Source organism: Endozoicomonas numazuensis, from assembly GCF_000722635.1.
Lineage (GTDB): Bacteria > Pseudomonadota > Gammaproteobacteria > Pseudomonadales > Endozoicomonadaceae > Endozoicomonas_A > Endozoicomonas_A numazuensis.
Genome location: NZ_JOKH01000001.1, coordinates 1,493,182 through 1,608,524, shown reverse-complemented (window position 1 = coordinate 1,608,524; position 115,343 = coordinate 1,493,182). Strand labels below are relative to the sequence as shown.

Sequence of the window (115,343 nt, the reverse complement as noted above, 5' to 3'; positions counted from 1 at the left end):
GCTACATGCCCATCTATAACCAGCGTCTTCTTACCGTTCAGTTTGTAACCATCAGCAACTTTTTCTGCTGAAAGTGCTGTGGCCTGAGGGTTATGCCTGGATGTTTCTTCCAAAGCGACAGACACCAGCTTTTCGCCCATGGCAATGGCTGGCAGCCACTTACTTTTTTGAGCTTCATTACCAGCTTCCAGAATCAACGAACCGGAAAGAGCCACAGAGGACAACAGTGGAGAAACCGTTAATGTACGACCAAATTCTTCCATACAGCCGGCCAGGCCTTTTACGCCAAAATCAAAACCGCTGTAGGCTTCAGGAAAAATCACGCCCCCAAAACCCAGTTCGACCATTTGCGCCCAATGCTCTTTGGAATACCCCAGTTCATCCTGGGTATCACGAAGCTGACGCAGGGCTTCAACCGGCGTATTGTCCCGGGCAAAGTCTCTGGCAGTATCTTTCAGAGAACGCTGTTCTTCATTAAAAGCTAAAGACATGACTTACTTCTCCGGCAGGCCAAGGGCACGCTTGGCAATAATGTTAAGCTGAATTTCAGAGGTACCACCGGCAATACTGTGGGTCTTGGCACCCATCCAGTCCTTGGTCATCTGAATTTCGTTTTCGGTGTAACCCTCTCCCCAGCCGAGACTGTGCTCACCTGCCATTTTCACCATCAGCTCGTACTTACTTTTCTCTTCTTCAGTTCCCACGTATTTGAAGATCATGGCGATACGTGGGTCGCCAATACCCTGCATGTATTCATCAATCATCCGCTGCTGTGACATTTCCAGACCACGGCGCTGCACTTCATGCTTGGCAATGGCATGACGAAAGACTTCATCGGTTACTCGACCGTCTTCATCTCCCAGAAACTTTTGACCAATGCTGCGAGGAGATTGACCGGAATTCACAGCGGTGGATTCCATGTCGGACATCATGTCACGCTCGAACTCGAGCACTCGCTTAGCGACGGTCCAACCTTTATTTTCTTCACCCAACGCATTCTTTTTAGGAACACGAACATTATCAAAGAAGGTCTGACAGAAATGCGTTTCACCGGTAATCAGCTCAATCGGCTTGGCTTCAACCCCTTCACTGGCCATATCAAACAGCAGGAAAGTGATACCATTATGTTTTGGCGCATCGCTGTCGGTTCTGACCAGGCAGTAAATCCAGTCAGAATGATCGGCGTATGACGTCCAGATTTTTGAACCGTTAATGACATACTCATCGCCATCGGATTCTGCTTTACATTGCAGACCGGCAAGGTCAGATCCGGCACCAGGCTCGGAATACCCCTGACACCAACGGATTTCACCTCGGGCAATTTTTGGTAGATGCTCACGCTTCTGCTCTTCAGTACCAAACTCCAGAATGGCCGGACCTGCCATCCAAATCCCCAGATTCACCTGCGGTGGACGACAATTCAGTCGTGTCATTTCCTGCTGAAAGATACGAGTCTGCTTTTGATCAAAACCCGCACCGCCGTATTCTTTAGGCCAGTCCGGTACACAATAACCTTTTTCAACGCAGCGCTCGAACCAGACACGGGCATCTTCTGAAGGGAACTGGATATTACGCCCACCCCAGACCTGCTCTTCCGGCTTAGCCTTGGAGCGCATCGATTCGGGACAGTTTTCTTCCAGCCAGGCTCTAATTTCCTGGCGAAATGCTTTGGAATCAGACATTCATGAATTCTCTTGATCGTTTGAGCAGCGCAACCACTTCCTGCTTGCGCACTTCACCATCTATGGGAAAGATGTGCAGGACATGAAGTGGATGTTTCAACCCGGTCAGAACTTGCCGCAGTCTTTGCAGCATTATTAAGGCGCGCTGAGTTTTGTTAGCATTAAACTTTTGATCTAAAGCTCTCTGCAATTTCGGACATATCCAGCATGAAATTAATATTTCTGGCTCTTTCATGCGCTCTATCTATGACTGCAATTAACAGATATGCATTGGGTTCATGAAACCACGACAATATAGAAGGTGTAGATTGCTTAACCTTCGAAACTGAACAATATTCAAACTCCAGTTTTCATTGCCTTTCAGGTGAACATGATGTATATCTGCCTTAAGAACAGCATCTGGACGATTATATGAAGCATCTCGACCAAAAAGTATCGGAGCATTCCCTGTTTTTTTGTATTCCCTAAACTCTGATACAAGACTGGCCAATTCCGAATCTTGCATGGTATCCCTTATTAAAGAAGAGGTAAAAACCTTTACTTCCATTCAGTAAATTCCTCTATATTTTTGTTTTCTTTTTTTCTTTTCTCTAGAGCTTTATCTGTATTTTTAGATGTAATGATTAATGATGAATCTGATATTGGTTTTTTATTTTTAAGGGTATTTTTTACATTAATCTGAGTGTTTTTCTTCATTCCTCAGCCTTTAATTTGACACTATTTTTTCTTTAAAAATTTTTATACCGTTAACACTGACACAGCAGCCAGCATCTACTTCCACATAATTTTGAAACGGTAATTTTTCTAGCAGCTTTTTTAATGAAAAATCAAAATCACTCATCAATGAAACCAGTGACATCAATCCATTTTTGCCATCAACAGGTTTGAAATAATACTCAGTCGAACTTTTATCATTATCGTATATATTAACCACCAAGTAAGTATCATCTCCTTCACCAAAAACTTTTAAATGACAATCTATGCTCTCTACAGAGACATCCTTTTCATTTACGATGAAGTCCATCCATTGATAAAGACTACTCATATCTTCGTAGTTAATCGCTTTCATTCATACTCCTATATTTTCGGTACTATTCAGTACTAAATGGAGCTAACCCCATGCCAAAAGCAAACTCCAGGTTCCGGCTAGCGAACACATCGACACTAACAGGAACCTGACCAGCCAGAAACTTACTGAGGCATGATCGCAAACCCGTCTCTGATCGGGGTTTGACTGGCAAAATGTTCACCCATAGCTGACTGCAGAGAGTCAGGCGTCCAGGCATCGCCGTTCTTGAAGGTGACTTCAGTCGATGGACTATGAACAAGCGTCACTTCCTTACCCCAAACCACAAACACTTCACCGGAAACATTTGCAGCCTGCTCAGAAGCCAGGTAGCCCACCAGTGGTGCAACATTTTCAGGCGCAAAGGTGTCAAAACCTTCTTCTGGCTTGGCAAACATCTGAGCAGTCACACCCTGATTGGTCATATCAGTACGGGCACGAGGACAGATAACGTTCGCTGTCACACCATAGTTGTACATAATCTGGGCAGCACCCATGGTCATGGCAACAATACCGGCTTTAGCAGCCGCATAATTAGGCTGACCGGCAGACCCATAAAGGAATGCTTCAGAAGAAGTGCTGATCAGACGACCGAAAACCGGCTTGCCTTCAGTCTTGCACTTGTTGCGCCAGTAGCTGGTAGCATGACGCATATTCACGAAGTGACCTTTCAAGTGCACACGCACAACAGAATCAAACTCATCTTCCGTCATGTTAAAAATAGCTTTGTCCCGGCAAAAACCCGCATTGTTAACCAGGATATTGAGATCACCCCAGGTATCAATAGCCGCCTTGAACACAGCTTCGGAATCATTCCAGTCGGCACAATCACCCAACTGGGCAATGGCTTCGCCACCAAAACCCTTGATCTCTTCCACCACACTCATGGCAGCTTCTTCAGCAGCCGCGTTACCGCCAAGATCATTAACAATGACTCGAGCGCCCTGTTTCGCCAGTTGAATCGCTTCAGCACGGCCCAATCCACGGCCAGCACCAGTAACGATGGCTACTTTACCTTCCAGGTTACTCATTTATACGTCTCCTGAATAATTGTTATTCTGCAACCTGATAACATGCTGCCAGAAGCAGAGCCAGCAAACCTCATACAAATGAACTATTCGCTATGAGCCTGTCGGACTTAGCTATGACACTGATCCCAAGCAACCCTTTTATATCAAGTTTCAGCCCCTGTTGATGATCAAAACAACCATCACACGCCACTCTTTTCTAACCAGCTCACTACTTTCTACCCAGCTCACTACAACGCCTTTTGAACTAATCAACTTCCCCAATGTCTCACTGTAAGAAAACGGCCAATTCAAAAGGAAATTAATCATGAATAGCCTCCCCCCTTCCGGGGCCACAGCGATGAGTCATTCGACGCCCAATACACAGCCCATTTATCAGGGAGAAGCGCATAATTATATATTCCCGCTAGTGAATGATTTCGCCATAGGTGTTCTGTTAAGGCATAAACTCGGGCCAGAAGATAAAAAGTCACTCGAAGACTACTTTATTTCTCTCCCCACTGGCCAAAACGAACTGACTCACCCAAAGCTGACGAATAACCTGCTCAGCTGTCAGGTTTTTCAACGTAGGAAGCCTACGACTAATGACAGTCTTCAAGCATCTGAAGCAACAGCATTATCACAGCCTGAAAAACAACCCAAAAAGAAGAAAGATAAGTCAGCCACAGGCAAGCAGGCGAAACGATTCTCTACAAAACCTGATTCCCCAGCTAAATTAAAATTGGAAGACAAATTAAAGCTAGTTTCGGAAAACCCTAAATGGGACATCACACCTTCGGACAAGCCTCTCTATTCACCTGAATTTTCTATGTCACTCTTAAATGAGTATGCACAAAAGCTTATTCAGCAGAACAAATTCGACCAAAAACAGCTGACTCTGATCAACAACTACCTTAGCGCTCTGGAATTGCTATTTAAAGGACAGATTCCTGAAACCATTCCAGACTTCAGGGAGCTGATGAGTGCACTGGATATATCTCAGGAGTTTGATCGGTCCCCCGGTATATTTTGCTATAAAGGCCCACATGAACATAGCAAGTTCGCTGAGCTTGTTTGGCGCCTTATTCCCGGAGCCCTCCAAGTTTCAGAGCTGTTCAGTCTGGAGTTTGCTACACACTTGAATCAGTGCTTACAAGCCATGGCTCCAAATGCTGTAGAACTAGGCGCTGGAAGAGGCCTGCTCAGCGCATCTCTCAAGCAAGCTGGTCACAAAAAGCTGACGACCACCGACTTAACTGCACCTCAAAACCCTTGGCCGGACACTGACATTACACAAAAAGCAGCGAACCGTGTCATAAAAGATCGAAAAAAAAAGCATATGAGCCACATTTATCTGTCAGCTCAAGCGACCGTATACATGCTCTGTAACATGATTGAATCCGGACAGAAGTGTTTTTTAATCCAAACAGGTAACCCCTGTGATGATTTTTTAACACCCTTTCAACACAAACTGAAGAGCATTGACCTTAATATCCCTGGCTATTCTCCCTTGTCGAGCGAATTTAAAGTACGCCTATTGGCCATCAATATTTCTACAAAAGATTTCTTAACTATGAGCAAAAGAATCCCTGAACAATATAAAACATTTGCTCCCTCTCCCCGAGACCTGCCTTCTCAGGAAAGTTCAGATGAAGAATGGTTTGATGCTATCGATCAAATACAAGAACGGAATCAGGTTGAGGCAAACTCTGATAATGAGTATGAAACAGCTGAAAGCAGCAACGACTCGAATTCGGACTCAACACCACCTCCAAAAAGTAAATTTACTCATAAGTAGCTGATATTCATTGACCCAAAGAATATAAGTCAATGATCCACGTCCATAGGACGTGGATGTTCACGATGCACTAAATAGGTCAACTATTCGCACAAATTCGCACGAATCCATCGAAACTGTCCAGAGTGCTCATAGCTGCGACTCGTTTTACCGAAATTCATGCTCGAAAGCATAAGTCCGACAGACTCCTAAGCGTCTGACCGAGAATACTCCCCATGATGGGTTAGATTCTTTCGATGATGGTTCCGGTTCCTACAGAAGCGCCACAGCACATGGTAATCAGTGCAGTGGACTTATCGGTACGCTCCAGCTCATGGAGAGCTGTGGTGATCAGACGAGCACCGGTACTGCCCACAGGATGACCCAGTGAAATTGCACCACCATTGACGTTAACCTTGTCCATATCCGGTTTGTGGACCTGAGCCCAGGACAGAACCACTGCGGCGAACGCTTCGTTGACTTCAAACAGGTCAATGTCGTTCATACTCATTCCGCTTTTCTTCAGCAGGGCTTGAGTCGCATCCACAGGACCATCCAGCAGATAATAAGGATCGGTACCGACTACAACGTCAGTAATAATTCGAGCACGTGGCTTGAGGCCTCGCGCCAGAGCTTCTTCTTTACTCATCCACAGCACTGCAGCAGAACCGTCAGAAATCTGGGAAGAGTTACCCGGAGTATGGATACCTCCTTCAGCAACGGCTTTCAACTGACCCAGGCCGTCCATGGTCGTTTCACGCAGCCCCTGATCACGAGAAACCACTTTGGTTTCTCCTGTCGGCTTACCATCTTCACCTACAACAGGCGCTTCGACTTCAAAAATTTCACGACCAAAACGACCTTCAGCCCAGGCACGTGCTGCTTTCTGCTGTGACGCCAGGGCAAACTCATCGGCATGAGCACGGGTAATACCACGGTTTTTAGCGATGCGTTCAGCACTGGCAAACTGATCAGGCGTACTGTCCCAAGGCCATTCCTTAGGCAGGAAAAAGCCCGGGCCGTTATAAACATTCATACCCAAACCAACACGACTCATGGCTTCAACACCACAAGCAACACCGATATCAATGGAGCCGCTGTTAATCATGGCAGAGATCATGTGGTTAGCCTGCTGAGCGGAACCACATTGAGCGTCAATTGTCGTAGCACCTGCTTTCCAGGTATTGCCCATGGACAACCAGGCATTCCGACACAGGTTACCTGCCTGCTCACCCGCCTGAGTAACACAACCACCTACCAGCTGCTCAATATCTTCGTAATCAAGGCCGGCTTTTTCGACAACCGCTTTCATCGACTGCGCCAACAACTGAGTGGCATGAAAACCATGAAGATCGCCCACAATAGGCTTACCACGGGCAATAGGTGTACGTAATGCTTCTACAATGACAGCTTCGGCCATAGGTCACTCCTCTAACCATGTCAGGCAATCCGGTGATTGCTGTGGTTATTGTTTTTCTATTAAGTCAAATATCTCACCTGTAGCGGTTATAGCCGCCACTCTAACGCAACACAACCTATTAAAGGACTAGTCAACTTAAAATGGCAGATTCTGACCATAGAGAATGGTCAATACTGGCCACTTCAGGGTATCGATAAAGTAGGGTAAGCTCTCCAGCAAAGAAAACACTATTGCTGCCAAGCTTTATACTTCATACCGTTCGCACTGAGCCTGTCGAAGTGCAATACCAGCATTCTTCGACAAGCTCAGGGTGAACGGAGTCTGTATGAGCATTAACGCTTGGTTGCACCAGGAGCCTGACCAATAACAGGTTCCCATAAAATAAAAAACGAAAACGGGGAGATGTCACCATGAAACAATATCAATTTGATGATATTGAAACTCTGCAGGAACTGGTGTCTGACGAATTTGGAGCTTGGAGTCAGGAAGTTACTATCAACCAGGAACTGATTGACCTGTTTGCCGAGTTGTCTGGAGACGACTACTGGCTTCATACCAATCCTGAGAAGTGCGCCCAGTACAGCCCTTTTAAAACGACTATTGCCCACGGTTTTCTGACTCTGGTATTGCTGTCCAAAATGCGTACAGAACCCACTCATGAAGTAGTTGGCTTCAAGAACATGATGAACGCAGGCTCAAACAAACTGCGTTTCACAGGTGTGGTACCTGTAGGCAGCAAAATACATTGCCGCAGTCGTATCAAGAGCGTAGCGGGTTCACCTAAAGGGACTACCGTGACTATGGAACAGAATGTTCATGTGGTAGGAGAAGAAAGACCTGCCCTGGTTTACGAAATGATGTTCATGTACATGTAAGCACCTGCTACCGGGCTACTACTGAGTAGCCCACACCCTCCTTTCATGCCTCCTTTTCCTTCAGGCAGCCAACTGTATTTTCCGCAATAAACAGTGCACAATAGCGCCCGAGAACAAAAATAAACACTATTGACAGGTGTCAAATCACCTGTCATGGAGAGAGAAGGTGTACTTAAAGTGGCTATTGATTGGTTCAGCATTGCTCTAATTTCCGCAATATCCCAAGGTTTTCTGCTCTGTATAGTTATCCTCAGCCTGAATACCCATCAAAGAACCGCCAACCTTCTGTTGGCAGCAACGGTGGCACTCAATACCATACCGATTGCTATTTATTCATTCGTTCGCGCTGACATCACTATACATACTCTGGTCTATGGCTCATTGCTACTGACCATTCTGAAAGGTCCAGCCCTGTACCTGTATGTTCGCTCCCTGACTGAAGTCGGGTTCAAACTCAGTAAGGACTTACTCAAGCATCTACTGGTGATGCTACCCGCTACGGCGATTTTTCTTTACTTGCTGACAGGCATTGACCTGAATGAACCCATGAGCATCTATCAGTTCTTTGGACAACTGAAACTACCTCTGTTCAATAACTACGTTAACCTTGTCATCATGTCCTACAGCATTGCTTCTCTGATCAAGCTGGAACGACATCAGAAGTTGATAGAAAGCGCAGTGTCCATGACCGAATCAATCAACCTGAACTGGTTGAGAGGGTTGATAATTTTCATGATCATTATCTGTGCTTTCCACCTGGGTCTCGACATCAGCCACCTTATGGGCTTCAGCTCAATAGAGCCTAAGTCCATTGTTGTTCTGGTACTGAATCTCGGCTTTATCTACTTCATTTCTTTTGGCGGAATGCGGCAGCCACGGATTTTCACCGAGGAACTGCAATCGGTCTTAACCGTGTCGTCCAGTCAGCCTCTGCAAACATCAATGCAAGCCCCCACAGCCAAAGGCCTTCCGCAGAAGTCTTCTGAGCAGGCTATTGAAACCGAGTCAGACATCACTACTGCTAAATACCAGAAATCTGGCATGGAGCCGGCTCGACTTGAAAATATCTGGCAAATGCTCAGTGTTCTGCTGGAAAACGAAAAACCTTACTTAAATGATGAGCTGACCCTGCCGCAACTGGCAGAACAACTGGGTGAAAAACCCCATGACCTTAGCCAGGTCATCAACAGCCAGTCAGGCAATAACTTTTATGAATTGATCAACGGCTGCCGTGTAAAAGAAGCTATGCGACTGTTGGCTAATCCTGTGCATAAGAAACGGAAAATGCTGGATATCGCTACTGAAGTCGGCTTCAAGAGCCAGTCAACCTTTTACAATCAGTTCAAAAAGCACGCAAATATGACACCGAGGCAGTTCAAGGATCAGAATCTGGAAGAGTTGCAGGCAGAAACAGCGACTGCCTAATACCTTGCAGACCCCGCTCGTCCTGAGCCTGTCGAAGGATGTTGATCATGCACTTCGACAGGCTCAGTGCGAACGGTATGGGGTATAACGCTTGGTTCCTGGTGAAATCGAAAGGAGTCTGACAAGCAGACTCCTGACTCAATCAATTATTCTTGGTACAGAACCCCATCAACCATGGGTTTGGTGTGCAATCGTAAATCAAACGACCCGCGTCACCATAGGTACGATCCAGCATTCTTTTAACACGCTCTGGAGGCATGCCTCGAGCTTCTTCAGCTTGAAGTTTCTCCATGGGGATCGGATAGTCAGCCCAGTCTCTTGGTGCTCTCCAGCCTGGAGGTGGAACCACATTTGAGCGGGTTCCGTTCAGAGGATGCAGTAAACGCCACTCCCTGATCGCTTCAGACATTTTAGCTACCAGTTTGGGATTGTTGGCGGCCAGGTTATTGTGCTCATAAGGGTCTTTATTGATATCAAACAGATAGTTTGTCACATCAATAGACGTCAGAGACTGATCAACTTGCTGAACCAGCTTATACTGATCATTAAACGCAGTAATACTGAAGTGGTTTCTCACTGGTGTTTCTGACACAAAGAACACATAGTCTTCCCGACCTATTTTCTGTTTGCCCGACATCGCCTTCAGCATGTTTCGACCATCAAGCTTATAAGTCGTTTGTGGTTCAAAACCTGCAGCTGCAGCCATTGTGGGAAATACATCCATCATGGTCATAATACTATCGACCTTGGTGCCCGCAGGAATACCTTCAGGCCAACGTGCAACCGACGGAACACGGATACCCCCTTCAAAGGTATTACCTTTACCGCCTCTGAGAGGGTAGTTATAGGCACCCGCCCCACCATAAACTGGACCACCATTGTCGCTGAAGAACATAACAATGGTATTGTCAGCAATACCTTCATCTTCCAGTGTTTTCAGAATCCGGCCAATAGCCTGGTCCATAGCATCAACCATGGCCGCATAAACCGGTCTTGCGTCTGAACCTGTCAGTTTTGCCAGACGTCTCAAACCTTCTGTTCCCGTCCGCGAACTTTCACTGTCGTCATCAAGATCCTTGTACTTCTCGATCAACTCAGCAGGTGCTTGCAGTGGAGTATGAGGTGCCAGGAAGGGTACATAAGCAAAGAATGGCTTTTTCTTATCTCTCTCCTTGATCCAGCGGCTGGTGTCATCTGCCAACAGGTAGGTAGCATAACCTTCTGTATCAGCTGCTACAGAAACACCATTTCTCTGAAGGTCTGCACCGCCCTGGTTCTTATAAGGAGGGAAGTAGTCAACTTCGGTATTAAGATGTCCGTAGAAGTAGTCAAAGCCACGCATGTTAGGAACATAACTCTCTTGAGACATTCCCAAGTGCCATTTCCCGAACATGGCCGTCTGATAACCATTTTCCTTGAATGACTGAGGCATCAGGGTTTCAGATGGGTTAACACCGTTATTAGACCATGGCATAACAGTGGCATAAGCAATGCCCAACCGCATAGGGTCACGGCCGGTCATCAGACCCGCACGAGTGGGCGAGCAGGTAGGAGCAACATAGAAACGCTCAAGAGTTGCACCCTCAGCAGCAAGACTGTCGATATTAGGTGTCTCAATCCTGGAACCATTAATGCCGACATCAGCCCAACCCAAATCGTCTGCCATAATCACCAGAACGTTGGGCTGCTCAGGTTTGCTGACCTGTGCACTGGATGCCATTGCCGGCAGAGTCATTACTGACAGTAATGCACCTGCAATCAAGCTTTTTTTATTCATATTTCTATTCTCACGTCTTATCTCCTGCCGAACTGTACAAAACAACTGAAGAATTCCCATTTCCTCATAGGTACAGCCAGCTCGGGAACGCCGGGTTCCCACAATGCCTACAGCTTATAGACATCAGTGGGAGCATCAATCGCTTTAACTCTTGGTCAGTATTTCTTCTGTGGCTGCAATTCTATTCTTCAGCCACATAGTTTCACTGAAGTTACTGCCGTTGTTATACGCTTCTCTTAGCAGTTGCTGCAGAGCTTCCAGCTTGGTCTGATAAGCCATCTGATCATCGGGGCTTTTTGACAGCGCCATTTCTACATAGTGCAGAGCCTGAACCGGATGATTTTCCGCCAGTTTTTCTTTTGCCTTGCCTATCAGAATCTCAGGTCCACCCGCCAGATCGGCAATTTCAGAGTAAAGGGTGTTAACCGGAACAGGATAGAGTTCAGTGGTCGATTCAAAACGGAACCAGGTGCTGTAGAACTCCCAGATACTGCGTACGTTCCAGGATACCTTGCCATGGCCCTGACTCAGACCCAGCTCTTCTGGCAACTGAATTTCCTGCATCAGTTCCCAAAGGGTTTTACCTGCATTCATGCCAGCAATCGTTTCGTCATGAATATAACGAGTGCCTTCACGCATACGCTTGAGGTCATTATCAATCTGCTCTTCACCCACTACCGGTTCAAAGTGACTGGGCAGAATCATGTCAGGCTTGAGGGCGATCATGGTGTCGAGTGATTTAATGTAATCCATCGGATCACGGAATCTCTCACCTCGTAAAGTGAACAGATTTGGCACCATAGGGAACAGTGGGCCAAAGACGTCACCGGTAAACAGGGCTTTCTTTTCTGGCATCCACATAACCAGATTGTCGTCACCTTCAGCACCTGGTGTCGGGATGATTACGAACTCCTGACCTCCCAGTTCAAAGCGATATTCTGTACCATCCTGAACAGTAATATCTGCAGCGTGACGCTTGAATCCAAACAAGGAATCTTCTGCAGGCGGCTGCTCCGGCATGAAGGTATACAGCATTCGATTTCGATCCCAGAAATAGGGCTCAAGGTCTTTCAGGTACTGCTCGGCCGGCTCAAAACGGGAGTGAGTAATAACCTTGGCATCCGGGAATTCAGCCTGCCAAAATTGTGCTCCTCCAGTATGATCCTGGTGGGAATGGGACAAAACGATATATTTAATGTCACCCTTAACCTTTTCCTGCAGCATCCGCTTGTGGGAAGCTCCCTGCAAAGGCAAGCCAGTATCAAATAAAATATTACCTTCTGATGTTTCAACCAGATAGGTGTTACCAACCCCTGTCGCCAGATAAATATTCTCTTTGTAAGTCTTCACTTCCATAGGGATATGATGGAGAGTGGAAACCGTTTTAACCTTTGCATTAGGGTCTGCTGGCGCCACCTTGGATGCAATCGCTTTGCTGGCAAGCGTGCCAAGTGCTTCAGCCTTTCGCTCATTAATGATACGACTGGTCTTATCAGAGCTGAGCAACATGCCCGCACCAATACCCACCGCTACCGACAGCGATACAGTGAGACCGAGCTTGAGGAACTTCCTGGACATAGAAGACACCTTCTTATTGTTCTTATTTTATATATTTCATTTATGACTGCCCCTCTCAAGAGAGATGCAGTACATAACATGATTTCATTTTCCCGCTCATACCTGTCTTGAAAGACTGGCAACTCCTTCGCGGCGCTTCTTGGAGTCTATTAGACCCTACCCCTTGATTTCAGGCCTCTTTGCCGATGGATTAAGAGCTTTTTTTTACTCTTTGCGGATGCGTTCGGAAACCACTTAGCGAAGCAGGTATTAATCACCACACACATCTTCGTTAATCCTGAAGCTGTCGAAGGATGCTGATCATGCACCTCGACAGTGCTCAGTGCGAACGGTATTGGGCAAAATATCTGGCGGCACCAGGGAGTATTTTTCATGAAATACTGAGTAAAACACCCAGTGATGATTCTTTATATACACAACATAGTCTCCATTGATTAGAGACATTCAGAGTCCTTTAGGAGATAGTCCCAGAGGCTGTTGAAAGTCAGCGCTCTGATCTGGCATAAAAACTGCTCGGTTGTTACTAAACCTCAAAAACTGAGTTTCAACCCATTGGTCAACATTGCATTGAATAGCGAACAAGAATTCCAAGGAGAAGCCCAATGATGAAGTACTACTCACGCCGTGTAGTGAAACCTGGCGACCTCAACCCTGCAAACCGACTGTTTGGTGGTTACCTCCTCAGCTGGATTGATGAAGAAGCGGGCATTTTTGCTTCTTGCCAAATGGGCTTCAGTCGCAATCTGGTCACCAAATACATGTCTGAAATCAATTTTGTCGGCTCCGCATTTAACGGGGACGTCATTGAATTCGGCATGGAAGTAGCCAGTGTTGGCACAACATCCTTCACAGTACGCTGTGAAGTGCGTAACAAAATCACCAAACAAGTCATTATTCAGGTCGATAAAATTGTCTTTGTGGCAATTAATGATGAGGGACAGCCAGTACCTCATTCACTGAGCATGGATAACATAAAAGACTAAACCTGATAGATAATCGTTTGAGACAATGTCTTCACAAAATGTCTTCAAAAAATGTCTTCAAAAAATGTCTTTAAAAAGAGCGGTACTTGCCGTTCTTTTTAAACTCTAACGTCCAAAAAGCCTCATACCTACCTTTCACTTCGCAGTTTCTTCAATGCTCTGCTGAACCATAAGCATCTCTGCAAACCCCTTCCTTTGAGTGCATCACTCTTTCATGGCTGCGCTGACTGGGATAATCTGTTCTTGATTACTCCAATATCTCCAACGAAGACAAGGAACTGTCATGGAAAGTCTAATCAAATGGGTAGCAGCGCTCTACTTAACTTTTTTCACTGTCAACAGCTTCGCTCAATGGACTCTGGATAACAGCCAGTCGACTATCAACCTGGTCACCACTAAAGCCAATGTCGTGGCTGAAGTTCATACTTTCAGCTCAATGAGTGGAACCATTACGAATAAAGGACAAGCTCAAATCTCAATTGATTTGTCGACGATTGATACAGGAATAGCCATACGCGATGAAAGAATGAAAACCCTGCTATTCGAGATCGCTCAATTTCCTGAGGCAGTGATAACAGCAGAACTGGAACAAAAACTTGTGTCGAACATACAACCCGGCATGGTGCGTCATATAGAAGCCCCTATTTCCCTCTCTCTTCACGGTAAAGTGCTCGAAATGACCGCAGTAATGCTGGTCAGCTACCTCAACAACAAAACTGTTCTGGTTTCCTCTGCACAACCTCTGATTATTAATGCCTCGCCATTTGAACTCCTTGCCGGAGTCGAAAAACTAAAAGCCGTTGCGGGCCTAACCTCTATCAGCCCTGCAGTGCCTGTCTATTTTCATTTAATTTTCACAAATAAATGACAGAACCCAGCACAGCCATGCAAAGTCAGTAGAAAAGTGCGGGAGATTCACAGAACTATGAAGTGCAATCGACCTGAATGCGATCACGAAGAAGAGAAGTAAAAGTGAGAGAGCCAGACAAGGGAAGGTGTGAATAAGTCCTATGTGCTCTGGCCTGCCAGGGGGATTCAGAATCAAGGCAGTCTTTTACAGGCATGTCTAGACCTGTCAAAAAAGGCTAACGCAGAGTCTGGATCCCCCTGGAGGCCCCGAAGGGCAAGGCAAAAAGGCGGCACCTACTGCGTTCCAGTTTTTATTAAGGACTAAGGCCATTAACCGCAAACTGCGCCTTGTATCTGCCGCCTTTTTGCCTTGCAGAGCACGCATAGGACTTGTTCACACCTTCCCTAGAACTGGCTCTCTGCAAACTTATCCCTTACCCAGAATAAGCCCACTGGTAGGAACACCGGTACCGGCTGAAACGATCATGTTTTCAACCTTGTCGACCTGGTTTACAGCTTCACCACGAATCTGACGCACCGCTTCCGCAATACCGTTCATACCGTGAATATAAGCTTCACCTAACTGACCGCCGTGCATATTGATTGGCAGTCGTCCACCCATTTTAATGTCACCATTGCGGACAAAATCTTTGGCCTTGCCTTTATCGGCAAATCCAAACTCTTCCAGCTGGGTCAATACAAATGGAGTGAAGTGGTCATAGATGATGGCTGACTGAATATCGTCAGGTGTCAGACCAGCCTGCTTATAAAGCTGCTTGGCCACTAAGCCGACTTCAGTCAGACGAGTAATATCCTTACGATAAAAATGCGTCATCATCTGCGGATCATCACAAGCGCCCTGAGCAGCACCCTTAATAAGAGCCGGCTCTTTATTCAGCTTCTTGGCGCGCTCAGCCGAAGTAATGACCAGAGCAACACCGCCATCACTTTCCTGACAGCAGTCCAGAAGGCGCAAAGGTTCAGCAATCCAGCGAGAGTTCTGATGATCTTCCAGAGTGATGGGTTGTTCATAGAACCAGGCATTCGGGTTGGTAGCCGCAAATTCCCGAGCTGCTACCGCTACACGACCAAAGTCTTCAGAGGTTGCGCCGGTCTCATGGAGATACCGTTGAGCATTCATGGCCACCCACGATGCCGGTGTAACCAGTCCGTGGGGAATGTACCAGCCATAATGTGCAGTTTCGAAGTCAGGCTCAGCGGCCGTATCCTGCATACCTGCACCAAAGCGGTACTCTGAGCGCTCGTTCATGGCACGATAAACAACCACCACCTCACAAACACCGGTTGCAACAGCCATAGCTGCCTGCTGAACTGTACCGCAGGCGGCACCACCACCGTAGTGAATACGGCTAAACATTTTCAGCTCTTTACCACCAATTTCCCTGAATACTTCAATTTCAGGGTTATTATCCATGGTAAAGGTAGAGATACCATCTACTTCTGAAGGGTCAATACCCGCATCGGCCAGCGCCTGGGTGACACACTCTACTGCCAGCTGCATTTCACTGCGGCCAGAGTTTTTGGAAAATTCAGTGGCTCCAATACCGACGATTGCCGCCTGGCCACTCAGCGTTCTGTTGGACATTCTTTCACTCTCGCCTTATGCCAGTGGTAATGCAACCAGCACGGTGCCGGTTACATGACTACCCATACTGTTCTTTCCGATCACTGAAACTTCAACCAGGTTCTGGTCGTCTTTTTGCTGTTTTTCAGTCACCTTGCCTACCAGACGCATACTGTCGCCGGGATAATTTGGTGCACCCAGTTTGATATTCACCTTTTTCAACATACCTTCAGGCCCACTCCAGTCGGTGACAAAGCGCCCAACCAGACCATTAGTGGTCAGAATGTTCATGAAGATATCAGGAGAACCCAGAGCCTGAGCCTTCTCCTTGTCATGATGCACATCCTGATAATCACGGGATGCCATTGCGCCTGCAACTATCTGTTCTGCCGTCACATCAATGATCAGTTCAGGCAGCTTCTGCCCAACTTCTACCTGGTCAAAGCTCACTCGATTCGCCGTTTGATTCACAACAGTCTGGCTCATAATACGTTCACCACAGATTCTTTGTCCGCCAGCAGAGCTCCCAATTTGGCCAGCTGCAGGCTGCCCCCACCCAGGTTCAACTCGTTTCGCTTGGCCCACAGGAAGTAACGATGCAGCGGATAATCAATATCAGCACCAATACCACCATGCAAGTGCTGAGCCGTGTGAACCACTCGACCACCTGCGACACAAGCCCAATATTTTGCCGCTCTGACTTCTGGCTCTGCAGGCATGTTCTCACTCAGTTTCCATACAGCCTGCCAGTAGGTTGAACGCATACCTTCAATATCCATGTAGGCATCCGCACATCTCAGTGTGGTGCCCTGGAATTGTGCGATTGACTTACCAAACTGCTTTCTCTCAGTCGTATATTCTACCGTGCGTTTCAGTGCTTCCTCGGCAATACCGACCTGAGTAGCTGCATGGCAAACATTACCGCGATCCACCATAAACTTGTAGGCTTCTTCGCCCTTGTCCGCTCCTGCCAGTACCTGAGCCTGAGATAAGCTGACATTAGACAGAGTCATGGTATATAGCGGCTCGCCGTTTGTACTTTCCTGATACTCCAGCTCAACACCCTCAGTTCCGGGTGTCACCAGGAAAATCACCGTTTTACCATCTTCCTGAGTGGCCGGTACCAGAACCACGGCTGATTCTTTGGCATAAGGAACACAGACACGGGTGCCATTCAAAATGTACTGATCACCGTTTTTTTCTGCATTCAACACGGTTTTGTGAGGATTACTGAGCCCTTCTTCAGCCAGGGCCGCTGTTAAAATACTCTCACCGGTGGCCAGTGCCGTCAGATATTGTGTTTTTTGCTCTTCAGAGCCATATTCAGCCAGCGCCAGTCCTGCCAGAGCAAGGCTGGGTAACAGAGGCAAAGGCGCAACATAACGTCCCTGCTCTTCCAGCATCAGACAAATTTCGACCAGTCCAAAGCCGCTACCGCCATAACTTTCAGGTACAGCCATACCCAGCAGTCCGGAATCGGCAAACTGCTGCCACAGATCCTTGTCGTAAACTTCGCCTTTCTCTTGCAAAGCTTTCAGTCTTTCATCCGTCGACAAATCTGCCAGTACCTGTGCGCTCAGGTCCTTGATAGCCAACTGATCTTCAGTCAATGAAAATTCCATATCCTCGCTCCTTTAAGGTTTCCTTAAGCTTCAACAGGTCTGAACAGGGCCAGTGTCAATTCTTCATCGCACTGAGTGATCTCTGCCTTAACCGACATTCCAATCTTTACATCCTCAGGCTCGATACCAACCAAGCCAGCGACCAGACGGGTGCCTTCTTCCAGTTCCACAAGAGCGATGGGGTTAGGTTCATCAAAAGCAGGCAGAGCGGGATGATGCAGATTCACAAAACTGTGAATCACACCGTTACCACTGGCTTCAACCGCATCACGCTCCAACGAACGACAGCTTGGGCACATGGGTGAAGGTGGATGTCTCAGGGTTTCGCAGGACTTACAACGCTGAATCAACAGCTTACCTTCTTTCAGTCCATCCCAGAAGAAACGGTTGTCACGATTAATACCAGGACGAGGTCGTACAGCTTTTTTAGCCTTGGCGCTTTTATTTTGCTGGTCGGCACTGGAAGCCTTTGGCTTGTTATCGCTTTTGGGTGGAATGAATTTGAGCAGGCGGAAACGCATCTCACCTACTTTTTCTTCATTCTGATCAACAAAAGTCCACAGCTCAGTGACAAAGTACCCGCTACCCAGGGCGGTATCTTTTCTCTCGGAAATAGATTCAATTTCCATGTAGTGAGAAATATCATCGCCTGGCTTGAGTGTACGGAAATATTCCTGGTCACAGTTAACGGCCACTACACCGACAAAACCATACTCATCCAGAATATTCAGTACGTAAGGCTGAGCTTCGGTACGCTCTTTTGTTCCCGGAGCATGCTGTCCTGTTACGCCTCTCATGGTCCAGGCCTGCAGCATCGTAGGAGGTGCTATCGTTGAACCTTCGGAGCTCTTTGCAGCGTATTCTGCATCGGTATACATGGGGTTCTGATCCCCCATAGCCTGGGCCCAGTGACGGATCATGGGCTGATTGACTGGATCCCAGCTTCTGTGAGGACCAACCCTCACACCGACGGTCTCAGCCATCCGGGCTTCCAGTTCCTTATTGTTGTTCTGATCAGTCATGCTTACTGTCTCCGCCTGTTGATCAGGCCAGATGTTTTTCACTTCCTTCAAGGGCTGTTAAGCCGGAAGTTTCTTCTGTTCTTTTTATGCACTTATCTTACGCACTTATCGCTATAGGCATAGATCAGTTAGCATTTTACGGGTCGGGAGGATGCAGGCAATTACAAAAATGGCCATTCGTGGCTGGCAAAAATATCAATAACAGAGAATAAGGATCATTAATGGCATTAAAGCCATGAACATATCGGGCTCACGATGATCATACCCTACTCTGTTCTCACTAACCCCTTTCCCATGCACTGCTAAACCTTCAATTCAGCCGCTGCCCAATCACTTCACCCAAAAAAGCCTTGAGCACCCTGACATTAGCGGGAAGCAACTGACGCTCCCGGGAGACCATATAGATAGGAGGCCTGGAAGCAAACTGGAAATCAGGCAACACCTGGACCAATTTGCCAGAACGAATCTCTTCCTCAACAAAAAACTTGAGCATGACCCCAACCCCCATATGCGCCTTCACCAGTGTTTTAATGCCATAAATATCATTCATGGCCACACGACTTTCGATCTCAACAGCAAACTGCTTCTTATCCTTGTGAAAGACCCACGGGACAGCACTGTTAAACAGGCGAAAATGAGAAGCCATACAATGGTGATCTTTCAGATCTGAAGGCATTCGAGGCTCGCCCTTCTGCATCAGATAATCTGGTGTTGCCACCAGAACGACTGAACACTGCCCCAGACTTTTACAAATAAGGGAACTGTCTGACAGCTGCCCCATAGTGATAATGATGTCCTGTTTATCAGAGAAGGCTTTAAGAGTCGGCTGCTCTACCGTCAGGTCTATTTTGAGCTCCGGGTACTCATTCATCAGTCGTGGCAGCTCAGGAAGCACCAGTTCTCTGGCTAGCAGAGGTGGAACACTGAGACGCACAATACCCGATATGTCTTCTTTCAACGCCTGCCCGGTCTGTTCCAGATTGCTGTAACACTCCAGCATGGATTGAACATTAGGCAGGAGGGTTTCTCCCGCTTCAGTTAGAAAAAGATGGGGGCTTCGATGAAAAAGCTTGTAGCCCAGAGCCACTTCCAGCCTGGCCATTTGTTTGCTGATGTGTGAATTCGATACTCCCAGTTTTTCTGCTGCCTGACTGAAACTCCCGAGTTCAGCGGCGCAGCCGAATATCTGATACTGCTCGATCTTACTCATAAGACACTGTTCTTATTTTATTCAGGAGCCGATGATAACAGATATCACGGATCATCCTGCCCGTTTCCATATGGAAAACCCGGATTTCCAACCAGGCTGTTTATTAATTTTTCCGAGTCCCTAAGCTGAAGACACGTAATTAAACCCCATAGATACACTCATGACCCGGAAAATAACAATGAAAAAGGTCTCTATCCTGCTGGCTGTTGCGGTCCTGCTCGGAGTCGCAGTCAGTCAGATCAACCTGGCATCATTCATCAGTTATCAACAGAAACGAAGCGACGCCATTATTGCCGAGAAAATGGCCGCCAGTATTGGCACACTGGCCTATGTCTACGGCTACCCTCTGGTGGATATGGCCGCACAGATGCACAACGAAACCCATTTAGTGAAGGCGGAGCAGCAGGTCTACGCCCCCATTAACCGTTTGCACCGATTCGATGAAATTGTAGGGCCTGACAATGCAGGCAATCTTAGACTGCCCAATAACGACACGCTTTACTTCAGTGGCTGGTTTGATATCCGCAATGAACCTGTAATTATCCATACGCCCGACACTCAAGGTCGCTATTTCACCATTGCCGTCACCAACCTGTATTCTGAAGTGACCCACATTGGACGACGAACATTTGGTACTGACGAAGCCTATTACGCACTGGTATCTCCCGACTGGCAAGGGACACTGCCTGAAGGCATCACCCCGATTGAAGTTGAGTCTACAACAGGCTGGTTGCTGGGCAGAATGTATGTAGCAGGCAAGAACGACAAACCCGCCGCAGTGGATGCCATGAACAATATCTGGATGGCGGCACTGAGCGAATTCACTCCGGGACAAAAACCCGCCACTCCCACCCCTGCGAACTCAGACCCTATCGACCCACTGAAGTCTATAGAGTTTTTTAGCTACATGAATAAAGCTCTGAGAACGCTGCCAACCCGGGCCAGTGAACAGGCTTTAATGGCTCAATTTGACCTGATTGGTATTGGCCCCAACAGTCACTTTGACCCTGAACAATTGAGCGAAGCCACTCTCAAGGGACTGGAACAGGCTCTGGAAGAAGGCATTAACATTGTTGAAGCGTCTGAACTCCGCACCTTACCCAGTTATAACGGCTGGATGATTCCACAGAAAGTAGGTCGCTATGGATTTGATTATATTCAAAGAGCTTCAGTCGTCGCCAACGGTTATGGCAACCTCCCGGAAGAGTCTACCTATGCTGCCACCCTGACATCCGGTGATGATGACATCATGACCGGCAGCAATACCTACAAATTGCATTTTGAGAAAGGTCAGTTACCACCTGTAAAGGGTTTCTGGTCAGTGGCCACTTACGAACTTCCTAAAAAACAACTGGCCAGCAATGAAATCAATCGATACAGCATTGGTGACCGAACCCCGGGGATTCACTTCAACGACGATGGATCTTTAACAATCTGGCTGCAATCTGAAAAGCCGGAAGACCCCAACAAAAACTGGCTGCCCGTCCCTGAAGGTATATTTATGGCAGTAATGAGAATGTATGAACCTGAACAGGCCATTCTTGATAAAGAATATCAGCTGGCTCGGATTGAGAGGGTGAAGTAACCCGGAAATTTCTGCGATGGTCGCGCAGAACCTTGCGGCACTCGACACCTGTTCCAGAGTTGTTCTAGCTCCTGCATCCCATCCGGTCATAAGGGGTTAAGCTATGGAGTGCCGGACTGGTGTGTACGGTCGATTGAAATAAACCTTCTCCGTGCCACAGGGAGGCAGACAGAAACAGCTTGTTTCCTCTGTGTTAAGCCGTGCCAACATTGAATTTAAAATAGACACGTTCGCCTCCTTTGAATTCTATGTTGCTACGGTTTACATTGAAGAACTCCACTGATTAGACAGCACCTCAGCCTGCTTCAGGCACAACTCAATGGCGTCCTTGGCTTCATCGGGTGGGTACTTCCATTTCCGCAAGACTCGACGAATCAGGTTACGCAACTTAGCTCGTACACTGTCCCGGACTTGCCAGTCCACCGTTGTGCTTTTACGCAGTTGTGCTGTTACATATTTGGCCAGTTCTCGCAGATTACTATCACCCAGCTCTTTGACTGCCGATTCGTTCTGAATCAGGGCGCGATAGAAAGCTATTTCATCAGGGTTAAGGCCGGATTTCTCGGCCAGCTCTGCATCTACTGCCATCTCCTTGGCCATCTTGATCAGCTCTTCAATCACCTGGGCCGTTTCAATGGCGCGGTTATGGTATTTCCGCAGTGTTTCCATAATGCGGTCAGAGTATTTCTTCTCGGAAACCACATCGGTTTTCATCCGGGCTTTCACTTCATCCCGCAGAAGCTTTTCCAGAAGCTCTACCGCCAGGTTCTTCTGGGGCAGGTTGGCGACATCTTCCATAAATTCAGGGGATAGCAACCCGATATTCGGGCGATCCAGCCCTACCATTTCAAAGATGTCATCCACCCCTTCAGCAACAATGGCATTATCGATGATCTGTTTCAGGGCAGAGTTTTTCTCTTCATCGGTACGCTTTTTGTCAACGCTTGTGTACTTGCTGATCGCGGCTTTAACAGCGGCCAGAAACGCGATTTCTTTTTTCAGTGGCTCCGCTTCATCAAGGGTGCTGCACAGGGTGTAAGCGGAACTGATGGCAGCCATCACATCCAGAAACCTTTTCTTGCCGTCCAGCTTTTGATTGGCCGCAGGCGCTCCGGAAGGACCGACCAGCGCCAGAATATGCCCCATTGCACCTGGCAATAATTGCAAAGCGTTGGATTCAAAGTTGCTGTAATCAAAGGGTTGTCCATTAACTGGAGTAGCAAACATTCCTCTGGCCACATCCATCTTTTCCAGGAGGATAGCGAAAGCTTCATTGGCGTCGTGGGTGGGCTTGCCTTTACCGTTGGAGTTGGTATAGGTGTTCAGTGCATGTTTCAGTTCGTTTGCGATACCAATGTAATCCACCACCAGGCCACCGGGTTTGTCCTTGAATACCCGGTTAACCCTGGCAATGGCCTGCATCAGGTTATGGCCCTTCATAGGCTTATCGATGTACATGGTATGGCAGTTGGGTGCATCGAAGCCGGTCAGCCACATATCTCGCACAATCACCAGTTGCAACGGATCATTCACATCCTTGAAGCGTTTCTCAAACAGCTTCTTGGTCTCTTTGTTGTAGATATGGGGCTGCAGCTTTTCTTTATCGGAGGCGGAGCCGGTCATCACAATCTTGATGACTCCTTTGGCTGGGTCAGTGGCCGCGCCTAATGGAGAGCCTTGCCAATCGGGCTTCAGAGCCACAATGGCATTGTACATATCTACACAAATCTCCCGGCTCATGGCAACGATCATCGCCTTGCCGGGCATTGTGCTGATGCGATTTTCATAATGAGCTACAAGATCTTTGGCAACCTGTTCAATCCGTGGCTCACTGCCAACCAGCTTTTCAAGAGCTGCCCATTTAGATTTGGTCTTCTCCTGTAGCTCGGTTTCTTCGTCCTCAATAATTTCGTCTACTTCTTCATTGAGGCTTTCGATCTGTTCCTGTTTGATATCCAGTTTGGCAAGACGGGATTCGTAGTAGATTGGCACAGTTGCACCGTCGTCTACGGCATCCTGAATATCGTAGATGGAGACATAATCACCAAACACTGCCCGGGTATCTTTATCGGCAGAGTCGATCGGTGTACCGGTAAAGCCAATAAACGATGCCATAGGCAACGCATCACGCATATGCTTGGAATAGCCAAACGTGTATTTGCCTGTGTCCTTATTAAATTTGGCTTTATCCCCATACTGGCTCCGGTGAGCCTCATCGCTGACCACAACAATATTGTGCCTGTCACTCAATACAGGGTGGCTGATCTCATCAGCCAAAAGCGCAAACTTCTGAACCGTGGTAAACACAATTCCGCCAGATTGTCGTGAAGCCAGAATATCCCGCAGGTCATCCCGGTCTGTTGCCTGTACGGGTGTTTGCTTGAGTGATTCGGCAGCCATGCCGAATGTGTTGAACAGTTGGCCATCCAGGTCGCTTCGGTCGGTAACGACAACTAATGTAGGGTTGTTCATCTCCGGTTGGGCTAGTAACTTTCCGGCATAGCAAACCATGGAGATGGATTTGCCTGACCCCTGGGTGTGCCAGACGACACCGGCTTTACCCGAGCCGGGCACAACCTTGTCGCCATAGTTAGCTCTTGGTTCTGCAACCGCATTTAGATCATCTTGACGGGCTGCAATAACCGTGGCTTTAACAGCTTCCCGTACGGCATGGAACTGGTGGTAACCGGCAATCTTCTTAATAATCGCATCGCCTTCGGTCTCAAACAGAACGAAGTGACGAATATAGTCCAGAAACAGTTCGGGCTTGAAAAAGCCTTTGATCAAAGTTTCCAGGTGATATTCAAACAGCGGCTTATCGTTTTCATTGGCTATAGTGCGCCAAGGCAGAAAGCGCTCTTTGTTCGCTGTCAGGGAGCCCACCCGCGCATTCAGTCCATCACTGACTACCAGAGCCTCGTTAAACACAAACAGGTCGGAGATTTCTTCTTTATAGGTCTGCAGCTGCTGAAAGGCGGACCAGATATCGGCATTACTGTCAGCCGGGTTTTTCAGTTCAATGACCGCTAACGGCAGCCCATTAATGAAGACAATGATATCTGGGCGTCTGAGACCTTTACTGCCAGAAATAGTAAATTGGTTAACTACCAAAAATTGATTGTTATCACGTTTGTCATAATCAACCAGTCGTACATAATCTACAACCGTTTCGTTGTCTCGCTTAAACTCTACCTTCACGCCTTCCAGAAGCAGCTGGTGGAAGGCTTTATTATTTTTGATAAGGATAGGCGTGTCCGGTTTGCTTACCCGTTGAACGACAGCTTCCAATGTTGCCATAGGTATATGGGGATTTATGATTTCCAGCTGCTCCAGCAAACGCCCAGGCAGGAAAATCTGACGATAATCCGAGCGTTCAGAGTAATCACCGTCCGGCGCAATATCATAGCCGGATACTGAGTCGTAGCCGATGCTCTCGAACCATTCCAGACAGAGTTGTTCCAGTTGATCTTCAGTGATCATTTGTACTCCTTATCGATCTCTGACCCAACGGTAATATAGGCCTGCTGGGGGTGATTGAGCTTGGTCGGGTACATCAACCTGATGTTTGTGCTCTTTGATCAATTGTTGCAGGTATTTTTTGCGCAGTGATTCGCCACTTCGATTCAGCAGTTTTTCCAGTTCTTCAAGTTGCAATGTTCTCAGGGCACACAGGCCAAGAATGGCCTGACGAACCTCTTCACTGGGGGCGCGCTTTTTTGAGGCGATGGGTATTGCCAGGGCCGTCAGCTCGTTCTCTAAAGGTCCGGAGCTTGGAGTGAAAGGTCCAGACCCTTCGGGGCAAGGTCCGGACCTTTCACCCTCAGGCCAGGATCTTTCCATTTCCATCCCTTTGGAAATGAGTTCTAACATCGTATCTTCTGCCATAGCCTGAGCGGTGAAATAAATCGTTCCGCGACCGCTACCATCTTGATATAGAAGCTTTTTTTCAACAAGAGAAGCAAGCTTCTGTTTAGCTGCTGTATCTTCAAGCATTTCGATAGTCAGCATTCAAAATCCTGTTGGCTACCAGTACCCGACAGTGGTCATGTTACCGCTCAAGCAGCTATTCATCTACATTAATATGTTTAGTAAGCCTACGGAGATAATCATATTGAGCTTAAAGTACAGAACCTGATAGGTTTTGCCGTCGACCGTAGTTGTTGCATTTTTTACACATACTGAATCCCATTCTGATTCATCTTTCCTGAAGGCATTGAGGGTATGCCGGAAAACCACAAATTTGTCCTGTTTAAAAATTATTTCGCATCTTCAGGAAGAAGGGAAATTTCCTTCTCAATCTGTTCAATACTGGGCAGTTTATCTTCCAGTTCATCTGGCAATGTCTGAGCCAGTTGATACTCTGCAACGCCTATGGGCTTGGCATTATCCCTGAGGGCATATTCGGCCACTACCTTGTTTCGGCTCTTGCACAGCAGCAGACCGATGCTCGGAGCATCCTGTTCTGCTTTCATCTGGCTGTCTACCGCCGAAAGGTAAAAGTTAAGTTGGCCGACATGCTCAGGTTTAAAATCACCGGTTTTCAACTCCACCACGATATAGCAGCGCAGTTTCAGGTGATAGAACAGCAAGTCCATATAAAAATCATCGTCCCCAACCTCTAGCCCGGATATTTCATAAACTGCCCCGAGTCTCGCGCAGGACTTTGGCGCTCTAAGGGATTTTGCGAAGGAGCGCCGTACCGGGGAGTACGGTCGACTGAGTAAAACTCCCTTAGAGCGCCAAAGAACAAGCGAGATCGGGAGCAAGTTTATGAAATATCCGGGCTAGATGCACCTGTTGGCCCACATAGGCAAAACCTGCACCCAGCTCAAGCAAAAACAGACTGATATGTCGGGTCAGAGCCTGCTCGATATCCCGTTCTTTCGCCGCTTCTTCCAAGGATAAAAAATCAAACAGGTAAGGGTCTTTCAGAGTTTGCTGTGCCAGTTCCGATTGGGAATCAGGTAGAGACTGTTCAAAATTGCTCACGGCTGCGCCCTGACGTTCCAACAGGCGGCTCTCTATCTGGTGTGCCAGTACATTGCGAGACCAGCCGTTTTCAATGGTTTTGGTGGCGTATTCCAAGCGCTGCTGACGGTCTTTCAGCTTGCTTAACAGCAGAAGGTTATGCCCCCAGGGAATTTGTCCAACAGTCTGTTGGACATTTGACTCCCCGGTAAAATCAGGCCAGGCATCAGCAAAGGCACGCATATACATCAAATTGGCCCGTGAGAAGCCCTTGAGGTCAGGAAAACTGCGCTAAAGGTCATGGGCCAGCTGCTTTACCACTTGGGCTCCCCAGCCTTCAGCCTGCTGACGCTCAAGAATCTCATGGCCAATCTGCCAGTAAAGCCCCAGCATTTCCCGACTGACCGCTAATACCGCTTGCTGACGGGCCGAATGAATTCGGCTTTTGATGGTGCTGAGCCATTGGGAGTAATGGCTTGGGAGAGTTTCAGACACAGGCTGGCTCCTGCTGGGTGTTGTTATCCTGTGGCTCTATTGGCAAAGAGCTTTGCGACGAGCAAGGTCCCGGTTAAGAACCATTATCTCATTGGGTTTGATTTTCCACAGTTTCAGAAAAAGTGTTTGAAATTTTTTCTGAAGCTTATCGGTCAGGGGAGGAAGGTAGGCCTTGGGTGCATCTGGTATCACAAGAACAAGTTGAATCTTGAGTGCTGACCAGTCAGAAAATATCAGTTTATCCGGCACCCCATTACCAAGCGCTTCATGGCGGCCTACAAGCCCCAGTGCTGTGAGCTGCAGAGAGTTATAGAGCTTTTCATAGATTTCTTGCCACCACTCTTCGTAACGGACCTTGTCTTTAGTTTCATTTGGAATGGAACTTTTTGCTTCAAGTACCCATAAATTGTTCTCTTGTACACACAGAAACTCAGCTTTTTTGATACCTTTGCCAACAGCTTCTGCAGCAGGACAAAGTTCTATGCGGTAGCAGCTATCATCATCAAACTCAAACTGCAGGCCTGATTCTTCAAATTCCAAGGTCAGGCCACTCCAATTTCCTGTTCAAACAAGCGTACAGACTCGTTGATGATTTCATTATCCGGTATGCCGTCTTTTAAGCTAGCTTGTTGCCATTGGCCGTTACCGTTAGCAATCAGGACAGGAATATCAATATTTTCCTGTAACGCAGTGATATAAAGTTTCTTCACCACATAATAAGAATGGCTGGCAATGAAAAACTGCATACCTTGCTTGGCTAACAGCTCTATAATATCGAATAATTGAGTAATAGCGGTTGGGTGAAGGGCTGATTCTGGTTCGTCAATAAACACAACGGAGTCTTGAGTTAGATACTGATTACGAATCAGAATGTCCAGTATGCCGATTTTCTTAATACCCTCGGCTGTCGCATTGATAGAAAAGCGAGTATTACCAACTTTATAAATCCATTCTTTACGATTTCTATCGTATTCAATACGACCTGCGAACATACTCTCAAGCGCATGGCCTGTTTGAGCTAGGGGGAGGTTGCTTTTACCCTGAGGCTCTTGCTTCTGCAATGCCAAAACCAAATCCGTATAGGTGCTATCAAAGCCAAATTGCTTTTCTATGATAGCAGTTTGCAAAATGATTTTGTCTAATGACAGCACCTCTTTGGGGGGCATAAATATCGAGTTGGCTTCTCTGCGATGCAACCCTTCACTAGTGACATCACCAACCTGCTTAGCGGTGTCCTGCCCAAAACTAAAGTCCAAAGGAGGTTGGCCTTTTAATGTCACCGAAGCTGAGAGTTTCTTCCCTTTGCCCTTGCTGACAATATCTCCAAGCTTACCACTCTGGAAAGTCCAGTAGAGTTTGTCGCTCAGCACGTCTGAAAGGCTGCTGTTACTGTGTCCACGTCCGGTTTCTTCGAGAGTACGGATGGCAGCATACAGAGCCTTTAATAGCCAGGTTTTCCCGGCGCTGTTGGGGCCAATGATCAGATTGATCTGGCCAAGATTATCGGCAGCCACATAGTCCAGTGGTCCGAGATTTTTGAACTCAAATACCTTTATCATTCGGTTGTCCACCTTTTGCGGTGCCAACGGCAGTTCTTCTTGTGGTGTGCTCACTGTGGGCTGGCCTCCGCAGTGGCGGGTGTGTTATTCAGCATATCACTTTTAATAAACTTTGCAGCGTTTGAGTAAGGCGTTAGCTCGCCGGAGAGGAGTTTGGGGAGGAGGGTGTCTCTTATCGAACCCAATGAAGAGGATTCTTCAATATTTTTAGTCATCTTTGCTTGGAGCGAAGTAACAACTTTTTCAAACTGATCTGAAATCACCTTTGATGGTGTGACAAGCTCAATCTTCTTCAAATTAGTTACAGGTTTAGCAATCGCAGGTACACCCACTTGAGACTTATATGAGAACAATTCATGTTGACCAATATAAGAATGAAAATAGAAAGCAAGAAATACTGGGGAAATTAATTCTCTATTTGGCCTGATAAAGCACTGGCTTTGTGAGGCAATGTACCGATCATATTGTGACCCTTCAGTAACTATGCTTACTTGGCCTAAAGTACCTCGATGGGTAATGACAATGTCTCCACGGAAGACATTTGATTTACTTAGTCGATCAGCATGTTCTGGTGTTATGAAATTATTATCACTATCAGTGAGCATAATCCCTCTAAGCTGTTGACCATTAATAATAGGAATACCTTGTTCAACAAATGTATCTACTTTTATGTTTGAGCCAAATGGCCCCATAGCAACTGTAGTAGAAAGGTCGTTGATAGTTTTTTCAGACCATCCCTCCGGAATCTCTCCCAACTCCGACTTAACCAACACTTCCGGAAACAGTGCTGCAGTAGCTTTCAGCTGTTCAATCTGTTCTGCACCCAGCAGTGCTAGTTCGTCGGATGACTTGCCGCTGATAGCACACATAGCCGCCCGCTCTGGGTCTTGCCCGTTTTCTATGGCGGCGATTTTGGCACGGGTGGGTTCGAAATCCACAAACCAGCTTTTGAAAATGGCCTGGGCGATGTGTTCGAGGGTTTGGTTGGTTTGGCGGTTGAGTTCGATTTTATCTTCGAGGTTTGCTAAAACTCTGCGAATTCTTTCTTGCTCTTCTTTGCATGTCGTTGTTTTTACTTCATAGGGATAAACTGCATTTCTGTTGAGTGATTTCTGTGCACTTCCAGAATTAAACTGATCAAAGTTAATGGTTTTGAGTAAGTAATAAATGTACCTTACATCATTCCCTTTGAAGTCTGTGATATAGAGACAGGTATTTAATGGCCAGTAATCTTCGGAGCTGAAGCTGACTTCTCCCATAGAATTACCACTTCTTCCTACAACAACTCCAGGGCCAGAGATTTTGGCTTTATTATGGAATCCAGTGATTCCTGAAGACCCCATAATAGGAACTGAACCAGCAACACGATCTTGTGAAGGAAGATCATGCCCCCTTTGAAGAGATATCAACTCACCTAATGGTTTTAAGACCCAATCAGACATCAAAACCCAACCCCGCCAGATTCACCTTAATCTCACCTTCCAACCGATCAGACATCGCATCCCCCGGATACAAAACAATCATCCCTGAACCTCCCAATAACCACCTTTATCAGACCCAATCCGTTTCAACTGTCCAAACTCCTGCAATTTCTTGATATTCCGCTCGATGGTACGGGTAGTGGTCCCGGTTGACTGAGCCATCTCGGCAATGGTCATCCTGGGGCTGACTGACAGCAGACGGAGTATTTTCTCCGACGTTTTCTCCGACGTTTTCTCCGACACTTTCTCCGACACTTTCTCCGACACTTTCTCCGACACTTTCTCCGACATTTTCTCCGACGATTTTGGTGTCGAAGCAGGCTCCCGAACCTGGTTTCTCAGAGGGCGGTAGAGCTCCCAGTCTATAAAATCGCCAGTTTCAGACAGTCTGGGTTCTGGAAGCTGTGCTTCCTGACAGGCTTCCTTTATCCGCTGAATGCCGCTGCCCCACTGTTCTATATAGTTCAGGGTTTTAAAGACACGGGCGATCACCCGGTTCCGCACTTCAGAACGGCCTTTCTGAATATCATCCGTGGTCAGGCCATTAGGCAGGCCACCGGGTGAGACAATGTTCAGGGCATCATCATAAATGCCCAGCTTTATATCCCGACCGAAGTTGCTGTAGTCACGGTGAACAAGGGCATTCACCAGCACTTCCCGGATAGCGGTGAAAGGGATTTCGTAACTGTCCTGTCTTTGCAGCTGGTTAATATCTGCTTTCAGGTGCAGGTGGTTTTTGATAAACAGCTCCGCTTGTTCAAGCTGAGAAAACAGATCCCCCCGATACTCTTTTTTGTCCAGAAAAATGGACATGGTGTTCCCTTTGAAACGACTGCATTTTATTTCACAGTGTTCGTAATAACCCAGAAGTATGAGCAGACCATGGGTCGGGTAAAGTGAGTCTTGTTCAGAACGCACCAGTTTCAGGTTCTGAAGCTGTTGTTTGTTGAGTATTTTGCCCAGAGCTTGAAAGCGCTGTTCCAGAGGCGAGAGGTCCAGATCATCCAAAGAAACTTCGGCGTTGATCTGTTCATCAAATGACCGGTGAAATCGCTGTCTCTCCAGCTCAGCCAGCTGTTCAGCGCTGGCTATACGATTCGTGGCGCCAATACGTATATAGCAACCCTTCTCTTTACCTTTCTTCTTCAGGTAATAAGGAAGCATTGAGCCTCTTGAAACACGGATAACCAGTAGCTCCGTGCCCCGTACATTTTCCACATAGGTTTCAGGGAGCAGTGCCGGGGCGATAGAGTCGTAGAGTGTTGAGCTGATCTGATCCATCAGTTCAAACACATCTTTATCACCCAGGCCTGTCAGTTTGCGTTTGTCGTTGACGCCAATAACCAGCTTACCCCCGCCAGAGTTGGAAAAGGCAATCATGGTTTTTGCCAACTGATCGTGGCTGGGCAGCTGACTCTTGAATTCCAGGGTTTTACTCTCACCCTGTTGGATTTCATCCAGTAATGAGCGGTCAGAGTTCATATCCCAACCCCAACAAATTCTTTTTAATCTCGATTTCCAGCCGATCCGACTCCGCAAACTGCTCTTTCAACTGCCCAGTCAACCGAGCCATTTTCTCCGCAAAAGGTTCGCCATCGTCTTCTTCTGCTGCTGCACCGACATAGCGCCCGGGTGTCAGCACAAAGTCGTGTTTTCTCAAAGCTTCAAAATCAGCAGACTTACAGAAACCGGCTTCATCTTCGTAACTTTCACCCGTTTGCCAGTTATGGTAAGTCTCTGTGACTCGGGTCAGATCCTCCGCAGAGAAATCACGCAGCACCCTATCTTTCATAAAGCCAAGATTACGGGCATCAATAAACAACACTTCGCCTTTGCGGTTGCGTAGCTTGCGACCACGGGAGTTGGTGCGTTCATTTTTGTTTTTGGTGAGGAACCAGATACAGGCAGGAATTTGGGTATTGGTAAACAGCTGGCCGGGCAGGGCGACCATACATTCCACCAGATCGTTTTCGATCAGGGCTTTACGGATGGTGCCTTCATTATTGGTGTTGGAACTCATGGAGCCGTTGGCCAGCAACAGGCCCATACTGCCATTGGGCGCCAGGTGATACAGCATATGCTGCAGCCAGGCGAAGTTGGCATTGCCTGACGGTGGTCGTCCGTATTGCCAACGGGGGTCATCATCGCTGATGCCGGTGTCCCACTCTTTCATATTGAACGGCGGGTTGGCCATGACAAAATCAGCCCGCAAATCCGGGTGCTGGTCATTGGTGTAGGTGTTGGCAGGCTCTTTACCAAAGTTAAAGTCGATACCACGAATCGCCATATTCATGGCCGCCAGCTGCCATGTAGTGTGGTTGTATTCCTGCCCGTAAATGGACACATCTCCAATACGGCCTTTATGAGCACTGATAAAGTGTTCACTCTGTACAAAGAAACCACCCGATCCCATCGCCGGGTCGTACACGCGGCCTTTAAAGGGTTCCAGCATTTGCACAATCAGGCTAACGATGGATTTGGGCGTGTAGAACTGACCGCCTTTTTTCCCTTCTGCCAGGGCAAACTGACCGAGGAAGTATTCGTACACATGGCCGAGAATATCTTTGGAATCAAGAGAGTCATGCTTGAAGGGTACGGTGGCAATCAGGTCGATCAGTTCGCCCAGTTTGGATTGGTCAATCTGCAACTGTGTGTAGCGTTTGTTCAGTACCCCTTTCAGTTTGGGGTTGTCGTGCTCGATGGCTTCCAGGGCGTTATCAATCAGTTGACCAACAGAACGGATTTTTTTGGTCTTCCCTCCTGAAGAGCCGCCTTCGCTAACTTCCAGCTCACCCGTGATGACCACTTTATTCTGGTTCTGAAGAAACTCCCAGCGTGACTGCTTGGGCACCCAGAAGACATTGACTTCGGTGTAGTAATCACGCTCTTCCAGTTCTTCAGCGATAGCTTCAGCGTATTCATCACCGTCTGCACCATCGAATTCTTCTGGATCGAGGAAGTATTCGTGATCTTCGTTCTTGAACTGTTCAGTCAGCTCATCACGACGAATATCAAAGGAGTCTGAAACGTATTTCAGAAAGACCAGACCCAAAACGGTGTGTTTGTATTGTGCTGCATCAAGAGTAGAGCGCAACTTGTCGGCGCTGGTCCAGAGCTTTTTCTCAAGGTTGTTGAGAAACTGCTGTTCTGTAGTCTTCATAAAAAACTTCAAGTTAGTGGGGCCATCTCATACAGGCATGCTACCGCCCAAAACAACGCCTTGATCAATACATAAACAGACTCAGCAGGGTTCCCGGTAGCCAGATACTTATAGAATACTTAATTTGGTCATGAATGTATTTAGTGAGATTACGAGCGCAAGAGTGACAAACCTGATGCACCCTCACCCCTTCCGATAAGTCAAAGGCGTAAGCCCGGTCCAGCTTTTAAAAGCACGAATAAAAGCACTGGGCTCTGAAAAGGCCACTTTAGCGGCAATCTCTTCTATGGATAGCCGCTTCTGATTAAGAAGATGGATGGCAATGTCCCTTCGAGTTTGCGTCTTGATGTCCTGAAACACCGTTCCTTCTTTCTTCAATGCACGACGCAGGGTTTGCGAGTGCATATTTAAATGAGCAGCGACCACTTCTATCTCTGGTAATTCTTTTTTCTCTTTGAGGCTGACTTCAATCAGGTTTCTAACGTTCATCGCCACCTGTTTATCACTGACTCTGGTTTCAAACAGATTCATAGGAGCACGCTCCATATAAGCCTGCAGAGACTGATAGGATTGGCAATTGGGTAAATCAAAGGCATTACGCTGATAAACAATGGTATTTCTGGGTTGGTTGAACAGTACCGCCGCACCAAAAAAGAGAAACTGATACTCTTCCGGGTAGTCCGTAGCGGGATAGTCCAGCGTGACCTGAACGATCGGCATTCTTTCATTGGCCAACCAGCTGTGAAAACGATGAAAAGACATCAGAGTTGTTTCCACGATGTAGGCATTGATCACTGCGTCTGTCGAACGACGGGCAATTTCATGAGTCACCAGATTGTCATCTAATGTCAGCCGATGGTGAAAGCCATTCTCCAACAGATTCGCATACTCTACCGAACGCTCATAAGCCTCCCCAGTGGAGGGGCAATTAATCACCGCATTGCACATCATGGCAGACACACCAATCCTTTGCGGCTTACCCAAAAGCCCCATAGCTTCATCATTTAGCAACAATGTCAGCTTATTAACCAGCCTGAAATATTGGGCTGCTTCCACCCTTGAACGGTCTTCAGTCAATACTTGCAAAGGAATCTTGCACTCATGCAAAAGCTTCTTGAGGTCATAACCCAGAGCCTTGGCACCATCGAGTGTCTGACGTACATAAGCCGAACTGATTGTAATTGCTTTCATTCTTTACACTCTGAAACAGCCATGAGCGGGAAATGCGGCTCCCCCCGAAACATGAAAATGACTAGAGGGTCTGATAGAGCTGCATTTTCATTGTAAAAGAGTCGGTTCCAACACCCTTCCTAGGACTGATTCTTCTAGTCGTCTCGTCCTTCCAAACCTGAATTCTAAAGTAAAACTGTCATCTAATGTCAATTTTTATGTCCCCCTCTGTCATTGTTAAGTCAATCGTTCCAAAGCAGAATGAGCCACAGTCCATAGCTGCAAATGACAGCTTCAGGGAATCAGCCGGTACAAAACAGTTTCAGGACAACCGGCCACCTGGAATTAAAAAAGCAAGAAGAAATTAAAGGAAACCCAACATGCCCCATCCAGTGTATATCTATGATGCCGTACGCACTCCAAGGAGTAAGGGTAAGAAAGACGGTAGCCTCTACACAGTCAAGCCTATCGATCTGGGCGCTTCAGTACTGAAAGCCATGCAAAGTCGTCTTGACCTGGATACTTCATACGTCGATGACGCAGTATTCGGTTGTGTGACACCTGTTGGTGAACAGGGTGGCGACATCACTAAAATGATCGTTGCCAATGCTGGCTGGGATCAGAGTGTTGCCGGTGTCCAGCTGGACCGTTTCTGCGCTTCCGGCCTTGAAGCTGTGAACATTGCTGCTCAGAAGATTGCTTCTGGCTGGGAAGACCTGGTCGTAGCCGGCGGTGTTGAGTCTATGTCCCGTGTTCCCCTGGGTTCCAGTGGTGGCGCTATGGGTGCAGACCCTGAGTTTGTTTTCAAGAATGGTTTTATTCCTCAAGGTGTGGCCGCTGACCTTTTGGGTACTCTGGACGGTCACACCCGTGAAGAGGTGGATGCCTTCGCAGTAGAATCACAACGTCGTGCTACTCACGCCCGCGACAATGGTTACTTTGACAAATCTGTTGTTGGCGTCAAAGACAGCAACGGTGTCACCGTTCTGGACAAAGACGACTTCATCAAGCCTGAAACCACTATGGAAGGCCTGGCCAAACTGAAGCCTGCTTTCGAAATGCCAGGACAATTTGGCTTTAACGATGTGGCCATCAGCAAGTACCCACAGGTTTCCAAAGTTAACCACATTCATACTCCGGGTAACTCTTCCGGCATCGTAGATGGTTCCTCAGCGGTTCTGGTGGGCAGTGAGAAAGCCGGTAAAGATCTGGGTCTTACACCTCGCGCTCGTATTGTCGCCACTGCGGTTCTGGCTGTTGAGCCCGTTCTGATGCTGGCTGGCCCAGCTCCTGCTGCTCGCAAAGCACTGAAAAAAGCCGGCCTGCAAGCCAGCGATATCGATCTGTGGGAAATCAACGAAGCCTTCTCTTCTGTTGCCCTGCGCTATATGAGTGAACTGGAAATCTCCCACGACGTTACCAACGTAAACGGTGGCGCTATTGCCATGGGTCACCCACTGGGTGCTACCGGCGGCATGCTGGTCGGCACAATGGTTGACGAGCTGGAACGTCGTAACCTCAAGCGCGGCATGATCTCTCTCTGTGTTGGCGGTGGTATGGGTATCTCCACCATCGTTGAACGGGTTTAAGACTCGACAGAACAGCCTGCTCCCATGATCCAGCGTGGGAGCGTGAGCCAGACCCAATATGCATTCCCACGCAGAGCGTAGGAACGAGAAAACAGCCATGAGCTGTGAAAAAGAACAGAGAGAACAAGAACAATGAGCGGATTTATTTACGAAAAAGATGCCGACGGTATCGTCACCATCACCATGGACATGGAAGGTTCAGTCAACGCTATGACTGAAGAATACCGTGGCACTATGGAAGACACTGTGACCCGTCTGGAAGCAGAAACCGACATGACAGGTGTCGTTTTTGCATCAGCCAAAGACGTCTTCTTTGCCGGTGGTAACCTCAACGAGCTGGTAGAAGCTCAGCCCGGTGATGAAGAAGATTACATGGAAGGCCTGGAAGTGGTAAAAGGTCATTTCCGTCGCCTGGAAAAACTGCCTGTACCTGTAGTCGCTGCCATTAATGGTGCGGCACTGGGTGGTGGTTTCGAACTCTGCCTGGGCTGTAACTATCGAATTGCCTGGAATCACCGCAGCGTCAAACTGGGTCTGCCTGAAGTAAACCTGGGCTTGCTGCCGGGTGCAGGTGGCATCGTTCGTACCGTTAATATGCTGGGCCTGCAAAATGCTCTGCCTTACATTATGGAAGGCAAACAGATCACTCCGGACAAAGCGCTGGAAGCAGGCCTGATTAACGAACTGGTCGACACCAAAGAAGAACTGGTTTCCCGTGCTAAAGCCTGGATCCAGGAAAACAAGGACAACGACGAAGCCAAAAGCCAGCCCTGGGATCGTAAAGGTCACAAGATCCCTGGTGGCGACACCAATAACCCACAGGTAGCTCAGCTGCTGGTTATGTCGCCTGCGATGCTGCTGCAAAAAACCAAAGGCTTGATGCCTGCTCCCGAAACCATTCTGGATTGTGCCGCAGAAGCCGCTCGACTCAGCTTTGACGGCGCTCTGAAAGTCGAAAGCCGTGGTCTGACCAAACTGGTTATGACTCCGGTAGCGAAGAACATGATTACCACCTTCTTCTTCCAGATGAATCAGGTGAATGGCGGAGCCAGTCGTCCTAAAGGCATCGACAAAACAGATGTGAAGAAAGTCGGTGTACTCGGCGCTGGTGTCATGGGTCAGGGTATCGCTCTGGTTTCAGCCATGGCAGGCATTGAAGTTGTCCTGAAAGATCTGACCGTTGAAGCCGCTGAAAAAGGCAAGAGCTACTCTGATAAAGTGCTCTCCAAGCGCGTTTCCCGTGGTCGTATGAATGAAGAGAAAAAAGCAGGCATTCTGAGCCTGATCAAGCCTACAGCCAACAACGAAGACCTACAGGGCTGTGACCTGATCATCGAAGCTGTTTTCGAAGATATTAATCTGAAGAAGAAGATCGTTCAGGAGACAGAACCTTTCCTGGCAGAAAACGGAACTTATGGCTCTAACACCTCTTCCCTGCCTATCGGTCGTCTGGCAGAAGCCAGCTTGAACCCAGAGAACTTCATCGGTATCCACTTCTTCTCGCCAGTCGACAAAATGCCGCTGGTAGAAATTATTTGTGGTGACAAAACTAGCCAGGAAACACTGGCCAAGGCTTTTGACTACTCTCAGAAGATCAAAAAGACGCCTATCGTCGTTAATGACTCTTTCGGCTTCTTCACTTCCCGTACTTTCGGCAGCTATCTGGATGAAGGGGTTCAACTGCTGAAGGAAGGTTTTCATCCGGTTGCTCTGGACAACCTGGCTAACTCTATCGGCATGCCTCTGGGCCCGCTGGCTATCTATGACGAAGTAAGTCTGAGCACCTCTTTAAAAGCCAGCGCTTCTGCTGAAGCACTGGGTCTTCTGGATGTTCATGGTGACAGCTCAATTACTCGTGGCGTTATGTCCACCATGGTTGAAGAACACGGTCGTGGTGGTCGTCATCAGGGGGGTGGCTTCTATCAATACGGTGAAGATGGCAGTAAAGAAATCTGGCCTGGACTGTATGACCTTTACTACAACAAAGATCTTGATATCCCGAATGAAGACGTCAAAGACCGCCTATTGTTCCGTCAGGTCATTGAAGCCCTGAAAGGTTTGCAGGAAGGCGTTGTACACTCCGTTGCCGATGCCAACATCGGAACCATCATGGGTATCGGTGCTCCTGCCTGGACCGGTGGTCTGATCCAGTTTGTCAACACCTACGGCACTCAGAAGTTCGTGAATCGTGCGACCGAACTGGCCGAGAAATACGGTGACCGTTTCGCTCCACCTGCCATTGCTGTTGAGAAGGCTGAGAAAGGCGAGCTGTTCGTATAGCCTGTTCGCTTGCCCTCACAGGAGGTTGATCGAGAATAAAATCTCGATCAACCTCCGAGGGATTGACAGCCTCAAAATAACTATAAAAATTGGAGACGTACACAATGGGTCCCCTGACAGGCTTTAAAATTATCGAGCTCGCTGGCATTGGTCCAGGCCCTTTCTGTGGCATGCTGCTCGCTGACATGGGCGCAGAAGTCATTGTCATTGAACGAGCCAGCTCCGAACATGTCATGCCAGACGTCACAAGACGTGGGAAAAAATCCATAGCCCTGAACCTGAAAAGTAAAAAAGGTCTCGAAACCCTTCTGAATCTGGTTGAAGGTGCTGACGCCGTCTTTGAAGGTTTCCGTCCTGGTGTGGCCGAACGACTGGGTGTAGGTCCTGAAGACTGCCAGAAGCGCAATCCTAAACTGGTTTATGGTCGAATGACTGGCTGGGGGCAGACAGGTCCTTTGTCTCAGGCTGCAGGTCATGACATCAACTATATCGCTCTCACAGGGGCTTTGTACGCAACCGGCCGCAAACATGAAAAGCCTGTTCCTCCCCTGAACCTGGTAGGCGATTACGGTGGTGGTGCCATGTTCCTGGCGGTGGGTCTGCTGGCAGGATTACTGGAAGCACAAAAAACAGGCAAAGGTCAGGTGATAGACGCCGCCATGACCGATGGCTCTGCACTCCTGATGTCCATGTTTAACTCATTCCATGCCATGGGAATCTGGAGCACCCAGAGAGGCAGCAACCTGCTGGACAGTGGCGCTCATTTCTATGACACCTACGAGACTCAGGATGGTAAATACGTTTCGCTGGGTTCTATTGAACCCCAGTTCTACAGCCTGCTGATTGAAAAAGCCAACCTTGATCCCAGTGTGTTTGGTGACCAGCATAACTCTGCTCGCTGGCCTGAATACAAGGAAAAGCTGGAAGTCATTTTCAAAACCAAGACTCAGGCAGAGTGGTGTGAGCTGATGGAAGGCTCTGACGTTTGCTTTGCACCTGTCCTCGATTTCCTGGAAGCACCACAGCACCCACACAATGTCGCACGTAATACTTACATCGAGATTGATGGTATGACTCAGCCTGCTCCGGCCCCCCGCTTCAGCCGTACACCTTCTGAGGTAAGCCATGGCTCCAAAGCAGCCGGTGTGGACACCGAAAGTGTACTCAATGAATGGGGCTTCTCAGCAGACAAAATCCAGGCATTGAAAAATGCCGGTGCACTCAGCTGAACTTAAGTTGACTATGCATTCCCATGTTGGCGCGCGGGAATGCAGTTTAGAAAATCATAAGCGGAAGATTTTGTTTTTCATCGCAACGATGAAAAATTTTTCACGATAAAAACAAAAAAAGGAGTGATAAATATGCCGCAAAATGAGCCAGAGGTGTTGAGCCAGGCATTTACGCTCGGCTACACCTATACCCGCTCTACCGGCCCTGTTGTAGGTCGATTCCTGACCGGGCTGCGCGAGCGCAAACTCATTGGCAACCAGGCCAGTGACGGTAAGGTTTATGTGCCTCCGATGGAATACGATCCCAAAACGGCTGAAGCCATCACTGACTTTGTTGATGTGGCTGAAACCGGTGTGGTCAAAACCTGGTCGTGGGTCAATGAGCCGAATGAAAAGCATCTTCTGAAGAAACCCTTCGCATTTGCCCTGATTCAGCTGGACGGCACCGATGTTCCCATGCTGCATATGGTTGACGCTGGCAGTCAGGAGGCCATGAGTACGGGCATGAAAGTACAGGTACGCTGGGCTGATGAAACCCAGGGACTGATCACCGACATTGCCTGTTTCGAACCGGCATCCGAAGAAGGTAAAGTCGCAGAAAAACCTGCTGTAGCTGCTGATCTCGAGCCCGTCACCGGTGTCGAATCACCTATTTATCTGGAGTACAACTTCACTGCAGGTAAAGCGACAGCGGCCTTCCTTTCCAACATCAAGAAAGGCAAGCTCACAGGCGGCAAGTGCCCTGAATGCACCGCTGTTTATGTACCACCTCGTGGCTCATGTCCAGCCTGTGGTGTTGCTAATGATGAAAACGTAGAGCTGACCAACAAGGCTACCGTTCAATCATTCACCATCATCTCTATCCCTATTCCCGGCAACCCCATCAAACCACCTTTTGTAGTGGCAAACCTGATGGTTGACGATACCCATCAATCCTTCCTTCACATAGTCAGCGGCTGTGACAACAGCGATGTTCGCATTGGTATGCGCGTAGAAGCTGTCTGGAAGCCAGAAGAAGAGTGGACTCATGCAATGGAAAGCATCGCTTACTTCCAACCCATTGACGAGCCCGATATTCCTCGTGAAGAAATTGGTAAGTTAGAGCCCTCAGCTAATGAGCCCTCAGCTAATGAGCCCTCAGCTAATGAGCAGCCCTCAGCTAATGAAAAGGGGGAGAAGAAAGATGCGTGATATAGCCGTTGTAGCCTATGCACAGAACCCTATTGTTCGGGATGCTGGTGCCAATAACGAAGTCGAGCTGATCATGCCTGTGGTCAAACAGGTATTGAAAGATGCTGGACTGAAAGACATCCATGATGTCGACTTCACCTGCTCAGGCAGCTGTGACTATTTGCAAGGGGCTGCCTTTGCCTTTGTTGCCGGTGTTGATGCCTTGGGTGCTGTGCCACCTATCAAGGAATCCCACGTTGAAATGGACGCAGCCTGGGCGCTGTACGAAAGTATCCTGAAAATTAACATGGGTGCAGCCGAATCCGCCCTGATTTACGGATTTGCAAAATCCAGTCCCGGTAAACTGGCTCAGGTTCTTTCTCAACAGCTGGACCCTTATTATTACTCGCCACTATGGCCAGATGTGGTCAGCTTGAATGCCATGCAGGCTCGTGCAGCTCTCGACGCAGGCGTTCTGACAGAAGAAGACATGGCAGAAGTCGTCAGTCGTTCACGAGCGAATGCCAAGTCTAATAACAAAGCTCAACTGTCTGGCGACTACTCAGTAGAACAGTTGCTGGAAGAGCCAGAGTACATTGCACCTCTTCGCAAACATGACTGTCCTCCGGTTTCAGACGGTGCGTCAGCCATGATCATCTGCACCGTTGAAAAAGCCAAAGAATGGGGACTGCCCTACGCCGTCATCAAAGCGATGGATCATCGCATTGAAACCCATAACTTTGGCGCCCGTGACCTGACGATGTCTGAATCGACTGCCATTGCTGCTGAAGCTGTCGGTGTTAAGTCTGCCAAGGTGGATATTGCTGAAATTCATGCTCCGTTCAGTCATCAGGAAATCATCCTGAAAAAAGCACTGGGTCTGGATGACAATACAGTGGTCAACCCTTCCGGTGGCCCTCTGGCCGGTAATGTCATGATGGCTGCAGGCCTTGACCGTATTGGTGAAGTCGCCCGTCGCATTATCAATGGGGAAGCAAAACGCGGTGTTGCTCATGCCACCAGCGGACCTTGCTTGCAGCACAACATGGTCACGGTACTGGAGGCAGAATAATGGCTGAATTAGCAGCAGTGGTGGGTGTTGGACAAACCAAATACCAAACCAAACGATCCGATGTTTCTATTGCAGGCCTTGTTCGAGAAGCCGCTGTCAACGCCTTGAAAGATGCAGAGTTGACCTGGGACGACATCGATGCCGTGATAGTGGGCAAAGCGCCCGATATGTTTGAAGGCATTATTATGCCTGAAGCCTATTTGACCGACGCTCTGGGCTGTAACGGCAAACCCATGTTGCGTGTCCATACTGCGGGCTCTGTAGGTGGGTCAACCGCTATTGTAGCCGCGTCTTATGTACAGAGTGGTATGTTCAAGCGTATTTTGACAGTCGCTTTTGAGAAACAGTCAGAATCCAATGCCATGTGGGCATTGTCTAACCCTCAGCCGTTTTCACCTCACCTGAATGCCGGCGCCGGAGGTTACTTTGCCCCCATTATTCGTGAGTATATGCGCCGCAGTAATGCACCCTACAATACGGGTATTCGGGTAGCGACCAAAGATCGTCTGCACGGTGCACTGAACCCTCTGGCTCACCTCAAACTGGGTGAAATTACCGAAGAACAGGTAGAACACTCTGGCATGCTCTGGGATCCGATCCGGATGCTGGAATCCTGCCCATCTTCCGACGGTGCCTGTGCCATGGTTATCGCTAACGAAGAGCTGGCTGAACAGTCTCCCAAAAAACCTGCCTGGATCCGTGGTACCGCCATGCGTTCCGAGCCCACCATGTTCGCAGAACGTGAAGAGGTGAACCCTCTGGCTGGTCGTCAGTGTGCTGCTGACGTTTATCAGCAAGCCGGTATTACCAATCCTCGTAAAGAGATTGACTGTGCAGAAATCTATGTACCTTTCTCCTGGTATGAGCCTATGTGGCTGGAAAACCTGGGCTTTGCCGAAGAAGGTGAAGGCTGGAAGCTGACCATGGATAATGTCACATCATTGATTGATGGCGGTGACACACCCTGGAACCCATCCGGCGGTGTTTTGTCGTCTAACCCCATCGGTGCTTCCGGTATGATCCGTTTCGCAGAAGCGGCTCAGCAGGTTCGCGGCGAATGTGGTGACCACCAGGTACCCGGTGCTAAAACAGCTATGGGTCATGCTTATGGTGGTGGTGCACAGTTCTATGCCATGTGGATTGTAAGCGCTGATAAAGGGTAAAACATTTTTACCTGGAGCAGCCAAGCGTTAAAACACATACATGCTCCGTTCATCCAGAGCTTGTCGAAGGATGCTGGTAATGCACTTCGACAGGCTCAGTGCGAACGGTATGAGTAATAACGCTGAGCTGCACTCTCTTTTTTCATTCAACCCGCCCCTGATAAAAGCCCTGAATAATTCTCATCAGAGCAGGAGTACCCCGGACCATGCTCTCTTCATAGTCGAGCACGAACTGTTCCCCTGACCAGTCCTCACAATAGAGCTGGCAAAGCTCACTCGCCCTCTGTCTGATACATGAATAGGCTTCAAAAGCTGATGAGTAGCTTTCACTCAACCTCTCCTTCAGAGCAGTCATAATTGCCTGCCTTGCCAGATCATCATCGGTGGAATCGAGAAATAAAGACAATCGTTGTATAAAGCTGTCTCTGTGCAGGTGTTCGCTAATGAAGGTATTTTCAGGCCGGTTACCGAACCTGAAATTAACAGAAACACCCGTATCCAGGTAGTCTATATGATGCCAGAACATCATGGGGATATAGATCATATCCCCGGGCTCGAGCTCTACCTCCCAGTATTCACAGCTGGACAACAAATGTCTTTTACAGTCCAAAGCCATATTCTGAAGCATCCACCAGCTCTGATTCAGAACAGGTAAAAGTTTTGGAGAATCTTTTGGGTGTATAAGAAATACTCGCTTACGACCGAAGAGCTGCATGAGAAGAACATGCCGCTGGTCACAATCAAAATGCAGTTGAGCATGATTTCCTTTTCCTGCAACGAAGGTGTTGGAAACCAGCTCGCCAACTCCCCTGCCCCATGTCAAATCAGGAATCCCAATCTGCTCAAGCACACTCGCTGGTGTAGGCTCCTCAACCATGCACTGTCGACAGGAGGGGCTTTGTTCCAGCCGGACAATAAAATCCTCCAGGCTCATGACTTCTGGATTTTGTTCTAAACTGCTCTGAGCCTGAAGCTGTTCAATATAAGGTATCTTGACCTGCATGGGATGACTACCAAACAGACTGACCACAGACTGTAACTGTTTTTTACTTGTTGAAGCCGGAGCGTACGCTTTTATTAATAGCGGTTGATGAGGGTTCAGAAAAGATTGAATAAAAGATTCTGAGTCAATGGTATGAGTGGTCGTTATAACTTGTTGCATGAAGACAGCCGCTGCCTAAGTTGGATTAATCATTCAAACCCTGAGGGGAGCATTTTGTGACCTCACCCGTGAATACACACTCCAACTACTTTCTATTTTTTTTAATGGCAGCCTCTTTGGCCTCTTTTGCTCTGGAAAGTGTTTTTCCTGCTTTACCGGAGATCATGAACTTTTACAGTCACTCTTCCTCTGCAGTCATGGCCTCTACGGGTATTTTCATTCTGGGCCATGCCGTTGGACTGATGGCTTCCGGCTTCGCACGTAAGCATCGATATACTCTGACGCTACTGGCATTGATCGGATACATTGTAGGCTCTGCAGGAACAGTTTTTGCTGAAAATACTTATCTATTTTTGATCTTGCGTTTTTTTCAATCGATAGCTGCGGGGTTTCTCACTAACCTGTCTATAACAGCTGTTTCAACCCTGTATAGTTCAAATCTGCTGTCTGCTCGCCTTTCTCTGATGACCGCCTCAATGGGGGTCATGATGGTCGTATCACCACTATCCGGCGCCATATTGATGACATGGGGGTGGAAAACCATTTTTCTGGCTCAAGCTCTTGTGGGTAGTTTAATACTGATTCTTTTTTTATCCCTGTCTTTTCCTCCTCAATGCTTTTCACAGGGTATTGAAGTTCATCCTGGTAAGATCCTGAAAAAACCCGGGGTTCTGAGTCGTCTTCTCGCCATCAGTTTCAGCTTTTCGGTCATTATGGTCTTACTTAGCTCCCAAGCGAACATCTTCATAAATCTGATCTCTTTGAGCCTGGGAGAATTTGTTCTGCTTAGTACTTTGATTAATGGGACACTGATTGGAGGCAGTATTGTTAATGCCTGGCTGGTACGAACCATCCATTTGGAGCGACTGTTAAAATGGGGGATTTACAGTCAGTTGCTCATTACGTTTACTCTTGTTCTCTCGGCAACCCTTGCCATCCTGCCATTATTTATATGCCTGATTCTTTTTGCCGTCATTCCAATGGCCTTCATTGGTGCCAATGGTAATGCCAGCCTCATAACTGAGTTTCCCGAAAGCACCAGCACCCTGGTGGTTTCAGGAAACATTCTCAATTTCAGTGTCGGTGGACTGGCCGGAACAACTGTAGGACTAATGAATCATCAGAGTATGATCCAGCCTACCGCTCTGATGATGCTATTCAGCTTTCTGGCATTGACCTGCTATAAACATTCAATAAGCTCCTTCAAGGCGTCCTGAACAGCTCGATGCCTTTACCAAACTCACAGAAATAAACTCTGTCCAAAACCTTCTCAAATTTATAGTTGCTCAACATTAATTTAACATTGAGGCCTTTATCTTCCTCAGCTCCCCAGATGTACATGGACATTCTAACAATGTCGTAAGGCAGTTTATCGTGCCCCTGAGGATGCGGATGCTCCGCATTATGCCAGGTAGCAAGAACGCCCGTTTTGGGTACATAAGCAAAATCGGTGTAGTAAAAAGGACGAATAGCCAAAGGAAATTCTTTTTCGCCACTCTCACTTCTCAAGTGACATTTCTCCTGATAAATCAGCCCCCTGACAGCACGGTTGTCTTCCAGAACCGCCTCGCTGAGCGCTTTAAAATCATGCAGAGGTTTGCCTTTCATCATAGACACAGAGTCTGCTGTTACTGTGGGAGAGAAGAGAACCGCAAACATTGACAGGATGACAGATGAGAGTAAAGCCAAAGACTTAAGAAATCTGTACAGGACGTTATTCAACAACATAACCTTGCCTTTGAGACCATGGATGAATCGAGTATATGAATAGAATAAACCAACAACTCCTCCGAGGATAAACAACAAATATTGTTTTGCATTAACATTTCTTCATATACATAGTCGTTATTTCGACTTAAAAAATATTAGAAAGAATCACTTTATTTGCTTAGATTTATATTTGCGACGCACAGCACTAGTCGTTTTTTTTAAATCATTAATTACTTCCACTAATTTGATACGTTGGCTCATGCAATCTTTTAACATTCAGTTTCTTGAAGAGTTGGTTACAAGAGTTCAGCAAAAAAAGTGCCTGAGCTTTTCTGAGCGATATATACCCATTTTTCAAAAGTTCAATGCCACAAAATCGTCACAGCTGTTGAACTCTTTGCTACTGAAGTACCTCAAACTCAGTGAGAATGACGATCTAAAAACAACTCTGGTCAATGGTGATCTGGCTCTGGCTCGAATAGGCGACGATTTCCACATGACCATCAAACAGGCCGGCATGGGTGCTAACAGTGACCTTCGTGATGAAAACGACCCCTTGCGTAGCTGTGAGTTTGATATTCTTATTATCAACCTGTCCCAGAAGGCTTTTTCGTCCCCTTATTACACGACAGATATTAGCAAAAATAGAGACTGGAAAAAGCCTTCAGATCTGAAAAGAATGGGAGACTTCTACTTTGAACCCTGGAAGCCCTTTTATTTCAAAGCCTATGAAGACCTTGTCGACCTGGACGCTCCCAATGGCGATCAAAGCTATCCACCCTGTCTGATCATACGATCAGAATCCAAAGGCGATATTGGCTGGCTATTTGACCGGAACACGGGGAAAACAAAAAGCCAGATTGCCAACCACCTGAACAGTTCAAGAATACAATTAGCAGCAAGGGTCATAGGCATGACGGGTGATGAATCCCACACAGAATGCCTGGTTCGTCTGGCAAGGGAAAGTCCTGACCACCACACTCGCTGGGAAGCCATACAACAGATATATCACTTGAATCCTGACAAAGGCAAGGGAGCACTTTATCTGGCTTTGCAGGATGAACATCCCCACATTCGCAAAGCCGCTCAAACCACGTTATTTGCAACAAACCCCCAGCCAGGAGTTGTTCAATATGCCACTGGTGGTTGAAAATAAGACAGACCATACATTAGCTCTTAACGAGTTTATAGACTTTTGCCGTCACGACCTGTCGCAATACGACATGGACGAAACATTGGAGAATGCAGGTCAGCTAAAAGCCCTGTGTAACAACAAACGTTTTTTCGCAGACTTTCTGACGGATCAGCTGAAACACCCGGATGAGTTTCAGAGCAACAACACATACACTCCTCCCGTTTTTGTACTGCATATTGATGAGAGATTTGCTGTCAGAGTCGTAGTTTGGCTTCCTGAAAGTGACCTGTCTCCTTTCCAGCTGCTGAGTTACCGTGAACCACATGACCACGACTTCAGCTTTCTCACCTGTGGCTTATTTGGCAGCGGATATCAAACAGAAACCTACGAATATGATGGTCTCTCATATCAGGGGTTAATGGATGAAGCCATTGAGATAACGCCTCGAAAGACCTACCAGCTGTCGCCAGGAAAGCTGATGTATTACCGGGCAAACAGGGACATACACTCCCAGATTCCTCCAGCGGACTTTTCAGCATCACTCAACTACATACTGCTTGGTGAAAAGACTCGGAGAATGCAGTTTTATTTCGATATCAAGAAACAATGCATTAAAAACCCTATTGATCAATACCCGGTCAGCAGTGCCATGCTGAGCATTGCCCCTTTAATTGGTAATGAGGATACCGTGGACGTTCTGGTCACTCTGGCCAGTAAGCATGTCAGCGCCCAAACCCGGCTGAGAGCCTGGTATGCAGCAGCCCGGCTATCACCCGAAAACAGCAACCTGTTCTTGCAACACGCCTCCCGGGATGATGAACCCTACGTCCCCGGCAGGCTGTCCCAACTTCTAAATGATTGATAGAAAGGTAATCGATATGAAAACTTCTGAAAGAAAGAATAAATCTGATCGACCAAAAGGTCTAAACCCTGCTCCCCTTGAATTTGCATCCTTGGAAGAGCCCGTAATGATTGCCAGCTCTTACAGAAGAGCCATTGATGTCACATTCGCAGGTGAAGTCGTAGGATTTGGTTGCAACATTCGAGTGCAAACCGATAAATGAAACAAACATTGCTAACCAGCTTGCCCATCAGAACATAAGCGTGCATCACAGGAGTTCATGCCTTATAACGGGTGCCAGCGGGCTGGTTGGGCAATCCATTACCCAACACTTTGCAGCAATGACTGCAGCAAAGGACATCCATCTTATCCTGACAGCCAGTTCCTCCTCTCGCCTGAATGACTCCAAAGACTTGCCTCACACAAACCGTCATCGAATATCGACCATTGCCTGTGAGATTCTGGATGAGAATCAGTGGCCTTATCTTTTCAAATCTGTTCAGGAAAAAGTCGGCTGCCCTGACCTCATTATTCATGCTGCTGGTGCCTTTCGATGGGCTCCCGCCCATGAATTTGAATTTGCCGAATACTCTCGCCTGCTCAAGGTAAACCTTGAGTTCCCCATAGCCCTGAATCAATTCTTTTTACCCGATATGATCCAAAGAAACTCGGGGTGCCTGATTCATTTTGGCTCTATTGCCAGCGTGCAGTCGTACCCTGGAGGGGCAGCCTATTGCGGCAGTAAGTTTGGCCTTAGAGGTTATTGTCAATCTTTGTTCGAAGACGTAAGGGAGTACAATATAAAAGTCTGTAGCATTCTTCCTGGGCAAATCAGTCAAAGGGAAGGTACGGAAGCCGCTGACAAACACGCTATAGAATTAAACGACATTTTAAAAACCATCGATTTTATTCTTTCCGTTGGTGGCTCTTCTTGCCCTACTGAAATCATCCTGCAACCACAATCCAGCTATTATGAAAAGGCTCTTAGAAAGAGTCTCACCCCATTAAAATCTTGAAAGCTCTAAGAACCAAAAATAATCAGAAGCGGCGATAGTGGTTCAACTGATTCTCAAGCACAGGAACTCCAGGAACAGAATCAGGTCCCTTCTGATTGGAGTCTTTAGAATTAAGCGCCGTCGATTGCCGCTCAACATGCCGGTACTTTAGGGTTGTCACCACGGGAAAGAATGCAGACAAATCTCTGTGAGACACCTCCCCAAAAAGCCATTCATACCAACCCTGACTACCCACCTCATCCTTATCAGCCTGTTTAAGAGTCAGCCGTTTCATGGGAGCACCTGAGTTTTTTATTTTTTTCCCTTTTCGATACAGGTAAACCTGTGCTATCTGCTGGGCTTGAGGACGCTGGAGGTAATTAAATTTATAGGTCATCTCCTGTGCCAGACGATTATTTTCAGGATCAAAATCGGGTAAGTCCTCACTGTATGTCTTAGGCGCTGTATTCAAACGCTTTGCCACCTTTTTTTTCGGGAAAGCACTTCCAGCAATATGCGTCAAAACATGGGCTGACTCTCCCTCTTCCAGCATCTCATCCAATACACTCTTGACTTTTGAGGTGGCGATCCAATCCCAGTCCCCGACCTGTACATCTTTTGGATTAGACCAAGCGAAATCATGATTTCCAGTCCACTGAATAATCGAGTGCCAATGATCATCCTTGAGGACTTTATAGTGGGTTACATAAGCAATATTTGCCGTTGAGTTTCTGCCAGTTTTCAGCCAGAACGTTGCACTAGCATCATTAGACTGATTGATATAAGGCTCTAGAGGCAATGGACTGATCACCAAAAAATCACCGACAAACAAAACGTGATCAGTCCGGGCATTCAGATAATGATTTTCCGTTCCGAAAAGATGACAGGCTTTCTGAGTCTCTTCATCTGATAAACTCAAAGTCAGGACTCTCAAACAAAGCTTATGAATCTGGACCAGGTACGCCACATAGGAAACACCAGAGAACACAAAGAGATCCGGATTTTCCCTCCGGACTTCATCGAGCTTTGAGAAATTATCGACCAAAATATCAAACTGTTCATTTATGGATTTTATCGAACCTGGATCATCGTCCGAGAGATGCCAGTAAAACAGCTTTAACTCGGTTGAAGCTGCCTTATCATTACAGAGCTCTGCTTTACACTCTTTCTTCTTAATAGTCGTTTGGCTTGAGCTTATACTCTGGTTTTCACCTTTGTATTGAAAACCCAGCGACTCTTCCGTACTGATATTACTTTGAACCAATGCCCCATCTTCCAGAACATATCGTCTAAGCAATAATCCTTCGTCCGATCTTGCGGTTCTCCTGATCATCATTTCCATGACGGAATCGATCAGATTCGTCTCTCTCATGAATTGGGCTAGATCATCATCTGTCCGTGTGTAACTCTCAGCCCCTGCCGGCAGCGACAAAAGAACGGCCAGAACAAAAAAGTATGTTCTCATAATAATCCTGTTCTGAATATAAAGTACTATACCCATTGGATTTCAAGATGCTATCAGGCGACAAGTGAGCGAAGCCCTGTGAGCCTACAACCTGTGAGCCTACAACCTGTGAGCCTACAACCTGTGAGCCTACAACCTGTGAGCCTACAACCTGTGAGCCTGCAAGTAGTAGGTGATCAGGGTGAGCGAACGCTGGCAACAACGTAGCATCTTGAAAGGCGACGGGTATATCCACTCTCCAAGCGAAACCATTTTTATTAAAGTATTCCCATATACGCGGACTTATATTAGCTGAGAGCTGGAAAAAGCTACTGGTCGAAATCCTCAATTGCTTTTGCACCATAGAGCAAGTGATAGCAAGCAAATCATCATGGCCACCAGAGACAGGGTTTTTGGCGTACCATCGGATAACAGAATCACCAGCACTGAAGCCAGACTACTGACAATGATGGCGACTACATCCATCAATGAACTGGCCGTTGCCGCTGCATCAGGATGCACCTGAACCACTCCCGTCAAAGCGTTGGGGGCAATAAATGCCGAGAAAAAAAACAGCAGTGACAACAGCAGCATATTGCTAAACAAAGTGTGACTTTCAGTCCAGTCCATCACAGCATTGATGACAGCCAACAGCACCATCAGATAAAAAGAGAGCGTCATGATCTGGCGATAATTCATTTGCTTTAACCACCAGATATTGATCAGTGAAGCCACGCCCTGAACCGCAAACGATAGTGACAAAATCAATGCCAGAACAGATTCTGTTAGCTGGTAATACTGGATGAAGAGAAATGAGGCATTATTGTAATAAACCAGAACAACCGTTGAGCTGGCGGTGTAAGTAAAGATAAACCTTAGCGACAATGAATGACTTAAAACACGTTTAACATCCATGAGGAAAGAACTTTTGCGACGTTGAAAGCAACTTTTCTCTTCCTCATGAAAAGCTCGAAAACTTATCCACAGAATGATAACCCCCAGCACGGCGATCAAGCCAAACAGAAACCTCCAACCCAAACTTGAAGTCACCTGCACCCCCAGCTCCGGTGAAAAAATACGACTCACAAGCAGGATAAGAGCTATGGCTGAAAACTGACTCGCGGCTTCATTATCACTGTAACGATCACGAATCATAGCCGGTATAATGACCAGAACCGCTGATGCACCTATCCCCTGAAATATGCGCCCTGCATAAAACTGCCAGTCAGATCCTGCCATCATGCAAACCAGCGCCCCCACTATAAAGACCAGCAAACCACTTTCCAGAACAGGCATTCTCCCTACCCTGTCCCCAAAGGATGCAAACAGGGGCATAGTGACTCCTTGAACGCAAATCAACAGAATGGTCGTTAACTGAAAGTCACTCAGTGCATCACCAAACTCTTTTGCAACATCCGCTGTGACAGGAACATAGGCATCTTCTACCAGAACGGTGAGGATCAGAGTAGTCCCAGCGAGGATAGCCACGCGCCAGTAAGAAAAAAATGAAATAGTGGTTTCAGAAGGCATCAAAAACTCCTGTTTCCTGAGTGTAAATAGCTGGCAAACACAGCCCTCTATACCCCAAGTGGACGAAGTGAATCATAGACCCCTCTGGTATTAGTTACCTCCATTAAGAAATTTGTCTTAGGCAACAAGACATCTTCAGTTTTTCCGCTCTCCTGACACGCGTGAAAAACGGAAATACAAGACCAGGAATGGTCAGAGTCGAAAAGAACAATAAACAACAGGTAATTAAGGTAATGGCTGAAAAACACTTCAATATCTGCGATATGTTCGAGCTGGTAGCCGATGCAGTTGGCGAGCGTGAAGCCCTGGTTTGTGGCGACAGCCGCATCACCTATACCCAGCTTGAAGAGCGGGCGAACCAGATGGCTCATTACCTCAGCGCTCAGGGCGTGAAGGCAGGCCAGCATGTAGCACTCTATATGTACAATTGCAGCGAATATCTCGAAGGCATGCTGGCCTGTTTCAAAATTCGTGCGGTTCCCATCAATGTTAACTATCGCTATGTCAATGAAGAGCTGTCGTACATTTTCGACAACGCAGATGTCGTAGCCTGTATTCACCACCGTGAATTCATTCCGGCCATCAACGAGATCAAGGGACAGTTCCCTGAGTTGAAGACGTTTGTTTCCGTTGATGATGCTACCGATCATGATCTGTCACTGATTGGCGCCACCGAATACGAAAATGCCATGTCTGACCAGTCCAATGTTCGTGACTTTGAAGAGCGCTCCGGACAGGATCTGTTTATTCTTTATACCGGTGGCACCACGGGTATGCCAAAGGGCGTGATGTGGCCACACGAGCACGTTTTCCATGCAGCAATGGGCGGCGGAGGCTTTTACAGTGGTGAAAAAGGACCTTGTCAGAAGCCTGAAGACATCATTGACCGTATGCCCGGCTTTGAAATGGCTTCCCTGCCTCTGGCACCACTCATGCATGGAGCCTCCTGGTGGTTTGCCTGCATCACTCTGCTGGCCGGAAATAAATTGGTCATGAACCCTGAACGAAATCTCAATGGAGAAGTCGTCTGGGGGCTGGTTGAGCAGGAAGCGGTAAACTCAGTACAGATTGTGGGTGATGCCATGGCTATTCCTCTGCTGGAAGCTTTGGACAACAACCCTGGCCGCTGGAAGCTGGACTCTGTCTTCAATGTCGGTTCAGGGGGCGCTGTATTCTCCTACGCCAAACAAGACGCCTTTAAGAAACACTTTCCTAATGTCTTTATTACCAACTCCTTTGGTTCTTCTGAATCTGGCAGCATGGGTATGGATACAGGCAGCAAGAAAGAAGAGGCCAGCCTGGGTAACGTTAATCGTTCCGAGTTTATGGACGTTATTGTTGAAGGTGAGACGCCTGAACAGGCTCGTCACGCCAAGCCAGGAGAAACCGGTATATTCTCCCGCTCAGGTCACATCCCGGCGGGTTACTACAACGATCCGGTTAAAACCGCTAAAACCTTTATCGATGTAGAAGGTAAAGGTAAGACATGGCTGCTGACAGGCGACGCCGCTCGTCTGGAAGAAGACGGTTCCATCACCATTTTTGGTCGTGACTCCAACTGCATCAACTCAGGGGGTGAGAAAATCTTCCCTGAAGAAGTAGAGCAGGCTTTGAAAAACAACCCGGCTATTATCGATTGCCTGGTGGTTGAAACCCCTGACGAACGCTTCCATGCCAAGGTAACTGCCGTTGTCACGCTCAAGGAAGGACATGACGTCAGCCTCAAGAGCGTTCAGGAAGAAGCTCGCAAACACATCGCCGGTTACAAGATCCCTCGTGAATTACACGTAGTTGCTCAAATGCCAAGGACTCCAAGTGGCAAACCTTCTTACAAGGAAACCCGTGACATTGCCCTGAGCAAAGAGAACCAGGTCGGCTAACCCCCGGCCAGAATACGGCGATCTTTTATCAACACCATTCCCACGCTCCCGCGTGGGAATGTTTACGTCCGGGATTTCAAGCACTGTCAGGTATGGGTTCCCAAGCAGGAGCAAGGGAATCAAAACATTTCGACAACAAAGAGAATAATAAATGTCTGAACTTCCTATCAGTACCCAAAACTGCATCATCGAACAGAAAAATCATGTTCTTGTCGTAACGCTCAACCGTCCTGAAAAGAAAAATGCCTTCAGCCCAGCCATGCTGGTTGGCCTTTATAAGGCCTGGCGACTACTGGATGAAGACGACAATCTGCGTTGTGCGGTTTTAACCGCCAATGGCGACACTTTCTGTGCCGGCATGGACCTGTCTGCAGGTCCTGAAGGGGGCGATGATGCCCATGAAATCCAGGAACTGATGAAGTCTGTTCCTAATCTGCACTGGCAAGCGCTCCTTCGGGAAAATATGCCCAACAAGCCCATCATCCTGGCTGCCGAAGGTTATGCTCTGGCCGGGGGTACCGAGATTCTGCAAGGCACTGACATTCGGGTAGCCGCTGAAGATGCCATTTTTGGTGTCACCGAAGTTGCTCGCGGCCTTTATCCAATGTCGGCATCCACTGTCCGTCTGCGTCGTCAAATCCCTTATGCCCTGGCTGCAGAAGTCCTTCTGACCGGTGAACATGTATCCGCTCAAAAATGTCTGGAGTGGGGTCTGATCAACCATGTGGTAGGCAAAGGTGAAGCGCTCTTTAAAGCCATGGAGATCGCCGAAAAAATCTGTGCTAATGGGCCACTGGCAGTCAAAGCCGTTATGCAGTCACTGCGTCAACATGACGAATCCATGGCCATGGAGCAGGCTCTGGCAGAATCCGATCAACTGGGCTGGCCTGTAATGTCCAGTAAAGATGCCCAGGAAGGTATGAAAGCCTTCAAAGAAAAGCGCCCAGCAGTATTTACCGGCGAATAATACCAATCAAACTTTCAAACCCCGTTATGAGCAAGCCATTTGAGTCCAATAGGCAATACCCACAGGGCATAAAGGCGGGGTAAGGAGTCATAGCCGTAGTTATGGCGACGATCCCCAACGCAGAATATTGGACTCAAATGGCTGCACAACAGGGGATTTTAAAGTGGCGATTGGTATAACTACTGATTTCACTCCCGGTGTTGGGAGTGTCCCCCTCTAGAGGAAGCTTTTCATGACTCATACTGTTCTGAAGGAATACCAGGATGGTGTTCTGATCCTGACCCTGAACCGACCCAAGAAAAAAAATGCTTTCAGCCGTGAGCAATGGGTAGCGTTTACACAGGCACTTCAAGAAGCTCAATCAGACGACAGCGTTGCGGCTGTATTGCTCACCGGAGCAGGCAACGACTTTTCTTCAGGCACCGATCTCAATGATTTTACGACGGCCATGGAGCCAGGAGAGGTACACCCTTTCGATGCCTGTGCGCTGGCCCTGGTCGAATTTGACAAGCCTCTCATTGCCGCCGCAAAAGGTATCGCCATTGGCGGTGGGGCCACTCTGTTACTGCATTGTGACGTGGTCTATGTAGGTGAAAGCCTGAGATTACGTTTCCCTTTTACCAGCCTTGGCCTTGTACCAGAACTTGCCAGCAGCTATCTGTTGACCACCATTGTGGGTCAAAGAAAAGCTTCTGAAATCATGCTTCGATCCGAATGGATTAATGCAGAACGCGCCGCCGAGCTGGACCTGGTTACAGAAGTCTGCAGCGACGACACACTGTATGAATCAGCCCTGGCCAGTGCAAAAGACATTGCCAAATGGCCAGTCAGTTCTCTGGTCGCCACCAAACGACTGGTCAAAGCGGCACGTATGACGTCTTTGAAACAGGCTCTGGCAGACGAAAAAGCGGAAATGGAAAGACTGGGCGGATCTGCTGAAAACATTGAAGCTGTTATGGCTATTTTTGAGAAGCGTGATCCCGATTTCACCCAATTCCGCAAGCGGGAAGAAGCAGAAGTAGAACCCGCCTGATCCTGAAAAATAAAAAAGAACAACAGGAAACCCTTATGAGCGACGATATCAACAGCTATCCATTGATGCCCCATCTGATCATTGATGGTCTTAACCAGCATGACGATCGACCCTGTCTGCACCTAGGTGACAGTATTGCCACCTATAAAACAGTCCGTGAAAAAAGCAGCCAGTTTCACCAGGTACTGACCAGCAAAGGTATTGGTATTGGCAGCCGGGTAGCCATACTCTCCAGTAACCGCCCGGAAGTACTCTATAACCTTTGTGCTATGTCGATTGCCGGCTCCTGCGGCACGGCTCTGCATCCTCTGGGTTCAAAAGACGACCATGCCTATGTCATGAACGACGCCGAGATAGAAACTCTGGTTTATGACAGCAGCCTGTTCGAAGAAAGAGCTAAAGAGCTGAAAGAAATAGTCCCCTCACTGAAAAACTTATTGGCTTTTGGCGAGACAGAAGCTGGTGAAGACTACACAACTCTGGCTGAACAGTTTGAACCTCAGCCCCTGAAAGCCCCGGATATTTCTCCCGACGACCTGAACGCTATCGTCTACACCGGAGGTACTACTGGTAAGCCTAAAGGTGTGCTGCAACCCTATCGTGTACCTGCTCATATGACCCAGGCCATAATGGCGGAGTGGGATCTGCCAAAAGACCTGCGCATGCTGATCGCTACGCCACTGTCGCACGCTGGCGCTGCATTTCTGGTACCCACCCTGCAGCGTGGCGGCACCATCTTTGCCCCCGCCTATTTCACGCCTGATCTGGTCTTTGACACCATTGAAAAGTACAAGATCAATGCAACCTTTATGGTTCCTGTCATGCTGTACATGCTGTTGGATCATCCCCGTTCTGAAACGGCTGATCTTTCCAGTCTGGATATCATCTATTACGGAGCCAGCCCCATGAGCCCTTCCCGTCTGGAAGAAGGTATCAACAAGTGGGGGCAGAAGTTCTTCCAGGTTTATGGCCAGTCCGAAGCCCCCATGGTTCTGTCGCACCTGAAACGTGAAGATCACGACCTGAGTAAACCAGAGCGCCTTGGCAGTGCAGGTAAGCCATCACCGTGGGTACATCTGAAACTGCTCGACAAAGACAACCAGCCTGTTGCTGCCGGTGAACCGGGTGAAATTTGCATTCGCTCACCACTGGTGATGACCGGCTATTACAAGCAGCCAGAACAAACAGAAGAAGCCCTGGCTGGCGGCTGGCTCCATACAGGCGACGTAGGTCGTTTTGATGAAGACGGTTTCCTGTACATTGTTGACCGCACCAAGGACATGATTGTCACCGGTGGCTTTAACGTCTTCCCGAAAGAAGTAGAAAATGTACTGTCTGCTCAGCCTTCTGTTGCACAGGTTGCGGTGATTGGTGTGCCCGATGATCACTGGGGAGAATCTGTAAAAGCGGTAGTGGTTCTAAGACCCGGTGTAGAAAAAAATGAAGCGCTGACCGAAGGCCTGATCAATGCGGTTAAAGATGCCAAAGGTTCTGTCCAGGCACCGAAGACTATTGATTATGTCGAAGCTCTTCAGCTGACACCGGTTGGTAAGCCTGACAAGAAAGCCATTCGAGCCCAGTATTGGGACGGCCAGGAAAGGGCTGTGAAGTAATCTTCACCAAGCTCAGGGTGAACGGAGCCCAGGCTTTTAATCGGGAGCTTATTTGGAGCCCCCCCTTGAGCTTTGACCAGAGGCTATTTCAATCTTGAAATAGCCTTTTTAATTGATAACCATGTCTGAAAAAATTCAGGGATGTACAAGAACGCACAACGAACAGGAAATCAGGCAGTGTGTTGCACAGACATTTGACAACGAGCAACTGTCAATTGAACCAGACTTTCAAACCTCCTACCTCTAATAACTTCCCATCCGGATTTTTTTTCAACGACGGGCTGTATTTTTCTGAACAGACTGGAAAGCCTGTAACACCGGATCAGCGACCCGGTCTTTCATCAACGGTAATAGATAGGAATGAAAATACAGCAGATTTTCTGGTTGTCTGAGGCTCAGATAAACTGTTTTCAGAGCTCCTGAGACCTTCAAAACTGCCACTGGCTCCCCCGAAACCCAACTACATAATCAGTGCTACCTTTTTCTTACGCTCTTTTTCCCATTGCCGATCCGGATCCAAAGACCATCGACAGTTTTCAGAAAACTGGCTGCTCAGGTAATCCGCCTGCTCAGGCAAAATCCGGTGGCTATTCACCAGAGCCAGATACTCTGCAGCATTAGGCCGATAGGGTAAGGCCACCAGCGTCATATCCAGCTCTTCAAGCATGCGATCACTCTTGAACTGATTGCACCGTTTACAGGCAGCAACCACATTCATCCAGTCATCCAGACCGCCCCTCGACGTTGGCAGGATATGGTCACGGGTTAAATACTTGCGTGACAAAAACTTGCCACAATACATGCACTGGTGATTATCTCGTTCAAAAAGAGAAGAATTGGTTAAGGCAGGATTGGTACGTGCAGGAAAGACTCGTTTGCCACCACAGGCAATAATACTGGGTAGCTCAATAACCGTCTGAGTTCCCAGCCAGCGATTGTAACCACCTCTTACTTTATATATCACATCCCCCAGACTCCAGCGGATCAGATCTCTTGAATAGAGACAGACTGTTTCCTGCCAGGTCAACCATTCTACCGGTTGCCCGGCGGCATTCAGTCGCAGAATGTACATAATTCAGCTCCCGTTTTTCATCCCTGATACAGCCACTTCACAGCATAAACCCAATAAAGATTGTATCGGTGAATTATGACCATCTTTTTATTAACTTATCGAAATGAACACACCTTGGGAAGTCATAGCTCGCTTCAACTCGATTTCACATCCATTTTAACAGTGGTCTATTCGACGATTACACTCCCTTTGATAAACAATAACCGCTAAAAATATTTAACTATACTCAGATTCATTTTTTACAGTTCCTATCTTTCGGTGACTTCAGTGAAAGCTGTTCGATACTTGCTTGTCAGTCTTATCTTGTTTGCTTCAGCCACCAATGCTTTCTCTGCAGGTGAACTCATACAGCTTCCATTGGGGACTTTACAAAAACACCCTTCTGGGCTGAGATTTTGGGAAGGCACTGAGGTAGAAGATGTTGAATATTATGAGTCATCCAGCCTAACTCAATTCTTTTATAGTGTCGCAGGCTGGACAGCCGTGAACACAGCCAGTCTATTTATGACCCATCATGACCCCACAGGTAAAGCGTATCTAAACCGCCACATGATGTTGACCGGTATGCTTCTCAGTGCAGCACACACTGCAATGATTGGATATCGCTGGTTATCCATTGCAATCCGCGAGCGTTGGCAAGACGATGGATTATGGATCGTTCCACTGGACAGTGAAAAAGCACCTCCATTACTTATTCTTATGCGCCAGATAAATGAAGGCACCGGTCAGGAACTGAATGCTCCCCATTATATTATTCAAACCCTCTACGACCCCACTAAAGAAGAAAGCTTCTACGACAACAACGAATACCTGAAATTGGCCAAACTACTTTATAAAGAAAAGATTTTTTTGAGTTTAAAGTTCGAAGATCAAATGTCAGCCTTGTCCTCAGAAGAGGAGCTCTGGGAGCCAAGATATTCTCTTTCCGTCTCCCTTCACCCATCAAAACAACCTGATGCGCCTCAAACGGTTGAATTTAGTGGTCATCACCATCTTGACTGGGTGGAATTACTCTTGAGTCCAGACTATTCAGCACCCTCTACAAATCGACGATATATCACACCTCTAGCTCCGGTATGGATTGATCACCTGACAAAATGGCTCGCTCAGAATCCAGGCCTTGAAACTCTGAATAATGACACTTTTCAAAGTGCACCTTATATTTCATCATCAAACTCACGAGCCTACAGTCTGGAATCTGTCGATGGTCGCTTGGGCTGCAATGCACTAAACCTTGGCGATAGAGTCTACCTTTACCCCCAGATTATAACCCAACACAATAAGCTGCCCTGTTTATCATTGGCTAGACGTCAGGCAATAGGTATAAGCAGTGGGCAGAACTCAACCGATCTTGTCACATACAACCATGCCCAGGCGCATGAAATCCTGATGCAGGAAGCTTTAATAAAATTGACAAAATTTTCGGGCTTCAATGCAATGTCGGGCTTTATTATCACCAAAAGCTTTAACTTTGCCCTAAACTCCAGATTTTCTGGTTATAGCTCGCCATCTTTAAAAGCAGGCACATCATTAACCGTCTCGGGTCATGATAAAAGCCTTGCCAGACCTGCTTCTGTCACTTCTGCTATACCAATGCCCAATACTGCCGCCCTTCCAAAGCCCAGAATAAAAGGTTCAATGAAAAGTAAAAAAAAGTTCACCAAGGCTAAAAATATAAAGTCTCTGAAGGAAAGGAAGTGGTATCACGGTAACATAACACCCAACGAAGCAGATAGCCGCCTCAAGAATGCTGCCTCTGGAATAAATGGTTCATTCATGGTTTATGATCATCCCAATAAAGCAGAAAGCTACGTTCTTTTAATCTATAACGATGGTGAGCATCATCGATGGTCAATCAAGTATCTCCCGAATGAACAAGCCTATGTTCTTGGAGAAGAAGATGAAGACGCCCCTCGTTTTACTACCATTTCTGACCTTATTAAAACCCACAGAGGTCTATTTGGTCGCCCAATTAAACTGGAATCAGGAAATTTGGTAACCCTCAGCAAATCTTATGTAATGAGGATTGATTAATTCTTGGTATCTCCCAGCATTGTTCAACCGCCAATGCGGGTGGCACAAAAATTTCAATACTGTTCTAAAAAATAAGCCCTGACGCAGGCCGGGGCTTGTTCAATTAACGAGAAATTAAAACACCAGATTTGCTACCAGAACAATGACAGGTAAGGTCACCAGAGTTCTAAGTACAAAGATCACAACCAGCTCAAAAAGATTAAGAGGCAGTTTGCTGCTGAGAATAACCGCACCGGTTTCGGACATAAAAATCAACTGTGTTACTGACAGGGCTGCAATCACAAAGCGAGTCATTTCACTGTTGATGGATGTTGCCAGAATAGAAGGCACATACATATCGGCAAAGCCAACCAGCAGAGCTTCTGAGGCTTGTGCAGCTTCAGGCAATTGCATCAGCTCCAACAGAGGAACAAATGGCGCCCCCAGAATACTGAATAGAGGCGTTGTTTCAGCGACGACCAATCCCACAGTACCAATTGCCATGACGGCTGGCAGAACACCAAAGACCATATCAAGGGCATTTTTCAGGCCTTGTTTAGCCACATCCGTCAAACTGGTCACTTGAGCCGCACGCGCCAAAGCCAGTTCATAACCATAACTCAGCGCTGTATGACCTTCTGGAATCAGTTCATCGTCTTTTTCGCGAGCCGTTCCATCAATAAACAGATCTTTTTTCCTGCTCAGGGGAGGGATTCGTTGAAGAACGATTGCCGCAATAGCACCTGATAAACAGATGGCCAGATAGAACGGCACAAATTTGTCCTGCAAACCCACCTGAGTCAAAACCACAAGAGAGAAGGAGATGCCGACAATGGAAAACATGGTCGCAACCACTGTCGCTTCACGCTCGGTGTATTGTTTATCCTCATACTGATTACTGGTGAGCATCACACCCACAGTGCCGTCACCCAACCAGGAAGAGAGACAGTCAATAGCTGCACGCCCTGGCAGACGAAACACCGGACGCATAATTTTACTTAGTAGTGTGCCCAGCAATTCAAGAAGACCAAAACTGAGAAGCAGGGGTAGCAGTAAGCCAGCCAGGAAGAAGGTAACCAGAAGCGAAGGCAGTAAATCATTAAAAACCAAACCACCCGTATTGGCATTCCAGACTATTTCAGCCCCCAGCTTGTTCTGAGCCATCACGGCAAAAGCCGCACCCAATACTCGAATCAGCAACCAGGTGGGAGAAATGTTAAACAAACTGTTCAATACAGGGGAGTTTTCAATAAACTTGGGTTTAACCGCAGTACCTATCAGGGACATGGCTGCAGAAAAACAAAGCACAGCACTGACCAGAGGCAGAATATTATCTCCAAGTACAACTTTGAATCCCTTAGCCATCAGCGCCAGCGGGAAAGTCATTGCACCATCAATAAACACCGGGACAATAAAGAAAAGTAGACCCAGAAGAGATGGGATCAGAAACATCAGGGTGTTCCGAGATCCGGAATGTGCTAGCGCAGCGTCAGACATTGAATATCAATTCCAATATTTATTCAAAATAAAGAGTAATTATTTAGGCGCGCGATAATAACGACTTCTTATGATGAGTTGAACTGATGGAAATACTTATCAGCTCCCCCACGAAAGACTCGGAGTTGCCGTTAGCCTTATGCTGCATTTATTAAGCGACTGAATTTGAATCCCTTGCTCGATGCAGCATCTCTCTGACCGGGGATTAACTGGCGAAAACACATGAAAGCAACTACGTTTTCTTATGTTTTGCCCCTTCCCTTTAAAGATTTAATGGTCATGAAAAAAGTTCTGACAGCCAGTGCTGCGCTTCTGGCTACTGCTGCCGTATATGGAGACTGGACTTCAGAGGATGGAAGCCTGACGCTAGGTGGAGATATCGAAATCAACACAGACTATGTTGATATCAAAAAGGCCAAAATCCACCCTAAAGATACCGGTGTGAATGATGGTGGAAAAATAGCCGACGACTCTCGTTTTTTACTGGATGTACAGTGGTTCACCCGCCGGGATGAGAGAGACTATATTACTGCCAAGGCTCAACCCTTAATCCGTACAGACGGTACTTTTTCCGTCGATGACTCATACTTGGCTCTGGGTCAGGAAAAGCTATGGGAATTCCAGATTGGCCGCTATGAAGCGATGGAACTCTTCTCAATGGGTAAGGATACCGTTGCCTATATAGCTGCCGGTGCCGATACATTGGGGCAAGGTGTCTACTACTATAAGGGCCACGAAGGCAGAGGCCGACGGGATAAAATGGGCCAGGCAAGACTGGCCGGAGAAACCAGCAACTGGGACGTTGAAGTGTCCACAGCCTACGGTGATGCGGCTGACATGCTGGCTGGCTCCAATGATTACCTGAAAGCCCACAATCTGCAGGGTGAATTCCAATCAGACGACAACAGTTTTGTGATACGACCTGCCGTAAAATACACATCAGACAGTGGTTTCTTTAACATCAGTGCCGGTGTCGAATTTGATGCCAGCAGAGACAAAGTTCACATAATGGTGGTCAGGGGAGAGGATGAAGCGACACGTAAGGAGCTGGCAGAATACGATCTCTCTGAAAGAGTCGGTGGAGCAATCCGAACTGAATTCATGATTCGTGAAGACTTACCTTTGAGATTGAGCGGTGCCTATCAAAAATTAAAAGACATCTGGAAGGTCTATCACTTCAATGTCAACTTTGAATACAAACAGTTTGGCCTGGGTTTATCGCTGGTGAAAAATGACTTTGATAAAGAAAACCTGGAAGACACCAGCTCTTATATGCTCTACACAGCCTACACCCTTCCCATCATGGACTTTGATAATGCCACCCTGTCTCTGGGCGCGTCCTATTCTGAAACGGATAACGCCTATGGTTACAAGGACAATAAAGAAAAAACAGGTGCCGTCAGAGCTCAGATCAACTACTACTTCTAGCCATTAAAGATTTATGAAAGTCGGAGCCCCACTGGGAGTCTGTCGAGGATAGGTTTGTACACTCATTGTATCAAGTCAGTATTCATCACATGACTTTTAGAAAGAGGGAGAATCACTCCCTCTTCTAAAAACACCAGAAGATACTATTCAATAATGGCAGGATTCGTTTCTGCTGGTCCGCCTAAAAAAGCACGGTGAGAAGGTGGCTGCTGACCATCGACATCAGTGACCCCCAACTCTTCAGCCAGTTCAGCGGCTACCCAGACTTTACCAGAACGATCCATAAGACTTTCGCTACTGGCCAGGGCATCAATCAGCCTGCCACCGAATTCCGGAGTCTCAGCTGTCGCCGCCATGTCAGCGTATTTCTCAGGCTCAGATTCAAATACCTGCTGTGTTCTCTCTGTTTTGACCAAACCCATCCAGAGAGAAACGCAGGCCACATTGAAAGGCCTGAAATCAACTGCCATATCGGAAGAAAACTTATCCAGAGCCGCCTTTCCTCCTCCATACGCTGGACCATGCATGTAGCAGCGAGCACCAAAAGAAGAGATATTAACGATCAATCCTTCTTTCTGATCCGCCATAATTTTGCCCGCATAAAAGCTGGCCACATAGCTGGAGCGTGTTCCCACTTCCATAATGTCCAGCATATCCAGACTCTTTTCCCAGAAAGGGCCTGGCTCTGTTAACCCGGAAGGAATGGCGGTGGCATTGTTCACCAGAATATCCAGACGATTGCTTTCCCGCTGAATACGTTCAAACAATTGTCTGACCTGGGTGTCATCACTGTGATCACACTCTATGGCTATCCCTTTGCCACCCAGCTCAGAAACTTCAGCAGCGGTCGCATAGATAGTCCCCGGGAGGGGATTGTCTCCCTCCCGGGTGCTTCTTCCGGTGACATAGACCGTAGCCCCGGTTTTTCCCAGAGCCAGGGCAATACCCTTGCCTACCCCTCTACTGGCCCCGGTAACCAGGACCACTCGATCATGCTTCAACGGCATCAGCTACTTCCTGTGATTTATCATTCTCGACGGGTATTTCTGCAGAGACTTCAGGTTCATACTGACTCAAATGCTCAGCAGCCAGATAACCGAACGTCATAGCTGGCCCCAGAGTGGAACCTGCTCCCGGATAAGTATGAGCCATTACCGATGAAGAGGTATTTCCGATGGCATACAAGCCTTCTATCGCATCACCGGTTTCATTCAATACACGAGCATTAACGTCTGTATACAAACCACCCTTGGTACCGATATCGCCGGCATTGACTTTCAAAGCATAGAAAGGCCCTTTCTCAACCGGAGCGACACAAGGATTGGGCTTGCAACCAGGATCTCCGTAAAAGCGGTCAAACAATGACTCACCTTTGTGGAACTCCGGATCGCTACCATCCTTTGCATGGACATTGAAATCAGCAACGGTATTCACCAGGCCGGTTTTATCCATACCGGTCTTTTCAGCCAGAGCTTCAAGAGTATCTGCCTTAACAAAATAATCTTTTAAACGTTTTGGCAAAGCTGCGTCAGGTTGAGCGTAGCCAGGCAAAACAGCACCACAAGGGTATTTATTACGGAATGTTGCATCAAAAACAAACCAGCAGGGCACGCCAGTAACATCTCCCTTATGGGTTTCGTACATGGCATAGCCAATATCACTGTATGGGGCCGCTTCATTGACAAAGCGCTTGCCCGCACTGTTCACCATGATGCAACCAGGTAAGGCTCTTTCAACAAAAAGCGCTCTGGCCTGAGGCTCACCGGTGGGTGTTGTAGTAGGAGCCCACCAGCTATGATCCATCAGAGCCGTCTGAGCCCCTATCTCAAGACCTGCCCTGATGGCATCTCCAGTGTTGTTTCCAACAGGGGTCGCACTCCAGGCGCTGTTTGAAGGCTGTGGATGGTACTTTTCACGCATGGCCTGATTCTGCTCAAATCCACCCGCACCCAGCACCACACCTTTTCTGGCTTGAATGGTTTCAATTTTCCCATTCCTGCGAATGGTCACACCGGTTACACGACCATTCTCAGTCACCAGCTTTTCCATGGGAGAGCTAAGCCACAAAGGGATATCTCGATCCATCATGGAACGCCTGAGAGAACCGATCAAAGCGCCACCCAGTGTCAGATGTCTGTCTTTTGGCCCTTTGAGCCGACCACCAAAATCGGAGTAATAGCGGAACATGACTTTCATATTGGTCCACATCCAGCCCGGTGAACGGGTTAACATTTGTCGGGCTTCTTTAACACTCATGGTCATTCGCCCCATCATCAGAGTCCCTTTACCTGGAGGCCTCTGAAGATCGAACTCATTACCCAGTTTGCGGGCATCAAAAGGAATCGGGTCCATGGAGCGGTAGCCCGGCATGCCATATTCCAGCTCTGGATAGTAGTCGGTATATTCTGCCTGAGCTTCAAATTTTACATGACTGTTGTCTTCAAGGTATTTGACCATCTTACGGGCATTGCCCACATAAGCTTCTATACGACCATCTTCTACCGGGTACTGAATAACATTCTTGATGTATTCAACACCCGCTTCATCCGCATCTTTCTGGCCCATCTGGCTGATCTGGTGGTTATTGGGTATCCAGATACCACCGCCGGAAATGGCAGAAGTGCCTCCGTAAAGCTCTGACTTTTCCACGACCAGCACTTTTAATCCAAGGTCATGCGCCTTAATAGAAGTGGTCAGTGCACCAGCACCTGAGCCTACCACTATCACGTCAAATTCATGATCCCAGTTGTTATTATTGTTACTCATCATTCATTCCTTATACGTGATAGCCGCCATCAACCGAAATCATCTGTCCGGTAATATATTTTGCTCTGGATGAGGCCAGAAAACTTGCTGCATCCGCCACCTCTTCCGGTTTACCAAAACGTTGTACACACAACCCTTCTTTCACCAGATCGCACCACTGATCATCAAAGACACCTTCTTCCCTTAAACGCAAGAAGATGCCGGTCTCAATCACACCAATGGCCACGCTGTTAGCTCTGATGCCATAAGGCCCTTCTTCTTTGGCAATGCCTTTGATCAATGCTTCTATGGAGGCCTTAGGTGCTACAGATAAAACGTCGCGAGCCGGATAACGGCTCAATCCTGCCGAACTGATATGCACTATTGAGCCATGACTTTTTCTGAGATAGGGAATGGCAGTATGGGCAACATTATAAAAGCCATTAACATCACTCTGGATCACTTCCTGCCAGAGTTGAGGCTTGATGTTGACGATGTAATCCTGAGGAATATCATAACCGGTGGCCATGATCAGAGTGTGGACCTGACCATATTGTCGGGACAGTTGCTCGAATAAAGTAGCAATGCCATCCAGATCTGCCATATCCAGCTGAAAGGCTTCTGCAATGCCTCCAGCAGATTCCACTTCTGATACGACTTCCTGAGCGCGGGTCTGGTTTTTATGATAGGTCAGAGCTACTTTGGCTCCCATTTCACAAAGACGCTTGCAGACGGCACTGCCGACTCCGCCACTACCACCTACTACCAGCGCCACACCATCGGGAAATTCTTTGTTGTTATTATTCATGAAGTGTCTCTGCCAGAGAGAAGCAAAAGGATCTATTTATAGTGTTCCTATAAATAGATTGAGTACCTGAATTTTTTCGCCTGACACTCAATCTATCATCGTCCGAAGGGACTAACGCCAAGAGCCCGGTCGATCAGGGTTAGAACTTTTCATACCGGGCCCACCCGACTGTACTAAGGTAAATGGCTATTTCTCATTGGTTTAGATCTGAGGTATTCAATGCCCGACTCCCGGACAAACTTCAGCGTATGCTCAAAAGGCTTTAATTTCTGCTTTCTTTGCCTATTCATCCACTATGCCCATAGCGATTTAGCGTTCACTCCAATTGAAAATATTTATTCACAATTCGCAATAGTCAGTCTGGTCAGTGAATTCGAAAGCGGTGAAATATTCACCAACCCACATTTATGCAATGGCTATATTCATCCACATACAAATAGCTTGACCGTACCCGAGGGATGCAGGGCTGAGATTAATGATATTCTGATCAAAAGAACATTTGCCCAATATCACGCCCAAACTCACTACCCAAGAATCAAGGTTTTTAGCTGCGTCAATCCCACAGGATTGGGTTACATTGATGAGCCCGATCGGTCCGGGCTTTTTTATCTCGATCAAAACAACACGCCTATGACCGGGAACATTCAGATCAGTGGCAGTGAACTTAAAAAACATACGTTTGTAAAGGTAGCTCCGCAAAATATCAAGCCGTCGGTACACTGGTTTAAAGACAGACATCTGGCCTGCCTGAACTTTGATTTGAGTGCCGAATATGAGCAGAGCTCATCCACCTGTCAAAACGATAACTTGAATGAACCCAAGCCTCTACGAGTTGACGATCAGAAACTATTGATTACTGGCTTTAGCGCACACTGTGCAAGTAATCGCCTCACTTTACCCATACCACAGGGAAAGGACCCCGTTAGCTACAAAAGCGCTGTATCCAGAAACAACAAAAAAATCCGCTTCCCTACTGTCGATGACCCCGGTGTCTATCAGGAGCTAATGATGATTTACACTATCGTCGCATTGGAAATTGCCTTTCTGACTGGGGCTGCACTCATCTATTAACCCAGCCCAGCATGGAGTGGTCAAATACACTCAGTCGCCCATGCCGGAAATACAGCTCTTTACAGAGCTGGGTAGCAGGTGACTATACCCATTGGATTTCAAGATGCTACCAGGCGACAAGTGAGCGAAGCCCTGTGAGCCTACAAGTAGTAGGTGATCAGGGTGAGCGAACGCTGGCAACAACGTAGCATCTTGAAAGGCGATGGGTATAAAGAGCCTGAATGAGGAAGGCCAGAGAACCTGACCTTCCTTCAAAGCAGTTAAAGCTTGGCTTTTGCCTTGCCAATCTGGGATTGCAACCAGGCAATTTCACTGAAGGTTTTATGCGTTTCTGCGGCTCTTTTCAGCAAGACCTGAAGCACCTGAACATGTGTTTCGTTCACTTTCTTATTGTCTGGCTCCGCCTCAAGTGCCACTTCTACCAGGTGTATAGCCTTGATAGGGTCACCTTCTTTCAGTTTCTTCTGCGCCATACTGATAACGTTATCAACGCCACCGGCCAGTTCAACCAAATCCTGGTAAACGACTGTAGGTCTGTATGGGTACAACTCACTGGTGTACTTATACTGGAACCAAGCCCCTGCCTGATTGACGGTTTCACGAACCGTCCACTCAACACGACCATGCTGCTGACTCAGGCTGGAATATTCTTCAGGCAGCTGAATATCACGCATCAACTCATAAACATCTTTACCCTGGCTCAAGCCCGCCCAGATTTCGTCATAAACATAAGTTGCAGCATCTCTGAGCAGAGTCAGGTTACTCATGATCTCTTTTTTATCAGTAATAGGTTCATCCTGACCTGGCAACAGAATTTCCGGCTCCAGTTTGATCATGGTATTGAGGGTATCAATGTACTCTTCCAGAATACGGTTACGGTCAGAGCGCACGGTTCCCAGGTTGGGCCACATAGGAATTTCCGGTCCTACAGAACCGCCACCGGCAAACAGGATTTTCTCTTCCGGCATCCACAAACCTGCAGAGTTAATGCCTTCCGCACCCGGCAAAGCCAGCACCTCAAACTTCACCCCACCCAGTTCAAACTTGTAACCTTCATGGTCTTCTACCATGACATCCGGGGTGATGGGCTTATAAGGGAATGGATCTTTTTTCTTGGCCTGCTGCTGGGACTTTTTCATTAACTCTTTAGTCCAGCTATAAAGCTCAGCATACCTTGGCAGCAGGAACTGACTGGCTCTCTTTCTGTGCACCATGTACTCCGCCGATGAACGGGTCATGATGATTTGAGTGTCTTCGTCCCTGATCAGGGAAATACCACCTACGTCGTCTTGCTGACCCTGAGGCAGAAAGATGTATTTAACTGGCCCTTTCAGCACTTCTTTTAATAACGCCATTTGCTTAGGCGCCTGATGGGCAAAACCGGTATCAATAACAACGGCCCCTTCTGGCGTATTGACCAGGTATACGTTGGCAAGACCCGATACATAAAATACATTTTCAGTAATGGCTACACGTTCAATAGGTACACGAATAAGGTCACCTACCGGAGTACCTCCTGCGCGGACATCTTTGGTGTTCAGATTCACATCCGTACCGGTGGAAGCACTGGCAGCGACACTTAGGCTCAAGCCAAGCAGCCATGAGCCAAGCAGCCTTGAGCCAAGCAGCCTTGAGCCAATAGAACGTACGACAGAAATCTGTTTCAAACTGGAGGGAATGGACATAGGTTAGGTTCCGTATTTTTTCGCTCATGGCTGTTTTATTTTTATTCTTACCGCGAACTCCCTCTGATAAAACGGAGAAATTTAAGCACACGGTAGCTTGCCTTATTAAGGCCCCACACCTGACAACAGAACAGCATGGATAATTTGACTTGAACTATGACAAATAAGTTTACACTTTTCAATATATGTTTCATTTTATAAGGAATTCTTTTACATCCAACGACAATCCCATAAAATTCCCGGGAACCTGAAGACTCTAATGAGACATTGAACATGAGTAGCGACCATGAGTAGCGATCCTCTTAGCCAAGCATCAAATAACAACAGCGCCAAAGCCAGCCGCACACTAAACCTGATACTGGATGCCGCCATGCGATGCTACGAACGAAACGGCATAGACAAAACCAATATTGATGAAGTGGCTCGTGAAGCCAGTGTCAGTCGCACCACATTTTATCGATACGCTAAAAATCGCGAAGACCTGTTCAACCAGGTACTCAAGCGTGATGCACAAGAGAGACTGGAAGAGAGAAAAGTAGCATTGCGCTATCACGAAAATCTTGCTGACGTATTGATTGACGGCGCACTGTTCAATATGCGCGGCAGAAAACACCGGACCATGTTCAAGTTATTGTTCAGTGAAGAAACACCTTCTTCTATGGGTCGCACCAACCTCTCTCCAGACAACTTCCGATTTATGACACGGTCAATGATCGAAGAAGCATTCAACAGAGAAGAAGAGAAAGGTAATATTCGTGAAGGAATGAATCTGGACTTAGCCGTCGAATTTATATGCAGAATCCTGCTGTCATTGATGGCGTATCCTGACCCCTATCTCGACAATGAAAAACGACTAAGAACATTTCTGGAGGCTACTCTGCTTCCACCCATCATCAAGGATGTCTGATGTTCAACATACGCAATGCTCATTTGGATGACTCAGGAAAACTCGCTGCCATTGGTTACACCGTTTGGGTCACCACTTACGCAAAAGAAGGCATTCGTGACAGCTTCCTGAATTTTCTCGCTAATGAATTTTCCAATGAGCACATGCAAGAAAGGATCAAAAAAAATCAGGTACTGGTCGTAGAATCTGGTGAGCATTTATGTGGCTATTCTGTGATGGAACAACCAGAAACAGGCAAAAAGTGTGAACTCATAACATTCTATCTTCTGCCCGAATTTCAGGGAAAAGGCCTTGGCAAAACACTTTTGGAAGCTGTGAAACAACAAGCCCCTGAAGGTCTGTGGCTCAGCTGTTATGAAGGTAATAAGCAGGCTTTAAGCTTCTATAAGAAGCAGGGACTGAAATGCATTGGAAGCCGATATTTTGAACTCGAAAGCGAAAAACATTTGAATTGGATTTTTGAAAGCCAGCTAACATAACACTGATCTCCTAAGAACTACAACATCGTCCAAAAAGACGATAAAGCACTTGCTTGACACCTCTCTAACGAAGTATCCTGCTGCCAGAACTGTGGTGACCGAAGGGAGTATACGGGTTACCGAAACGGCAGCAGGGATAATCCCATCAGTACCATTGCATCTGATGTATACCAACAACCTTGAGTATTGCTAACCAGCGCCCAAATCGCCATGAGCCTGAATCGCCCATTGCGTAAAGAAGCTCGCAATTCTCAGGGCAAAAGAAAAAGAACAGATCTATGAGCGAGATTATCAGCGTAGAAGAATTTAGCCGCCTTACAGGCGCTTTATATGAGGGGCTTCAACAAAAGGTTCCCTGGAAATCCTTTCTGCACAGCTTGCAGGAAAAAATGGATGCCAATTTTGTAACCTTTATTATTCGCCCCCCTTCCAATGAATCTGACGGCCTGATTCTGAGTACAGGGCACACTGGCGATGAAGTAGTTGCTTCCTATAACAAGCACTTTTTTGCTATGGACCCTTTTGTCGACCTGCCCAGCAGCAGTGTTGTGACACTGGATGAGTTCATCCCTGAAAGTGAACGTAAAAACTCGGACTACGTCCAGCAGTTTCTGGCCCCAATGAATGTTCACCATATTCTGGGGACAGACATTAATACCCGCGATGGGGCAAAATACAGCCTGCGGATCAGCCGCAGCTGCGAAAGCGCCCCCTTTACCCAGAAAGATAAAGAGGTGGTGAGTCTTTTTGTTCCACACCTGCAACACGCTATTGATATTAACCATCAAATCAATCGTGTAGAAACTGAGCGTGATTTATACGCGGGTGCCGTTGACCAGCTTGCTGTCGGCACCATTATTCTGGATGAAGAAGGAAAAGTCATTCAGACCAATCATGTGGCCCAGGACCTTATTCAGGAAAACGATGGCCTGAAGCTTACCGGACATTCTCTGCAAGTAGGCACCAGTCGTGACACACGCAAGCTTCGTGAACTGATCAAACAGGCTCTTTCTGCCCAGCAGAAAAACACACCATCGGTGGTAGAAGCCCTGAGAATTCAGAGACCTTCCGGGAAGAGTGATCTGGGCATTGTAGTTCGCTCTGTCCCCACCAATCAGTGGGCTGAAGGAAAGCAGTGTCCGTCGGTGGTTATTTTTGTCAGCGACCCTGACAGACAATCTCAGGCACCTCAGGAAATCGTCAAGGCGCTGTTTGATCTGACACCTGCTGAAGCCCAACTGGCTATGTTGCTGGCTAATGGTTTAACACTTGATGAGACTTCTGAGCAACTGTGCATCAGTCGTAATACGGCAAGAGCCCATCTGCGCTCTATCTTTTCCAAAACCGGTGTTACCCGCCAGACCATGCTGGTAAGACTGATTTTAAAGAGTGTGGCGACTCTGGGATAATGAACTTTGCGAAGACACCCGGTTGAATATCTTTGTTTAACCGGGTGAACACCTTCCATTTTCTGGTCACCGACCCCTTTAAAAAATTGATCTAAGTCAACCGCCTTTCTCTCAATCGTCCGGACAGACGATGTTCTACCCCCCCCTCTACCTACAATGCAGAAAAAGCATTTTAAAAATTCCAATCAGGCTAGGAGCCCGTCGCACTTGAGTTTTCTGCGACAAGCACCTAGATAGCCCAGCGGGAGAATAATAACGATGAGCCAGCTGCACAGAATTGAAGCCAAAGAAATTGAAGATCGCTACGCCAGGGGTTGGCACTGCCTCGGCCTGGCAGAAGACTATAAGGACGGAAAGGCTCACACTCTAGATATTTTCGGTACCAAACTGGTGGCCTACCAGGGTGAAGACAAGCAAATCCATATTCTGGATGGTTACTGCCCACACATGGGTGCTGATCTAAGTAAAGGCTGCATCGAAGGCAACTCCATTCGCTGCCCATTCCACGACTGGCGCTGGGATGCTGATGGCAAGTGCGACGATATTCCGTATGCCAAACGCATTCCACGTAAAGCTCAAATCAAATCCTGGCCCATCAGTGAACAGAACAATCTGCTCTTTATCTGGAACGACCCTGAAAATAACCTTCCTCTCGAAGAGCAAGCTATTCCAAGAGTAGAAGCCTGCTTCAGTGATGACTGGGCTGACTGGGAAGTGGCCAACCTGACCATCAAAACCAATTGCCGAGAGCTGATAGACAACATTGCCGACAAAGCGCACTTTGGCCCGGTACACGACGCACCTAACAAGTTCTTCTCAAACCGTTTTGAAGGTCACGTTGCAGAACAAACCATGATCGGTAACAGTCCTCGACTGTCCGGTGAAAGTGACCTTAAGACAGTGGCCACATACTATGGCCCAGCTTACCAGATCACAGAAATGACCGGAGAAATGGACGGTATGCCCATTCACTCCATTCTGCTGAACTGCCACATTCCTATTGATCATGACAGCTTCCAGCTTCGTTACGGTGTACTGGTACAGAAAGTTCCAGGCTTGAGTGACGAGCAAAACCGTGAAATTGCCCAGGGCTATATTCAGCTGGCTCAGGAAGCTTTCTTTGAAGATGTTGCCATCTGGGACACCAAAGTCCGTGTCGACAACCCGATCCTTTGCGACGGCGATGGCCCTGTTTACCAGCTGAGAAAGTGGTATGACCAGTTCTATACAGACATTGCTGACGTAAAAGAAGAAGTGAAAGATCGCCAGTATTTTGAGTATATAGAACAAGGTTCTGAAGAAAAGCTGGAAGCAGAACCAGCCTGATACAAAACGACTGTAACTGTCAATTAAGAATGAAGGGATGCAAAGCATCCCTTTTTAGAAACTGAACGAAGGTAAGTCGATCGACTTATATTTAATCAATTTCTTACTAAACAACTCAGAGCGAAGAAAAGTATTTTGCCCCCTTGAATACGAGAAATCATAAAGCAAAATAACTTTCACGATAGACAGTTCCCCAATAAAGAGCCAGTGATGGCTCACAAACTATAAAAGGGATCCTCCATGATTGAAGCCACTGACTACATCATCATCGGTGCCGGCTCAGCCGGATGCGTACTGGCCAACAGACTTTCTGCCTCTGGAAAGCATCAAGTGCTGCTGCTGGAAGCAGGCGGCGGTGATCGCAACCCGTTGATTCATCTACCCATGGGTTTCAGTCAGTTGATTGCTACCCCCAGTGTTAACTGGGGCTATCAGACCGAACCTGAGCCCTTCATGCACAATCGGGTTATTGATTGGCCCAGAGGCCGTGTTGTCGGTGGCAGCAGCTCCATAAACGGCATGGTATACGTCCGTGGTCAACTGGAAGATTTTGATGATTGGGCTGCCCTTGGCAATGAAGGCTGGACTGGTCAGGAAGTGCTGCCTTACTTCAAGAAAAGTGAGCAGTTTGAGCGAGGCGGCAACGACTATCATGGTGACAAAGGTGAAATGGCCGTTTCTGATTCAGACTACAGAGACCGGCATCCTCTCACCAACCTTTATGTTCAGGCTGCCAACCAGGCCGGCCTACCCTTTAACGACGATTACAATACCGCTGTTCAGGAAGGAATCTCCTTTACTCAGAACACGATTAATAATGGCCGCAGAGCCAGCACTTACAGAGCCTTTGTAAAAAATGAATTAAAAACACGTAATAATCTGACCGTTATTACAGACGCTCTGGTCGAAAAAATTGACATTGAAAGTGGCGCAGCCACTGGCGTGACTTTCAAACATAAAGGCAAGCAACACACGATTAAAGCCGCCAAGGAAATTCTACTGGCCGCAGGCGTCAACAATAGCCCAAAAATCCTGGAACTTTCCGGAATCGGGCGAAAGGACATTCTTGAAAAAGCCGGCATCCAACAAAAGCATGAGCTGAAGGGAGTGGGCGAGAACCTGCAAGACCACATTCAGATGCAGGTGGTTCATGAACTCAACGGGGTGGGCAGTGCCAATGACGCCCTGAAACCCCACCGCCTGATCATGGAAACCGTCAAGTACCTGGTCAAACGACGCGGTTTCCTGGCTAATGGTGTTGCACCTATTCTGGGCTTTATAAAAAGCGATCAGAACGAGTCCCGCCCTGACATACAGCTGCACTTTGCTCCCGCCGGCGGAGAAGTCACAGACACCGGACGCTTACTGCCTGCAAAAGTTCCATCGATCACCTCTACAGCTAACGTCATGAGGCCGGAGAGCAGAGGTTATAGCCATATTAAAAGCAGTGACCCAAAAGAGGCGCCGACCATTCTGGCCAACTACCTTTCCACAGAGCATGACCGAAAGAAATCCATCGAGTGTGTAAAATGGCAGAGAAAGATTTACTCGCAATCCCCTCTTGCCCCTCTTCTTGAAAAGGAAACCCTGCCTGGCAAGAAAGTCGTCAGTGACGAAGAGATTCTGGATTACGTCATGAGAGACGCAAAAACGGCTTACCACCCCATTGGTACCTGTAAAATGGGTCGCGACGAAGAAGCAGTGGTTGATAGTCGTTTGAAAGTTCACGGCATTGATAAACTCCGCGTTATTGACGCCTCAATCATGCCCCTCCTTCCCTCTGCCAACACCAACGCAGCAACCATTATGATTGCAGAACGTGGTGCTGAGTGGATACTGGCCAGCTGACATATCGCACCTCACCCTGAATTAGAGATAGCCTTTTAAGACTCGGATATAAAAGGCTATCTCCAACTTCCCCCTCTACTGCAGCCAAGCGTTAATAATCATACATGCTCCGTTCATCCTAAGCTTTCCCTGGGATGCCAGTCATGCACTTCGGCAAACTCAGTGCCGACAGCACGGGGTTTAGCGCTTAGCTGTATCAGTACTTCCCACACTATCAATTAACCGTCTATTTCTTGAATAATTATACGACGATAAAACTCTATGTAACTCTTTTACCCAAGGTTAACTATTTACCCACTCTCTTCACAACTTCAGTTAATACAGGCACATCAAACAACCGATTAACACAGATGCCTTAAAAATAATATACGACAATTCCATATTAATTTAAGTATTTTCGCACACTCCATAAGTTAAATCACCTGACTTACTATAGATCTCGTCAAGGTGAATACCAAGACCCATAAGAACAATATTTCAAGCAAAAAAAGAACAATTATGAACATTAAGAAAGCCATAGCTCCAGTGATGATGCTCTCAGCATTATCAGCCTCCATGGCTGTAGTTTCTGAAGAAGCGCAGGCCAAACAACCCAACGTAGTCGTGATCGTAGCGGACGATCTCGGTTCTTATGACCTGGGCTTTAATGCCAAGAAGTTCCAACAGGCAGAAAATGCACCGACTGTCATCAGCACTCCAAATCTGGACAAGCTGGCTGAGGAAGGTGTTGAAATGACCCGCTTCTACACCAGCCCTAAATGTACCCCGACCCGTGCAGAAATGTTCACTGGCCGCAACACCATTGACATGGGTATCCAATACTCAACCATCTACCCATGGGAACAAACCTCTGTACCTCTATCTGAGCATTTCATGCCTCAGTCCTTCCAGGCGGCTGGCTATGACACCGCGATGATTGGTAAGTGGCACCTGGGTCATACTTACGACCGCCAGGCTCCAAACGCCCGTGGTTTTGACTACTTCTTTGGTCACCTAAACACCAACGGTGACTACTTCAAGCACACTGTTCAGCGCGCTCCCGACCTGCAGCGTAACGGCGAAACCGCTCACGAATACTTCAAAGACAGACCTGAGTTCAACCCGGATCTGCCAAACTACGGTCCGTTCGTTTTAAGTCACGAAGCGGTTGAGTGGCTGAAGAACGAAAGAACCAACAAGAACAACAACAAGAAAAACCCATTCTTCCTGTATGTTCCATTCAAGGCGCCTCACTCACCTCTGCAGGCACCTGAAGAACTGATCACTGAAACTGATGAGAACGGTACTCCATGGGAAGACGATAACCGTGCTACCTATGCTGCAATGGTTACCGCTATGGATACCGCTATTGGTGAAATCATAGAAGAACTGGAAGCTCAGGGTGAAAAAGAAAACACCATTATCATGTTCTTCAGTGACAACGGGGGCATGACTGGAAGCGGCGGTGCCAGCAACTTCCCATTGAAAGGCAAGAAAGGTCTTGGTTATGACGGTGGTATTCGCGTTCCAGCCATCATCACCTACCCGAAAAAGCTGAAGCCAGGTGTTAACGACCAGTTCATGTCTGCTATGGATATCTTCCCGACCTTTGCAACTGCAACAGGCGTTGAGCCACTGAACACCAAAGAATTCGCTGGTGAAGACTTGTGGAAAGAGATCAAGAAGGGCAAGACCAAGCCACGAGAAGAATCCCTGATCTACGGATCAAACGACGTAGTCGGTGACAAGCACCACTTCGCGGTTATCCGTCCAGACGGAATGAAGATGGTACAGACCGTTCGCACAACTTTCGAAGAGCAAGAAATCACCAGCGAACTGTTCAACATCATCGACGATCCTTCTGAGTCTGTTGACCTGTGGGGCACCCGTCCTCAGCTGCAACAAGAAATGCAGGAAGAGCTGACCGAATGGCGCCAGCGTCGCCCATGGGCTGGCGGCATCTCTAAAACTGTACCTCAGGCGGGCTGGAGAGCACCTGCAGACTGGGCTGTTGAAATGAAACTGCGTAGTTCCAACCTGCAGGAAGACGCTGTTGTCGAGAGTGGAAGTATTGACAACATCTACGGCTTCCTGAATGAAGTAGACAACCCTGGCGCTCTGTTCTTCCAGGACCTGAAATACAAAAAAGCAGGCGTTGGTGTCCTGAAGTATGAGTGATCAATACTCCAGTCAATCACTGATCTGACTTGAAAAAGAACGCCTCCATTTTGTGTTGTAATGGAGGCGGTCTTTTTCTATTAAGAAGTCAAAAGAATAAAGCTTTCGGCTATTAAAAGAACCGGTAACTGAGTTACAGTCAAGGTTCATAAATTCCATCTACAGGAGTGTCGAATGAAACCTTTATATCTTGCAGCCATTGCTGCCACTGTACTGCTCACGGGCTGTGCTTCGCCTCATATCATCACTATGAAAGATGGCCGCACTATCGCCACTCAAGACGCTCCCGAAATGAATGATGATGGCTTTTATGAGTATGAAACGCCGGAAGGCTCTGATGCCAGCGTGAATGGCTCCGAGGTTCTGGAAATTAACGAGAAGTGATTAGAAGTGAGAGCTGCCATATAGAGCCTATTTAGAAATGTAGGGAAGGTTCGCTCTCATCTTGCAAGAAAAAGAATACCCATCAAACCTCACAAACTAGTGATGACTGGCTACGACTGCTCACCTTACAAGCCCTCTCTTTTTCAACCACCTCTCAACTATTTTACTAAACCTCAATTTGCGCTTTATTAAAAAGACACTACTTTTATATTCGGCGTAATTCTCCCTTAGAGGACGACATTATTTCCTAACAATCAGGAGAACTGGCTGGCAATGAATCACAAACAGCCATGAGCGAAGAAGCATAGGTTGCGCCTCTCTGGAATATAAAAAAGAAAAGCAAAACACTCAAAATATTGAAAAGGCTCCCTATGAAGAAACCATTTACTCTCTATCTTATATCAGCTCTCTTTTCTTCGATATGTTTGACTTCATTACAATCTTATGGGGAATTTACAGAATCGGATACAGCAAAGCTCTACAAAACATCCGAACTTTTATTAGACACTGATCCATCAATACCCACACCTGAAAATTTATTAGATATCCATAATTCTGTAGCCATAGCGACGGGGCCAAACCAGGCGCATGAAGCCGATTCGTCGAAACCTTCACCGACAAACCCACCAGACCCTAATAATTTAAACACTGTAGTAACCGGATTTGCCCAGGCGCATGGCCAATACGGGCAACTAGCTGACGTAGAAGTTATTGCCCTTGAAATAGGCGAGACGGTCGCCATAACAGATGAAAAAGGCGAGTTTTCATTTTACTACCCGCAAGAACAACCACTGACCCTGATGTTCAGACACCCCAGCTATCACCCATCTCAGACGGCTACGATTACAGTCAAGCCTTCCAATGGGAGGGATAAGAAAAACTACTTTACCTATCAGGCTATATCCTATTCAAAAATAGAATTGATCACCTGGACCCGACACCTTCCGGAATTTGCTCCAACCATAAAAGATGATCATTGTCAGATGATTGTCACCGTAGCTGGCAAAGGAAAAACGCTCTATGACAATGAACAGGGGGAGGCAGGAGCACAGCTTCTGATCAATTACTGGCCGGTTAAAAAGGAAAACATACGTTTTCTCGGCTCTGAAGATACATTCCATCAGTGCTATTACGGAACATTTCCCATATTTCACACCAACCCAACCTGCACTGATATTCGAACGACCCATGATGGTGGTGTATTTGTTTCCAATATTCCCAGCAACAACACACAGAAATACCTGGTTGCTGCCCACAAACCTGCTGTTCGATTCAGCAAGGCAGTCTTTCAATGCAGAAAGGACTGGTGGGAAAAACATGCGCCTGAGCATTACTACAAGCTGATCAATCTTTCCCCACCCAACGGACCTACGGCTCAATAATGCCGTTCAAAAACAGGGGACTCTAACCTTTTCAGGTTATCCCTTATCTTTGGCAAACTGCTTGGCAAACGGTTTGTGAATGGCAGAAGGCAGGAAGCGTTTCAAAATCTCGACGATTTTGGCATCGACACCGATCACAACACGCTGCTTGTCTTTCTTCACAGCATTCAGAATTTTGGCTACACACTTTTGGGGAGGCATAGCAAACTTTTCTACCTTATTAGCGGTTTCAGTAGCCACCTTGAGATTGGTCGAACTTTCAAGGTGCGCTCTCATGATATTGGTTTTGATTGCACCCGGATGAACACTGGTTACACCGACATTATCCCCATGAAGCTCTGCCCATAGGGTTTCACTGATGGTACGTACAGCAGCTTTGGTCGCACTGTAGGAAGCCGTGTTGGGCATTCCCATAAAGGCAGCAAGACTGGACATATTAATAATATGAGCGTTACCACGACCTGCTTTTGCGGACTCTTTCAGTGCTGGCAGGAAGACCTTGCTGCCATAGATAACCCCCCACAGATTAATGCCCAGGGCAAATTCCCAATCTTCAATAGAGTGACCTTCAAAGGTTTTCTGCAGGGTAATACCGGCATTATTGGCGAGAATATTGACCTTGCCATGAATCGCTAATACCTCAGCAGGAAAAGCTTCCATTCTTTCACGACTGGTCACGTCAACCACGTGATGACTGACTTTGACATTGTACGACTCTAGCTGTTTAACAGACTCCAGAAGACCCTCTTCGCTGATATCAGCCAGTGCCAGATTGCAACCTTCACTGGCCAGCTGCAAGGCCATGGCTCTGCCAATACCGCCGCCACCACCGGTGATCACTGCCACCTTGTCTTTAAAGTCTTTCATGGTCACCACTCTTATTCTTATTGAAGTCGACAGTTTGAAGTTTACAGTTTGAAGTTTACAGTTGGGAGTTAACAGATTTCAGTTCAACTCGTTTCCACTCTAGCGCATGGGAGCCAGGCGAAAGTCAAGGCTCTCATAGTATCCTAGAAAGAGGTTTACAGGCCTAGATCCTATTAAAGCTTGTGCGTAGGGTTTCGTCTAACTATATCCTTATAAGAGAGGAGGTTTTCATTGAGAACATCAACCATCGCTTTGTTCGGTTTGTAATACACTTCCTGCCTGACTGAACCATCATACAATTCCTTTACCACTCCAGAGAATATCAACCTTGTTAGATTATCTTCTGATACAGACCATTGATATATCTCGGAGACCTTCGTTATGTCATACAACCCCCTATGTATCTCTATATAATTCCTTATAACCTCACCCTCCTTAGCCAGTCTGTCAGGTAGTGTTTCCTTTAATTCTCTGAGTTCATCTTTGTCTTTATTGATACTGTTTTTCACACGCGCTACTTCCCGATCCATCTCGATCTTGCTCTTTTGCATCGCCACGGAGTGCCATATCCATTGCTGAATAAAATTTCTGGCAACTCTTTTTTCAGTTCCATATTTATCCTGACTAAAATCGTAATCCAGTTGTGCTACCAGACTGTTGGCAATAGTGTAGACTGCCTGATCGTCCCGCCTGATACTAATTTGCTCTATATCAACATTCGGAAGGTTAGCTAAAAACATCGGTGTGATTCTCAAGCGCTCAACACTACCTGATATGCGGTCAATAGTCTCTTCATTGAGGCCTGGTCTATGGATTTTCGGAAGTGAATCTTCTCTGATAGAGGACAGTCTTGATTGAAGATGGCTCAGCTTTTCTTCACTAGGCTTCGACCATTCGGACAGCTCAACAAGTTTCTGCTCTAAATACTGTTCGCTCGACTTTATGTAATTTGCTTTATCTTTGATTTTTTCTTCCAATCTGCCTTTTGTTTTTGCAACCCTCTCTTCATAACTACCATATTTATCAAACCACTTTTTAAAAATGGTTTGATAATATTCGCCCTCCCCTGTTAATTCACACTGGTACTCAACAACCATCCGTCCTCGTGCATCTTCAAAGACCTTCCATTCTGTAGATACGCATATAGGCCTGTTCGATAACGCTTGATCAGTGGTAAACGATCCATCAACAGTCCAAGGAGTACTCTTAACGCTTTCAACAGTACTGTTTCCGCAGCCCGAAAGAACGATTGAGCACAATATTAGAAAGACCAGTTTTTTATTATTCACTTTCAACTCCTTGTATCTGACGAGCAACCTTCTTCCTGAAACTTTATTTTGCAGCTTTGGTACCCAAAGCTCATACAAGAGCATTGGATATTTCAGATTTTCAACAAATCGACTTAAATTTCAAAGCCTTTATATCATTTTCAGTCAAGTCAAGCGTACAGCCTCTTTAACTGTAATTGCTCAGAATTTGCAGGCAGATTCTGCGGTCAATTGGCTGCAACTCAGTAAAAATTATTTATAAATATAATGTCATGGTAGTCAGTTTTTCGTTTCTTTAGTCGACCGGGTTGCTCTAGTCGCGCCTTTGCCTGATGGGATAGCATCAGCTTTTACTTTGTTCAGCCTCAGCGATTTCTGCGCTTTTGCTTTGGCTTCTTTATCTGAGTTACTCATTGTCGAGATCCTTCTCTAAATCTTCCGATTTCACTGGCCCAGCCATTATACCCCCTTCGTCCTCAAGGCTATATATGGGCGTCTTGTTCTTCTTGAGTGCTTTTCGAGCTTTTTCTTGCAGAAGCTTTTCCTGATCACTCATAGCTTTACCTGTTTCTTTACTCATTTGATCACCTTAGAACCTTGTAGAGGTAGTCCGGGAAGTGCTCCTCACCTGTTGATGGGACATACTTGAAATCAAGGCTCTCATAGTACCCTATGAGGGGTTTGGCAGGCCTCATAATTCGGAGCTCTCTAGCTCCAAGGATTCCCGCATAAGCAGTGGCATTCATAATGGTAATGGGCACAACTCTTCTAGGCCCAAGCGGATTTCCCACTCTAGGGGCTCCTTCAATGAGTTCCACTCTTACCCTGCTTTTGCCAAAAGATGGCCTACCATAGGAAAGTCCGCACAGTTTGTCATTATACCAAATCGATAGCTCAAAGCGCTTTGGGTAACTCTTTCGATATGCCTGGGCCGCTTCTTTCCAACTCCAGTCAGCTCGAGGCCTAGAGCATTCCATATCACACCAAGCTTCCGACGCCTCAATCGCTAGGTCATCTATGCCACCTAACCTGATGTTTGAATAGTCCTGATAGTAATCTGAGAGACTCTCAGCTGTCACATCTCTGGAGATCCTCCTGAACTGCTCATACCTCGCATGAGCTTCTTTTAGTCCATGTTGAAAACTCAATCGAAAACTCCTTTCTCAAAAGATCAAATCATTACCACGCTCTGCGTGGAAATGCATACGCCCTACATAATCAGTTACTATTGCTTGAGATAACGTATGGGTTCCCACGCTGGAGCATGGGAACCAGGCGAACAGTGAGCGTTAACTCAACCGTTAGATAAGACCTTTTTCTTTTGCCATGGTCAGTGCCAAATCTTCGATCATGTCTTCCTGCCCACCCACAGTACCGCGACGACCCAGCTCAACCAGAATATCACGAGCCTGGATACCATACTTGGCTTCAGCACGTTTGGCGAACAGCAGGAAGGAAGAATAAACGCCGGCATAGCCCAGAGTCAGGGCATCACGATCCAGACGAATGGGCTGATCCATGATGGGAACTACCCGATCTTCAGCCACGTCCATGATCTTATAGAGATCAACACCGCTCTCTACACCCATGCGATCCAGTACAGCCACAAACACTTCCAATGGCGTATTACCCGCCCCGGCGCCCAGGCCTGCTACGGAACCATCGATACGAGCAGCACCGGCCTCAATCGCCGCCAGAGAGTTAGCAATCCCCATCGCCAGGTTATGGTGACCGTGGAAACCAATTTCTGTGTTGGCATTCAACTCAGAACGCAGCAGTCCAATTTTCTCAGTCACTTCTGCAGGCAGCATGTACCCGGCAGAATCGGTCATATAGATACAGTTAGCGCCATAATGTTCCATCAGCTTGGCCTGCTCCAGAATTTTCTCCGGGCTGACCATATGGGCCATCATCAAAAAGCCTACCGTATCCATTTCCATTTTGGCTGACATGCCAATGTGCTGCTCAGAAACATCGGCTTCTGTACAGTGAGTCGCTACCCTAATACACGACACACCCACATCTTTTGCCATTCTCAGGTGATCCAGAGTACCGATTCCGGGCAACTGCAGCGCCGAAATTTTAGCATTCTTCATCTTGGGAATAACGGCACTCAGATACTCTTCATCCGTATGAGCAGGAAAGCCGTAGTTCAGAGAAGAACCACCCAACCCATCACCGTGAGTGACTTCAATCAGTGGCATGCCCGCCTCATCCAGCGCAGTGGCAATACTGACCATTTCGTCCAGAGAGATCTGATGCTGCTTGGCGTGCATACCGTCACGCAGACTCATGTCGTGCAGTTTGACTTTAATTCCGCTCAGGGCTGTTTTACCTTGCAAATCCATCGTCTTATTCTCCCCGCTCTGGCAGGTGGGTGTTACCTGCTGCTACTTCTTCGGCAATCATTTCTGCAGTACGCAGGCCTGCAGCGGTCATGATGTCCAGGTTGCCCGCATACTTGGGCAGGAAATCTCCCAGACCTTCCACTTCCATGAAGACGGACACTTTCCGGCCATCAAAAATGGGGCCATTCACCAGCTTGTAGCCAGGAACATACTTCTGAACATCTGCAACCATGTCGTGAACCGACTGGGTGATCGCTTCAATATCCGGCTCACCTTCAGTCAGGCAGTGGATGGTGTCGCGCATGATCAGAGGTGGCTCAGCAGGGTTGATAATAATAATCGCCTTGCCTTTTTTCGCCCCACCCACTTTCTCAACAGCACCTGAAGTGGTACGGGTAAACTCATCAATATTCTGACGAGTACCAGGACCCACTGAACGTGAAGAAACTGTTGCTACAATTTCACCGTATTCTACTGGCTGAACCCGGGAAACAGCGGCCACCATAGGGATAGTGGCCTGACCGCCACAAGTAACCATGTTGACGTTCATTTTCAGGTCCGTGGTGTGCTCTTTCAAATTAACAGGAGGCACACAGAAAGGACCAATAGCGGCAGGTGTCAGATCAATCATGATCACACCTTTTTCGTTTAGCTTGCGACTATTCTCAGCATGAACGTAGGCAGAGGTGGCATCAAATGCTATACGAATGTCGTCGTCCAGAACGTGAGGGAGAACACCATCAACCCCTTCAGCGGTGGTTTTAATACCCATTTCACGGGCACGCTTCAAACCTTCTGAATCTGGATCGATACCCACCATCCATACTGGCTCAATCCACTCTGAGCGCTTCATTTTCATCAACAGATCGGTTCCGATATTACCGGGACCGATAATGACCGCGTTGAGTTTTTTACTCATGCTTCCTTTATCCTTTTTCTTAAAATAATTCGCTCAGGATCCGAAGGTCACAGCAGCAGTGCCCAACCCTTCGACCTCAAGGGTCATAACGTCACCGGGTCCAACTGGTTCCAGCGGCACCAGAGATCCCGACAGAATGATTTCACCTGCCTTGAAAGGAATCCCGAATTCACCCAGGGTATTTGCCAGCCATGCCACAGCAGTCAATGGGTTGCCCTGCACAGCAGAGCCCAGACCTTCACTGATTAACTGGCCGTTTTTGTAAACTTTCATTTGAGCATTGGGCAGATCAATCTCCCGTGGATCAACCTCATTTTCTCCCAACACAAACACACCACAAGACGCGTTGTCTGCCACAGTATCCTGAATCTTGATCTGCCAGTTATGAATACGGGAATCAACAATTTCAAAGCAGGGCATAACGCACTCGGTCGCATCCAGTACGTCTTTTTCAGTGACGCCTGGCCCCACCAGATCCTTTTTCAGTTTGAAAGCAATTTCCCCTTCCGCCCGGGGCTGGATCAGCTTGTTGGCAGAAATAGAGATAGTTTCTGCATTTTCAAACCACATTTCATGGGTGATGAAGCCAAAGTCAGGCTGATGCACATTCAACATGTCCTGCACTGCTTTGGAGGTGACCCCGATCTTTTTTCCGACAATCTTGTCACCGGCAGCGACCCGTCTTTCCACCATGTGCAGGGAAATGTGGTAGCTGTCTTCAATGGTGATATCCGATTCCCGATCGGTCAGAGGATCGATGGTTTTACCGGCTTTAAGAGCTTCGTAGAGCTCATCTCCGTACTGCGCTCTTTTTTCTTTACTGAAAGACATTTTGCTACGCCGTTTTTATTGTTCGATAAACTGGATACATTCACGATTGAACAGAGCCTGATGCTCTACCATCACCCAGTGACCACATTCACTCATGAGGTTAAAGCGGATCTGGCTGCAGTTTTCCATCATGGTCTGAGCACCACTGACTGGACAAAACTTGTCGTTCATACCCCAGAACCCAAGGATCGGGCACTGCAATTCTTTCAGGCGTTCCGTCAGAACAGGCACCTGCATGGTAGAAAGCACACACTTGGGCTGATTGAGAACAACAGCCACACGTTCGTGAACAATGTCATCGGTAATCTGGTCTGGATTATACAGCTGAAGACCCAGCAGTCGCTTCATCCCTTCAGGCTCATTCAGTTCGCCAGCAGCAAAGGCCGCCCCCATCTTCTGAATGCCTTCCATCTGCAAATAATACTGCTCTTTCTCCATCAGGCCACCAGGCGCCATAAGAATCAGCTTTTCCACCAGCTCTGGCTTATCCAGGGCCATCTTGATGGCGATTGCCCCCCCCAGGGAGTTACCGACCAGTGTTACTTTTTCGATGCCTAACTTGTCGACCAGGCCCACCATGGCGTCAACAAAGAAGTCCAATGTATATTCAGTGTCAGGCTTATCACTCAAGCCATAGCCAGGCAGGTCCGGAACAATAGCGCGATAGCCAGCTTCAGCAAAAACCGGATAGTTCCCTTTGAAATTACTGTACCCACTGGCCCCGGGACCACTGCCGTGAATAAACAACACTGTCGGCCCTACACCCGCTTCCTGATAATGAAGGGTCAACCCACCGCTCAGCTGTGCACTCTCCACCTGAACATAATCTGCTTCTGGAATCCTGCTCATTATCTGATCTCCTGATGATGACAACCTGCCAGCGAATAGAGATGAAATGGATTCACTGAACGGTTTTTCTTAGCAAGAGATTTTTTCAATGCCTGCAATAGCAATCATCGTCTGTGTGGACTAAGCACCATGCGCTCTGAACTCAAACTGGCTAAGTCGATATAATCGCTCACAATAGAATACATATTCGGTGGCGGTAACTTGTCAGTCACATCGAACAACAGACTCGATCAACTTAAATCAACAAAAAAGTCTTTTTTCAGTGGCTGCCTCTCAGAGTCATCGCCCTAAATCGTCCACATGAACTAATACAGCTTTCCAGGCAGTGGGTAACATCGCCTCATTAAAGCCATGAAAAGCCATGAAAAAAAAGCCATGAAAAAAGCCCAGAGCGGCTGAAACAGTTTTTCTTCACCCCATGTGTTGAAAGATTCTTCATAATAACCAGAACAAGAGGCGAAAATGCAGAACCCATTGGACTTCACAGGCAAAGTGGTGCTGGTAACCGGGGGTGGCAAGGGCGCTGGCAAGGGAATTACCGAACGTTTTCTTGAGCAAGGTGCCAATGTGGTGATCTGTGGTCGCAGTGAACCGGAAAACATGCCAGAGCATGATAGCAGGAAAGCCGTGTTTTTTTCCTGCGATGTCCGCGATATTGAGCAGGCGCAGCAACTGGTCGATGCTACTGTAGAACGTTTTGGCCGTCTGGACATTCTGGTCAACAATGCCGGTGGAGCCCCTCATGCCGATGCAGCTACCGTTTCTCCCCGATTTTCTGAAGCCATTCTTCGTCTGAACCTGATTGCACCTCTCAACCTGTGCCAAATCGCCAACACAGTTATGCAAAAGCAGGAAGAAGGCGGTTCAATCATCAATATTTGCAGTGTCAGTGCCAAGCGTCCTTCTCCGGGAACAGCTGCTTATGGTGCGGCCAAAGCCGGTCTTCTGAATCTCACGACATCGCTTGCCGTGGAATGGGCACCAAAAGTCCGCGTCAATGCTGTCATTGCCGGAATGATCCTGACAGAACAGTCTCACCTTCACTACGGTGATGATGAAGGCATTGCCAGTGTTTCTTCAACCGTTCCCCTGCAACGACTGGCTAATCCTTCTGACATAGGCGACACCTGCCTATATCTGGCGTCTTCACTTTCATCTTACGTCAGTGGTGCTGATATCACTGTTCATGGTGGTGGTGAGCGTCCAGCCTTTCTTGATGCCGCCTCTCTACATAACCAGAAGACGGAGAGCTGAAAATGAGTTCAGAAATCAGTGCTCAGGTCATCATCAATCTGTCTCTGGAGCAATCCTGGGACAAGTTGAAAGACTATACATTGTCACCTAATTATGTGCCTAATCTGACCCATTGCGAAATACATGAAGGCCCCTCAGAAGGCGTTGGAGCCAGTCGAAGGGTTTATCAAAAGAATGGTCAATACCTGGATGAAACCATTATCCACTGGCAGGAACAGCAAGGATTCATCATGCGCCTGCATAAAGGTGACAAAGTAGCGCCTCCTTTTAAAGAAGCTAACTTTCGATACAAGATAAAAGCCGTAGGCGAGCAGACTGAACTGACCACTACCATGACCTATGAACTGGGTGGAGGACTTTTTGGCAAGCTGATGGATCGGCTACTGTTCAGATTAATTGTCAAAGGTATGGTGAAAAAGATTGCTGGCAACCTTAAATCTTTCTATGAGACAGGAAAGTCTGCGAATCCGGTCATGAACAGCCATTGATGCAACGAAGAGCTTAACCGCTACTAAAAACCTACGACAATCACTGATTATCTGGGTTTATCTACACCGTCAACACGGCTGCATACCGAAGTATGTCTTACGCCACTCTTGTGTAGGGTTTAAGGTCGAGCTGTAACGTGTCTCGACCATATCTATCTAAATTAACTGAGGCGTTGAAGTCTCGGTTATGGTGGGCTTTACAGCTTGGGCAGTCCCACCACTGGACACCAAGAACCACAGCATCATTTTTATTGCCACAGGCACTGCATGTCTTGCTGGACGGGAAGAACCTGTCAGCAATGACCACTTCGCGCTGCCGTAATTCGGCCTTGTATTCAATGAACTGGCGCAACATTCCGAAACCTGCGTCGTTCACAGCCCGGGCCAGTTTGTGGTTCTTCGTCATGCCACGTACATTCAGGTCTTCAATAGCGATAACGCTGAAGTTTGCCGTCAGATAATCACTGACCTCATGCAGAATGGCTAGACGTTGGTTGCTGATGCGATAGTGAAGTTTGGCAACCGCTTGCTTGGCTTTCGCACGGCGGTTACTGCCTTTCGTTTTACGGCTCAATGCTCGCTGTTTGCGAGCCAGACGTTTCAGGGAGTGCTTTAACTTCTGGTTAGCAGCAAAGGTTTTGCCATTCGAACAAATAGCCAAATCTTTGATGCCAAAATCAACGCCGACGGATTCAGAGCTTTGTGCTTTAGGGTCGTAGTCTTGGGTCTCCACAAGTATCGAAGCGAAGTATTTATCCGCCCGTTTGCTGATCGTCACCTGACAGGGTATACCCGTGAAGCGCAGAGCCTCCCGCATCTTGATTCGGGTGTTCAGCTTTTCTATGCGAAGAGTGCGACCTTCAACGTCAAATTTGGGTTTTTCCCGCAAGGCAAAGCTGTCATGCAGGCCGCGTTTTTTAAACCTGGGATATCCGGGTTTCTCACCTTTCTTTACTCGGCGGAAGAAGTGGGTAAAAGCATTATGCAGATCATCAACGGTATTACGGGTCACTCGCTGGCTGACTTCTGCGTACCAGGGAAACTCTATTCTCAATGCCTTGTATTTTTCATTGGCCGCCTTTTTCGACCACTTGATGCCTTCCTGGCTGAAGTGAGCCAGTAATTGGTTAAAGGCATGACGACGTGAGCCGCAAGCTCGATCAAGATACTCTGCCTGTTGTTCGGTTGGCCTCAGCTCAATCTTGTGTGCCAGCAACATCTTTCAGAGTCTCCAGCATCCTTTTGTGCTTCTTGCTTCGGCTACCGTAGAGCCTCGCACTAAACACGGTAATGATTTCCAACACATCATTAGCCCGCTCTTCTTCAAACGATGGCTGGTCGCCTTTGTGGATGATGATAATTTCAATGCCCTGTATGTCACAGAGCGAAAAGACCCACTCGGCACCGAACCGAAGCAGTCTGTCCTTGTGGGATTCTTTTTTACGAGAGTACCAGCCTTTTGATTTGTCGCTTCATGATCAGTTCAAGCAACTGGTTCAGACCTTTCTTCCGGTAGTTCATGCCGGAGCCAAGATCACGGATCACTTGCGTTCGCCAGCCCTTGGCAGAGCAATAAGCCTCCAGTAGTTCTTGCTGTCTATCCAGATCGGCTTTTTGATCGTGGCTGGATACACGGCAGTAGCAAAGTGTAGGTGCAGCTTCGTTGCTGAATCCCATGAGTTCAGCCACGTCATAATAACGTGTACCGCCTTTGGTCTTTCTGGCTGGGAGCAACTCACCCGTGCTCTCCCACTTTCTCAATCCACTTTCTCAATCCACTTTCTCAATCCACTTTCTCAATCCACTTTCTCAATGTTGAGTGGTCAGTACCCAGCAAGCGAGCGGCTTCACCAATCTTAACTAACCTCTTATCCATAATGATAGATTGTGGTAGATAATCATAGATTAATCAATACTGTTTCGAACCCTTCATTTTCTACCCCTCTGTGGATGGCTGACGCAAACACGGCTTTTATCACGGGCACGGGCCACTACAGACATCTGCTGACGGATATCGGCTCGGGTTACGCTGACACCTTGAGAACCAGAGGGCATATTCTTGATATTTAATGGAAATCCAAGAATAGTTATCGACGGGTTTCGGTGAAGATTTGTCAGGAACCTGCGCTGACAGAGAAAAAGGGATGACGAGTGATCATCATCCCTGACTGATTACTCAGCTTTTTCTGTATTATGAAAAGAGTGGGCCTTAAATGTCGTGCGCGAGATTTTCCACTCGCCATCAATTTTCTGGTACTCGTCCTCGTAAATCCCCCCCAGCTGCTTGGTCGCTCCAGAGCGGGCATCAATGTTGAAATAAAACAACGCCCATCGGGCCAGCGCACTGTCACCCTCTACTTTAATTTCCGGATTGGCGCCATGATGGAGATCCACCACATGGTTATGACAAGCCATTACCCGAAAAAGTTCTGCAAACTGATCCCGGTCCTGAAAGACACCCACAGGCCCGTAATCAATGAGAATTTCCCCTTCGGCAAAACAGTCGCGCACCCTTTTCACCTGTTTGGTGTCACAGGCGTTCAGATATCGATGCTTAAGCAGACGGATGGCTTCGATGTCTTCCAGACGCTGAATTCTTTCTTCCAAAGTCATGCCAGCTGCTCCACGTTGTCTTCGTAGCTCCAGTAGGCCTTCATCGAAGTAACCTTTCCATCATCGTTCAGCTCCATGACATCCAGGGTATCAATCAACATATTCATGCCTTCCATTTTGATCTTCACCTGAAAAGCCATAGCGCCTTCATTGGCACTGGTGGTTCTGACCGGACCAATCAGATTGGCAGAAGCTTCTGCCTGTCCCAGCCCATTTCGGTAAAAGTCTTCAATAGCCTTGATACCTACATGGGGGTCACTGCCAACCGGGTCTTCAACCACTGCGTTGTCGTCGTACAAATTAAGAATACCGTCAATATCACCGACATCGACCAGCTCAACATACTTTTCAAGAACTGACTTTATAACTTTGGTGTCTACCATTGTTCTTATTCTCCACCCGTTGATCGTTCGGCATTGAGCGACAAGGCCCGGAATGAAATTCCAGTTTATTGCAACTGCTGTAAAAAATCGATCCTGACACCAACAAATAAATAATGAATGAATGAATGAATGAATGAATGAATGAATGTGGCGTATGATTATTTTTTAATCTTTTATCTCACTGCATTTCAATAAGTATCTATTATTAGTTCATATTTATTTTGAACAACCATTCATAACAACATGAACTCAAGCAACCATTTTCTTACACTGCCGCTGGTATTTCTGATAGCTGTTACAGCCAGTCAGTCATCACAAGCAGATTCTCTATTGTCTATTCCCGCCTCACTCATGTTCGGTTCTCGCTTTCTGACAAACTTCATGCAGGAAGTCAGTAACAACAAAGTGAACTTAACGGAGAATGGATACACGAGTACATCCACCCCCCTATCTCATCCTCCAGCCTGTCTGATTACAGCCAGATCGGATGCTCTGCCTAAAGCGATCAGAGAAGCCAATGAGACGGGCTACCGATGTACAATATTTTTTTCCGGAGAAGCGATTCTGAGTGAACCCTTGCAAATCAATAACCACCTTCTTCTTGGTATTGACGATACATCTTCTGGTTTTTCAGCAACGGGAGAGGTATTGTTCCTTCCGTCGTACTTCATGGTCAGTGCTGATGAAAATCATCATTTCCTCAAACCCGACCACAAGACAACCCTGCCTGTTACCGCCCCATTAAACTCAGCCGGTTTCCCCATGATCAGGCCCTCTAAAAACTTTCAAGGCTCCTCTCTTATAGAGTTTTCTGGAAAGGCTGCCTTGAGCAACATCGTTTTTGTAGAAACGCCCGGTACACCTATTATCTCTGAAGTCAGCTATGTGGGCAGTAATCCAGAAAATTTGGTGCTAACAGACGTTCTGTGGAGTATCAGTCACTCTACACCTTATTCCTGCACAGGAGGTTCAAAGACCAGCAGTACGACCTCATCGCAAGATTCAACCAGTAGCTCGAATGCCAGTGACCGTCGCCGATCCTCAATAGCTTCCTGCCTGCGATTTCTATTCTGCTGTGGAGGGTCAGGAGGAGGTGATGATGACGAGAATCGTCAATGGCGTATAGAGGAACGATTAAGAAGAGAGAAAAACGCAGATACGACACCTGTTCATGTACCGGTAAAACTTTCATGGCAAGAATCGGATAGCAGCAGAACGTCAGACACTTCTGATAACCGAAGAAAATTTCCCAGTCTAGGCAGGCGAGCACAATCCGCCAACGATCTCAGCAGAAGACCCGCTAGCACCGAAGATCTGGATAAACAGCTGGCATCGATCAGGGGCGAATTGAGCCGAATGACTGCTAGTAGAATTGATCTACAGTTTCAGAGCGTTATGCTGAATCAGCAATACCGACAAATATCCCAAAGCCTCATTACTCTTCCACAAAACAAGCCACCGTCGAGAGTCAACCTGAATCGTCTTCACTCAATGACACTGGGTATGGGAGATATTATCAATGAAGCTGCAGATGAAACGGCAGAAGAGACGTCGGAATTGTGAACATCACCGGAATATCGAGTTCATAAAAAAAAAAAAGCCTGCATCATTTGATTGATGCAGGCTCACTGGAACGATAAGGGGTCACACGACTTCAAACAGTCCTGCAGCCCCCATACCACCACCCACACACATGGTGACGACAACGTATTTCACACCACGACGCTTACCTTCCAGCAGCGCATGACCCACCATACGGGCACCTGACATACCGAAGGGATGGCCAATAGAGATAGCACCACCATTGACGTTCAGATTTTCACTGGGAATACCCAGTTTGTCCTGACAGTACAGAACCTGAGAAGCAAAAGCCTCGTTCAGTTCCCATAAACCAATGTCGTCCATTTTCAGACCATGACGCTTCAGCAGCTTGGGAATAGCAAATACCGGACCAATGCCCATTTCATCAGCACTGCAACCGGCTACGGCCAGACCGCGATAAATACCCAGCGGGTTCAGACCTTTCTGTTCCGCCAGAGTACTGCTCATCAGAACCGAAGCAGAAGCACCATCAGACAGCTGGGAAGCATTACCCGCCGTAATGAAACGACCTTCTTTGACCCACTGTCCCTCTTTAAAGACTGGCTGCAGACCACTCAGGCTTTCCAGTGTTGTGCTGGGACGATTGCATTCGTCAGCCCCGAGAGTCACCTGCTCAAAAGTAGTTTCTTTGGTTTCCCTGTTGAACACCGCTTTGGTGGTGGTCATGGGAACAATTTCCTTGTCGAACAGGCCATCACGCTGAGCCTGGGCTGTTCGCATCTGGCTCTGATAGCTGTATTCGTCCTGAGCTTCGCGGGAGATCCCATAACGATCAGCAACAATCTCACCGGTCTCAATCATTGGGATATAAGCGGTAGCGTCTTGCTCCAGCACCAGCTTGGACTGGTTGCGATGGACATTCTTGTACTTGTTCTGTACCAGAGAAATAGACTCAAGACCACCTGCTACTGCCACATCAATCTCGTCACACATGATGCTTTTGGCGGCAGTGGCAATGGTCATCAAACCTGAAGAACATTGACGCTCCATAGCCATGCCTGAAACGGAGTCCGGCAGTCCACCCGCCACGGCACAAAGACGACCAAGGTTATAAGACTGGGTGCCCTGCTGGGCAGCAGCTCCCATCAAAACATCATCGACTTCACCAGGCTCAATACCTGCTCTTTCAACGGCTTCCCTGACAACATGTCCACCCATCGCTGGCGCTTCGGTGTCATTGAAAGCTCCACGAAAAGCTTTGCCTATGGCAGTACGAGCTGTGGATACAATTACGGCTTCTTTCATATCAGGTTCCTTGACGTAATGGTTGTTATTCTGGGTAGTAACGAGAAATGGTATCCACGACGCAGGCTGGGCGATCTTCACCTTCTACTTCTACAGTGACTCGCACAGTAGACTGAATGCCACCTTTAACTTCTTCTACCTGCACCAGCTCTCCGACACCACGCACACGAGAACCGACTTTTACTGTGTTAGGAAAACGCACTTTGTCACAGCCATAGTTGACCCCCATCTTGATCCCCTGGACATCAACAATGTCTGGCAGAAACAGATTTACCAGAGACAGGGTCAGGTATCCATGAGCTATACAGGTTCCAAAAGGACCATCTTTCGCCTTTACCGGATCAACATGAATCCACTGATGATCACCCGTGGCTTCAGCAAACAGATTGATACGCTCCTGATCGATCTTCAACCAGTCACTGGTTCCCAGGACTTCACCCACTTTGTCCTTCATATCCAGAGGCGACTTAAATACGGTAGTCATGCTTTACGCCCTCTGACTGCTGGCGGAAATCACTTCACCGGCCAGGTAAGAACTGTAATCACTGGCCAGGAACATCATAATGTTGGCGATTTCCCAAACTTCTGCCGCGCGACCAAAGGCTTCGCGGGAAGCCAGCTGATCGAGCAAGTCCTGAGGAGCCGACTTTTTGAGGAAGTCATGCAGAGCAATACTGGGGCTGACGGCATTGATTCGAATACCATGTTCTGCAGCTTCCACCGCCGAACAACGAGTCAACGCCATAACACCGGCTTTGGCCGCTGCGTAATGAGCCTGCTCTTTCTGGGCACGCCAGCCAAGAACAGAAGCATTATTAACAATGGCTCCGGACTTACGCTCCATCATCTTGGGCAACATAGCCCGGGTCATACGCATGGTACCGGTCAGAGTGACATCCAGAACACGATTCCACTCTTTGTCTTCCATTTCTACCAGAAGTTTGGAGCCACCCAGTCCGGCGTTGTTAATCAATACATCAACACCTGACAGCTGTTGTTCTGCAGCTGCGATCAATGACTGAACATCGTCTTCTACAGTGACATTGCAGACATGGGTATAAACGTTTTCCAATCCGGTTTCGTCTTTAATCTTTTCAGCAGCTTCTTTTAAACGGCCATCGTGAATATCACTGATCATCAGATCACGGCAACCTTCTTCTGCCGCTTTGATAGCTGCGGCATAGCCGATACCCGCTCCCGCTGCGGCAGTGATCAAAACTGACTTGCCTGCCAGTAGATTGTGTCCCTTGACGTACTCAGGAATCAGCATATCTGACCCACTCCTTATTTATTTTCAAACTTTTTCATCACCCAAAGGGGACGAAAAAGATTTCTGTCGCCCATGGCTGCTTTATTGTTTTTAAAACCGTTAACTGTCTGCTTCTATCGCCCTTTGGGCTCTTTAGGCATGCCCAAGGCTCGTTCAGCAATAATGTTTCGCTGTATCTCATTGGTGCCACCGTAGATGGTGTCAGAACGAGTGAAGAGATACATGGACTGAAGCCGATCCAGCTCATAGGGACCTTCTGGCAGAACTTCAGAGTCAGCACCTCTGACATCCATGGCCAGTTTGCCCAGATCAGAATGCCAGGTCGCCCAGTACAGTTTGTAAATCATGGCTTCTTTCTGCAGGCTGCCATCCTGAGGACCGGATAACATTCTCAACGAGTTGTAGCGCATGATGCGCAGGCCCATCCAGGCATCTGCAATGCGCTGTCGTATAGCCGGATCTTCGGCGGCACCGCTTTTCTGAGCTTCTTTAATCACTTCATCGAGTTCATTCTGGAAGTGCATTTGCTGACCCAGAGTCGAAACGCCTCGCTCAAAACCCAACAAGGCCATGGCAATCTTCCAACCATCGCCTGGCTTGCCAACAATATTGGCAGCATCGGTCACAGCTTCATCAAAAAAGACTTCGTTGAACTCGGAAGTGCCTGTCAGCTGTTCAATAGGACGCACTTCAATATTGGGCTGATCCATGGGCACCAGCAGGAAAGACAAGCCTTTATGACCCTGACTGCCTGGCTCGGTTCGGGCGATCACAAAACACCAGTCAGATTCATGGGCCAGGGATGTCCAGACTTTCTGCCCGTTTATCACCCACTGTCCGCTGGATTCATCCAGAACTGCTTTGGTTTTTACATTTGCCAGGTCAGATCCGGCACTGGGTTCGGAATAGCCCTGACACCAATATTCTGTTCCGTCGACAATGCCGGGAAGGAAACGTTTCTTCTGCTCTTCGGTACCAAACGCGATGATGGTTGGGCCTGCCAGACCTTCGCCAATGTGCCCCATATGACCGGGACCACCCACACGGGCATATTCTTCGTGGAAGATCACCTGCTGATTGATGGAAAGGCCACGACCGCCGTATTCTTCTGGCCAGCCAGGGCAAGTCCAACCCGCCTTGGCCATGTGCTGCTCCCAGACTTTTCGCTCTTCCGGGAACATATGTTCATCACCGGGTCCACCACGATGACGTAACTGCTCAAACTCACCGGTCAGGTTCTCTTTCAACCAGATGGCAATCTCTTCACGAAACTGTTCGTCTTCAGGACTGAAGCTGATTTTCATTCTTTATACCTCTCCAGACTCACAGAATGGCTTGAGCAATTTTTTCACGGTGATACGCACCGTTACCAAGGAATGTCTCCGTAGACTTGGCGCGTTTGAAATAGAGATGAGGGTCATATTCCCAAGTGAAACCGACACCCCCATGCAGCTGTATTGATTCAGCGGCGCAATGGAAGAAGGCATCAGAACAATAAGCTTTTGCCAGAGCAGAGGCGACGGGTAACTCATCCCCAACAGCTCCGTCGAAAAGAGCTTCCTGGGCAACGCAGGCTGCGTAATAAATAGCCGAGCGAGAACACTCAACCTGAACCATCATGTCTGCAGCACGATGCTTAATCGCCTGAAAACTGGCAATGGTTCGACCAAACTGAACCCTTTCCTGGGTATAGTCCACAGTCAGATCCAGTGCCTGACGTGCACCGCCACACTGTTCAGCCGATACGGCAATAGCCGCCAGTTGCAAAACTTTTTCCAGGTCAGCCCAAGCCTCTCCAGATTTACCAAGAAGAGAGTCCGCACTGATAAAGACATTATCCAGAGAGATCTCTGCCTGCTTGCGGGTCTGATCCATCGTGGGTGTCCACTTGCGACTGACACCGTCTGCCTGAGCAGGCAAGGCAAACAGACTGATACCTTCCTGCCCTTGTGAATCCGGGCTCCGGGCAGCAATCACAAGAAGATCAGCAGTGTGGCCATCCGGTACATACTTGTAGGTTCCGGAAAGTACATAGCCATCGCCTTCTGCTCGGGCTATAACATCAACAGAATTTGCATCCCAGCGGTTACGTGATGTGTAAGCAAGAGTGGCCGTTAGTGAGCCTTCTGCTATCTGTGGTAGCCATTGCTGCTTCTGGGTTTCATTACCTGCGACCAGCAGTGCATTAACGCCCAGACCCACCGTAGAGAAGAAAGGAGAGCACAGTAAACGCCGCCCCATTTCTTCAAGCAAAATGGTCAGCTCTACATACCCCAACCCAAGACCACCATACTCTTCAGGAATGGTTAATGCCTGCCAGTACATTTGTGAACAGATACGTTGCCACAACTCGGAATCATAACCCGCTTCGGTCACCATAGCTGACCGAACCGCTTCTGATGTGGAAACGTCCTGAAGAAAACTTTCGGCTGAATCCCGGATCATTTCCTGTTCATCGGTGAAAGCGAACTCCATCCTCAGCGACCCCCTTATCATTCTTGTTCTGCAGCTACACGCCGCTCATTGAGGCATACTGTGTCCTGAAAGGCTTTTTCGTTAATCGTTCGAATGGACGATTTGATCTGCCCCCTTGAAAATGGCCCGAACCAACAGCACTATCAGTAGAACAGATAAAAACAGATGATTGATGTGCGAAAGAAAGCCCTCAAAGAAACCTTGAAAAGAACCGGCAACAGGGCAAAAAGCCTGGCCAGTTCAACATCCGATTCCGTGGCAGCTGGTGTCGAGCGCCTTTTGGATAAAAGAATCTGTCTGGGCATCACAGGGTTTAGTGGTAGCGGCAAAACCACCCTGATCACCAGCCTTATCCATCAGCTTCGTTACTACCCTGATGCGGCTCTGACCGCCTTGCCTCCAGCCTTGCAGGATCGTTTGCTGGGAGTGGAAATATCCCCCCTGAATAATCTCCCTCTGTTTCCCTATAAGGAAGGAGCCAATGCACTCGACCGGGAAGCATGGCCCTATGCCACACGCCAGGAATCTGGCTGCCTGCTGGAAATAAAATACCGCGCCCGAAGTCATTTTATTCCTGGAAAGAAGCCGGGCATTGGCCGCCTTTATCTGGAAATACACGACTACCCGGGTGAATGGCTATTGGATCTTCCTTTGCTGGATATGAGTTATGAAGACTGGTGCCAGCAAAGCCGAAAGCTGGCATCAGCCATGCCTGAAGATCCTTTTATAGTTCTTCTGGAATCCCTGAATCCTCTGGAGCCTTTGAGCGAACAAACTCTTAACTCACTGTGGCAACAACAACTGGAATTCCTGAAGCGTTGCCAACAAAAAGGGCTAACCATGATTCAGCCCGGCAGACTCCTGCATCTTGCTCCTGACAGCCCCGAGAACAACCGCCCTTTTATTCCAATACCCAAACTGGTGGAATACAGCGCAGAACAAAAATCCAGTGCTCCTGATAACTCACTGTTTCGTGTCTGCGAACGGCATTACCAGCATTATCTGAAAGAATGGGTCAAACCTTTCTACAAGAACACCTTTGCTCGCATTGACCGCCAGCTGGTTCTCGTGGATGTGCTGAAAAGTCTTAACCAGGGACAGGAAGCCATGGATAACCTGAAACTGTCGCTGACCCAGGTTCTGCAAAATTTTGAGTACGGCACCAACAATATTATTCGCCGACTGATTCAGCCCCGCATTGACCGGATTGTATTCGCTGCCAGCAAAATAGACCAGGTGTTACCCGACCAGCACGAGCAGGTTCGGTCACTCACTGCGTCTCTGGTCAGGGAATCACAGCGACAGGCTACGTTCAAAGAAGTGGACATTCGATGTGAAGCCATCGCCTCTGTTCGCTCAACAACCTATGCAGATCATCAAGGCCAGAAAGTACTCAAGGGTAATACTGAAGATGGCCCGGGCCTGCTTCTCCACCCTCCCCTGCCGGAACATTACCCCAATGATGAGTACTGGAAGAATTGCAAACAATGGCAACTGCGTAAGCTATTACCTCCTGCCGGACTCACACTAAACAACGGAAGCCGGTTACCTCATATTCGCCTGGATAGCGTTCTGAATGATCTGCTGGGAGATAAATTTCAATGAAACCCACCCAAGAGAAAGACGACTTCTTTATCCCACTGGATCAAAGTATTGAGCTGGAAACGCCGGACTCCCTCAGCGATGATCAGAGCCTGCCCTTATTAAGTGACCCTTCACTTTCACTAAAACCATTGCGTTTTCTAAGCCATGCCGCAAAAGGTATTCTTGCTCTGATTGCTATTCTGGCCATCTGGCAGACCGTTGAGTTTTTCACATTTCTTACTCAGACTCACTGGTCTTTGGCCGCCGTATTTGGCTTGCTGGTTTCAGGCCTGACAGGTGTACTGGGAAAAGCAGCCTGGGAATACTTTGGATACCAGAAAGACTTCAAAGGGATCGATCAATTACAATCTACAGCTGAAGGTATTCTGAAAGCCCGCTCATCCGGACAGGCCAAGAACTGGCTGGCAAAGTTGAGCGCTCTTTATCGAAACAAGCCTCATCAACCCTTGCTGGAAAAAGCCCTGAGCACCCTGCCTGATTACTCCGATGATACTGAAACTATTCAGCATTTAGATCAGCATTTGTTTCAGAACCTGGATCAACAGGCCATCTCCCGAATCTCACGTCACAGTCAGCACACAGCAATCATGGTGGCACTGAGTCCGTTAGCATTATTGGATATGGTGCTGTCCGGGTGGCGCTGCCTGAAAATGCTGGATGAAATTTGCCAGATCTACGGCCTGCGCCCATCTCTTCCTGCCAGAATGAGACTGTTAAAAATGATTCTGACCCAGATGGCACTGGCAGGCAGTGCAGACCTGATTACCGACCAGCTGGCAGACCTGACCTCCAGCAAACTAATCAGCACGATCAGTACCCAGGCGGCCACAGGGGCAGGTATCGGCTTTTATACGGCAAGGATCGGTTTTCTGGCCATGGAACTGTGCCGTCCGGTTCCATTTTCAGAAAGTCAACGTCCGGGAATGGGGAAAATGGCGAAGGAGATTATCAGCTCAATCCGGGCACGGTTCCAAAAGGATGAAAGCGCTTAACATCGGCTCCGTTCACCCTGAGCCTGTCGAAGGGTGATGGCTCTGGATTTAGCGGTTTACTTGCATTGTTTTGAGTTGCATTGTTTTGAGTTGCATTGACCTGGCCAACGACCTTCTTTTTTTAAACGGACCTTTGTCATCCAGTCATAGGTCCACTTCAGAAACTGCTTCAGACCCGGCAGACTCATGATCCACCCCAACCAGGCCCAGGCAGAGAGCTGTTTGAGCAGCAGAGCATAACTGTCGATGCTGGTATAAACCCGACCGTCATCCGTCAGGGTGTGCAGTTCAAGCAAGGCTTTCTGAGGGTCAATCCCCCATTCTTCCAGCAACTTTTCCTGCCCGGTAATATCAAACCATTCCACCTCACTGCGGAACCGGGCATTTTGCCAGCGCGATACTTCCTTTACACAGAGAGGACAGAGACCGTCATACAGAACCTTTATTTTCATCGACTTTACCTTCTTTCGCAGACCCAGCTACCACTACCATATGAAGTGTTTTCAATGCCTGCTCTCTGTCTATTGTACGCCCAATAAACCAGGGGGTAGGCTTTAAAGCCTACCCGGGGGTCATTCTCATCTCGGGCACTGGATGCAACAGGCTATTGATCATGTCAATCAGGTGACCTAAATCCTCTATTGTTTCTGTATCAGGCGACATTAGCTTGCTATTAAGCAACCCCTTAATAGTCTGTATAAGTACCCAACCCTATGAAATCATATTTTCTGACTCATTGCTCAGACACTCTCAGCAACTGCTCCTGCATCCATGCAGTCGTGACTGCGTTGCAAGACACCTGCCCAATAAGCCTGAAATATTCGATTCCATATGGCTGGGTACTTAAGAATGGCAATTAATGGATGGACAGATTGATTGAAAATAAGTGAGGAATTTTCCAGAAGGGCATTAGCCGAGGTTCAGTCACGAAAAGCGAGATCAAACCTGAGTGTTTTAAGCTTCTCCGTATACTCTACAAAATCAAGATGTCCAATCAACTCTTCAATAGTAACCGAGCTGATTATATCTTTCTTCCTGGGCTCTCTTTTTTCCAGCTTGTTCAGCTGCTTCTTGATCACTTGCATTTTCTCGCGGGTTTCCTGTAAATCCAGCTCAGGCATCACTTTCTGGGCTGCAGAACCTTCATGGATCGTCGCTATGATTTCTGCCCTGACTAAAGCCGGAGACATCAGTAAGGTCAGGAAGAAAATTTGAATAATTCGGGTAAAACTCATCATGAATGGATACAGCTCTATTCTAGGTTTTATACTGCTTAGGCCTGTTATTCACCTGCCCTTTAGCTCAGCCTGCCCCCTGCTGAGTTCATATCTGGAGTGCTATCTGAGTACGCCTCTGATTTAATAGGTGTTTTTACCTAAGGTCAAGAAAACGTGACACAGTTCGCTATTTTTTACATTACTAAAACATTAGTCACTTGACTTATATTTGTATCACGCCAATGAGCAGAGAAATAAGATAGACTTATTAGAAACAATCAGGGAAGAAATAGTATGAACCGATTCCCCCTGGCAGGCCTGCTGTTTTTTGGACTCTTTGCCGCTTTCTTTATACAGCTGATTCTAATGATCGAAGCAGCAAACCGACTGGATGAAGCCGCAGCCCAGATTATCAACGCTAAGCGCTATCAACATGCAGCTCCTGTGCTGGATAAAAATCACCCTGATCTGAATATAAGGGAAGCCTATCTAATACAATACAAGACAGTAGAACTCCAAGTGGAGAATGGAGAAAGAGTTGTTGGCTACAAAGCGGGGTTAACTCATGAGAAAGGCCAGCAGGCCTTCAAGCTTGCTGAACCTGTCACTGGCGCACTTTTATCCGATGCTCAATGGCAGAACGATCAGGAGTACTCGATCAGTCAGGGAAATAAGATCATGATAGAACAGGAGTTGGCCTTCAGACTGGACAAGCCTGTTAATCAATACATTAAAAACACCGAAGAACTTCGCTCTTTCATTTCACAGGTAGCTCCTGCTATCGAGCTTCCTGACCTGGGCTTTGACGGAAAACCCAGAGGCGTGGATATCATTGCCAACAATGTCGCAAACAAGGCTTTCTATATAGGTCAGTGGCAAACTATTCCGGATAATCTGAACACTCTGGAGTTATCTCTGAGTTGTAATGGACAAACGCTCAGCCAAACCAACTCTGGGAATACTATGGAGGGGCAGTGGCAGGCTATATTATGGATGATCAATCAACAGCTGGAGCTGGGCTACCCTCTCATTGAAGGGCATATTTTGATGACCGGTAACCTGGGTAAACTGCTACCTGGCAAGCCTTGCAAATACAGCGCTGACTTTGCCAGTCTTGGAACATTAGAATTTACTCTGACAAGATAGAAAAAACCCCTGAAGGAAACAGGGGTTCAATCACTTTGGAATAGTCCGGAAATAATGTCCTTATTGACCAAACCCCATTCGGTCTGAGCCTGCCGAAGCTTCGAACCCCCTTCGACAAGCTCAGGGGGATCGGAGCTGATGTTTAACCGGGCATTTATTTCAAGAAAAATCAATCACTCGGCAAATGCTTTCCCTTCAGCAATTCGACCACCCAGAACAGCCAATAGCGAAGCGGATGACCCCAGATTCATTTCCAACTGTCTAGCCCAAAGGCAATAGCGCCAGAGATGATAGTCCTTATCAATGCCTGTTCCTCCATGCAGATGCTGAGAAGCATAACTGACCCGATGCCCCGTATCTCCCGCCCAGATTTTGGCCATCAAGACTTCGTTAGTCGCCTCTTTTTCTGAATCCAGCAAAGAAACCGCCTGATAGGTCGTCAACTTCAAACAGGTCACATCAATAAAACAATCTGCCGCCCGATGCTGAACCGCCTGAAAAGAACCGACAGGCACTCCAAACTGCACTCGCTCACACGTATATCCGGCAGTAATTTTCATGGACTGATCAACAACACCCAACTGCATGGCACAACTGGCAGCGACCGTTCGCTCTGCTATCCATAGAGCGGCTGACCGACCTTCAGGTCCGGTTACCAACACATCTTCCTCGGTAACCAAAACTTCATTCATAACCACTTCGAACCAGGGCTCACGGGTTGTCGAAATCTCCCGGTTCAACTCAACCCCCTCAGCCTGAGGGTCCAGAAGCAAGACAGCCACTTCATCATCCACTTTTGCCGTCACCAGAATGCGTTCGGCTTTATGAGCAAAAGGTACGGCAATTTTGCTGCCCGTCAGCTTAAAACCCTTGCCTGTGGGTTCTGCAACCGTAACCGGTGAAGATGGGCATTCTGCCAGCGCTTCAGAAAGGCCTGCAGTAATCAGTTTTTTTCCGGTCACCACATCTGGCAACAGACGCTTTTGCTGATCAGGCGAACCAAACTTCTGGACAGGTAAGGCTGCACTGACCAGGACTGGAATCACCGGAGTAGCCGCTACGGTTCTGCCGACTTCTTCAATAAACAGGCAAAGTTCAGTTAATCCGAAACCCATTCCCCCATTGTCTTCTGAGATAGCAGTGCCCAGCAGACCCGACTCAGCCAACTGCGCCCAGAGCTTATCGTCAAAACGATCTTCCTGCTGATCTATGGCATTCAGACGTTCAGTGGTGGAAAGATCAGTCAGAATCTGGTTTGCCAGGTTCTGAACATCTGTTTGTGTGTCGTTAAATGAAAAATCCATAATGATCGCTCCTTATCGTTTGGCTCTGGGCATGCCCAGACCGCCACGGGCTATCAGGTCACGCTGAACTTCATTGGTGCCACCGCCAAAGGTAATGATTGAAGCGGTTCGATAGAGTTCTTCCAGACGACCATTCAATACAGCCCCTTTGGAGTCACGGTGCAAAGTACTGCTGACACCCAGAACTTCTGCCAGATTTCGATAGAGCTCGACAAAAAACTCAGTGCCATACACTTTGGCGGCAGAAGCGTCTTCCATCGCCAGATTGCCACGGGTCATCTCTGACGCCTGTCGATAACAGATCAGTTTCAGGGCTTCCAGCCCGGCACGACTCTTGGCAAGGTTAATCTGAACCCAGGGTTGATCGATGACCGTCTTACCACCGGGTATTTCAGTATCACTGGCCCACTGAGTGACATCATTGAACAGTTTCAAGAAGGCACCAACATTCACCAGAGAGAGCCGCTCACGATTCAGTTGCTCAAAAATCATCAACATCCCCATACCTTCATCACCAACCAGATGATCCAAAGGCACACGAACATTGTCGTAGTAAGTCGCATTGGTTCGAACATCACCGAGGGTATGCACAGGTGAACAGCTGTAACCCTCCGAATCCGTAGGCACCAGAAAGATAGAAATCGCCGAATGGCTTTTTACTTCAGGGTCAAAGTTGGTTCTTGCCGCCAGCCAGATGTAGTCAGCGTGGTGAGCCAGAGAGGTCCACATTTTCTGGCCATTGATCACCCATTCATCACCGTCTTTCTTCGCGGTGGTCTTGAGCGACATCAGGTCGGTACCAGCGCCCGGCTCGGAATAACCAATACCCAACATCATCTTGCCGCCAAGAATTTTCGAAACCAGCTCTTCTTTCATTCTTGCGGTGGCGTATTTGGCAAGAATGGGACCTACCGATTCAGTGGTCAGGAAAGGAAAAGGGAAACCCGCTCTCATGACTTCTTCGACAAAGATGAACTGCTCCATCTCACTCAGACCACGACCACCCATATCTTCCGGCCAGCCAACACCGATCCAGCCATCCTTACCCAGCTTGTCCATGGCTTCCCAGAACAGGGGGCCACCCCCTTCGCCGACCGCCCTGGACACTTCGGCAGTCAATTCAGGGGTCATTAATTCACTAAAATAGGCTCGCAACTCCTGACGAAGTGCGTCTTGCTCAGGGGTAAATTCTATTTTCATTGCAGCACCTGAATTCTTTTCGCCTGTTGAATTAGCCTTAAGCCAAAGAAAGCGCAAAGACAATCTCTGTCTGTGCGCCCTCAGCCACTTAAAATGTTATTAACTCAGTCAGACTCAGACTTCTTCCAGAAGCTCGTTGACGTGAGTGATACTATCGGCGTATTCGAATAACAGACGCTCAACCACACGGCGACTGGATTCAACATCATTGATCTGACCTACTACCTGACCAACCGGGTTAAATGCCACCTTCTGGCAATCCCCTTTTGCTGCATAAGTATGCGTACGTCGAATGCCGTCTGCTGTAACCAGCCCCTGCAGAGGCATACCCAATGGATCAGGTGTATTTTCCTGCTCCCAGGCTTCAGTCCAGGCATTCTTCAACATACGACAAGGCTTACCTGTCCAGCTTCTGGAACGGATAGTGTCTTCAGATGTCGCATTCAGGTATGACTCTTTCTGAGCAGGCTCAGCTTCGGCTTCCTCAACGGTCAGCCAGAGGGAGCCCGTCCAGACACCTTGAGCGCCCAGGCACATAGCCGCAGCCATCTGGCGGCCATCACCAATACCACCAGCAGCCAGTACAGGCGTATCACCCACGGCATCAATAATCTGGGGCCAGAGAACGATAGAACCCACATCACCTGTGTGGCCACCACCTTCACCACCCTGTGCAATGATAAAGTCGAGACCGGCTTCTTTATGTTGAACAGCCTGTTTTACCCGACCACAAAGTGCACCGATCAAACGCCCAGAATCTTGCACGCGCTTGATAATGTCTGCAGGAGGTGTGCCCAGAGCATTGGCAATCAATCGGCAGTTTGGACGCTCAAGCGCCACATCAATCAACTGGGAAGCCATGGCTTCGTTCCACCCTAAAAGACCCATTTCGTCGTCTTTATCAGGCCATTCAGGTACACCATGTTCAGACAGCAGTTTGGCAGCAAAGTCATGATGCTCCTGAGGAACCATACCTTTAAGCATGCTTTCCAGTTTTTCAGGATCCATCTCCCCCATGCCTTCGTACTTCTGTGGAATAACCACATCAACACCGTATGGAAGATCACCGATATGAGCATCAATCCAATCGAGCTCTTCCTTGAGTTTTTCGGGAGAAAAGCCCACTGCACCCAACACACCCAGCCCACCAGCTTTACTGACAGCTACTACAACGTCGCGGCAATGAGTAAATGCAAAAATGGGAGTTTCTATCTCCAGCTTTTTACAGATTTCGGTTCTCATGATTCCAGCCTCTTGATTTTTATTGTTCTTATGGTGACGACTTCTTAAAGCACCTCAGGAGAGCCTGTCGAAAGCTTAAGTCCGTCAGGCTCCGAGCAGAACAAACAGCTCCACTATTTAATAAATTGGACACTCTGATCCAGTTCCGCCCGACCAACACGACAGGTGTTTGCCGGATATTCCTTGTCTTCATAGCCAAATGAGATGCCAAACATCAGCTTCATACTGCTATCCACGCCCAGTTCTTCCCGAACGGTATCGCAGGCAAAACTCAAAGCCGTCTGAGGGCAACTGGCAAGGCCATGGGCACTCAAACTAAGCATTAAGGTCTGGGCATACATGCCCAGATCAGCGGCTTCACGAATACCAAACTGTTCAGGTAAAAACAGGAAGGCCGCGTGAGGTGCACCAAAGAAATCAAAGTTTCGCATGAAGGCTTCATGTCTGGCCGCTTTGTCTTCCCGGGCAATCTCCATTGATGAGTAGAGTTCACTGGCTGCGCCGTGCTGGCGCTCTTTATAGATACCTTCGTAGCTGCCCAGATAGGGAAAGTCCATCTGGTACAGCCCCTGATTCAGAGCATCCTGCAACTTATTTCCCAGTGAACGACAACGCTCACCGCTAACAACAGCGGTATACCAGGGCTGAGTATTACAATTGGAGGGGGCTCTCTGCGCTTCCTGAAAGATCTGTTGCAACAGTACCTGGTCCGCGACCCGCTCAGTGTAGGCTCGAACAGAACGTCGGTTATCAAGAATCTGTTGAAAAACAGTGCTGTGATCGGTGCTCATATCATTCGATACGCTAGTGGATACCAGCGCTTTGCCTCTGTCTTGTTCTCAACCATGATGTTCAGGTGCATTTCTGTAACGGCTCAAAACGACACCGGGATCATGGCTATTGGCTTATTATTCAAGGCTATTCCACGTATTTAAAACACGTGCTTTACACTGCATACCTTGGTCCGAATGCACAACAGCTTCATCGTTCAAACAGACGATGCTGGAAGACTAATACCTCGACAGTGGTGGGCTTTGTTGGAGGTTTACAATTTCTTCTTTAAGGTTATTATTAAGTCGTTTACCTTAACGCAGTTGAGCTCTTAATCAGCCACGAGCCGGAAATGCCATTCACCCCAAACGAATGTATGGCTGTCACCCAGAACAAACGGCATTTTCAAAATAAGGTGAGAGATGGATTTTATGAGAATAATAAAAATGATATGGAATTTATCAGCAGGTACAACGACACCTGCTAAGAGTAAGACTGAATCAAAGCCAGACTATACACGGAGTTTTGCCACGCTTTCCAAAGCTGGAACGTTTCTGACTTCTATGGCTCTGTCTATTTCAATCGCTTCAGCCAACCTGCTTCCACCTGAAAACCCTTTTCTTGCTGACTCCACTTATCCGATAACTCATGTAACCAGTGCACAACAAGGCGCTATAGCAATCAAGGGCCCAGAGGATAGAAACCGCCGATTATCTGATGCTGAGAAAGAATATATTTATACCGGTCCCAGTCATTTGATTTTCAGTATTTCCGGACAATACGACAATGGCAAAAGGGTAATCTGGTCTGCCGGATCTGACCGTCTGATTAAGCAGGATTACGACTCTTTCGAAGTGCTGGATACACTTATGCTGCGAGAAGATGAAGGCTGGGATGAAGCCTGGTCTGAAGAGCGCATGAAAAAAGTAGCGAATGGCTGGGAACCCTTCAGAGTTTATAACGCGCTGCAAGAAATGATGCGATTTGCTGAAGCCGGGGCCATTTACCCCATGATGGATGCCGACAATAATTTCTATCTGGGTAGCACCGACGGTACGATTGCAGTTTATAGTGACAGTGTCGAAGGAGACCCTTCCTCACAGATATCCCTGAAGCATCGCTATCAGATAAAAGAGCCAGTCACCGGTAAGGTCAATGGTTTCAATATTAGCTACGATGGCTATATTATCGCGGTGACAGACGACGGCTGGCTGGTTGCTATGAGCCGGGACTTCAAAGAGCAGTTCCAACTAAAACTGGAAGGTGCACCCAACACTTCAGACAACAAAGAAGATCCTCTCAATGGCTGGGTCCGTAATTCTTTTTCCATGGATTCCAACGGCATGACCTATGTTGTTAGTACCGACTATATGCATGGGGTGAAATGGACAGGCAAAGGCTGGTCACAGAATGTAAAAGACGGAGCCTGGATTGCTCCTTATTCCAATACTAAAGGTCGGGGTTCAGGTGCCACTCCTTCTTTGATGGGCTTTGGTGACGAAGACAAACTGGTGGCCATCACAGACGGTGATGATTTGATGAATCTGACGCTCTTCTGGCGAGAAGAGATTCCTTCTGACTGGAAAGCACTGCCAGGAGAAGACCGACGCGTGGCTGGCAAGATTGCAGCCAATATGGCCAGAGAAGATCTGAAAAAAGTTCAATCTGAACAGTCTGTTGCAGTGTATGGCTATGGAGCCGTTATCGTTAATAATGAACCTCCCTCCATGCCCTTTTATGCGCCTGAAATTATTGCACCTGTTTTTGTCGGCTTATTGGCAACAGAAGAGAAATTCCAACCCTTTGGAATACAGAAATTTGTCTGGAACCCAGAAAACAGAACACTGAGCCAGGAATGGGTTAATAATGACATCAGTTCACCCAACTCAGTGCCCGTTATTGCTGCCTATAACGACGTAATCTACACCGGCGGTGTACGTAACGGGGAATGGACTTTGGAAGCGCTTGACTGGAATACGGGTAAAGAGAAGTTCCACTGGGTTCTGGGAGACAACAAGTTCAACACCAATTTTTCTCCCTTGGCCATCGATCCGCAAGGCCGTATCACCTATGGCACGACCTGGGGCCGTGTTCGACTGAACCCTAAACCCTGACAGACTATACCCATTGGATTCCAAGATGCTACCAGGCGACAAGTGAGCGAAGCCCTGTGAGCCTACAAGTAGCAGGTGATCAGGGTGAGCGAACGCTGGCAACAACGTAGCATCTTGAAAGGCGATGGATCGGGATAGGGCGTAGCCTCACGGCTACGCTCCTCCCACAACACCCAGCATACGGGTCCGTACTGGGCGTTTCGGCCAGTTAAGCGGCCAACAATCTGATTAAACCTAACTTATCAAACCAACTATTGGGTAGCGCCATGTGTAACGCAGGACTCCGGCTCACTCGCCAATGTCCTTTTCCTGAAGCTACCGTTTGCCTTGTCAGTTTGTCACTGATTCCCTGCTTTCGCAGTTCCTTGTACCGCTTTGGGCTTCTCTTCCATTGATACCAGAGCAGACTTCGCAACCGCCTTCTTATCCAACAGTCAAAGTGTTCAAACTCTGTGCGGGTTTCTACTTCTCGGAAGTAGTTCTTCCATCCCTGCAAGTACCTGTTGAGTCCTTCCAGCCTCTGCTCAAGGGATCGACCTCCCTTTCGGGTTAGCTGTCTGATTTTATCCTTGAAGCGCTTGCCACTCTTTGTCGCAAGGGTTTTCCTGCCGTCTCGGGTAAAACTGTACCCCAGAAAGGGGCGCTTCCATGCCCGATCAACCGCGCTCTTTGTGTGATTGACTTTCAGTTTCATTTTACCCTCGATCAGCTTGACCAGACTGGCCATCACCCTTTCCCCTGCCTTCTTACTTTTAACAAACACACGACAGTCGTCAGCGTACCGAACAAATCGCAGACCTCGATTTTCGAGCGTTCTGTCAAGTTCGTCCAATACTATGTTTGAAAGTACAGGAGACAGGGGACCTCCCTGTGGCACACCCTCCGCTTGCGGTTTTACCAGCCCGTTTTCCATCACTCCGGACTTCAGGAATCGACGAATCAAACGCAATACATCCTTGTCCTCTATATGCTCTGCCAACTTTGCCATCAGTCGATCATGGTTGACCCGGTCGAAAAACTTCGACAAATCAATATCCACCACCCAGTTGTAACCATCCTTCATATACAACTGAGCCTGACTGATAGCCTGATGTGCAGACCTATAGGGCCTAAATCCGTAGCTGTAAGCCGAGAACCTTGGCTCCCACTCTGCCTGCAATACTTGTTGTATTGCCTGCTGCACCATTCGATCAAGAGCTGTTGGTATACCCAACTTTCGCTCTCCTCCGTCCGGCTTGGGAATCAGAACTCTTCTTACTGGAGTGGGTTTCCACAACCCTCTGCTCAAACACTGCCTCAGTTGACGACCATGCCCTTGTAAATACGTGAACAGGTCTTCCACTGTCATGCGGTCAATGCCTGCCGCTCCTTTGTTGCGTTTTACTCGCTGAAAGGCTTTCTTCAGATTATTGGGGTGGGCGATACGTGCCATCAAGCCTGTATCGCTTGCCGGGCTTTCGTAATCCTGTGATGCCGACACAACCTCAGCCCTCATAACGTCGCAGCCTCCGGTTCCGCCGTGACCACTTGGCATGAGTTCCAGTGTTTGCTGGATTTGTCTGCGTCCGGTGTATCGAATAACAGAAACTATTCACCACTCTGTACCGTTCAGGCCTTCACTGACATTCGCCAGCTACTATGCCGTCTGCTGACTTCTGTATGGCGATCAGACCACCTTACGATAGCCTCAGTCCGAAATATCAGACACCACACAGACCTCCCGAGGTAAGTCACACCGCCTTCGCCGCACAACCGCCAGATCTACTGCCTGAGTGTCCGGATGAGTATGGACTTCGTCATCATACGCTGACTCGTCCTCACGCAGACAGCCTCATATCTGATTTCTGTTCGTCGGCTCGCGGTTTTGCTCCACACTGCCTTCAGCCTGCACCTCACGATACAAACCTTGTGCTTCGCTAGTCCTTCGCCCTCATCTGGCTGGACAGGGGACTTTCACCCCCAAGCTGTGTGACATGCTCGGCACACGTATATTCAGTATTCAGGCAGTTCTGCCTGAATACTGATGCTTAGCCATTGTCTGAAATCAACTTCAAAAAACCGTTCGGGCTGAGTCTGTCAAAGCCCACCCCTTTAAAAACTCAGGGTGGATGGCATCCGAGTGTAAACCGGGAATTTGTTTCGTTACTGATCTTTCAAAAGAGTCAGGGAGACACGATCGCAGCTGCCCTGATAAAGATGCCCTTTCTGCAGCATAAACAGCGCTATAGTTTCACCCTTTTCTTTATCTTCAAGCAAAAGGGGCACACTTTCTACCGAAACATCAAAGGTGTCAGGTTGTCCTTCAGTTCTCTGAATAGGGGTACCACTCTTAAGAAATTCAATATCATCCATTTTTTCTGCATCCACCACTAAAGTATTCACCGCTGTGTTCAAACTGACTCGCACATAACGATCGTTATAACGCCTGGGCGCTGTCCTATATAGTTTTTCTTCATTAGCCACTTTAACCTCGGTTTTCAAATGCACGGATGCACTTTCGAGCCTCCAGCTGGGCAACTGGCTGAGACAATGTTTTTTGTGTGCACACCATTTCCCTTCAAACAACCTTCTCATATAGCATTGAGCCGCCATGTTATGCTTGAATCGCTCAGCCACGTTATGTTCCTGCATGATTCTGTAGAGTCTTCTGTAGATATCAACACCCACTTCATTCTCCCCCTCTTTCACGACTCCAGCATAGGCTATCAAGGCATTCACTGCAGGCTGTGTCCCCAGCTCCGGATAGTCCTTCAGAAACTCGATATGCCATATCAAACGATCAGCAGAGAGTGCGCTGAAAGGCCATCTCTCCACCACACTTAAATGGCGTGTATCCGGTTCTACCTTATCCGGATACACATTAAATAACGACAGCCAACGTTTATTCTTAGCATAGTCAGCCAACTGTAAAAAATATTGTTTTGTTGTAGGGGTCAGAGGATAAGCAATACAAGCCAACCGAAGGTTATCCAAACGAAACTGATTGCAGAATTCAAGATCAGAACCGGTATGAAAGCCCTGCTCATTAAACAGGAATTCTGGATAAGAAGTGGATTCTCCAGAGGATTCTCCAGAGGATTCTTCAGTGGAGTCACCTGGCCGCACCGACAAAGCATTTTGGGTCAGTCTCGCTACCTGCTCAGGGTTATCCAGTGTTCCTGACAATGCTTTCACATGTTGCATCTGCCATTGTGCCTGTCGTTGCCATGTGGGTGTCAACAGCTGGCCTCCAATAAACGATAGCCAGTGAATTCTTCCCCAACTGCTATCAAACTCTGGAAACAGTAACAGGTACGCATTGCCATTAAAGTCCAGATACGTTTTATTGCCTATCATCCGGCAGTGAACAACGTCATCATGGATTATTTCCTTTTCAAGTGAAGCAGCATGACACCGGAACCGTCCTTCCACTTCAAACAATCGATCAGACCCAGTCCAGAAATTGGGCTCGGCATGATAGGCAACAGAAAACTGATAGTTTTCCTGCAGAGGTTCAATAGAAGGCGAGATAGTGAAACGGCCTCTCTCAGTTTCGGGCATCAAAGACATGGTTTCTTCTTTCCAGTCGACCGAATACATCAGTCCCAGCCAGGACCTTTTGATCGAAGGATCCTGCCAAATTTGACCACATCCGTCAAAGATTCCCTTGCCACAAATCGCCATATGGAAACGAAGGAATTCAACATGCTCCTGATGATCCGCATTGCAACCTTTAAACTGTCGCTGACAGGCGACATAGCTTTGATTAAAGGTTTTAATCTTCGTCCTCAGGTCAAACGTTGTAAGGGGTTTATAGCTCTGAGCTTTCAAGACTCCTTCTTTTTCTCTGTATTCCACTAACCCCAGCGGAGAGCTTTGGTTCAGAGACAGAGCCAACAACATGTTGAACTTATTTAATTCCCTGTTCTTCTGATAATGTGCCAGCAAATCTGATAATTTCAGATAACGATTTAAGGCTGGGTCATCAGACACCCGAGAGTAATGGTTCCTGACCACTTGCCACTGGAACATGGCCATAAAGGAAATAATGCCCCCTGCGGCTGCCTGAGTAGCGGGGCTGGAGCTGACAATCCTAGAAAAAAAAAGTTGGTACAGAATATGGTAGAAGCTAAAAGTCACCGCCCCTGAAAGCTTTGGGTACTCTGTTATGTAATGCCAGTCCTCAAGCTCAACGTCAGCCACCGGATTCAAACCACCCTGCCTGACAAATAACCATTTTTTGGGTGCCACCATTTTTTCAGATACCGTAGCCAGTGGAATGTTTTCAGGCTCACGCCACGCCAGTAACTGCTGACCATTAGATACCAGATAACGTTTGGATGAAGCTTCCTCCTTATGGGATATCCCATAAATTCTGCCAGGAATAAACCTCACTGGCTGACCAGGTTCCACTGCAGACAATACTTTGTGCCACTGCTGTTTGTCGTCATAAATATGCACGTCATAGCTTCCGGTTTCATCAGGTATCACCCCATCAGAATTTACAGATAACTGAGTAACAGAGGAGCTTTTGAAGACTTGTTCTTTACTGGAATCCTCCAGTTTTCGGTTCTCGTACCTCATAAACCTGTCTGAATCGACCGCATCCAGATGATAAAGAGGAGAAAAGCCAAGATAGCTCCGGTCTTGAGGGTGAATATTCCTGCTCACCTGTTGCTGATAATAGGCTCTATGAATATCATCCATGTACCAAGTCGGACTGTCTGACATTCGCTCAAACACCCAGTTAACGCAGTGTCCGTGAATTTTCCTGGCCGGTTTTCCCAGAGGGACCCCACACCAGAGAAGGGTTTGACTCAAAGCATCAAGGCCACTGGAAGACGCCTGCTCAAGTTGTCCTTCAGTAAAATGTTTTGTCAGCTGGACTGAAAGACGCTCGAGCAGCCCTTTGAAAACACCGTCTTCCATTCTGAAGTAAGGTTGATGCTTCACTTTTAGACCCGGCCAATCAAGGTAGCCCACCATCCCATATACCAGCCCTTCCTGCTCAACAGGCAGTACTTTCCTGTAGATATCCAGATGGGTATCAGATTGATGAAAAACAGAAAACACCGGATACGCCTGATCTCTACCCAGCAACACCGCCGACTGCATGATCAGCTCTGCGGCTCGATGATTACTTTTTTTCCGAAGTGACTCACAGGCCAGAGACGAATCCCGGTTGATACCTTGACCCTTGCACTGCATATCTACTACTGGCGGCTCAACATTGGGCTCATTCCTGCTATCCAGATCATCGTTCTCTTTAGTTTTGGTATCATCCATTGCTTTCCAGTACCACACCGTAAGACCGCCCCCTGCGGCCAGCATACCGGCCCCAATGACAACCTTGACCAGAGATCGAAGAGGACTATTCGATATACGCCCTGCGGAGCGAGCTGCAGTTATCTTTTTACCTATCAAGGGGCGGTTATTAACAGGCCTCTTGCGTTTTCTAAACAGAAACTCACTCAACTTTTTGCCATTTTTTTTCACGAAGTCGGCCGCATCAGACAATCCTTTTCTGAACCAGCCGGACGCTTTACCCGGACCATTACCATTACCATTACAGCATTGTCGGTTAGCAACTAAAGCCAGACCCGCTGCAAGCGAAAGATCCGACGAAGTTTCTCTGAAGCTTTGCAGCTCTTGTTTTTTTTTCTCCTTACTTTGATTCTGTTGCCCCCGCCTTTTACCACCATTATTTCCTTTGTTTCCTGATCCGGGTGTATGAACGCGACCTTCCGGGCCTCGGCCTTTTCCCTTTTTCTTTCGGGAAGAATCGGAACTGACTTCCTTCGACTCACCCTGATTACCTGCTTGAGGATGACCAGATAAAGAGTCCCCTACAGGAGGAGGAGGAGGTGATGACTCATCGGTTAATGAATTCTGATGGGAATTTGATCCCTCAGTATCCGAATGATCATTTGGGTCGTCATTACCCGGAGACAAATCGGGAGATACTTGTGTGTTTACAGCTTCATTAACTGGCAGCTCATGAGACTTGTCATCCTGACTGTCTTTTTCATCTGATTCTAAAA

100 protein-coding genes and 4 pseudogenes (1 of these 104 running past the window's edge) are annotated in these 115,343 nt (G+C 47.6%); 39 read left to right on the top strand and 65 right to left on the bottom strand.

What is annotated here, in order from left to right; translation table 11 throughout:
* The 7 genes and pseudogenes from GZ78_RS07060 to GZ78_RS07040 all read right to left on the bottom strand — a co-directional run.
* Positions 1-491 carry the beginning of an acyl-CoA dehydrogenase family protein gene (locus GZ78_RS07060; RefSeq protein ID WP_034833774.1) on the bottom strand. Its footprint begins 649 nt before the window's first position, so the window shows 491 of its 1,140 coding nt (coding positions 1-491); it begins with the start codon at positions 489-491; its stop codon lies off the left edge, out of view.
* A gap of 3 nt (positions 492-494) precedes the next feature.
* Positions 495-1,682, bottom strand: a complete 1,188-nt coding sequence (locus GZ78_RS07055; protein ID WP_034833773.1) for an acyl-CoA dehydrogenase family protein — start codon at positions 1,680-1,682, stop codon at positions 495-497.
* Positions 1,675-1,917: a hypothetical protein gene (locus GZ78_RS30230; protein WP_051785902.1), complete on the bottom strand. Its 243-nt coding sequence runs from the start codon at positions 1,915-1,917 to the stop codon at positions 1,675-1,677. Before GZ78_RS30230 ends, GZ78_RS07055 begins: the two co-directional genes overlap by 8 nt.
* A pseudogene (locus GZ78_RS07050) lies at positions 1,844-2,187 on the bottom strand (type II toxin-antitoxin system YafO family toxin). The gene GZ78_RS30230 and the pseudogene GZ78_RS07050 overlap by 74 nt, the downstream one beginning before the upstream one ends.
* Before the next feature lie 32 nt (positions 2,188-2,219).
* Positions 2,220-2,378: a hypothetical protein gene (locus tag GZ78_RS29360; protein WP_161787328.1), complete on the bottom strand. Its 159-nt coding sequence runs from the start codon at positions 2,376-2,378 to the stop codon at positions 2,220-2,222.
* Between the two features lie 10 nt (positions 2,379-2,388).
* Complete coding sequence (locus tag GZ78_RS07045; protein WP_034833772.1) at positions 2,389-2,751, bottom strand: hypothetical protein; 363 nt, start codon at positions 2,749-2,751, stop codon at positions 2,389-2,391.
* A 122-nt stretch (positions 2,752-2,873) separates the two neighbouring features.
* Positions 2,874-3,779, bottom strand: coding sequence for an SDR family NAD(P)-dependent oxidoreductase (locus GZ78_RS07040; RefSeq protein WP_034833765.1), 906 nt, complete (start codon positions 3,777-3,779; stop codon positions 2,874-2,876).
* A 304-nt stretch (positions 3,780-4,083) separates the two neighbouring features.
* Between GZ78_RS07040 and GZ78_RS07035 the strand changes: the two genes are divergently transcribed.
* On the top strand, positions 4,084-5,553 hold the full coding sequence (locus tag GZ78_RS07035; protein WP_152558588.1) for a hypothetical protein: 1,470 nt from the start codon (positions 4,084-4,086) through the stop codon (positions 5,551-5,553).
* 223 nt (positions 5,554-5,776) lie between these two features.
* Here the strand turns inward: GZ78_RS07035 and GZ78_RS07030 are convergent, their stop codons facing one another.
* Positions 5,777-6,952: a steroid 3-ketoacyl-CoA thiolase gene (locus GZ78_RS07030; protein WP_034833755.1), complete on the bottom strand. Its 1,176-nt coding sequence runs from the start codon at positions 6,950-6,952 to the stop codon at positions 5,777-5,779.
* Positions 6,953-7,362: 410 nt separating this feature from the next.
* On the opposite strand from GZ78_RS07030, the gene GZ78_RS07025 reads away from it, so the two are divergent.
* On the top strand, positions 7,363-7,827 hold the full coding sequence (locus GZ78_RS07025) for a MaoC family dehydratase (protein WP_034833753.1): 465 nt from the start codon (positions 7,363-7,365) through the stop codon (positions 7,825-7,827).
* 153 nt (positions 7,828-7,980) lie between these two features.
* Complete coding sequence (locus tag GZ78_RS07020; protein WP_034833751.1) at positions 7,981-9,252, top strand: helix-turn-helix domain-containing protein; 1,272 nt, start codon at positions 7,981-7,983, stop codon at positions 9,250-9,252.
* 142 nt (positions 9,253-9,394) lie between these two features.
* Here the strand turns inward: GZ78_RS07020 and GZ78_RS07015 are convergent, their stop codons facing one another.
* The 3 genes from GZ78_RS07015 to GZ78_RS29350 all read right to left on the bottom strand — a co-directional run bounded on the left by GZ78_RS07015 (position 9,395) and on the right by GZ78_RS29350 (position 13,051).
* Positions 9,395-11,029: a sulfatase-like hydrolase/transferase gene (locus GZ78_RS07015; protein ID WP_034833749.1), complete on the bottom strand. Its 1,635-nt coding sequence runs from the start codon at positions 11,027-11,029 to the stop codon at positions 9,395-9,397.
* 144 nt (positions 11,030-11,173) lie between these two features.
* A complete protein-coding gene (locus tag GZ78_RS07010; RefSeq protein WP_034833748.1) occupies positions 11,174-12,607 on the bottom strand; it encodes an MBL fold metallo-hydrolase in 1,434 nt (477 codons plus the stop codon).
* Positions 12,608-12,907: 300 nt separating this feature from the next.
* Positions 12,908-13,051 carry a hypothetical protein gene (locus GZ78_RS29350; RefSeq protein WP_161787326.1) on the bottom strand — a complete coding sequence of 48 codons (144 nt, stop codon included), beginning with the start codon at positions 13,049-13,051 and terminating at the stop codon, positions 12,908-12,910.
* A gap of 158 nt (positions 13,052-13,209) precedes the next feature.
* Between GZ78_RS29350 and GZ78_RS07005 the strand changes: the two genes are divergently transcribed.
* Positions 13,210-13,590: an acyl-CoA thioesterase gene (locus GZ78_RS07005; RefSeq protein ID WP_236631490.1), complete on the top strand. Its 381-nt coding sequence runs from the start codon at positions 13,210-13,212 to the stop codon at positions 13,588-13,590.
* A 283-nt stretch (positions 13,591-13,873) separates the two neighbouring features.
* Positions 13,874-14,458 (top strand): YceI family protein, encoded by a 585-nt coding sequence (locus GZ78_RS07000; RefSeq protein ID WP_034833746.1) that lies wholly within the window; start codon positions 13,874-13,876, stop codon positions 14,456-14,458.
* 408 nt (positions 14,459-14,866) lie between these two features.
* Here the strand turns inward: GZ78_RS07000 and GZ78_RS06995 are convergent, their stop codons facing one another.
* The 5 genes from GZ78_RS06995 to GZ78_RS06975 all read right to left on the bottom strand — a co-directional run bounded on the left by GZ78_RS06995 (position 14,867) and on the right by GZ78_RS06975 (position 19,878).
* Entirely contained in the window at positions 14,867-16,045 is a 1,179-nt protein-coding gene (locus GZ78_RS06995; RefSeq protein WP_034833744.1) for a lipid-transfer protein, read from the bottom strand.
* A 15-nt stretch (positions 16,046-16,060) separates the two neighbouring features.
* Positions 16,061-16,510 carry a MaoC family dehydratase gene (locus tag GZ78_RS06990; RefSeq protein ID WP_034833743.1) on the bottom strand — a complete coding sequence of 150 codons (450 nt, stop codon included), beginning with the start codon at positions 16,508-16,510 and terminating at the stop codon, positions 16,061-16,063.
* Positions 16,507-17,646: an acyl-CoA dehydrogenase family protein gene (locus GZ78_RS06985; protein ID WP_034833741.1), complete on the bottom strand. Its 1,140-nt coding sequence runs from the start codon at positions 17,644-17,646 to the stop codon at positions 16,507-16,509. Before GZ78_RS06985 ends, GZ78_RS06990 begins: the two co-directional genes overlap by 4 nt.
* A 23-nt stretch (positions 17,647-17,669) precedes the next feature.
* A complete protein-coding gene (locus tag GZ78_RS06980; RefSeq protein WP_034834412.1) occupies positions 17,670-18,668 on the bottom strand; it encodes a bifunctional MaoC family dehydratase N-terminal/OB-fold nucleic acid binding domain-containing protein in 999 nt (332 codons plus the stop codon).
* Positions 18,669-18,978: 310 nt separating this feature from the next.
* Positions 18,979-19,878 (bottom strand): LysR family transcriptional regulator, encoded by a 900-nt coding sequence (locus GZ78_RS06975; protein WP_034833739.1) that lies wholly within the window; start codon positions 19,876-19,878, stop codon positions 18,979-18,981.
* A 178-nt stretch (positions 19,879-20,056) separates the two neighbouring features.
* On the opposite strand from GZ78_RS06975, the gene GZ78_RS06970 reads away from it, so the two are divergent.
* Positions 20,057-21,463 (top strand): DUF1254 domain-containing protein, encoded by a 1,407-nt coding sequence (locus tag GZ78_RS06970; protein WP_051785899.1) that lies wholly within the window; start codon positions 20,057-20,059, stop codon positions 21,461-21,463.
* A gap of 261 nt (positions 21,464-21,724) precedes the next feature.
* On the opposite strand, the gene GZ78_RS06965 is transcribed toward GZ78_RS06970, so the two are convergent.
* The 11 genes and pseudogenes from GZ78_RS06965 to GZ78_RS06920 all read right to left on the bottom strand — a co-directional run bounded on the left by GZ78_RS06965 (position 21,725) and on the right by GZ78_RS06920 (position 34,317).
* Complete coding sequence (locus tag GZ78_RS06965) at positions 21,725-24,943, bottom strand: type I restriction endonuclease subunit R (RefSeq protein ID WP_034833738.1); 3,219 nt, start codon at positions 24,941-24,943, stop codon at positions 21,725-21,727.
* 9 nt (positions 24,944-24,952) lie between these two features.
* The gene (locus GZ78_RS06960; protein ID WP_034833736.1) at positions 24,953-25,471 is read right to left on the bottom strand and encodes a hypothetical protein; all 519 of its coding nucleotides are present in this window, start codon (positions 25,469-25,471) and stop codon (positions 24,953-24,955) included.
* 248 nt (positions 25,472-25,719) lie between these two features.
* Positions 25,720-26,094, bottom strand: coding sequence for a PDDEXK nuclease domain-containing protein (locus tag GZ78_RS06955; protein WP_407919761.1), 375 nt, complete (start codon positions 26,092-26,094; stop codon positions 25,720-25,722).
* 100 nt (positions 26,095-26,194) lie between these two features.
* Complete coding sequence (locus GZ78_RS30225; RefSeq protein ID WP_236631503.1) at positions 26,195-26,452, bottom strand: PDDEXK nuclease domain-containing protein; 258 nt, start codon at positions 26,450-26,452, stop codon at positions 26,195-26,197.
* 24 nt (positions 26,453-26,476) lie between these two features.
* Positions 26,477-26,926, bottom strand: a pseudogene (locus tag GZ78_RS30220) (DUF1016 N-terminal domain-containing protein); the annotation flags it as partial.
* Positions 26,927-26,962: 36 nt separating this feature from the next.
* Positions 26,963-27,466 carry a hypothetical protein gene (locus GZ78_RS06945; protein WP_034833735.1) on the bottom strand — a complete coding sequence of 168 codons (504 nt, stop codon included), beginning with the start codon at positions 27,464-27,466 and terminating at the stop codon, positions 26,963-26,965.
* A 2-nt stretch (positions 27,467-27,468) separates the two neighbouring features.
* On the bottom strand, positions 27,469-28,485 hold the full coding sequence (locus GZ78_RS06940) for an AAA family ATPase (protein WP_034834407.1): 1,017 nt from the start codon (positions 28,483-28,485) through the stop codon (positions 27,469-27,471).
* 50 nt (positions 28,486-28,535) lie between these two features.
* Positions 28,536-29,927, bottom strand: a complete 1,392-nt coding sequence (locus tag GZ78_RS06935; RefSeq protein ID WP_051785896.1) for a restriction endonuclease subunit S — start codon at positions 29,925-29,927, stop codon at positions 28,536-28,538.
* Positions 29,928-30,005: 78 nt separating this feature from the next.
* A complete protein-coding gene (locus GZ78_RS06930) occupies positions 30,006-31,448 on the bottom strand; it encodes an AlbA family DNA-binding domain-containing protein (protein ID WP_034833734.1) in 1,443 nt (480 codons plus the stop codon).
* Positions 31,438-33,126 carry a class I SAM-dependent DNA methyltransferase gene (locus tag GZ78_RS06925; RefSeq protein ID WP_034833732.1) on the bottom strand — a complete coding sequence of 563 codons (1,689 nt, stop codon included), beginning with the start codon at positions 33,124-33,126 and terminating at the stop codon, positions 31,438-31,440. Before GZ78_RS06925 ends, GZ78_RS06930 begins: the two co-directional genes overlap by 11 nt.
* Before the next feature lie 183 nt (positions 33,127-33,309).
* Entirely contained in the window at positions 33,310-34,317 is a 1,008-nt protein-coding gene (locus GZ78_RS06920; RefSeq protein WP_034833730.1) for an AraC family transcriptional regulator, read from the bottom strand.
* A gap of 359 nt (positions 34,318-34,676) precedes the next feature.
* On the opposite strand from GZ78_RS06920, the gene GZ78_RS06915 reads away from it, so the two are divergent.
* The 6 genes from GZ78_RS06915 to GZ78_RS06890 all read left to right on the top strand — a co-directional run bounded on the left by GZ78_RS06915 (position 34,677) and on the right by GZ78_RS06890 (position 42,799).
* A complete protein-coding gene (locus GZ78_RS06915) occupies positions 34,677-35,885 on the top strand; it encodes an acetyl-CoA C-acetyltransferase (RefSeq protein ID WP_034833728.1) in 1,209 nt (402 codons plus the stop codon).
* Positions 35,886-36,017: 132 nt separating this feature from the next.
* Complete coding sequence (locus GZ78_RS06910; RefSeq protein WP_034833726.1) at positions 36,018-38,165, top strand: 3-hydroxyacyl-CoA dehydrogenase NAD-binding domain-containing protein; 2,148 nt, start codon at positions 36,018-36,020, stop codon at positions 38,163-38,165.
* Positions 38,166-38,269: 104 nt separating this feature from the next.
* Positions 38,270-39,394 (top strand): CaiB/BaiF CoA transferase family protein, encoded by a 1,125-nt coding sequence (locus GZ78_RS06905; RefSeq protein WP_034833725.1) that lies wholly within the window; start codon positions 38,270-38,272, stop codon positions 39,392-39,394.
* Between the two features lie 132 nt (positions 39,395-39,526).
* The gene (locus GZ78_RS06900) at positions 39,527-40,585 is read left to right on the top strand and encodes a Zn-ribbon domain-containing OB-fold protein (protein ID WP_081869700.1); all 1,059 of its coding nucleotides are present in this window, start codon (positions 39,527-39,529) and stop codon (positions 40,583-40,585) included.
* Positions 40,578-41,636: a thiolase domain-containing protein gene (locus GZ78_RS06895; protein WP_034833722.1), complete on the top strand. Its 1,059-nt coding sequence runs from the start codon at positions 40,578-40,580 to the stop codon at positions 41,634-41,636. Before GZ78_RS06900 ends, GZ78_RS06895 begins: the two co-directional genes overlap by 8 nt.
* Positions 41,636-42,799 (top strand): thiolase domain-containing protein, encoded by a 1,164-nt coding sequence (locus GZ78_RS06890; RefSeq protein ID WP_034833720.1) that lies wholly within the window; start codon positions 41,636-41,638, stop codon positions 42,797-42,799. The genes GZ78_RS06895 and GZ78_RS06890 overlap by 1 nt, the downstream gene beginning before the upstream one ends.
* Before the next feature lie 142 nt (positions 42,800-42,941).
* On the opposite strand, the gene GZ78_RS06885 is transcribed toward GZ78_RS06890, so the two are convergent.
* Entirely contained in the window at positions 42,942-43,961 is a 1,020-nt protein-coding gene (locus GZ78_RS06885; protein WP_034833719.1) for a cupin-like domain-containing protein, read from the bottom strand.
* A gap of 56 nt (positions 43,962-44,017) precedes the next feature.
* On the opposite strand from GZ78_RS06885, the gene GZ78_RS06880 reads away from it, so the two are divergent.
* Entirely contained in the window at positions 44,018-45,178 is a 1,161-nt protein-coding gene (locus GZ78_RS06880; protein WP_152558586.1) for an MFS transporter, read from the top strand.
* Here GZ78_RS06880 and GZ78_RS06875 read toward each other — a convergent pair.
* A complete protein-coding gene (locus GZ78_RS06875; RefSeq protein WP_152558585.1) occupies positions 45,165-45,572 on the bottom strand; it encodes a hypothetical protein in 408 nt (135 codons plus the stop codon). The genes GZ78_RS06880 and GZ78_RS06875 overlap by 14 nt on opposite strands.
* 358 nt (positions 45,573-45,930) lie before the next feature.
* Here GZ78_RS06875 and GZ78_RS06870 point away from each other — a divergent pair, with 358 nt between their 5' ends.
* Genes GZ78_RS06870 through GZ78_RS06855 form a run of 4 tightly spaced genes read left to right on the top strand, consistent with a single transcriptional unit; the run spans position 45,931 to position 48,663 of the window.
* Positions 45,931-46,821 (top strand): HEAT repeat domain-containing protein, encoded by an 891-nt coding sequence (locus tag GZ78_RS06870; RefSeq protein ID WP_034833713.1) that lies wholly within the window; start codon positions 45,931-45,933, stop codon positions 46,819-46,821.
* The gene (locus tag GZ78_RS27240) at positions 46,805-47,668 is read left to right on the top strand and encodes a cupin domain-containing protein (RefSeq protein ID WP_051785895.1); all 864 of its coding nucleotides are present in this window, start codon (positions 46,805-46,807) and stop codon (positions 47,666-47,668) included. The genes GZ78_RS06870 and GZ78_RS27240 overlap by 17 nt, the downstream gene beginning before the upstream one ends.
* Positions 47,669-47,684: 16 nt before the next feature.
* Positions 47,685-47,870 (top strand): hypothetical protein, encoded by a 186-nt coding sequence (locus tag GZ78_RS06860; RefSeq protein WP_152558584.1) that lies wholly within the window; start codon positions 47,685-47,687, stop codon positions 47,868-47,870.
* Between the two features lie 40 nt (positions 47,871-47,910).
* Positions 47,911-48,663: an SDR family NAD(P)-dependent oxidoreductase gene (locus GZ78_RS06855; RefSeq protein ID WP_161787325.1), complete on the top strand. Its 753-nt coding sequence runs from the start codon at positions 47,911-47,913 to the stop codon at positions 48,661-48,663.
* A 22-nt stretch (positions 48,664-48,685) separates the two neighbouring features.
* Here the strand turns inward: GZ78_RS06855 and GZ78_RS06850 are convergent, their stop codons facing one another.
* The 3 genes and pseudogenes from GZ78_RS06850 to GZ78_RS06845 all read right to left on the bottom strand — a co-directional run bounded on the left by GZ78_RS06850 (position 48,686) and on the right by GZ78_RS06845 (position 51,616).
* Complete coding sequence (locus tag GZ78_RS06850; RefSeq protein ID WP_034833707.1) at positions 48,686-50,107, bottom strand: hypothetical protein; 1,422 nt, start codon at positions 50,105-50,107, stop codon at positions 48,686-48,688.
* Positions 50,108-50,160: 53 nt separating this feature from the next.
* A pseudogene (locus GZ78_RS30930) lies at positions 50,161-50,259 on the bottom strand (pentapeptide repeat-containing protein); the annotation flags it as partial.
* A 172-nt stretch (positions 50,260-50,431) separates the two neighbouring features.
* A complete protein-coding gene (locus GZ78_RS06845) occupies positions 50,432-51,616 on the bottom strand; it encodes an MFS transporter (RefSeq protein ID WP_034833706.1) in 1,185 nt (394 codons plus the stop codon).
* A gap of 233 nt (positions 51,617-51,849) precedes the next feature.
* On the opposite strand from GZ78_RS06845, the gene GZ78_RS06840 reads away from it, so the two are divergent.
* From GZ78_RS06840 to GZ78_RS06825, 4 genes are all read left to right on the top strand, one after another.
* On the top strand, positions 51,850-53,496 hold the full coding sequence (locus tag GZ78_RS06840) for an acyl-CoA synthetase (RefSeq protein WP_034834401.1): 1,647 nt from the start codon (positions 51,850-51,852) through the stop codon (positions 53,494-53,496).
* 151 nt (positions 53,497-53,647) lie between these two features.
* Positions 53,648-54,463, top strand: a complete 816-nt coding sequence (locus tag GZ78_RS06835) for a crotonase/enoyl-CoA hydratase family protein (protein WP_034833704.1) — start codon at positions 53,648-53,650, stop codon at positions 54,461-54,463.
* Between the two features lie 232 nt (positions 54,464-54,695).
* The gene (locus GZ78_RS06830; RefSeq protein ID WP_034833702.1) at positions 54,696-55,496 is read left to right on the top strand and encodes an enoyl-CoA hydratase-related protein; all 801 of its coding nucleotides are present in this window, start codon (positions 54,696-54,698) and stop codon (positions 55,494-55,496) included.
* A gap of 35 nt (positions 55,497-55,531) precedes the next feature.
* Complete coding sequence (locus GZ78_RS06825) at positions 55,532-57,109, top strand: AMP-binding protein (RefSeq protein ID WP_034833701.1); 1,578 nt, start codon at positions 55,532-55,534, stop codon at positions 57,107-57,109.
* Between the two features lie 270 nt (positions 57,110-57,379).
* Here the strand turns inward: GZ78_RS06825 and GZ78_RS29345 are convergent, their stop codons facing one another.
* Positions 57,380-57,550 carry a hypothetical protein gene (locus GZ78_RS29345; protein WP_161787324.1) on the bottom strand — a complete coding sequence of 57 codons (171 nt, stop codon included), beginning with the start codon at positions 57,548-57,550 and terminating at the stop codon, positions 57,380-57,382.
* 19 nt (positions 57,551-57,569) lie between these two features.
* A complete protein-coding gene (locus GZ78_RS06820) occupies positions 57,570-58,181 on the bottom strand; it encodes an HNH endonuclease (protein ID WP_051785894.1) in 612 nt (203 codons plus the stop codon).
* A 267-nt stretch (positions 58,182-58,448) separates the two neighbouring features.
* Here GZ78_RS06820 and GZ78_RS06815 point away from each other — a divergent pair, with 267 nt between their 5' ends.
* On the top strand, positions 58,449-60,215 hold the full coding sequence (locus tag GZ78_RS06815; RefSeq protein WP_152558582.1) for an SH2 domain-containing protein: 1,767 nt from the start codon (positions 58,449-58,451) through the stop codon (positions 60,213-60,215).
* A gap of 114 nt (positions 60,216-60,329) precedes the next feature.
* Here the strand turns inward: GZ78_RS06815 and GZ78_RS06810 are convergent, their stop codons facing one another.
* Positions 60,330-61,646: a YjiH family protein gene (locus GZ78_RS06810; RefSeq protein WP_161787323.1), complete on the bottom strand. Its 1,317-nt coding sequence runs from the start codon at positions 61,644-61,646 to the stop codon at positions 60,330-60,332.
* Positions 61,647-61,913: 267 nt separating this feature from the next.
* Between GZ78_RS06810 and GZ78_RS06805 the strand changes: the two genes are divergently transcribed.
* Positions 61,914-63,119 carry a carbohydrate porin gene (locus GZ78_RS06805; protein WP_034833696.1) on the top strand — a complete coding sequence of 402 codons (1,206 nt, stop codon included), beginning with the start codon at positions 61,914-61,916 and terminating at the stop codon, positions 63,117-63,119.
* Between the two features lie 143 nt (positions 63,120-63,262).
* On the opposite strand, the gene GZ78_RS06800 is transcribed toward GZ78_RS06805, so the two are convergent.
* The 3 genes from GZ78_RS06800 to GZ78_RS06790 are packed head-to-tail and all read right to left on the bottom strand — an operon-like array spanning position 63,263 to position 66,672.
* Positions 63,263-64,126, bottom strand: a complete 864-nt coding sequence (locus tag GZ78_RS06800; protein ID WP_034833695.1) for an SDR family NAD(P)-dependent oxidoreductase — start codon at positions 64,124-64,126, stop codon at positions 63,263-63,265.
* The gene (locus tag GZ78_RS06795) at positions 64,110-65,888 is read right to left on the bottom strand and encodes an FAD-binding protein (RefSeq protein WP_201772661.1); all 1,779 of its coding nucleotides are present in this window, start codon (positions 65,886-65,888) and stop codon (positions 64,110-64,112) included. Before GZ78_RS06795 ends, GZ78_RS06800 begins: the two co-directional genes overlap by 17 nt.
* Positions 65,889-65,895: 7 nt before the next feature.
* Positions 65,896-66,672 (bottom strand): SDR family NAD(P)-dependent oxidoreductase, encoded by a 777-nt coding sequence (locus GZ78_RS06790; protein WP_034833691.1) that lies wholly within the window; start codon positions 66,670-66,672, stop codon positions 65,896-65,898.
* A gap of 441 nt (positions 66,673-67,113) precedes the next feature.
* On the opposite strand from GZ78_RS06790, the gene GZ78_RS06785 reads away from it, so the two are divergent.
* Positions 67,114-67,743 (top strand): hypothetical protein, encoded by a 630-nt coding sequence (locus tag GZ78_RS06785; protein WP_152558581.1) that lies wholly within the window; start codon positions 67,114-67,116, stop codon positions 67,741-67,743.
* Positions 67,744-68,003: 260 nt separating this feature from the next.
* Here GZ78_RS06785 and GZ78_RS06780 read toward each other — a convergent pair whose 3' ends face one another.
* The gene (locus tag GZ78_RS06780; RefSeq protein ID WP_034833687.1) at positions 68,004-69,428 is read right to left on the bottom strand and encodes an alkyl sulfatase dimerization domain-containing protein; all 1,425 of its coding nucleotides are present in this window, start codon (positions 69,426-69,428) and stop codon (positions 68,004-68,006) included.
* Positions 69,429-69,714: 286 nt separating this feature from the next.
* On the opposite strand from GZ78_RS06780, the gene GZ78_RS06775 reads away from it, so the two are divergent.
* The 8 genes from GZ78_RS06775 to GZ78_RS06740 all read left to right on the top strand — a co-directional run bounded on the left by GZ78_RS06775 (position 69,715) and on the right by GZ78_RS06740 (position 79,320).
* Complete coding sequence (locus GZ78_RS06775) at positions 69,715-70,335, top strand: TetR/AcrR family transcriptional regulator (protein WP_034833686.1); 621 nt, start codon at positions 69,715-69,717, stop codon at positions 70,333-70,335.
* Positions 70,335-70,814, top strand: coding sequence for a GNAT family N-acetyltransferase (locus GZ78_RS06770; RefSeq protein ID WP_034833684.1), 480 nt, complete (start codon positions 70,335-70,337; stop codon positions 70,812-70,814). Before GZ78_RS06775 ends, GZ78_RS06770 begins: the two co-directional genes overlap by 1 nt.
* A gap of 278 nt (positions 70,815-71,092) precedes the next feature.
* Positions 71,093-72,223, top strand: coding sequence for a helix-turn-helix transcriptional regulator (locus GZ78_RS06765; RefSeq protein ID WP_034833683.1), 1,131 nt, complete (start codon positions 71,093-71,095; stop codon positions 72,221-72,223).
* Positions 72,224-72,481: 258 nt separating this feature from the next.
* Positions 72,482-73,549 carry a Rieske 2Fe-2S domain-containing protein gene (locus GZ78_RS06760; protein ID WP_034833681.1) on the top strand — a complete coding sequence of 356 codons (1,068 nt, stop codon included), beginning with the start codon at positions 72,482-72,484 and terminating at the stop codon, positions 73,547-73,549.
* A gap of 240 nt (positions 73,550-73,789) precedes the next feature.
* Entirely contained in the window at positions 73,790-75,397 is a 1,608-nt protein-coding gene (locus GZ78_RS06755) for a GMC family oxidoreductase (protein ID WP_034833680.1), read from the top strand.
* Between the two features lie 498 nt (positions 75,398-75,895).
* Positions 75,896-77,554 (top strand): arylsulfatase B, encoded by a 1,659-nt coding sequence (locus tag GZ78_RS06750; RefSeq protein ID WP_152558580.1) that lies wholly within the window; start codon positions 75,896-75,898, stop codon positions 77,552-77,554.
* Between the two features lie 174 nt (positions 77,555-77,728).
* Positions 77,729-77,938, top strand: coding sequence for a YgdI/YgdR family lipoprotein (locus GZ78_RS06745; RefSeq protein WP_051785892.1), 210 nt, complete (start codon positions 77,729-77,731; stop codon positions 77,936-77,938).
* 371 nt (positions 77,939-78,309) lie between these two features.
* Positions 78,310-79,320, top strand: a complete 1,011-nt coding sequence (locus tag GZ78_RS06740; protein ID WP_034833678.1) for a peptidase associated/transthyretin-like domain-containing protein — start codon at positions 78,310-78,312, stop codon at positions 79,318-79,320.
* A 36-nt stretch (positions 79,321-79,356) separates the two neighbouring features.
* Here the strand turns inward: GZ78_RS06740 and GZ78_RS06735 are convergent, their stop codons facing one another.
* The 9 genes from GZ78_RS06735 to GZ78_RS06705 all read right to left on the bottom strand — a co-directional run bounded on the left by GZ78_RS06735 (position 79,357) and on the right by GZ78_RS06705 (position 86,402).
* Positions 79,357-80,187 (bottom strand): SDR family NAD(P)-dependent oxidoreductase, encoded by an 831-nt coding sequence (locus GZ78_RS06735; protein WP_034833677.1) that lies wholly within the window; start codon positions 80,185-80,187, stop codon positions 79,357-79,359.
* Between the two features lie 173 nt (positions 80,188-80,360).
* A complete protein-coding gene (locus tag GZ78_RS06730) occupies positions 80,361-81,476 on the bottom strand; it encodes a hypothetical protein (protein WP_152558579.1) in 1,116 nt (371 codons plus the stop codon).
* Positions 81,477-81,734: 258 nt separating this feature from the next.
* Entirely contained in the window at positions 81,735-81,869 is a 135-nt protein-coding gene (locus tag GZ78_RS30625) for a hypothetical protein (protein WP_269078741.1), read from the bottom strand.
* Positions 81,862-82,035 carry a hypothetical protein gene (locus GZ78_RS29340; RefSeq protein ID WP_161787322.1) on the bottom strand — a complete coding sequence of 58 codons (174 nt, stop codon included), beginning with the start codon at positions 82,033-82,035 and terminating at the stop codon, positions 81,862-81,864. The genes GZ78_RS30625 and GZ78_RS29340 overlap by 8 nt, the downstream gene beginning before the upstream one ends.
* 4 nt (positions 82,036-82,039) lie before the next feature.
* Positions 82,040-82,603: a hypothetical protein gene (locus GZ78_RS27235; protein WP_051785891.1), complete on the bottom strand. Its 564-nt coding sequence runs from the start codon at positions 82,601-82,603 to the stop codon at positions 82,040-82,042.
* A 153-nt stretch (positions 82,604-82,756) separates the two neighbouring features.
* Positions 82,757-83,803, bottom strand: a complete 1,047-nt coding sequence (gene dmpG / locus GZ78_RS06720; RefSeq protein WP_034833674.1) for a 4-hydroxy-2-oxovalerate aldolase — start codon at positions 83,801-83,803, stop codon at positions 82,757-82,759.
* Positions 83,804-83,807: 4 nt separating this feature from the next.
* On the bottom strand, positions 83,808-84,722 hold the full coding sequence (locus tag GZ78_RS06715; RefSeq protein ID WP_034833673.1) for an acetaldehyde dehydrogenase (acetylating): 915 nt from the start codon (positions 84,720-84,722) through the stop codon (positions 83,808-83,810).
* Between the two features lie 33 nt (positions 84,723-84,755).
* Entirely contained in the window at positions 84,756-85,553 is a 798-nt protein-coding gene (locus tag GZ78_RS06710) for a fumarylacetoacetate hydrolase family protein (protein WP_034833672.1), read from the bottom strand.
* 15 nt (positions 85,554-85,568) lie between these two features.
* Positions 85,569-86,402: an alpha/beta fold hydrolase gene (locus GZ78_RS06705; RefSeq protein WP_034833670.1), complete on the bottom strand. Its 834-nt coding sequence runs from the start codon at positions 86,400-86,402 to the stop codon at positions 85,569-85,571.
* A 462-nt stretch (positions 86,403-86,864) separates the two neighbouring features.
* Between GZ78_RS06705 and GZ78_RS06700 the strand changes: the two genes are divergently transcribed.
* Positions 86,865-87,656: an SDR family oxidoreductase gene (locus GZ78_RS06700; protein WP_034833669.1), complete on the top strand. Its 792-nt coding sequence runs from the start codon at positions 86,865-86,867 to the stop codon at positions 87,654-87,656.
* Between the two features lie 2 nt (positions 87,657-87,658).
* A complete protein-coding gene (locus tag GZ78_RS06695) occupies positions 87,659-88,144 on the top strand; it encodes an SRPBCC family protein (RefSeq protein WP_034833667.1) in 486 nt (161 codons plus the stop codon).
* Between the two features lie 97 nt (positions 88,145-88,241).
* Here GZ78_RS06695 and GZ78_RS06690 read toward each other — a convergent pair whose 3' ends face one another.
* The 4 genes and pseudogenes from GZ78_RS06690 to GZ78_RS06675 form a co-directional block, all read right to left on the bottom strand.
* Positions 88,242-89,363 (bottom strand): RNA-guided endonuclease InsQ/TnpB family protein, encoded by a 1,122-nt coding sequence (locus tag GZ78_RS06690; RefSeq protein WP_034833666.1) that lies wholly within the window; start codon positions 89,361-89,363, stop codon positions 88,242-88,244.
* Positions 89,341-89,905: pseudogene (locus GZ78_RS06685) on the bottom strand (IS607 family transposase). The gene GZ78_RS06690 and the pseudogene GZ78_RS06685 overlap by 23 nt, the downstream one beginning before the upstream one ends.
* A gap of 411 nt (positions 89,906-90,316) precedes the next feature.
* The gene (locus GZ78_RS06680; RefSeq protein ID WP_034833664.1) at positions 90,317-90,757 is read right to left on the bottom strand and encodes a nuclear transport factor 2 family protein; all 441 of its coding nucleotides are present in this window, start codon (positions 90,755-90,757) and stop codon (positions 90,317-90,319) included.
* Positions 90,754-91,140 (bottom strand): nuclear transport factor 2 family protein, encoded by a 387-nt coding sequence (locus GZ78_RS06675; RefSeq protein WP_034833663.1) that lies wholly within the window; start codon positions 91,138-91,140, stop codon positions 90,754-90,756. The genes GZ78_RS06680 and GZ78_RS06675 overlap by 4 nt, the downstream gene beginning before the upstream one ends.
* A 243-nt stretch (positions 91,141-91,383) precedes the next feature.
* Here GZ78_RS06675 and GZ78_RS06670 point away from each other — a divergent pair, with 243 nt between their 5' ends.
* A complete protein-coding gene (locus GZ78_RS06670) occupies positions 91,384-92,703 on the top strand; it encodes a hypothetical protein (RefSeq protein ID WP_152558578.1) in 1,320 nt (439 codons plus the stop codon).
* Between the two features lie 81 nt (positions 92,704-92,784).
* On the opposite strand, the gene GZ78_RS06665 is transcribed toward GZ78_RS06670, so the two are convergent.
* From GZ78_RS06665 to GZ78_RS06645, 5 genes are all read right to left on the bottom strand, one after another.
* Positions 92,785-93,987, bottom strand: a complete 1,203-nt coding sequence (locus GZ78_RS06665) for an acetyl-CoA C-acyltransferase (RefSeq protein WP_034833655.1) — start codon at positions 93,985-93,987, stop codon at positions 92,785-92,787.
* 25 nt (positions 93,988-94,012) lie between these two features.
* Positions 94,013-94,471, bottom strand: coding sequence for a MaoC family dehydratase (locus GZ78_RS06660; RefSeq protein WP_034833653.1), 459 nt, complete (start codon positions 94,469-94,471; stop codon positions 94,013-94,015).
* Positions 94,472-94,474: 3 nt separating this feature from the next.
* Complete coding sequence (locus GZ78_RS06655) at positions 94,475-95,257, bottom strand: SDR family oxidoreductase (RefSeq protein ID WP_051785890.1); 783 nt, start codon at positions 95,255-95,257, stop codon at positions 94,475-94,477.
* A gap of 113 nt (positions 95,258-95,370) precedes the next feature.
* Complete coding sequence (locus GZ78_RS06650; protein ID WP_034833649.1) at positions 95,371-96,561, bottom strand: acyl-CoA dehydrogenase family protein; 1,191 nt, start codon at positions 96,559-96,561, stop codon at positions 95,371-95,373.
* Positions 96,562-96,580: 19 nt separating this feature from the next.
* Positions 96,581-97,732: an acyl-CoA dehydrogenase family protein gene (locus GZ78_RS06645; protein WP_034833647.1), complete on the bottom strand. Its 1,152-nt coding sequence runs from the start codon at positions 97,730-97,732 to the stop codon at positions 96,581-96,583.
* 165 nt (positions 97,733-97,897) lie between these two features.
* On the opposite strand from GZ78_RS06645, the gene GZ78_RS06640 reads away from it, so the two are divergent.
* The gene (locus GZ78_RS06640) at positions 97,898-99,337 is read left to right on the top strand and encodes a YcjX family protein (RefSeq protein ID WP_051785889.1); all 1,440 of its coding nucleotides are present in this window, start codon (positions 97,898-97,900) and stop codon (positions 99,335-99,337) included.
* Positions 99,334-100,329 carry a TIGR01620 family protein gene (locus GZ78_RS06635; protein ID WP_034833644.1) on the top strand — a complete coding sequence of 332 codons (996 nt, stop codon included), beginning with the start codon at positions 99,334-99,336 and terminating at the stop codon, positions 100,327-100,329. Before GZ78_RS06640 ends, GZ78_RS06635 begins: the two co-directional genes overlap by 4 nt.
* Before the next feature lie 56 nt (positions 100,330-100,385).
* Here the strand turns inward: GZ78_RS06635 and GZ78_RS06630 are convergent, their stop codons facing one another.
* Positions 100,386-100,781: a thiol-disulfide oxidoreductase DCC family protein gene (locus GZ78_RS06630; protein ID WP_034833642.1), complete on the bottom strand. Its 396-nt coding sequence runs from the start codon at positions 100,779-100,781 to the stop codon at positions 100,386-100,388.
* Between the two features lie 468 nt (positions 100,782-101,249).
* The gene (locus GZ78_RS06625; protein ID WP_034833639.1) at positions 101,250-101,567 is read right to left on the bottom strand and encodes a hypothetical protein; all 318 of its coding nucleotides are present in this window, start codon (positions 101,565-101,567) and stop codon (positions 101,250-101,252) included.
* Positions 101,568-101,840: 273 nt separating this feature from the next.
* Here GZ78_RS06625 and GZ78_RS06620 point away from each other — a divergent pair, with 273 nt between their 5' ends.
* Positions 101,841-102,692 carry a 2-keto-4-pentenoate hydratase gene (locus tag GZ78_RS06620; protein ID WP_034833638.1) on the top strand — a complete coding sequence of 284 codons (852 nt, stop codon included), beginning with the start codon at positions 101,841-101,843 and terminating at the stop codon, positions 102,690-102,692.
* A gap of 173 nt (positions 102,693-102,865) precedes the next feature.
* On the opposite strand, the gene GZ78_RS06615 is transcribed toward GZ78_RS06620, so the two are convergent.
* The 4 genes from GZ78_RS06615 to GZ78_RS06600 form a co-directional block, all read right to left on the bottom strand.
* Entirely contained in the window at positions 102,866-103,996 is a 1,131-nt protein-coding gene (locus GZ78_RS06615; RefSeq protein ID WP_034833636.1) for an acyl-CoA dehydrogenase family protein, read from the bottom strand.
* A 12-nt stretch (positions 103,997-104,008) separates the two neighbouring features.
* Positions 104,009-105,196, bottom strand: coding sequence for an acyl-CoA dehydrogenase family protein (locus GZ78_RS06610; RefSeq protein WP_034833634.1), 1,188 nt, complete (start codon positions 105,194-105,196; stop codon positions 104,009-104,011).
* A gap of 114 nt (positions 105,197-105,310) precedes the next feature.
* Positions 105,311-106,438, bottom strand: a complete 1,128-nt coding sequence (locus GZ78_RS06605) for a nitronate monooxygenase (protein ID WP_034833633.1) — start codon at positions 106,436-106,438, stop codon at positions 105,311-105,313.
* Positions 106,439-106,551: 113 nt separating this feature from the next.
* Positions 106,552-107,229: a nitroreductase gene (locus GZ78_RS06600; RefSeq protein ID WP_034833631.1), complete on the bottom strand. Its 678-nt coding sequence runs from the start codon at positions 107,227-107,229 to the stop codon at positions 106,552-106,554.
* 426 nt (positions 107,230-107,655) lie between these two features.
* Here GZ78_RS06600 and GZ78_RS06595 point away from each other — a divergent pair, with 426 nt between their 5' ends.
* Entirely contained in the window at positions 107,656-109,323 is a 1,668-nt protein-coding gene (locus GZ78_RS06595; RefSeq protein ID WP_051785888.1) for a hypothetical protein, read from the top strand.
* Between the two features lie 208 nt (positions 109,324-109,531).
* Here the strand turns inward: GZ78_RS06595 and ltrA are convergent, their stop codons facing one another.
* Together ltrA and GZ78_RS06585 are read right to left on the bottom strand one after the other, a co-directional pair.
* Positions 109,532-110,857 carry a group II intron reverse transcriptase/maturase gene (gene ltrA / locus GZ78_RS06590; protein ID WP_201772648.1) on the bottom strand — a complete coding sequence of 442 codons (1,326 nt, stop codon included), beginning with the start codon at positions 110,855-110,857 and terminating at the stop codon, positions 109,532-109,534.
* Positions 110,858-111,465: 608 nt separating this feature from the next.
* Positions 111,466-115,343 (bottom strand): hypothetical protein (locus tag GZ78_RS06585; RefSeq protein ID WP_034833630.1); only part of this gene is annotated, 3,878 nt, incomplete at its 5' end.

What these genes read in the sequence shown, in the direction of transcription:
- GZ78_RS06810 (WP_161787323.1), bottom strand. Translation starts at nt 61,646, where the DNA reads ATGTTTCTGATCCCATCTCTTCTGGGTCTACTTTTCTTTATTGTCCCG.
- GZ78_RS06695 (WP_034833667.1), top strand. Translation starts at nt 87,659, where the DNA reads ATGAGTTCAGAAATCAGTGCTCAGGTCATCATCAATCTGTCTCTGGAG.
- GZ78_RS30625 (WP_269078741.1), bottom strand. Translation starts at nt 81,869, where the DNA reads ATGAGTAACTCAGATAAAGAAGCCAAAGCAAAAGCGCAGAAATCGCTG.
- GZ78_RS06980 (WP_034834412.1), bottom strand. Translation starts at nt 18,668, where the DNA reads ATGACTGATCAGAACAACAATAAGGAACTGGAAGCCCGGATGGCTGAG.
- GZ78_RS06990 (WP_034833743.1), bottom strand. Translation starts at nt 16,510, where the DNA reads ATGAGCCAGACTGTTGTGAATCAAACGGCGAATCGAGTGAGCTTTGAC.
- GZ78_RS06680 (WP_034833664.1), bottom strand. Translation starts at nt 90,757, where the DNA reads ATGACTTTGGAAGAAAGAATTCAGCGTCTGGAAGACATCGAAGCCATC.
- GZ78_RS06660 (WP_034833653.1), bottom strand. Translation starts at nt 94,471, where the DNA reads ATGACTACCGTATTTAAGTCGCCTCTGGATATGAAGGACAAAGTGGGT.
- GZ78_RS06670 (WP_152558578.1), top strand. Translation starts at nt 91,384, where the DNA reads ATGAACTCAAGCAACCATTTTCTTACACTGCCGCTGGTATTTCTGATA.
- GZ78_RS06690 (WP_034833666.1), bottom strand. Translation starts at nt 89,363, where the DNA reads ATGTTGCTGGCACACAAGATTGAGCTGAGGCCAACCGAACAACAGGCA.
- GZ78_RS06760 (WP_034833681.1), top strand. Translation starts at nt 72,482, where the DNA reads ATGAGCCAGCTGCACAGAATTGAAGCCAAAGAAATTGAAGATCGCTAC.
- GZ78_RS06780 (WP_034833687.1), bottom strand. Translation starts at nt 69,428, where the DNA reads ATGTCCATTCCCTCCAGTTTGAAACAGATTTCTGTCGTACGTTCTATT.
- GZ78_RS06870 (WP_034833713.1), top strand. Translation starts at nt 45,931, where the DNA reads ATGCAATCTTTTAACATTCAGTTTCTTGAAGAGTTGGTTACAAGAGTT.
- GZ78_RS06800 (WP_034833695.1), bottom strand. Translation starts at nt 64,126, where the DNA reads ATGCCGTTGAAGCATGATCGAGTGGTCCTGGTTACCGGGGCCAGTAGA.
- GZ78_RS07025 (WP_034833753.1), top strand. Translation starts at nt 7,363, where the DNA reads ATGAAACAATATCAATTTGATGATATTGAAACTCTGCAGGAACTGGTG.
- GZ78_RS06710 (WP_034833672.1), bottom strand. Translation starts at nt 85,553, where the DNA reads ATGTCTTTCAGTAAAGAAAAAAGAGCGCAGTACGGAGATGAGCTCTAC.
- ltrA (WP_201772648.1), bottom strand. Translation starts at nt 110,857, where the DNA reads ATGCCAAGTGGTCACGGCGGAACCGGAGGCTGCGACGTTATGAGGGCT.
- GZ78_RS06615 (WP_034833636.1), bottom strand. Translation starts at nt 103,996, where the DNA reads ATGGATTTTTCATTTAACGACACACAAACAGATGTTCAGAACCTGGCA.
- GZ78_RS06805 (WP_034833696.1), top strand. Translation starts at nt 61,914, where the DNA reads ATGAAAGCAACTACGTTTTCTTATGTTTTGCCCCTTCCCTTTAAAGAT.
- GZ78_RS07040 (WP_034833765.1), bottom strand. Translation starts at nt 3,779, where the DNA reads ATGAGTAACCTGGAAGGTAAAGTAGCCATCGTTACTGGTGCTGGCCGT.
- GZ78_RS07010 (WP_034833748.1), bottom strand. Translation starts at nt 12,607, where the DNA reads ATGTCCAGGAAGTTCCTCAAGCTCGGTCTCACTGTATCGCTGTCGGTA.
- dmpG (WP_034833674.1), bottom strand. Translation starts at nt 83,803, where the DNA reads ATGGATTTGCAAGGTAAAACAGCCCTGAGCGGAATTAAAGTCAAACTG.
- GZ78_RS07035 (WP_152558588.1), top strand. Translation starts at nt 4,084, where the DNA reads ATGAATAGCCTCCCCCCTTCCGGGGCCACAGCGATGAGTCATTCGACG.
- GZ78_RS07005 (WP_236631490.1), top strand. Translation starts at nt 13,210, where the DNA reads ATGATGAAGTACTACTCACGCCGTGTAGTGAAACCTGGCGACCTCAAC.
- GZ78_RS06995 (WP_034833744.1), bottom strand. Translation starts at nt 16,045, where the DNA reads ATGTCCAACAGAACGCTGAGTGGCCAGGCGGCAATCGTCGGTATTGGA.
- GZ78_RS07030 (WP_034833755.1), bottom strand. Translation starts at nt 6,952, where the DNA reads ATGGCCGAAGCTGTCATTGTAGAAGCATTACGTACACCTATTGCCCGT.
- GZ78_RS06920 (WP_034833730.1), bottom strand. Translation starts at nt 34,317, where the DNA reads ATGAAAGCAATTACAATCAGTTCGGCTTATGTACGTCAGACACTCGAT.
- GZ78_RS06860 (WP_152558584.1), top strand. Translation starts at nt 47,685, where the DNA reads ATGAAAACTTCTGAAAGAAAGAATAAATCTGATCGACCAAAAGGTCTA.
- GZ78_RS07015 (WP_034833749.1), bottom strand. Translation starts at nt 11,029, where the DNA reads ATGAATAAAAAAAGCTTGATTGCAGGTGCATTACTGTCAGTAATGACT.
- GZ78_RS06845 (WP_034833706.1), bottom strand. Translation starts at nt 51,616, where the DNA reads ATGCCTTCTGAAACCACTATTTCATTTTTTTCTTACTGGCGCGTGGCT.
- GZ78_RS06960 (WP_034833736.1), bottom strand. Translation starts at nt 25,471, where the DNA reads ATGCTGACTATCGAAATGCTTGAAGATACAGCAGCTAAACAGAAGCTT.
- GZ78_RS29360 (WP_161787328.1), bottom strand. Translation starts at nt 2,378, where the DNA reads ATGAAGAAAAACACTCAGATTAATGTAAAAAATACCCTTAAAAATAAA.
- GZ78_RS06910 (WP_034833726.1), top strand. Translation starts at nt 36,018, where the DNA reads ATGAGCGGATTTATTTACGAAAAAGATGCCGACGGTATCGTCACCATC.
- GZ78_RS06705 (WP_034833670.1), bottom strand. Translation starts at nt 86,402, where the DNA reads ATGAGCAGGATTCCAGAAGCAGATTATGTTCAGGTGGAGAGTGCACAG.
- GZ78_RS06770 (WP_034833684.1), top strand. Translation starts at nt 70,335, where the DNA reads ATGTTCAACATACGCAATGCTCATTTGGATGACTCAGGAAAACTCGCT.
- GZ78_RS07055 (WP_034833773.1), bottom strand. Translation starts at nt 1,682, where the DNA reads ATGTCTGATTCCAAAGCATTTCGCCAGGAAATTAGAGCCTGGCTGGAA.
- GZ78_RS06640 (WP_051785889.1), top strand. Translation starts at nt 97,898, where the DNA reads ATGATTGATGTGCGAAAGAAAGCCCTCAAAGAAACCTTGAAAAGAACC.
- GZ78_RS06595 (WP_051785888.1), top strand. Translation starts at nt 107,656, where the DNA reads ATGATATGGAATTTATCAGCAGGTACAACGACACCTGCTAAGAGTAAG.
- GZ78_RS06905 (WP_034833725.1), top strand. Translation starts at nt 38,270, where the DNA reads ATGGGTCCCCTGACAGGCTTTAAAATTATCGAGCTCGCTGGCATTGGT.
- GZ78_RS06840 (WP_034834401.1), top strand. Translation starts at nt 51,850, where the DNA reads ATGGCTGAAAAACACTTCAATATCTGCGATATGTTCGAGCTGGTAGCC.
- GZ78_RS29340 (WP_161787322.1), bottom strand. Translation starts at nt 82,035, where the DNA reads ATGAGTAAAGAAACAGGTAAAGCTATGAGTGATCAGGAAAAGCTTCTG.
- GZ78_RS06925 (WP_034833732.1), bottom strand. Translation starts at nt 33,126, where the DNA reads ATGAAGACTACAGAACAGCAGTTTCTCAACAACCTTGAGAAAAAGCTC.
- GZ78_RS29350 (WP_161787326.1), bottom strand. Translation starts at nt 13,051, where the DNA reads ATGTCTCTAATCAATGGAGACTATGTTGTGTATATAAAGAATCATCAC.
- GZ78_RS06775 (WP_034833686.1), top strand. Translation starts at nt 69,715, where the DNA reads ATGAGTAGCGATCCTCTTAGCCAAGCATCAAATAACAACAGCGCCAAA.
- GZ78_RS06645 (WP_034833647.1), bottom strand. Translation starts at nt 97,732, where the DNA reads ATGGAGTTCGCTTTCACCGATGAACAGGAAATGATCCGGGATTCAGCC.
- GZ78_RS30230 (WP_051785902.1), bottom strand. Translation starts at nt 1,917, where the DNA reads ATGAAAGAGCCAGAAATATTAATTTCATGCTGGATATGTCCGAAATTG.
- GZ78_RS06795 (WP_201772661.1), bottom strand. Translation starts at nt 65,888, where the DNA reads ATGATGAGTAACAATAATAACAACTGGGATCATGAATTTGACGTGATA.
- GZ78_RS06735 (WP_034833677.1), bottom strand. Translation starts at nt 80,187, where the DNA reads ATGAAAGACTTTAAAGACAAGGTGGCAGTGATCACCGGTGGTGGCGGC.
- GZ78_RS06975 (WP_034833739.1), bottom strand. Translation starts at nt 19,878, where the DNA reads ATGAGTAAGATCGAGCAGTATCAGATATTCGGCTGCGCCGCTGAACTC.
- GZ78_RS27240 (WP_051785895.1), top strand. Translation starts at nt 46,805, where the DNA reads ATGCCACTGGTGGTTGAAAATAAGACAGACCATACATTAGCTCTTAAC.
- GZ78_RS07020 (WP_034833751.1), top strand. Translation starts at nt 7,981, where the DNA reads ATGGAGAGAGAAGGTGTACTTAAAGTGGCTATTGATTGGTTCAGCATT.
- GZ78_RS06745 (WP_051785892.1), top strand. Translation starts at nt 77,729, where the DNA reads ATGAAACCTTTATATCTTGCAGCCATTGCTGCCACTGTACTGCTCACG.
- GZ78_RS06985 (WP_034833741.1), bottom strand. Translation starts at nt 17,646, where the DNA reads ATGGAATTTTCATTGACTGAAGATCAGTTGGCTATCAAGGACCTGAGC.
- GZ78_RS06755 (WP_034833680.1), top strand. Translation starts at nt 73,790, where the DNA reads ATGATTGAAGCCACTGACTACATCATCATCGGTGCCGGCTCAGCCGGA.
- GZ78_RS06935 (WP_051785896.1), bottom strand. Translation starts at nt 29,927, where the DNA reads ATGTCTGATTGGGTCTTAAAACCATTAGGTGAGTTGATATCTCTTCAA.
- GZ78_RS06835 (WP_034833704.1), top strand. Translation starts at nt 53,648, where the DNA reads ATGTCTGAACTTCCTATCAGTACCCAAAACTGCATCATCGAACAGAAA.
- GZ78_RS06915 (WP_034833728.1), top strand. Translation starts at nt 34,677, where the DNA reads ATGCCCCATCCAGTGTATATCTATGATGCCGTACGCACTCCAAGGAGT.
- GZ78_RS06970 (WP_051785899.1), top strand. Translation starts at nt 20,057, where the DNA reads ATGAAAAAGGTCTCTATCCTGCTGGCTGTTGCGGTCCTGCTCGGAGTC.
- GZ78_RS07000 (WP_034833746.1), top strand. Translation starts at nt 13,874, where the DNA reads ATGGAAAGTCTAATCAAATGGGTAGCAGCGCTCTACTTAACTTTTTTC.
- GZ78_RS06890 (WP_034833720.1), top strand. Translation starts at nt 41,636, where the DNA reads ATGGCTGAATTAGCAGCAGTGGTGGGTGTTGGACAAACCAAATACCAA.
- GZ78_RS06825 (WP_034833701.1), top strand. Translation starts at nt 55,532, where the DNA reads ATGAGCGACGATATCAACAGCTATCCATTGATGCCCCATCTGATCATT.
- GZ78_RS06675 (WP_034833663.1), bottom strand. Translation starts at nt 91,140, where the DNA reads ATGGTAGACACCAAAGTTATAAAGTCAGTTCTTGAAAAGTATGTTGAG.
- GZ78_RS06895 (WP_034833722.1), top strand. Translation starts at nt 40,578, where the DNA reads ATGCGTGATATAGCCGTTGTAGCCTATGCACAGAACCCTATTGTTCGG.
- GZ78_RS06715 (WP_034833673.1), bottom strand. Translation starts at nt 84,722, where the DNA reads ATGAGTAAAAAACTCAACGCGGTCATTATCGGTCCCGGTAATATCGGA.
- GZ78_RS06625 (WP_034833639.1), bottom strand. Translation starts at nt 101,567, where the DNA reads ATGATGAGTTTTACCCGAATTATTCAAATTTTCTTCCTGACCTTACTG.
- GZ78_RS06930 (WP_034833734.1), bottom strand. Translation starts at nt 31,448, where the DNA reads ATGAACTCTGACCGCTCATTACTGGATGAAATCCAACAGGGTGAGAGT.
- GZ78_RS06765 (WP_034833683.1), top strand. Translation starts at nt 71,093, where the DNA reads ATGAGCGAGATTATCAGCGTAGAAGAATTTAGCCGCCTTACAGGCGCT.
- GZ78_RS06790 (WP_034833691.1), bottom strand. Translation starts at nt 66,672, where the DNA reads ATGAATAATAACAACAAAGAATTTCCCGATGGTGTGGCGCTGGTAGTA.
- GZ78_RS06700 (WP_034833669.1), top strand. Translation starts at nt 86,865, where the DNA reads ATGCAGAACCCATTGGACTTCACAGGCAAAGTGGTGCTGGTAACCGGG.
- GZ78_RS06850 (WP_034833707.1), bottom strand. Translation starts at nt 50,107, where the DNA reads ATGAGAACATACTTTTTTGTTCTGGCCGTTCTTTTGTCGCTGCCGGCA.
- GZ78_RS06665 (WP_034833655.1), bottom strand. Translation starts at nt 93,987, where the DNA reads ATGAAAGAAGCCGTAATTGTATCCACAGCTCGTACTGCCATAGGCAAA.
- GZ78_RS07045 (WP_034833772.1), bottom strand. Translation starts at nt 2,751, where the DNA reads ATGAAAGCGATTAACTACGAAGATATGAGTAGTCTTTATCAATGGATG.
- GZ78_RS06885 (WP_034833719.1), bottom strand. Translation starts at nt 43,961, where the DNA reads ATGCAACAAGTTATAACGACCACTCATACCATTGACTCAGAATCTTTT.
- GZ78_RS06600 (WP_034833631.1), bottom strand. Translation starts at nt 107,229, where the DNA reads ATGAGCACCGATCACAGCACTGTTTTTCAACAGATTCTTGATAACCGA.
- GZ78_RS06635 (WP_034833644.1), top strand. Translation starts at nt 99,334, where the DNA reads ATGAAACCCACCCAAGAGAAAGACGACTTCTTTATCCCACTGGATCAA.
- GZ78_RS06900 (WP_081869700.1), top strand. Translation starts at nt 39,527, where the DNA reads ATGCCGCAAAATGAGCCAGAGGTGTTGAGCCAGGCATTTACGCTCGGC.
- GZ78_RS06630 (WP_034833642.1), bottom strand. Translation starts at nt 100,781, where the DNA reads ATGAAAATAAAGGTTCTGTATGACGGTCTCTGTCCTCTCTGTGTAAAG.
- GZ78_RS06940 (WP_034834407.1), bottom strand. Translation starts at nt 28,485, where the DNA reads ATGATAAAGGTATTTGAGTTCAAAAATCTCGGACCACTGGACTATGTG.
- GZ78_RS06750 (WP_152558580.1), top strand. Translation starts at nt 75,896, where the DNA reads ATGAACATTAAGAAAGCCATAGCTCCAGTGATGATGCTCTCAGCATTA.
- GZ78_RS06740 (WP_034833678.1), top strand. Translation starts at nt 78,310, where the DNA reads ATGAAGAAACCATTTACTCTCTATCTTATATCAGCTCTCTTTTCTTCG.
- GZ78_RS06820 (WP_051785894.1), bottom strand. Translation starts at nt 58,181, where the DNA reads ATGTACATTCTGCGACTGAATGCCGCCGGGCAACCGGTAGAATGGTTG.
- GZ78_RS06605 (WP_034833633.1), bottom strand. Translation starts at nt 106,438, where the DNA reads ATGAGAACCGAAATCTGTAAAAAGCTGGAGATAGAAACTCCCATTTTT.
- GZ78_RS06650 (WP_034833649.1), bottom strand. Translation starts at nt 96,561, where the DNA reads ATGAAAATCAGCTTCAGTCCTGAAGACGAACAGTTTCGTGAAGAGATT.
- GZ78_RS06655 (WP_051785890.1), bottom strand. Translation starts at nt 95,257, where the DNA reads ATGCTGATTCCTGAGTACGTCAAGGGACACAATCTACTGGCAGGCAAG.
- GZ78_RS06610 (WP_034833634.1), bottom strand. Translation starts at nt 105,196, where the DNA reads ATGAAAATAGAATTTACCCCTGAGCAAGACGCACTTCGTCAGGAGTTG.
- GZ78_RS06620 (WP_034833638.1), top strand. Translation starts at nt 101,841, where the DNA reads ATGAACCGATTCCCCCTGGCAGGCCTGCTGTTTTTTGGACTCTTTGCC.
- GZ78_RS06965 (WP_034833738.1), bottom strand. Translation starts at nt 24,943, where the DNA reads ATGATCACTGAAGATCAACTGGAACAACTCTGTCTGGAATGGTTCGAG.
- GZ78_RS06875 (WP_152558585.1), bottom strand. Translation starts at nt 45,572, where the DNA reads ATGATGAAAGGCAAACCTCTGCATGATTTTAAAGCGCTCAGCGAGGCG.
- GZ78_RS06830 (WP_034833702.1), top strand. Translation starts at nt 54,696, where the DNA reads ATGACTCATACTGTTCTGAAGGAATACCAGGATGGTGTTCTGATCCTG.